Origin of the sequence: Paenirhodobacter sp. CAU 1674 (assembly GCF_029222945.1) — a bacterium.
In the GTDB taxonomy this organism is placed as follows: Bacteria; Pseudomonadota; Alphaproteobacteria; order Rhodobacterales; family Rhodobacteraceae; genus Rhodobacter.
The window spans coordinates 1-110,031 of sequence record NZ_JARHUH010000005.1 but is presented as its reverse complement, the minus strand read 5'-3'; the positions used below and the strand labels follow the sequence as shown (position 1 = coordinate 110,031).

Here is a 110,031-nt window from a genome sequence, read left to right as displayed (position 1 = left end):
CAAAGCCCACCAGATCGGGCAGCCGTGCCATCGAACCGTCTTCGTTCATGATCTCGCAGATCACGCCCGAGGGGTTGAGCCCGGCCAGACGGCTGACATCCACCGCCGCCTCGGTATGGCCTGCGCGCACCAGCACGCCACCTTCACGCGCACGCAGCGGGAACACATGGCCCGGCGTCGCGATATCGGCCGCGCCCTTGGTCGCGTCGATCGCCACGGCGATGGTGCGCGCACGGTCATGCGCCGAAATCCCGGTCGTCACGCCCTCGCGCGCCTCGATCGACAGGGTAAAGGCGGTTTCGTGCCGCGACGAGTTCTGCGCGCTCATCAAGGGCAGCCCCAGCGCGTCGATCCGCGCGCCCGGCATCGCCAGACAGATCAGCCCGCGGCCATGCATCGCCATGAAGTTGATCGCATTGGGCGTGGCCATCTGCGCGGGGATCACCAGATCGCCCTCGTTCTCGCGGTCTTCGTGATCGACCAGAATGAACATCTTGCCGTTGCGCGCGTCTTCGATGATGTCCTCGATCGAGGAAATCGCGTCGCTGTAGCTTTGCTCGACCGGGCCGGGCGTCTCGTGATTGCCGGACTTGTCCACCGGTTGGGTCATGCGTTCCACTCCTGCAGCCGGGCGACGTAGCGCGCCAGCGTGTCGATTTCGAGGTTGATCCTGTCGCCCACCTGCGCCTGCCCCCAGCTGGTGACGGCCTTGGTGTGCGGAATGATGTTGACGCCGAAGTCACAGCCCGCGACCTCGTTCACGGTCAGCGAGGTGCCGTTGAGCGCAACAGACCCTTTCGGCGCGATGAATTTCGCCAGCGCCTCGGGCGCACGGAAGGTGAAGCGGGTGCTCTCGCCCTCGTCCTGCATCGCGATGATTTCGGCCACGCCATCCACATGCCCCGAAACGATATGCCCGCCCAGCTCGTCGCCGACCTTCAGCGCGCGTTCCAGGTTCAGCGCGGTGCCGATCTGCCAGGTGCCGATATTGGTCTTCGACACGCTTTCGGCCGAGATCTGCACATCGAACCAGTCCGCGCCCTTTTCGATGACCGTCAGGCACACGCCATTGCACGCGATCGAGGCCCCGATATCGACGCCGCCCATGTCGTAATGGCAGCCGATGCGCGCGCGCAGGTCGCCCGCCTGTTGCAGCGCCCGAACCTCGCCCTTGTCCGTCACGATCCCGGTGAACATTGACACCCCCGTTTTATCCGCCCCCTGCCTAGCCCGCGCGCCCCAGCCACGCAAGGCCCCGAGGCACCACGCGCCGCTGCGTTCGCGCACAGAATGCCCCGCGGATGCGAACCATTTCCCGGTGATTTTGCCGCATTCAGGCCCGAACCCCGATGCGAAATGCGGCAAATCGCGTGACAGGCGCGAAATTTGTCAGCATGAAGGGGCAACCAAGGACCAGTGATGAACCGTTATGCCGACCGCCATTTCCTGATGCTGCAAGGGCCCCACGGCCCGTTCTTTCAGCAATTGGGCGCGATGCTGCAGGCGGCGGGCGGCTCTGTCTGGCGCGTGGGCTTCAACAAGGGCGACGAAACCTTCTGGCGTGATCGCGCCAGCTACATCCCCTTTACCGACCGCCCCGAGGACTGGCCTGACCGGGTCGCCGCATTGATCGCCGAGAAGGGCATCACCGATCTGGTGCTTTATGGCGACACCCGCCCGATCCACGCTCAGGCGATTGCTGCGGCGCGGACCGCAGGCGTCACGGTGCATGTGTTCGAAGAGGGCTATCTGCGGCCCTATTGGGTCAGCTACGAACGCGGCGGCTCGAACGGGCATTCGCGGCTGATGGACATGTCGGTGGCCGAGATGCGCGCAGCCCTGGCACAAAGCGAAATCGAATGGCCCGACGCCCCGCCACGCTGGGGCGACATGCGCCACCATGTGTTCTACGGCGCGCTCTACCATTTCTTCGTGATGCTGCAAAACGGCTCCTATCGCAATTTCACGCCGCATCGCGGGGTGAGCGTGTTTCAGGAGTTCCGGCTCTATCTGCGCCGTCTGTTGCTGATGCCGGTGCAGATGATCGAGCGGCATCTGGCCACCCGGCGCATCAAGCAGGGTGGCTTTCCCTATCATCTGGTGCTGCTGCAACTGGAACATGACGCCAGTTTCCGCATGCACAGCCCCTTCGCCTCGCAGACCGACTTCATCGACCTGGTGATGGCCGGCTTTGCCGAGGGCGCCCCGCGCCATCATCACTTGGTGTTCAAGGCCCATCCGCTGGAAGACGGCCGCGCGCCGATCACCCGTGCGATCGGGCGGGCGACGCAGGCCCACGGGCTGACGGGGCGGGTGCATTTCGTCCGCGGCGGCAAACTGGCACAGCTGCTGTCGCAGGCGCGTTCGGCCGTGACGGTGAATTCCACGGCGGCGCAACAGGTGCTGTGGCACGGGCTGCCGCTCAAGGCGTTTGGCCGCGCGGTGTTCGACAAGCCCGAATTCGTTTCGGCCCAACCACTGCCCGAATTCTTCGCCGCCCCTGACCGCCCCGACAGCCGCGCCTATCGCGATTACCGCCATTTCCTGCTGGAAACCTCGCAGGTTCCGGGCGGGTTCTATTCGGCCCGAGGGCGGCGCACCCTGCTGCGCGGTGTCGTGGACATGATGCTGAGCCCCGAAGACCCCTATGATGCGCTGACCGCAGGCAAAGCGGCACCACGGCAACAGTTGCGTGTCGTGACATAAGCCCACTTGGTTTTTTATGCGTCTTTCTGTAGCGTTGCAGGCAAAACTTAAAGCAGCATCCCGAAAGAGGAGCTCGAGCAGTGAAAGCGATGACATCCCGGAGGGCCCTGCTGGCGGGCCTGTCCGTCGTTCTTTTGGGCAGCGCGTCTTGCGGTCTGCCGCGGTCTGGCCCCACCAAACGCGAAATCTATGCGGGCTCGACCCTGCGGGAAGGCGATGCTTTCGTCGTCTCGGTCAACGACCATGTGACCCGCGCCACCGCCGTGCAGCCCGCACTGGGCTTTTCCTCGGCCTTCCAGGGGGCGGGCGTTGTCGGCTCTGACACGATCAATCCGGGCGATACGCTGGCGCTGACGATCTGGGAAAACGTCGATGACGGGCTGCTGGCGCAGAAAGGCGCCAACGCGACCCAGCTGACCGAGGTTCAGGTCGACGGTGCGGGCTATATCTTTGTGCCCTATGCCGGGCGCATCAAGGCCGCGGGCAATTCGCCCGACGCACTGCGCCGTGTGATTACCGAAAAGCTGGACGCGCAAACCCCGGACCCGCAGGTCTCGGTCGCGCGCGTGCCGGGCGATGGCGCAACCGTGTCGCTGATGGGGGCGATCGGCGGACAAGGCGTTTACGCAATCGAACGCCCGACGCGCACCCTGTCGGCGATGATCGCCCGTGCCGGCGGCGTGTCGATCAAGCCGGAAATCGCCAAGATCACCGTCAAGCGCAACGGCAAATCTGGCACCGTCTGGCTCAAGGATCTGTATTCCAACCCGAAAATGGATATTGCCCTGCGTCCGGGCGACGTGATCCTGGTCGAGGAAGACACCCGCGCCTTCACCTCGCTGGGCGCCACCGGCGCGCAGGCCCGCGTGCCCTTCGAGACCCAGACCCTCAGCGCGCTGGAAGCGATTGCGACCGTGGGCGGGCTCAGCTCGCATCTGGCCGACCCGACCGGTGTCTTCGTTTTCCGCAACGAGCCCGCCGAAATTGCCGCCGCCGTTCTGGGCCGCAATGACCTGATCGGCGATCAGCGCCTGATCTATGTGCTGGACCTGACCGAGCCGAACGGCATTTTCATGGCCCGCGATTTTGCGATCCGCGATGGCGACACGGTCTATGTGACCGAAGCGCCCTATGTGCAGTGGCAAAAGATGCTGTCGGCGCTGACCGGCTCGGTCGGCACGGCCAATTCGCTCAGCAATATCGGCGACTGATGCCTGCGGCACCGGACGATAGCGCCGCCGGGGGGCTCTCCCGGCGGCTTTTCTTTTATAATGCGGGTTTTCTGCGCCAGCCCCGGCTGCGCCAGATCCTGCGCGCGGCGGGCTGGGATCTGCGGGTCGGCCTGCCCGGGCCCCGCGATCGTGTGGTCGTCTGGGGACGTTCGCCCTATGCCGCGCGCGGCGAGGCGGTGGCGGCCCGGCGCGGTTGTGGCATCGTGCGGCTGGAGGATGCTTTCTTGCGTTCGATCCAGCCGGGTCGCGCGGGGGGGGAACCGCCCCTGGGCCTGCTGATCGACCCCGAAGGCGTGCATTTCGACAGTGTCACCCCCTCGCGGCTGGAACGGATACTGGCCACGGATGCGCTTGATGACAGTGCAGTTTTGCAACGTGCACGCGACGGAATGGCCCGGCTTCGCACATTGGAATTATCCAAATACAACAATTTTGATGAAAGGCTGGCCCCTCCTCCGCCCGGCTATGTGCTGGTGATCGACCAGATCGCAGGGGATGCCTCGATCCGCCATGGCGGCGCCAATGCCGCCACCTTCCGTGAAATGCTGGCCTATGCGCAGATCGAGCATCCAGGCGCGCGCATTGTCATCAAGACCCACCCCGAGACCCGCGCCGGCCATCGCCCCGGCCATTTCGACCCCAAGCATTGCGACGCCCGCACCAGCCTGCTTGATGCGCCCGTTTCGCCCTGGAAATTGCTCGACGGTGCGATCGCGGTCTATACTGTCTCGTCGCAACTGGGGCTGGAGGCGATCTTTGCCGGGCACCGCCCGCGGGTTTTTGGCCAGCCGTTTTACGCTGGCTGGGGCCTGACGCAGGATGAAAACCCGGTCGCACGCCGCAGCCGCCGCCTCACCCGCGCACAGCTTTTTGCCGCCGCGTATCTGATCGCACCGACATGGTTTGACCCCTGTCGCAAGCGGATCTGCAGCTTTGAAGAGGCGGTAGACCATCTGGAGGCCCGGACCCGCGCCTTCCGCGCCGACCGAAACGGCCATGTCGCCTGCGGCATGCGTCTGTGGAAACACCACCCGCTGCAGCAGTTTTTCGGACAGTTGACGCCACTACGGTTCGCCAGCAGCCCGGAAAAAGCCACCGAAATTGCCGCAAGAACGGGGCGAAACCTGTTGATCTGGGCCGGAAAAGAACCGCAGGGGTTTGCGCCCGACGTGCCCGTGCTGCGGGTCGAGGACGGCTTCCTGCGCTCGCGCGGGCTTGGCGCCGATCTGGTGCCGCCCTTGTCTCTGGTGACGGATGCACAGGGCATCTATTACGACCCGACCCGCCCGTCGGATCTGGAGGAGTTGACCGCGCAAGAGCCGCCCCCCGGCGGGCGCGCCAGGGCCGAACGGCTGATCGCCGCGATCCGGGCGACTGGTTTGTCGAAATACAATATCGGTGGCGCGCTGCCCGATCTGCCCGACGGGTCGCGCATTCTGGTGCCCGGACAGGTCGAAGATGATGCCTCAATCCGGCTAGGCACATCCGAGATTTGCACAAATCTGGCATTACTTGCCAAAACGCGCGCCGAAAACCCGGACAAGATCATCCTTTTCAAACCTCATCCCGATGTCGAGGCCGGCTTGCGACCAGGCCATGTGCCCGACGCCGAAGCGCTGCGCTATGCAGATCAGGTCTTGCACAAATCGGACCCTGCCGCCCTGCTGGATCAGGTCGAGGAGGTCTGGACGATGACGTCGCTTCTGGGGTTCGAGGCGCTTTTGCGCGGCAAGCGGGTCACCTGTGTGGGCGCGCCCTTCTATGCGGGCTGGGGGCTGACCCGAGACCTGGGGGCGACGCCTGACCGCAGGCAGGCACGTCCCGATCTGCTGCAACTCGCCCATGCCGTCCTGATCGCCTATCCGCGTTATTTCGACCCGGCCTCGGGCCTGCCCTGCCCCCCCGAGGTGGTGGTGGAGCGTCTGGCGCATGGCCCCTTGCCACGGCCCAGCCCGGGCAACCGGACCTTGGCAAAACTGCAAGGCTTCTTCGCGGGTCACGCGGGGATCTGGCGGCGTTAATCGCGCCGCCAGCGGTGCAGGATGTCCCCATCCAGAACCTGCGTTTCGCTCAACCTGTAGCGTGGCGCCTCGGTCAGTTGCTCCAGTTCCAGCGCCCCCAATGCTGCGCGACCATCGCCCCCCAAAACCACACCCGCAGTGAATCCGATCAGCTCGTCCACCAGGCCCGCGCGCATCAGGCTGGCGGCGAATTGCCCGCCGCCTTCGCAAAACACCCGTGTCAGGCCCGCCGCGCCCAGCGCCTGCAACAGCGCCTGCGGATCAAGCCCCGGATCGGAGGCAGGAATTTCCATCAGCTCGGCACCAATCCCCGACCAGAAAGCCCGCGCCTCGGCAGGTGCCTGCGGCCCATGCACCAGCCACAGCGGCGCCTGATCCAGCGACCCCGCCAACCGTTCCCGCGGCAGATCGAGCGCGCCCGAAGCCACCACCCGCACCGGCTGGCGCAGGGGGGTGAAGCCGCGCACCGTCAGCAGCGGATCGTCGGCGCGCGCCGTGCCACCGCCCACCATCACCGCGTCGAAGCGGGCGCGCAACGCATGCACCCGCGCCCGGGCCGCCGGGCCGGTGATCCACTGACTTTGCCCATTCGAAAGCGCGATCCGGCCATCGAAACTGGTCGCCAATTTCAGCGCAAGCCACGGGCGGCCTTGGGTAATCCGGCTCAAGAAGCCGGCCTGCAAGGCGCGAGCTTCGGCCTCCATCACCCCTTCGTCCACGGCAACCCCGGCGGCGCGCAGCATCGCGTGCCCGCGCCCGGCGACACGCGGGTCCGGGTCGGTCAGCGCCGTGACGACGCGCGTCACGCCGGCGCCGATCAGGGCCTCGGAACAGGGCGGTGTCTTGCCGTGATGCGCGCAGGGTTCGAGCGTGACATAGGCCGTGGCGCCACGCGCCGCCGCCCCTGCCTGATCCAGCGCGCGCCGTTCGGCATGCGGGCGCCCGCCCGGCTGGGTCCAGCCCCGCCCGACGATGCGCCCCTGATTGACGATGACACAGCCCACCGCCGGGTTTGGCCAGACATTACCCAGCCCCCGTCCCGCCAGCGTCAGCGCCAGCGCCATATAGCGCCGGTCCGCCGGGCTCACTCGGTTTCGGCGCTGCCGGGGCGCAGTTCGGAGACGAACTTGTCGAAATCGTCCGCCGCCTGGAAGTTCTTGTAAACACTGGCAAAACGCACGTAGGCCACGGTGTCGATCCGGGCCAGCGTCTCCATCACGATCTCGCCGATCACCTTCGAGGGGATGTCGGTTTCGCCCAGACTTTCCAGCCGCCGCACGATGCCGGAAATCATCTGGTCGATGCGCTCGGGCTCGATCGGGCGTTTTTGCATGGAAATGCGGATCGAGCGTTCCAGCTTGTCGCGGTCGAAATCTTCGCGTTTGCCGGAGCTTTTGATCACCACCAGATCGCGCAGTTGCACGCGTTCGTAGGTCGTGAACCGGCCGCCGCAGGCCGGACAGAACCGCCGCCGCCGGATGGCAACGTGGTCTTCGGCCGGTCGGCTATCTTTCACTTGCGTATCGACATTACCGCAAAACGGGCAGCGCATGGCGTCCCCCTTTTTCCTGATCCCGCCTCATATGGGGTCTGACGCCCCGCTTATCCACAGGACTATAGGGGCGCCCCGAGTTTTTGGGTAGCGAAAATGTGAGCCCACCAGATGCGGTGGGCGCACTGTGGCGCGGCGGACTCAGGCGATCAGGCCCCCGGCACAGGCGGCGGCGCCTGCGTGCGATCCTTGGCATAGATCGCCAGACATTCGGGATTGATCTGCATGATCTTGTTTTCCTGCGCAAAAGCGGCATCGACCGCCTTCGCGGACAGCCCGGTCTTCTGCTGACCCGGCGGCGTGCGCGATCCATCGCCGATCCCCGTGGTCAGGGTATAGGTGCCGTCGGCCTGCGCCGTGACGAAGGCAAAACAAGTGCCCGCCTGCGACATGCGCGGGGCGGCGGGATCGGCGGTCATCCCCTCGACACAGGCGGCAAGGAGAAGCGGCGCGAGAACAAGTAGGCGGGTCATGCAGGGCTCCGGTCTGGGTTTGGGCGAGCCTAGCAAGGGGGGCAGGCGGAGGAAAGGGGGCGCTGCCCCCTCTTCGGCTTTGCCGAATTCACCCCCGAGATATTTCGGACAAGGTGAAATGGTCAGCGCGGCGCCAAAAGATCCCAAGCCTCGCGATACGGATCGAGCCAGCCCGAAGCATAGCGCGGGGGATCGGGGGCGTAGGCATAGCGGTAGTCGGGAACCAGACGCCTGACCTTGCTGTCATTGCGCACCTGCCCACGCTGGCCAGGCCGTGAGAGCCACGCGCGATGCGACTCCCGCACCACTTCGGCCACTTTGGCGCTCGGCAAGATATATGTCACCGGTTGATCCTGCAGCACATCACCGAAATCGACAAAACAGTAAAACAATGTCGGGCTGTGGATGTTTTCATGCTTGGCCCCCATGTGCCAGCCCCCGTCACTCCCCTTCTTCAATCGCGACTTGACCTGAATGCCGAGCTGGCGGCGCCCTTCGACATCGCTGACGACGATATCGAGATTGGGCACACCCTGCGGGGCAAGCGCCGCGATCAGGCCCCGCAGCAAAAGCTGCGACATGACGTAATGCTCGCCCGCGGCGCCCAGCAATGTGGTTTGTGAAATCATAAACAAAAACGCCCCCGTGCGGGGGCGCCTTTCTTACTGATCGAGGAAGCTGCGCAGTTTGCGGCTCCGGCTCGGGTGTTTCAGCTTGCGCAGGGCCTTGGCCTCGATCTGGCGGATGCGTTCGCGGGTCACGCTGAACTGCTGGCCCACTTCTTCCAGCGTGTGATCGGTGTTCATGCCGATGCCGAAGCGCATGCGCAGCACGCGTTCTTCGCGCGGCGTGAGGCTGGCCAGAACGCGGGTCGTGGTTTCCTTCAGGTTTTCCTGAATGGCGCTGTCCAGCGGCAGGATCGCGTTCTTGTCCTCGATGAAATCGCCCAGCTGGCTGTCTTCCTCGTCGCCGATCGGGGTTTCAAGGCTGATCGGCTCCTTGGCGATCTTCATCACCTTGCGGACCTTTTCGAGCGGCATCTGCAGCTTTTCGGCCAGTTCTTCGGGCGTGGGTTCGCGGCCGATTTCGTGCAGCATCTGGCGGCCGGTGCGCACCAGCTTGTTGATCGTTTCGATCATATGCACCGGAATGCGGATGGTGCGCGCCTGATCGGCGATCGAGCGGGTGATGGCCTGACGGATCCACCAGGTCGCGTAGGTCGAGAACTTATAGCCGCGGCGGTATTCGAACTTGTCGACCGCCTTCATCAAGCCGATGTTGCCTTCCTGAATGAGGTCGAGGAATTGCAGCCCGCGGTTGGTGTATTTCTTGGCGATCGAGATGACCAGACGCAGGTTCGCCTCGACCATTTCCTTCTTGGCCTGACGGGCCTCTTTCTCGCCCTTCTGCACCTGGTTCACGATGCGGCGGAATTCGGAAATGTCGACGCCGACATATTGGCCGACCTGCGCCATCTCGGCGCGCAGCTCCTCGACCTTGCCGGCGGACTTCTCGAACAGCGCGGCCCAGGCGCGGCCCGATTTCTCCATCATCCGGTCCATCCAGGTCGGATCGAGTTCGTAACCGCGATATTCCTCGATGAATTCGCGCCGGTTGATCCGCGCCGCATCCGCCAGTTTCACCATGCCGCTGTCGATCGACATGATCTTGCGGTTGATGCCGTAAAGCTGGTCGATCAACGCTTCGATACGGTTGTTGTGCAGGTGCAGCTCATTCACCAGCAACACGATTTCCGAGCGCAGCTTCTGATAGGCGGCTTCTTCGGCGACGCTGAAGGTGCCATCCTCATTCAGGGTGGCCGACATCCGCAGATCCTGCATTTCGGCCAGCGTGGCATAGTCGCGCGCGATGATTTCGAGCGTTTCCAGCACTTTCGGCTTCAATGCGGCTTCCATCGCGGCCAGCGACATGTTGGAGCCTTCGTCCTCGTCGTCGTCGTCATCGGCACGCGACAGCGGGTTGCCATCGGCATCAAGTTCCGGCTCGTCGCTGGAGGCCCGCTTGGGCTGGGCCTCGGTTTCCAGCCCCTCGACGACCGGCTCATCCATCTCGCCATCTTCGTCGAGCGTGCGGCCGAAGGTGGCTTCCAGGTCGATCACGTCGCGCAGAAGGATGTCTTCGTTCAGAAGTTCGTCGCGCCAGATGGTGATAGCCTGAAAGGTCAGCGGGCTTTCGCACAGGCCCGCGATCATCGTGTTGCGCCCGGCCTCGATGCGTTTGGCGATCGCGATCTCGCCCTCGCGCGAGAGCAGTTCGACCGAGCCCATTTCACGCAGATACATCCGCACCGGGTCATCCGTGCGGTCCAGCGTCTCGGTGGTGGTGGTTGCAACCGCAACCTCGCGCGAGCCAGACCCGGTCTCGACCACGGCGTTGGTATCGCCTTCCTCGGCCTCGTCGCCCTCGATCACGTTGATGCCCATTTCCGACAGCATCGACATCACGTCTTCGATCTGATCGCCCGAGACCTGATCAGTCGGCATCACGGCGTTCAGCTGATCGTAGGTGATATAGCCGCGCTCCTTCGCCTCTGCGATCATGCGCTTGACCGCGGCCTGGCTCATGTCGAACGAGGTATCGTCGTCGCTGCTGGTGTCGGGCTTGTTCTCGTCGATGTCTTTAGCGGCCATGGGCGCTCCTCGGTCGGGCTTGGGGTCGGGCTTGGGTGGCTCAAGCACTCAGACAGGATCGAATCATTTCCTGCCGTTTTATCGAATCACAGGGGCGAATCACAGAGGCGAATCATTGCCCCGTCCCGGGCGCCCAAATCCGGCTCAACTGCGACGGCTGCCACGGCCGCCGCGCGAATAGTCGATGTTGTCAAAGAGCGCATCGCGTTCCTCCAGTTCGTGGCGATCCAGTTCGACCCCGTTGGGGGCCCGAACCGAGGCGCGCTTGTCCACCTCGTCCAGATGGCCCGCCCGGTGCATCAGCCCGGCTGCCTGCCGCAACCGCCAGGTCACGCCTTCGTCGGCCAGACCTTCCAGATCCTCCATCGCATCCACCACCTCGGCGCGCACCGCACGCTCGGCCTTCAGCTTGGCCAGCGCCTCGGCCAGGCACAGCCGCGCCAGTTCGGGCTCGTTGCGTTTTTGCACCGGGGGGGCAGTGCGCACATGGGGCAGTGCCATCAGCTTTTCAAGGTCGGCGCCCGCCCCGGCCAGAAGCCGTTCAGAAATTTCCTCGGGGGTATCGTGGCCGTGACGCAGCATCAGCGTGCGCAGCCGGTCATGCGCCGGATCGCTGAGCGGCACGGTTTCCAGTTGCGTTTCGAACTCGGCGATCAGCGCCGGATGGGCCACCAGAATCGCCATCACCATGGCCTGCCGCAAATGTTCGGCCAGATCGTCGCCCTGCCCCGCCACCAGCAGGCTGGCCCGGGTCGACGGTTGCGGCAGGGCGGGCGGAACCCAGCCCTTGCCGACACGCCCACGCGCACTGAAGGGCAGACGCGATCCACCAATGAAATCGGGCCCACCCGGTGCGGCCTCGCCCGACACACGGCCTGCCCCGAACAGCTCGGCACGCAGGCGTTTCAGATCCTCGCCGTAATGCGCCTTGATCGAAGGATCGGTGATGCGCTTGATCGCGGCGCGCAGGGATTTATCCAGCGCCGCCTTGCGTTCGGGGCTGTCGAAGACCTTGCCCTCGATCTCGCGCGCCCAGAGCAGATCGACCATCGGCCGCGCGGCTTGCAGCACCTTTGCCATCGCCTCCGCGCCTTCGGCCTTGATCAGATCGTCGGGGTCCTGCCCGGCGGGCAACACCGCAAAGCGCAGCCCCTTGCCCGCCTCCAGCAGCGGAAGCGCCAGATCAACCACCCGCAACGCGGCGCGGGTGCCCGCTGCATCGCCATCCAGCGCGATCACCGGTTCGTCATGGATGCGCCACATCAGCCGCAACTGATCCTCGGTCACCGCAGTGCCCAGGGGCGCCACCGCGCCGCCGAACCCGGCCTGAACCAGCGCGATCACATCCATGTAGCCTTCGCAGACGATCAGCGGCGCGCCCTTGCCGCAGGCCTCGCGCGCGGGTCCGTGGTTGTACAGGTTGCGGCCCTTGTCGAACAGCTCGGTCTCGGGCGAGTTCAGGTATTTCGCATTGTCGTTCGGGTCCATCGCCCGCCCGCCAAAGGCGATGCAGCGTCCGCGCGCGTCGCGGATCGGAAACATGATCCGGTTGCGAAACACGTCATAGGGGGCCTTGCCTTTGGTGCTGGCCTTGGCAAGACCCGCGCCCAGGATCAGGTTCTCGGCAATGCCCTTGCCGCGCAAGGTATCCCACAGCCCCTGCCAGCCATCGGGCGCGAAGCCGAGTTCGAAGCGCGCCTGTGCCGCCGCATCCAGCCGCCTGCGCGCCAGATAATCGCGCGCCGCCGCGCCCGCCTGCGTGGACAGGCTCATGCGGAAGAATTTGACGGCCTCTTCCATCACCGCCGCCAGTTCGCTGCGTCGGTCGGCCCGTTGCGCCGCCACCGGGTCGCGGGCAGGCATCGGCATGCCCGCCTCGCGCGCCAGAATCTCGACCGCCTCCATGAAACCCACGTTTTCGGTCTCGCGCACGAAGCTCAGCGCATCGCCCTTCGCGTGACAGCCGAAGCAGTAGTAATAGCCCTTGCGATCATCGACATGAAACGAGGCGGATTTTTCCTGATGGAACGGGCACGGCGCCCACATGTCGCCCTTGGCCTGATTGGACTTGCGCATATCCCAAACGACCTTGCGCCCGACCACCTGAGAGATCGGGACACGGGTGCGCAATTCGTCAAGAAATCCGGGTGGCAGGCTCATGCCCCCTATATTGGCCCGCGCCGCGCCAGAGTCGAGACCCGAGCGCTGGTCATAATTTATCAGCACTTTTTCTGACAGAGGCGTTGCGAATCAGCGCGGGCTGCTGCCCCGGAACAGGGCACATTGTGGCAAAATCATGGCGGCGCCGTTTCCCGATTGCGATCGGTGACCCGCAGCCCCGCAAATTGGCAACCAGCAAGCAACGAACAGGGCGGAACAAAGGCAGCCTCGCCTCATTTTGGCCCTCTCGATACGGCATAGTTGGCGGATAGACCTCTGCGCGGGCCCTCGGGCGCCGCCTTCGATCAGGGATACGACCATGCCGACCCGTTTTTCGCCCCTTGCCATGCTGCCCGCCACGGCGCGCAAAGCCGCGCGCCGGTTCGCGAAAGACGAAGAGGGATCACTGATGATCCTGAGTCTGCAGATCCTGCTGATCATGCTGATCTGCACCGGCATCGCCATCGACTTCGTGCGTCAGGAAGAGCGCCGCACGCTGATCCAGAACACCATCGACCGCGCCGCCCTGGCATCGGCCTCGCTGCGCCAGACGCTGGACCCGCGGACGGTCGCGCTCGATTATCTCAAGAAGGCCGGTCTGGGGGATCTGGACACCGATCCGATCGTGACCGAGGGCACCCATCAGGAATGGCGCCGCGTGGTGATCAACGTCAAGGACAACATGAACACCATCTTCGGCTCGCTGGTGGGGATCGACACGCTGACGGCCGCCTCCGCCACCACCGCGGAGGAAAGCATCGGCAACGTCGAAATCTCGCTGGTGCTGGATATTTCGGGCTCGATGAACGACACCGTCTATTCCACGGGCAGCAAACGCAACAAGGTCTACATCACCCGCCTCGATCTGCTCAAACCCGCCGCGCAGAACTTCGTCAAGACGATGTTCGACATGGTGCAACCGGCCGATGCGCCCCCCGGGCGGCTGTCGATCTCGATCATTCCCTACAACCAGCAGGTGGTTCTGGGCGACGATCTGGCCTCTGTCTACAAGCTGAGCACCGATACCAGCGGCGGCACCAAGCTGCGCACCTGCGTCGATCTGCACGAAGCCGACTACACCTCGACCGTGATTGACCCGGACAGCACGCTGCCGCGCGCGATGTTCGGCGATTCCTACGATTATTTCGGGCGCGGCTCCTGGCCCAACACCTATACCGGGATCGAAAACTGCGAAGAACGCAACGACGAGAGCGGTGACTATTACAGTTTTGCCGACGTTCTGGCATTCAGCAACGATTATGATGATCTGTTTGACAAGATCGAACACCTCAAGGCGGGCGGAAATACCGCTATCGACTTCGGCGCGAAATGGGGCGCGGCCCTGCTTGACCCCGCCACTCAGCCGATCCTGACCGCGCTGAAAAACAAGAACCTGGTGTCGTCGGACCTGACTGGCCGCCCGTTCAAATATGCCACCGACAAGACCGCCACCGACATTTCGATGAAGGTGCTGGTGCTGATGACCGACGGCATGAACACGCTGTCCTATTCGACCAAGCTGCCCTATCGCAGCGGGCCTTCGGGGTTGAAATCCAGCAAAAGCGCGACCTCGATCAACGCCGTCAGCACCGATTGGTATGGAAACGTCTACAAGGACGAAACCTACAAGGCGCTGTATTACTATGACGCCTCGCATTCCCCGTCCTATTACAGCTTCGCATCGAACAGCTGGGTGAACTACAGCGGGACGCTCTATGACATCACCTACGACACGCTGTGGAAGACCAAGGGCTTCTCGCTGCAATATGCCCTGAAATACTATCTTGGCGTGCCCTACAACAATGCCAACACCCGCTATAACGAGATGGCGTTTCAATCCGAAGGGTCCGACAAGGACACCAACCTGAGCCGCATCTGCGAGGCCGCCAAGGCCAAGGGCGTGACCGTCTTCACCATCGGCGTCGATGCGCCGTCAGAGGTGGATCCGCTGCTGGGCGGCTGCGCGACCAAGCTCAGCGCCTATTACGACGTGACCTCGAACGAAATGACCACGGCCTTCGCCTCGATCGCGGCTTCGATCAACGCCCTCAGGCTGACCAACTAACCGCGCCACGCGCGCAACCGGACCGAAACACATGACGACGCCGCACGATCACACGACCGCCACCGCCACGCATCGCAGAGGTGCGTATCGCCTTGGTGCATGGCGCAGGTTCTGCCACGCGCAGGACGGGGCCGTCACCATTCCCGCGCTTCTGTTTTTGCCGGCCTTCTTCATGATTATGATCGCCTCGGTCGAACTTGGCGTGCTGATGATGAAGCGGACGCTGATTGAACACGGGGTCGACATAGCCACGCGGGCCCTGCGCACCGGCTCGCAATCGTTACCCGATCACGATGCGCTCAAGGCGGCGGTCTGCGCCAACATGCCCTTCATGAACGACTGCGAACGCGACCTGACGATCGAGATCTTCCGCATCGACCCCGACAATTGGGAAGCCGCGCTGGCCAACCCGGTCAAATGCACCGACCGCACCGTCGAGGATGCCCCCGACGTCACACTGGAAACCGGTGCCATCAACGAGATGATGATGCTGCGCGCCTGCCTCAAGGTCACCCCGATGACCTCGGTCGATCCGCTGGCGCGCGCCCTTGCCACCGATGCGGCAGGACAGTTCCGAATGGTCACGACCACGGTTTTCGTGAACGAACCCAAGGCCAGCAGCGCCACGGCCAGCAGTTCCAGCAGCACCCCGGCTGGCAGCTAAGGAGGCCCAGATGTCCACGTTCTCTCTTCTGCGCCGTTTCCTGCGCCGCACGGACGGCTCGGTGCCGATCGAAGGGCTTTTCGGGGCGCTTCTGCTGCTGACCTGGTATGCGTTGTCGTTCCAGATCTACGAAGCGTTTCGCATGAAAACCCTGCATCAGCGCGCCGCCTACACGATCGCAGACATGATCTCGCGGCAAGATACCGCGATCGGCCCGAAATTCGTGCAGGGGCTGAAGACCACCTTCACCTACCTGACCGATGCAAAGACCACCGACGACTCCTGGGTGCGGATCACGCTGATCGAATGCATGGCAGACGGGGCCGATGACAAGGACCCCTGCGATGGGGTGACAAAACACGCGACCTTGCTGGAATCCTACGCAACCGATTCGGAGCAGACGCTGACGCAAGCCAATATCGAGGCGCTGTTCGATCGGATTCCGATCATGGCAATGGGCGACACCGCCGTCATCACCGAAACCTCGTCCTATTTCGACCCGATCTTTTCCATGGCAGAGCGGGATCTGATCATTGATGGCCGCAATAGCTGGTCCAGTATGTTCCTGCCCAAGAACCTGCACCTGCGCAACTTCGTCGTCACCCGCCCGCGCGGCATGCGCAACACCTGGGACGACAACGCCTGATAGAAGCCTGATCGAACCAGCCGCGCAGGGCCCGGCGCGGCGCGCTGTGTGCGCAGGCTCACATCGGCTGTGCCGTCAGCGGCCTATGCGCGGGACCGGGCCGGACCTAGATTGGGATCAACGCAACCGGAGATCCGCAATGTCGATCCGTCCCGTCCTTGAAACCCGCTCTGCCCGCCCGACGCTGGAAGGCGCGGGCGTCCATCTGCACCGCGCCTTCGGCTTCGGCGATCCGACCGAGGCCGACCCTTTCCTGCTGTTCGACGATTTCCGCGGCGACCGCCCTGCGGATTATCAGGCGGGCTTTCCCTGGCACCCGCATCGCGGCATCGAAACCATCACCTATGTCCTGGCCGGCTCGGTCGAGCATGGGGACAGCCTGGGCAACACCGGCACCCTCGGGGCGGGCGATGTGCAATGGATGACCGCAGGTTCGGGGATCATGCATCAGGAAATGCCATCAGGGAACGCGCGCGGCCAGATGCACGGGTTTCAACTTTGGGCGAACCTGCCCTCGGACCTGAAGATGACCGCCCCGCGCTATCAGGATGTGAAGGGCACGGATATCCCGGTCATCACCGACGATGACGGCACCCGCGTCAAGGTGATTACCGGCAGCTTCTGGGGCCAGCGCGGGCCGGTCGACGGCATCGCCGCCGATCCGCAATATCTGGACATCTCGATCCCCCCAGGCGTGAAGAAACGTCTGAAAACCGATCTTTACCGCAAGACCTTCGCCTATGTCTTCGAAGGTGCCGCGGCGTTCGCCGATGCCTCGGCCCCGCAGGGGGTGTTGCTGGAAAAAGAGGTGAACGGGCAAGAGGTCAACATCCGCGATCTGTCCGGCAACCGCACGCTGGTGCGTTTTGGCACCGGCGACGAGATTGTCGTGCAGGCGGGGGAACAGGGCGTGCGCTTCCTGTTGATCTCGGGCGCGCCGATCGAAGAACCCGTGGCCTGGCATGGCCCGATCGTGATGAACACCCGGGCCGAGCTGATGACCGCAATGGCCGAATTGCGCAACGGCACCTTCATCAAACCCGCGCATTGATCCGGTCTGGGCAGTGGGCGCCGCCTCAGGCGCCCACCGATTTGCGCACCATGTCCCAGTAGATGTTTTCCACGCTGGCGCGGCTCAGGCGTCCGCCTTCGCGGAACCAGGTGTTGACCCCGGTCAGCATCGCAATGATCGCCATCGTCGCCAGTTTCGTGTCGGGGATCAGGAAGCGGCCCGCCTCTTGCCCTTCTTGCAAGATCCGCTCCAGTTCCGTCTCATAGGCCTTGCGCAGCCCCTCGATCACCGCGAAGTTTTCCGGCCCCAGGTTGCGCAGTTCCATATAGCTCAGGAACACCGCCTCGGCGCGGATCAGGTTGAAGCGGATGTGAAACCGCACAAATGCCTCCAGCGCCTCGGCCGGGCCGGTGCCGCGGGGCTCGGCGGCCCAGGCGGCCAGCAGCTCTTCCATATGGGTTTTCAACAGGTCGAACAGCAGCGCTTCCTTGTCGGGCGTGTAAAGGTACAGCGCCCCGGCCTGCACCCCGACCGCCGCCGCGATCTGGCGCATCGACACCGCGGCAAACCCGTGCCGCGCAAAGAGTTTCTGCGCCTCGGCCCGGATTTTTGGACCCGTGATTTCGGAATGAGAGCCAGTCTTGCGTGCCATGGCGCCACGTTATCTGAACAGTTGTTCAATATCAAACCCGGAAGCCCCTCTGGCCTTATTGCGCGCTCCCCCCTATCGTGGCGCAAAATCCAGAGCCCCGAGACCGCCGATGCAGCGCCTTGCCCCGATCCTGCTTCTTGTCACGCTGGCCGCCTGCGGCAACGGCACGCAGGACTATCCGCAGTTGTTGCCCGTCGATCAGTTGCTGACGGACGAGCCGCTGACGCCAGACCCCGCCCCCGGGCTGGAGGCGCGCGCCGCCGATCTGCGCGCCCGCGCTGCCTGGCTGCGCAGCCAGCCGACGGACACGACGAACTGAACCCTCAGCCGCGTTGCAAGCCTCGTCCCGACGCGCTAACAGGGACCGAGTATTCCAATCCACGAGGGTCCCATGACTGCCGCTTCCGCTTCCCCGCTTCGTCTTGGCATCGCGGGCCTCGGCACCGTGGGTATCGGTGTGGTCAAGATCATCCAGCGTCACGCCGATCTGCTGGCGGCGCGCAGCGGCCGCCCGGTGGTGATTACCGCCGTTTCCGCCCGCGACCGCACCAAGAACCGTGATGCCGATCTGTCGAATTACGCCTGGGAGGTGGACCCCGTCACCCTGGCCACCCGGGACGACGTGGATGTGTTCGTCGAATTGATGGGCGGCCATGAAGGCGCGGCCCGCGCCGCCACCGAGGCCGCGCTGGCCGCGGGCAAGGATGTGGTCACCGCCAACAAGGCCCTGCTGGCGCATCATGGTCATGCCCTGGCCGAGATGGCCGAGACCGCGGGCCGCGTGATCCGCTTCGAGGCCGCCGTGGCCGGGGGCATCCCCGTCATCAAGGCGCTGACCGAAGGGCTGGCAGGCAACCAGATCCGCCGCGTGATGGGCGTGATGAACGGCACCTGCAACTATATCCTGACCCGCATGGAAACCGCAGGCCTGCCCTATGACACGGTCTTCGAAGAGGCCCGCCAGCTGGGCTACCTCGAGGCCGACCCGAACCTCGACGTGGGCGGCATCGACGCCGGGCACAAGCTGGCGATCCTGGCCGCCATCGCCTTTGGCACCAAGGTCAGTTTCGACGATGTGGTGCTGGAAGGGATCGGGCGCATTTCCATCGACGATATCCGCCGCGCGGGCGACATGGGCTACAAGATCAAGCTGCTGGGCGTGGCGCAGATGACCGGCCGCGGGCTGGAACAACGCATGACGCCCTGCCTCGTCCCCGACAGCTCTCCCCTCGGGCAGTTGCAGGGCGGCACCAACATGGTCGTGCTCGAGGGCGACTCGGTCGGGCAGATCGTGCTGCGCGGTGCGGGCGCGGGCGAAGGCCCGACTGCCAGTGCGGTGATGGGCGATGTGCTGGATCTGGCGCGCGGGCTGCGTCTGCCGACCTTCGGCCAGCCGGCCGCGACCCTGTCCACCCCGGTGGCCGCCGTGGCCTCGGCCCCCGCGGCCTATTACCTGCGCCTGCAGCTGATGGACAAACCCGGCGCGCTGGCCAAGGTCGCCACGGTGCTGGGCGATGCGGGCGTGTCGATCAGCCGGATGCGCCAATATGGCCATGCGGACACCTCGGCGCCGGTGCTGATCGTCACCCACAAGACGACGCGCGACGCGATCGACGTGGCGATTGCCCGCTTCCCCGCGACCAATGTGGTCGAGGGCGAGCCCGTCGCCATCCGCATCGAAGAGGTCTGAGGGCCCCGGGCACGAGCCCCGCCCTTCCCCCCGCCCACGTTCCTGCAAGAGCGGCGTCCCGCCCGCGAAGTGCCGCGCCGCGCGGGGCTGCCGCCATCGTTCCCTGTGTTAGCGTTCTCAGTCTTGTAACCCTGCGCCGGACGGGCTTACCTGTGCGCGACCCCACCGTCGCCGCCTATTTGCGACGCGCAAAACAGGATGTTCCCATGACCCCCCCCACCGATTTCAATGACCGTATGCTCAGCCTCGGGCTTGCCCGGGTGTCCGAAGCCGCCGCCCATGCCTCGGCCCGGCTGATCGGGCGCGGTGACGAGAAAGCCGCCGATCAGGCCGCTGTGAACGCGATGCGCGACCAGCTCAACATGCTCGACATCAAGGGCGTGGTGGTGATCGGCGAAGGGGAACGCGACGAGGCGCCGATGCTCTATATCGGCGAAGAGGTCGGCACCGGCGATGGCCCGGCGGTGGATATTGCCCTCGACCCGCTGGAAGGTACCACGCTGACCGCAAAGGACATGCCCAATGCCCTGACCGTCATCGCGATGGCACAGCGCGGCACGCTGCTGCACGCGCCCGACGTCTATATGGAGAAGCTGGCAATCGGCCCGGGCTACGCCAAGGATGTGGTCAGCCTGGAAATGACCCCGACCGAGCGGGTTCTGGCCTTGGCCAAGGCGGGCGGCGTGAAGCCCGAAGACATCACCTGCTGCATCCTGGAACGCGACCGCCACGAAGACCTGATCCGCGAAGTGCGCGAAACCGGGGCGGCGATCCGGCTGATCACCGATGGCGACGTGGCGGGCGTCATCCATTGCGCCGAAGCCGAAATCACCGGCATCGACATGTATATGGGTTCGGGCGGGGCGCCCGAAGGCGTGCTGGCGGCCTCGGCGCTCAAATGCATGGGCGGGCAGATGTGGGGCAAACTCTTGTTCCGCAACGATGACGAACGCGGCCGCGCCGCGAAGGCGGGCATCACCGATCTGGACAAGATCTATTCGCGCGACGAGCTGGTGACCGGCGACGTGATCTTCGCCGCAACCGGCGTGACCAATGGCTCGATCGTGAAGGGCGTGAAGCGCGAACCGAACTTCATCGAGACGGAAACCATCCTGATGCGCTCGAAAACCGGATCGGTGCGGCGGATGATCTATCGCAACCCGATCAAGTGATCCGCGCCCCCCGGGGGCCCTGCCCCCGGACCCCCGGGATATTTCAGCCAGAAAGAAAGACTGTCGCGGTCATCTTCTTTCTGGTCGAAATATCCCGGGGGTGAGGGCCGCAGGCCCGAGGGGGCAGCGCCCCCTTTCTGGCCCTCGCCACTGGCGGGGGCTTCGGCTTTTCGGTATCGAGGGGGCATGAGCAGTTACCTGAATGTCGAACACTCCCTGACGGGCCGGCGCTGGATCGGTCCCACGTCCGAGGCCGACCGGCAGGCCGAGGCGATGGTGCAGGAAACCCGTCTGCCCCTGCCGCTGGCGCGGGTTCTGGTGGCACGCGGGGTCGCCCCCGAGCAGGCCGCGGGATTTCTGGAACCCACGCTGCGCGAGTTGTTGCCCGACCCGCATATGCTGAAAGATATGGAAAAGGCCGCGCGCCGGTTTCTGGCCGCCGTGAAGGGGCGCGAAAAGATCGCCGTCTTCGCCGATTACGATGTGGACGGCGGGTCGTCCGCGGCGCTGCTGATCGTCTGGCTGCGCGCGATGGGACGCGAGGCGACGCTTTATATCCCCGACCGGATCGACGAGGGTTATGGCCCCAACGTCCCCGCGATGGAGGCGCTCGCGCAGGATCATTCGTTGATCGTCTGCGTCGACTGCGGCACGCTCAGCCACGAGCCGGTGGCAGCGGCAAAGGGTGCGGATGTCGTGATCCTTGACCACCACCTGGGCGCCGAGACGCTGCCGCCCGCGCTGGCTGTGGTCAACCCCAACCGGCAGGACGAGGACGGCGCCTTGGGGCATCTGTGTGCGGCCTCGGTGGTGTTCCTGATGCTGGTCGAGGCCAACCGCCAGCTGCGCGCCGAGGGCGTGCAGGGCCCTGACCTGATGGCGTTGCTGGATCTGGTGGCGCTGGCCACGGTCGCAGATGTCGCGCCGCTGGTCGGCGTGAACCGGGCGCTGGTGCGCCAGGGGCTGAAGGTGATGGCGCGGCGCGACCGGCCCGGCCTGAAGGCGCTGGCCGATGTGGCGCGGATGGATCAGGCACCAAGCGCCTATCACCTGGGCTTCCTGCTTGGCCCCCGGGTCAACGCGGGCGGGCGCATCGGTGCCGCCGATCTGGGCGCGCGGCTGTTGTCCTGCACCGATCCGGCCGAGGCCGAGGCCTTGGCCGCCCGGCTGGACGAGTTGAACACCGAACGGCGCGAGATCGAAAACCGGGTGCGCGACGCGGCACTGGCGCAGGCCGAGGCACGCGGCTTTGACGCGCCGCTGGTCTGGGCTGCGGGCGCAGGCTGGCATCCCGGCGTGGTGGGCATCGTCGCCGCCCGCCTGAAAGAGGCCACCAACCGCCCCGCCGTGGTGATCGGGCTGGACGGCGGCATCGGCAAGGGATCGGCCCGGTCGGTCGCGGGCGTGGATCTGGGCGCCGCGGTGCAGCGTGTCGCGGCCGAGGGGTTGTTGCTGAAAGGCGGCGGGCACAAGATGGCCGCCGGTCTGACCGTCGCCGAGGATCAGCTCGAACCCGCCATGGCGCGGTTGTCCGAACTGCTGGCACGGCAGGGCGCGGGTGCGGGCGGCCCGCGCGATCTGCGGCTTGACGGGTTGCTGATGCCCGGCGCCGCCACACCGCAACTGATCGAGGAAATCGACAAGGCCGGCCCCTTCGGTCAGGGCGCCCCCGCGCCGCGCTTTGCCTTCCCGGCGATGGAGATTCGCAGCCCCCGCCGGATCGGCGAAAACCATCTGCGCTTCACCTTTTCGGACGGGATGGGCGCACGGATCGACGCGGTCAGCTTCGGCGCCTTCGACGGCCCCCTGGGGCCGGTGCTGTCAGATCCGGGCGCCAATCGGTTTCATCTGGCGGGCCGGCTGGAAATCAACACCTGGGGCGGGCGCGCCAAGGTGCAGCTGCGGCTGGAGGATGCCGCGCGCGTCGAATAATCCTTGTCGCAAAGGCGCTTCGTGGGCGCGTGACGACAGTTGCGGATTTCGCGAAAAAACCTCTTGCGCGGCCATCCGGGCTGCCGTATGAACCGCCCCACGCTGCAAGGCTGGCCCGTTCGTCTATCGGTTAGGACGTCAGGTTTTCAACCTGAAAAGAGGGGTTCGACTCCCCTACGGGCTGCCACCTTTGCACGCGCCAGTTAAGTGGCCCGTTCGTCTATCGGTTAGGACGTCAGGTTTTCAACCTGAAAAGAGGGGTTCGACTCCCCTACGGGCTGCCACTTCCATTCCGACAATGCAGAACGCAATACCGCCTTGCCAGAGCGTTGCAATGGTTTGCCCGTCGGTGGTGATTGCGTTCAATGCGCGGCGGCGCGCGCGCGGCCCAGGATCGCGGCATTCCCGCACCAGTCCGGGGCAGCATCGACCCGCTCGGGATGTTCGGACAGGAAGGCCAGACAGCCCTGCGCCCCCGGGCAACTGCGGCAACGCGTGATCATCTCCGCAAAATCCGCCTGCGACAGCAAACCTTCGTGAATCGCCTCGGTCAGGTTCACCCCCATGCGCCGCGCCATGCCGCGCGTGATCCAGAAATGCAGATCAATACTTCCCTGCACACCCATTTGCTCGCTCCTTCGGTTACTCCAGCTCGATGGCCTGACGCAGACGCGCCATCATCAGGCGGTTGTTGCAGTAATCCGGCGCTTCTGCCGCACCCTCGTCGCCGTCATGCCCGGCAAGCCAGTGCTGACAGGCGGTCGGATCGTCACAGCTGGTGCAGCGCACGACCGCCTCGCGCCAGCCTTCGCCAGAAAGCTGCCCCTTGGCCATCGCTTCGGTCAGATCGACCCCAAGCACTTCTGCCATCCGGTTCATCAGTGCCGCATGGCGGTTCAGCGTTCTTGCTCCGAACATCTCGCGCGTCCCTTCTGGTAAAACTGGGGCGAAAGTCGGGGCAAAACCCTCGGGAAGCCATGATTCAGATCAAGCAGGCCGTCACAGGGCCCCAGCATGGGCCGGTTTTTGCCAGATGGCGGCTCAGATCCGCCCGGCGCGCAGTTCCGCGACAGTCTGGCGCACAATATCCAGGCGCAATGCATTCGCCGGATGGCTGCCAAGGAAGGTCTCGCCCGGGTCGGGAATCCGACGGAAGAATTCGGCCCCGCGCAACGGATCGTAGCCCGCATTCCAGGTGATGATCGTGCCCAGACGGTCGGCCTGCAATTCGTAATCCTTGGAATTGGTGCGGCTGCCGACCGAGGCGCCAATATCCTGCGCCCGGGAAATTCCGCTGACATCGGCCCCTGCAACCGCCGCCAGAGTGCCGAGCAGAACGGCACCGCGCAGCGCGTCCTGCTCTTTCGCGGCCAGATGGCCCGCAATGTGATGGGCCGCCTCGTGCCCCATCACGAAGGCCAGCTCGTCGGGGTTCTGCGCGCTGGCGATCAGCGCCAGATTGAAGGCCACCACGGGGCGGCCCTGCCTGTCTTCGGTCTGGAACGCATTGGGATCGGTGCTGGGGCGGTCGTCGACCATGATCTGGTAATCGCAATTGCGCCCGCGGGTGCGCGCATAGCATTCAGCCTCGATCTGCGGCTCCATCCGGCGCACGACCGAAACGAAATTCTCTGCGGCCTGCTCCGGCGAAGGCAGCTCGACCGCGCTGCGCTCTGCCGTCGGCCGGGACAGCACGGCCCCCTGCGGAGCCTCGCAGGCCGCAAGGGCCATCATCCCGACAATCGCCCCCAGGCGCCAGATCCGCGCAGCCATGACCCCTCCGAAATTCGCGCGCGCAGTTTAGCCGCCCGCCCCTGTCTCGAAAAGCCCGGGCCCGCCGCGCTCACCGAAATGTTCCCCCTTTTCCGGCGGCGCCCGTCGCGCTAGCATCACCCCATGTTTACCATCGAGCACGAATTCGACGCCACCGTGATCACCCTCGTCGACGAGGGGGACGATCCGCGCGACTATCTGCAGGAAGACATCACCATCCAGTCATTCGAGGAATGCGTGGTGGTCGAACAGCTCGACGATCAGACCGACATCGTGCAGCACGTCACCTTCTCGCATGCCCAGCTGCGCGAACTGGCCGCGGCGCTGGATCTGCCCGAAGGCGTCTACCGTCTGCGGCAGGTTACCAGGAAATAGCCGCGCAGGGGGCGCTGCCCCCGGCCTGCGGCCTCCCCCGGGATATTTTCTGCAAGGTGAAAGGAACTTTCTGGCCCGGTCATTCACTCTGGTGAAAATATCCCGGGGGTGAGGGCCGCAGGCCCGAGGGGGCAGCGCCCCCTGCCCGGCTCAGTCCAGGCGAAACACCTTGTCCCGCGCACTCTGGCCCCGGATCAGCGTCAGCCGTGATTTCGCGACGCCCAGGGCCTTGGCCAGCAGCTTTTGCACCTCGGCATTCGCCTTGCCGTCTTCGGGCACCACGGTGACATAGGCGCGCAGACCATCCCCGGCGGCCACGATGGCATTGCGCGAGGCTTTCGGCGTGACCCGCAGCGCGATCTCGGCGCCGGGCTTGGCAAGGTGGGTGAGGTCGGTCATGGTCCGATCCATAGCGCCCCCGGGCGCGCAGGAAAAGGATCTCGGCCGATGCGCACCGCTTTCTTTCACGACGAACGCAGTTTCTGGCATGGCGGCGGCAATTACGCCCTGACCCTGCCGGTGGGCGGTTTCGTGCAGCCGGGCGGTGGCCTGCCCGAGAACCCGGAAACCAAGCGGCGGCTGGTGAACCTGCTTCGGGTGTCAGGGCTGCTGGCCGAGATCGACGCCGGTTCGGCGCCCGAGGCCAGCCGCGCGGATCTGGAGCGGGTGCATCCCGCCAGCTATCTGGACGCGTTCAAGGCAGCCTCCGACGCAGGCGGCGGCGAGCTGGGCCTGCGCACGCCCTTCGGGCCGGGCGGCTACGAGATTGCGGCCCTGTCCGCAGGGCTTGCCAAGGCCGCGCTGTTTGCGGTGCTCGAGGGGCGCGCGCAGAACGCCTATGCGCTCAGCCGTCCGCCGGGGCATCACTGTCTGCCCGACTGGCCGAACGGGTTTTGCCTGCTCAACAATATCGCCGTGGCGGTGCGTGCGGCACAGGCTGCGGGGTTGGCGCGGCGGGTGGCCGTGGTCGACTGGGACGTGCATCACGGCAACGGCACCGAGGCGGTGTTTCTGGACGACCCCGAAGTCTTGACGATCTCGTTGCATCAGGAATGGAACTACCCGCTCGATACCGGGGGGGCCGCGACCCGCGGGGCCGAGGGCAGCAATCTCAACATCCCGCTGCCACCGGGCTGTGGCGAGGCAAGCTATCTGCAGGCCTGGGACCGGATCGTGGCGCCCGCGCTGGCGCGGCATGCGCCCGATGTGATCGTGATCGCCTGCGGGTTCGACGCCTCGGCGATGGACCCGCTCGGGCGGATGTTGCTGGGGGCCGAGGGTTTCCGCGCGCTCACCCTGCGCGCGATGGAGGCCGCCGGGCAGCTGTGCGGCGGGCGTCTGGCGATGACCCATGAGGGTGGCTATTCCGAGGTGCATGTGCCGTTTTGCGGGCATGCCGTGCTCGAGGCGCTGTCGGGCAGTGCCATCGCCGTGCCGGACCCGCTGGGCGCGACCATCGCGGCGCGCCAGCCGGACGCGCGCTGGCAAGCGCCGGTGGCCGGGTATCTGGCGGAACTGGCGGCGGAATTCGGGCTCTGAACCGTTGCAATCGCACCCTTGCCCACCGATATGGGGGGCAGACGAATGGAGAGAGCCATGGATAGTGCCCCCGGCACCGTGAACCCCGCAGAACGCAACGACGACGCAATGCGGTTCCTGCTGACCCGGCGGTCGCGTCCACCGAAAACCCTGACCGGCCCCGCGCCGGATCGGGCGGCGCTGCAGGAAATCCTGACCGTTGCCGCGCGCGTGCCCGATCACGGCAAGCTGGAGCCCTGGCGCTTTGTCGTGCTGGAACGTCCCGCGCTGGAGCGGTTGGCAGGCGCGGCGGCGGAATATGCCCGCGCGCAGGCCATTCCCGACGATATGGCCGCCAAGGGCGTGGGCCAGTTCGCGCAAAGCCCGCTGTGTGTGGCTGTGATCGCCGTGCCGCGCCCGACCGACAAGGTGCCCGCGATCGAACAGACGCTCTCGGTCGGGGCGGCCTGCACGCAACTGGTCAATGCCGCGCTGGCCGCGGGCTGGGGGGCCGGGTGGCTTTCGGGCTGGGTTTCGCATGATCCTGGCTTTGCCGCGCCGGCCTTCGGGCTGGCACCGGGGGAATGGATCGCGGGGTTGGTGCATATCGGCACGCAAACCGTGGCCCCTCCTGAACGCCCCCGGCCTGATCTGAACCAGATTGTCACCTGGGTAGACGCATGATCGTGCAAAGTTTTCTTCTGGCCTGGGCCGATGTGTTCCGCCCCGGCGCGCTGAAGGTGCTGGGCCTGGGCGTGGCGCTTTCGCTCGGGCTGCTGGTGGCGATCTATATCGGGCTGGTCAGCCTGATCGGCGCTTTCGTGCCCGATACCTTCACCTTGCCCTGGATCGGCGAGGTGACCTGGATCGACAGTTTCCTCTCGATCGCCTCGCTGGGGCTGATGCTGGTGGCCTCGGTGTTCCTGATGGTGCCGGTTGCCTCGCTGTTTACCGGGTTCTTCCTTGAGGACGTGGCCGAAGTGGTCGAGGACGCGCATTATCCGACCCTGCCCCCGGTGCGCAAACTGACGCTGGCCGAAAGCTTCGGCGATACGCTGCGTTTTCTGGGGGTAATCATCGGTGCCAACATTCTGGCGCTGATGGTCTATCCCTTCGTGATCCCGTTTGCGCCCGTGCTGTTCTTTGCCCTGAACGGGTATCTGTTGGGGCGGGAATATTTCCAGATGGCGGCGTTCCGGCGGATGCACCGCGACGAGGCACTGGCGCTGTATACCCGCAACCGCACGGTGATCTGGCTGGCGGGCGCGCTGATGGCGGTGCCGCTGTCAATTCCGCTGCTGAACCTGCTGGTGCCGGTGCTGGGGGCCGCGACCTTCACCCATATCTTCCACCGCCTGACGCGCTACAGCGCCAGGGCGTGATAGACATCTTCGGCGATCGGCAGCAAACGGGCGCGCGGCAATGCGGCCGACACCGCAAACCCCATGCCCGCGTCGACCCAGGTCAGGCTGGCGGCTTCACTGCCCTGGGCGAAGCGGAACGCCGTTTCGCCCCCCTCGACCGCCGCGACATAAAGCGTCAGTCGCGCCCCGCTCGCATCTTCATACATGAGCTGCGCGGCCGCGCCGGTGCTGCCGGGCAAGAGCCGCCCCCCCACCAGAGCATACCCACGCGCCCGCAGGTCCGGCGCCTGCAGTGTCCGACCCAGCCGTTTGGACAGCCAGGCCATCAGATGGCCTTCGTCGGCCGCCCCCACTTCGACAGGATGCGCCACCTCGACACTATAGACCGCATGGGCCAGTTGTGCCGCCTGCGCAAACCCCGCCACCACCACCGGCTGGGGGCCAACCGCCCCTTGCCTGCCCAAAACCCAGCCGCCGCCCAGCCCCATTGCCAGGATGACAAGCCCCGCCGCCAGCTGCGCCCCGCCCCAGCTTGCCTGCCAATTGCGCGTTGGCCGCAGCGCGGTCGCACGCAGACGCGCAGGCACCGGCTCTGCGGCTTTTGACGCCAGCGCCGCGCGCAAGGCCGCACGGTCGGCGCGCAGGCCCGCAACCCTAGCCGCCAGCACCGCATCTTGCGTCACTGCCGCCTCCACGGCAGCCGCATCCGCGCCGTGCAACCGGCCATCCACCAGAGCCTGAATGTCGTCTTCCGTTACCGCCATCTGCTGCTGCCCCGTCATTTCACCCGCCGCAACGACGCCCCCGTCGCAGGCCCGCTTGCGCTTTCGTTGTCGCCGCTGTCCGGCCCGGGCTCGACCAGCGCGCGCAACCGCGCCCGGCCCCGCGCCAGCCGCGACATCACCGTGCCCTGCGCCACGCCCAGGATCCGCGCCGTCTCGGCATAGCTGAAATCCTCGACACCGACCAACAAGATCACCTCACGCTGTTCCAGCGTCAGCAGATCCAGCGCCGCCAGAACATCCCCCAGATGCGCCGCAGCTTCCGCCCCGCCATCAATGGCGGGTGAAAACGCCTCGTCATAGGCAAGATGCGGGCCCCGTCGCGCACGCGCGCGCATCCCGTCAATATGCAGGTTGCGCAACACCTGAAACAACCACGGTCGCAGCGCCGCCTCGGGACGAAACAGATGCCAGCGCGACAACGCGCGCTCCAGACAATCCTGCACCAGATCGTCTGCCGCCTCGGGGTCGCGCAACAACGCATAGGCAAACCGCCGCAATGCGGGGATTTGCGCCTCGATCACATGTCGCTTCTGCGCTCCGGCCATGGCGAGTTCCGTTCAGCGGCCAGCGGCGCCCCGCAGGGCACCGCCGCCTCAGGATCAAGGTTGCGCGACGTGCCAGGCACCGTCAAGAAAACCGTCGCCGGTGATGTCACCGGGCTTGGCGTCCTTGACCCAGGTGTAAAGCGGCTTGCCCTTGTAGGCCCACTGCGCGCTGCCGTCTTCACGGGTGATCACGCTCCACTCGCCCATCGCCGCGGCGCCCGCCTCGACCATCAGCGGCGGCCAGTTGCCCGCACACGGCCCGTTGCAGGCCGATTTGCCCGCGCTGTCCTTGTCGAAGGTATAAAGCGTCATCCCCGCGGCATCGACCAGCGTCGCGCCCTTTGCCGTTTGCGCAACCGTCGCCGGATCGGCCGCGGCCATCCCCGCCACCAGCACCAGTGCCGCACTCATCAGGATCTGTTTCATCACCAAAACTCCTTGCTGTGATACCAACAGATACGCCCGCATCCGCACCTTATTCCCGCGCGCATGAAAAAAGGCGCGTCGGGGAACCTCGCGCGCCCGTTTCAGTGGCCTGTGGTCTGCTTCCGCCTCAGCGCGGGTTCAACCTGCCGAACCAGTCCAGATCTTCGATCCCGATCACGCCGGACAGGATAATGCCCGCCACCACCGCCCAGATCACCACGGCCACGGCGGTGGTGATCTTCGCCTTGCGGCCGATATTGGCCTCATGCGGGGCGCCTCTGGGCGTGCCGGGCACGACATGCCCGGCCTCGTCCTGGCTTTGAAACCGGATCGGCAGCACGATGAAGAACACCATGAACCAGATCACGGCAAACAGCACGATGCCGCCGGTCAGGTTCATACCTGCTCCAGCTCGACCAGGCAGCCGTTGAAATCCTTGGGATGCAGGAACAGCACCGGCTTGCCATGCGCACCGATCTTCGGCTCGCCCGAGCCAAGAACCCGCGCGCCCGAGGCCTTGAGCTTGTCGCGCGCGGCCAGGATGTCATCGACCTCGTAGCAGATGTGATGGATGCCGCCTGCGGGGTTCTTGTCGAGGAAGCCCTGGATCGGCGAGTTGTCCCCCAGCGGGTAAAGCAGCTCGATCTTGGTATTGGGCAGTTCGATGAACACCACGGTCACGCCGTGGTCGGGTTCGTCCTGCGGCGGGTTCACCTTCGCGCCCAGCGTATTGGCATATTGCGCGGCAGCCGCGGCCAGATCCGGCACGGCAATGGCGACATGGTTCAAACGTCCGATCATGGGGGCCTCCATTACTCCTGACCTTGGCTTTAGGGGCCGGGGGGGCGTGATGCAAGGCCCGCGTGGGGGAGGCTTAACGCTCTGTTAGCCAAATCAGCGCTTAACTCGGACATGACCTGATTCCTTTCGCCCCTCTGCCAAGGTGATGCCCATGACCGATGACCTGACCCAATTCCTGGCCACCCGCCCGGCCACCGCGCAGCGCCCCCTGCTGGGGCTGACGGTGCTGGTGGTCGAAGACAGCCGTTTCGCATCAGAGGCGATGCGACTGCTGTGCCTGCGCTCGGGCGCGCGTATCCGGCGCGCCGATTGCCTGCGCTCGGCGCACCGGCATCTGCAGACCTATCGCCCCGGCGTGGTGATCGTCGACATGGGCCTGCCCGACGGATCGGGCGCCGATCTGATCCGGCACATCCGCACGATGACCCCGCCGGTGCCGGTGGTTCTGGGCACCTCGGGCGACCCGGGGGCCGAAACGGCGGCCCTTCAGGCGGGGGCCGACGGCTTCCTGCCGAAACCGGTCGAAAGCCTTGCGATGTTCCAGCAGGCGATCATCGCCACCCTGCCCGCCGAGGCCCGCCCGAGCGGGCTGCATCTGGTCAGTGACGACACCATCGCCCCCGATCCGATCGCCCTGCGCGACGATCTGAGCCACATGGCCGAGGTTCTGGCCGACGCGCATGATCCCGCCGCCCTGGGCTATGTCGCGCAGTTTCTGACCGGGGTCGCGCGCTCGGCCCATGATGATGCGCTGGAAACGGCGGCGGTGGCGCTGGCCCGCCGCGGGGGCGCCTCGGCGGCAGACATCACCCGGCTTTCCGGGCTGGTGCAGGCGCGTCTGGCGGCGGGGGCGGCGTTCTGAACCGGCCCCCCTACGCCCTTTACAACGCCGCCAGCACCGGGTCGGACGAGACACGCACAAGCTGCGTCAGGTCCGACAGGCGTTCGATCTGCCGTCCCTCGGCATCGAAATTGCCGGGCGCCAGCCAGGCTGCATAGGCTTCGCTCAGCGCGGGCCAATCCTTGTCGATCGCGGCGAACCAGGCGGTGTCGCGATTGCGCCCCTTGTAGACCGTGGCCTGACGAAAGGTGCCTTCGTAGCTGAGCCCCAGCCGTTCGGCCGCGCGCCGTGACGGAATATTCAGCGCATCGCATTTCCATTCGAACCGGCGATAGCCCGCGTCGAAGGCCCAGCCGATCATCAGCATCATCGCCTCGGTCGCGGCACGGCTGCGCTGCAGGCCCGGCGCCAGATTGATATGCCCCAGTTCGATCGAGCCGGACTCGGGCGCGATCCGCAGATAGGACATCACGCCGCCCGGATGGCCGTTGGCCGCGTCGATAACCGCATAAAAATAGGGATCGGCCTGCCCGGCCATGTCCTTGACCCAACGCATGTAACCGACTTCAGAGGCGAACGGCCCGTAGGGCAGATAATCCCAGATCGCGTCACTGTCGGCATTGGCGCGAAACAGCGCATGGGCGTGACGCTCCTCCAGCCGTTCGAGCCGGGCATAGCGCCCTTCCAGGACCGTCGCATCCGGCCTACGCGGCGCGATCCAATTCGTCAGCGCCTCTCCGAACCGCTTTTGCGTCATTGCCGCCCCCCTCCGCTGCGCCCTGTACTGCAGACAGGCTAGCGCGCGGCGCAGCGCGGCACAATCACCTGTGACACATGGGAAAACACCGCGTGGCCCGCGCGAGCGTCGGGCGTTACAGCAGGAATTTCGGGTCACCGCCCAGATCGAGCCCGGGAAAGATCGTGCCCTCCAGCAAGGCCCGGTCGGCGCCGAACATCCCCGCCAGCGCCCAGCCCGCATAGGCGCGGATATCGGCGGTGGGCATCAGGTCGCGCCCGGCATAGAGATCGACCTCGGCCAGACCGGGCCAACGGCCATAGACGCGGCCACCGCGCAGCGCGCCCCCCGCCATCACCATCGCGCCCCCGGTGCCGTGATCGGTCCCGCGCGAGCCATTCTGCCGCGCGGTGCGGCCGAATTCCGTCATCGCCAGCACCAGCGTCTTGCCCCACTCGGGGCCCAGCCCCTGTTTCAGCGTCAGGATCATCGAGGCAAGCCGCGCCGCAGGGCCACGGATCGCCCCCGCCTGCCCGCGATGCGTGTCCCAGCCCGTCAGCGAAAACGCCGCGATCCGGGTCTCCTCGCGCAGCCGGCTTGCAGCGAATTGCGCCAGCGCGTCGGCCTTTTGCAGCGCCCCGGCACCTGTGCCCTGCATTGCGGGCGCCATCATGTCTTGCGCGGCCAGCGCCTCGGCGGCCCGGGTGTCGGTGATCGTCATCGCCTCGGCCGCCGCCTCGCGAAACAGGGCGTCATCGTGATAGACATGTTCCAAAAGCGCCCGGCCTTGCCCGCTCAGGTTCAGCCAGGCATCCGGCGCCCAGGCCATCGCGGGCGCCGCCCCCGCCAGCACCGGCAACTCGTCGGCCCCCACGGAATAGGCGGTCTCGGCCCGGGCGCCGGGCATGGATTGCAGCAACCGGTTCAGCCAGCCGTCGCGGATCATCGCCACCGGCACATCCATGCCGGTGCCCGCCTCCAGCATGTCCTGCCCGTCGAAATGCGAACGCTTGTCGCGGTAAGGCGTTGAAACGGCATGGGTAAAGGCCAGCTCGCCCGCCGCCCACAGCGGCATCAGATCCGCCATCGCCGGATGCAGCGCAAAGAACCCGTCCAGATCGGCGGCGCCGTTCTGAGGGCCGACCGCCAGATCGGGGCGCATCTGCGCCAATAGCGGGTCACCGTAAGGCTGCACGATGTCGAGCCCGTCCATCGCGCCGCGCAGGATGATGACCACCAGCCGCCGGTCGCCCGGCGTTGCGGCCAGTGTCACCGTGCTCAGCAGCGGATGTGCGGCCGCCGAGCACCCCAGAACCGCCGCGCCACGCAGAAAGAAACGACGGGAAATCATGGCATTACCTCCGGTTGAACTCGGGAGAGGCCAGCACCAGCGCGATCCCTTCGGCCCGGCTTTCCGCGCGCGGGACGGCGAAAGAAAGCGCCTCGGTGACCCGCGGCCCCAACGCCTGCGGCAGGAAGTCCCGCGCGTCGGGCAGCGGGCGGCTCAGCTCTTTCGCAATCGCCGCAGGCGCCTTCAGCGCCCAGTTGATCCGGGCCGACAGGGTTTGCGGCGCGATCCAGTCCTCGGCGGCCTCGGGCCAGCCATCGGGCCCGCGCGGGGCAAGCCATTGCTGCCCCATCGAACGCAGCGGCCAATAACCCTGCTTGCGCAGGATTGCCCCCGAAAGGCCCATCACCTCGGCCCCCGATAACCCCAACGCACGCAAGGAGGTGGCGATGAATTCGAAGGGCTGGCGCACCTTCAACAAGTCGTCGCCGCGCGCGCCCGGATGTTCCAGCAGAACCTGATAGACCGGCATCAGCGCCCCGTTCGCGCCCAGATAGGCCTCGGCCATCGCCGCGGTCAGGTCGGGGGCGGGGTCGGGACCGACGAAATGCACCGCCAGCTTGCGCGCCAGATGGCGGGCGGTATCGGGGTGCAGGGCCAGCGCGTCGAGCACCGCGTGAATGTCGTCCAGCCGCGCGGGATCGCCGCCGAAGCTGCGGCCCAAAACCTGCTCGGCGCCCGGCTCGGCCAGATCGGGGCTGAACTGCGTCCCCGCCTCGCCCAGCACCCGCAGCCCGGTGAACAGCTCGGCCAGCTGGCGCACATCGTCCTGCGTATAGGCGCCACCGACCCCCAGCGTGTGCAGTTCGATCACCTCGCGCGCCAGGTTTTCGTTCAGGCCCAAGCCCCGCTCTGGCTTTTTGCGTGCCGCGCGCGAGCCGGGCCCGAAAGAGGACGTCTGATCCAGATAGATCTGCATCATCGGGTGCAGCACCGCCGCGCGCAGCATCGCCGGGAAACTGCCGGTCAGATGCAGGCGCAGGGCCTCGGCATGGCTGGCGGCCAGCGCGTAATCCTCGCGCCGCTTGCCCTGAATCGTGAAATGGTCGCGCCAGAAGGCGAACAGCCTCTCGCGCATCCCGGCCGGGTCGTCGACCGCGCGCGCCAGCGCCAGTTGCAGGCTGTCGACCAGCGCATCGTGCAAGGCCGCCTTATGCGCCTTGAGCGCGGCGGCCGCGCCCGGTTCATCATCGCGTTCGGCCCGTTTCAGCCGCACGAAATCGACCCGCATCTTCAGCGCGACATCGGTCTGCATGCCCGGAAATTGCGCGCCCGCCCCATCGCTGCGCAGCGCGGCCAGCATCTCGGGGACGGTCAGCGGCCCCGCCGCGCGCGGCGACAAGCCAAATCCGAACCGCACGGGGGCGAGCGTGGCAAAATCCATGGGGGCACCTCTTCTGCGCCCGATTGCGCCACAGCATCGGACAAAAGGAAAGGGCGCCGCGGTCTGGCCGGGCGCCCTTTCGCTCACTCTTGCGTGTGAGGACCGATCAGGCCTCTTTCGGCAGCACGCGCAGGCGCAGTTCGCGCAGCTGTTCGTTCAGCGGCTCGGACGGGGCGCCCATCATCAGGTCTTCGGCGCGCTGGTTCATCGGGAACATGATGACCTCGCGGATGTTCATTTCATCCGCCAGCAGCATCACGATCCGGTCGATGCCGGCGGCACAGCCACCGTGGGGCGGCGCGCCGTATTTGAACGCCTTGACCATGCCGCCAAAGCGTTTTTCCACTTCCGACGCCGGATAACCCGCCAATTCGAACGCCTTGAACATGATTTCGGGCTTGTGGTTGCGGATCGCGCCCGAGATCAGCTCATAGCCGTTGCAGGCCAGGTCATATTGATAGCCCAGCACCTTGAGCGGATCGCCGTTCAGCGCCTCGAGCCCGCCTTGCGGCATCGAGAACGGGTTGTGCGAGAAGTCGATCTTACCCTCGTCGTCCTTCTCGTACATCGGGAAATCGACGATCCAGGCGAATTTGAAGCAATCCTTGTCGCTCAGGCCCAGCTCGTCGCCGATCACGTTGCGCGCACGCCCCGCCACCGCCTCGAAGGCCTCGGGCTTGCCGCCCAGGAAGAAGGCCGCATCGCCCTCGCCCAGGCCCAGCTGCACGCGAATGGCCTCGGTCCGTTCGGGGCCGATGTTTTTCGCCAGCGGACCGGCGGCTTCCATCGAGCCATCCTCGGCCTTGCGCCAGAAAATGTAACCCATGCCCGGCAGGCCCTGTTCTTGCGCGAATTTGTTCATCCGGTCGCAGAACTTGCGCGAACCGCCCGTGGGCGCGGGGATCGCGCGCACCTCGGTGCCCTCTTGTTCCAGCAGTTTGGCGAAAATCGCAAAGCCCGAGCCCGCGAAATGTTCGCTCACGACCTGCATTTCGATCGGGTTGCGCAGGTCGGGCTTGTCCGAGCCGTATTTCAGCAGCGCCTCGGCATAGGGAATGCGCGGCCAGTCGGCATCGACGCGGCGGCCCTTGCCGAATTCCTCGAACAGGCCCTGAATCACCGGCTGGATCGCGGCGAACACGTCTTCCTGCTCGACGAAGGACATCTCCAGGTCAAGCTGGTAGAAATCGGTCGGGCTGCGGTCGGCGCGGGGGTCTTCGTCGCGGAAGCAGGGCGCGATCTGGAAATACTTGTCGAAGCCCGCAACCATGATCAGCTGCTTGAACTGCTGCGGCGCCTGCGGCAGCGCATAGAACTTGCCCGGGTGCAGACGCGACGGCACCAGGAAGTCGCGCGCGCCTTCGGGCGAGGACGCCGTGATGATCGGGGTCTGGAATTCGTTGAAGCCCGCATCCCACATCCGGTTGCGGATCGAGCGCACGACGTTCGAGCGCAGCATGATGTTGTTGTGCAGCGTCTCGCGGCGCAGGTCGAGGAAACGATAGGTCAGGCGGGTTTCCTCGGGGTAGTCCTGTTCGCCGAAGACCGGCAGCGGCAGTTCCTCGGCCGGGCCCAGAACCTCGACTTCACGGACATAGATCTCGATCTCGCCGGTCGGGATTTTCGGGTTGATGAGGCTCGCGTCGCGCAGTTTCACGCTGCCGTCGATGCGGATCACCCATTCGCTGCGCACCTTTTCCAGCGCCGCGAACGCGCCCGAGTCGCCGTCGCAGATCAGCTGCGTCATGCCGTAATGGTCGCGCAGGTCGATGAACAGCACCCCGCCGTGATCTCGCACGCGATGCACCCAGCCCGAGAGGCGGACGGTTTCGCCGGCATTCGCGGCGGTCAGCGCGGCACAGGTATGGCTGCGATAGGCGTGCATCGGACTCCCCTTTCAACGGGCTTTGGCGTCAGTCGGCCCGATACACAGCGAGAGCGCCCGGAAGTCAAGCGCGACCCCGCATTTGCACGCCCTGCCGCGGGTGAAAGCGGCCTCCGGGCCGTTGCTTCGCCCGGGCACAACCGTCCCCGGCGTCACAGATCGTGCGCAAGACCCCTTTCACCCTTGCGCCGCGCGTCCGGCTGACTATAACCCCCACCAATTTGCGCGGAGCCTGTCCAGTCTCCGCCTGTCGTGCTGCCGAACAGAATCAAGGGGTCCACCATGCCGAAGAGAACCGACATCAAGTCCATCCTCATCATCGGCGCCGGGCCCATTGTGATCGGCCAGGCCTGCGAGTTCGACTACTCGGGCGCCCAGGCATGCAAGGCGCTGCGCGAGGAAGGCTATCGCGTCATCCTGGTCAACTCGAACCCGGCGACGATCATGACCGACCCGGAAATGGCCGACGCCACCTATATCGAGCCGATCACCCCCGAAGTCGTTGCCAAGATCATCGAGAAAGAGCGCCCCGATGCGCTGCTGCCGACGATGGGCGGCCAGACCGGCCTGAACACCAGCCTTGCGCTGGCCGACATGGGCGTGCTGGAAAAATTCGGCGTCGAGATGATCGGCGCCAAGCGCGAGGCCATCGAAATGGCCGAAGATCGCAAGCTGTTCCGCGAGGCGATGGATCGCCTGGGCATCGAAAACCCGAAAGCCACCATCGTGGCCGCGCCGAAACTGCCCAATGGCAAATACGACATCAACGCTGGCGTCGCACAGGCAATGGCGGATCTGGAGCACATCGGCCTGCCCGCGATCATCCGCCCCGCCTTCACCCTTGGCGGCACCGGCGGCGGCGTCGCCTATAACCGCGACGATTACGAGGCGATCTGCCGTTCGGGGCTGGATGCCTCGCCGGTGGCGCAGATCCTGGTCGATGAATCGCTGCTGGGCTGGAAAGAATACGAGATGGAGGTGGTGCGCGACAAAGCCGACAACGCCATCATCGTCTGTTCCATCGAAAACGTGGACCCGATGGGTGTGCATACCGGCGACTCGATCACCGTCGCGCCCGCGCTGACGCTCACCGACAAGGAATACCAGATCATGCGGAACGGCTCGATCGCCGTGCTGCGTGAAATCGGCGTCGAAACCGGCGGTTCGAACGTGCAATGGGCGATCAACCCGGTCGATGGCCGCATGGTCGTGATCGAGATGAACCCGCGCGTGTCGCGGTCCTCGGCGCTGGCGTCGAAAGCCACCGGCTTCCCGATCGCCAAGATCGCCGCGAAACTGGCAGTTGGCTACACGCTGGACGAGCTGGACAACGACATCACCAAGGTCACGCCGGCGAGCTTCGAGCCGACCATCGACTATGTCGTGACCAAGATCCCGCGCTTCGCCTTTGAAAAATTCCCGGGCTCCAAGCCCGAGCTGACCACCGCCATGAAATCGGTGGGCGAGGCGATGGCGATTGGCCGCACCTTCCACGAATCGCTGCAAAAGGCGCTGGCGTCGATGGAAACCGGCCTGACCGGCTTTGACGAAATCGAAATTCCCGGCGCGCCCGACACCGCCGCCGTGATCAAGGCGATTTCGGTGCAGACGCCCGACCGGCTGCGCCTGATCGCGCAGGCGATGCGGCACGGGCTGTCAGACGACGACATCGTCGCGGCCACCTCGTTCGACCCGTGGTTCCTGGCGCGCATCCGCGAGATCGTCGATGCCGAGGTGCAGATCCGCAAATCCGGCCTGCCGCTGGACGAAAAGGGCCTGCGCGCGCTGAAGATGATGGGCTTCACCGATGCCCGTCTGGCCAAGCTGACCGGCCGCGACGAGGCGCAGGTGCGCCGTGCCCGCCGCAATCTGGGCGTGACCGCGGTGTTCAAGCGCATCGACACCTGCGCCGCCGAATTCGAGGCCCAGACCCCCTACATGTATTCGACCTACGAAGCCCCGGCGATGGGCGACGTGGAATGCGAGGCGCGGCCCTCGGATCGCAAGAAGGTCGTGATCCTGGGCGGCGGCCCCAACCGGATCGGTCAGGGGATCGAGTTCGACTATTGCTGCTGCCACGCCTGTTTCGCGCTGACCAAGGCCGGCTACGAAACGATCATGGTCAACTGCAACCCGGAAACCGTGTCGACCGACTATGACACCTCGGACCGTCTGTATTTCGAGCCGCTGACGCTGGAACATGTGATGGAAATCCTGCGGGTCGAGCAGGAAAACGGCACGCTGCACGGGGTGATCGTGCAATTCGGCGGGCAAACGCCGCTGAAACTGGCCAATGCGCTGGAAGCCGAAGGCATTCCGATCCTGGGCACCACCCCCGACGCCATCGACCTGGCCGAAGACCGCGAGCGGTTCCAGGACCTGCTGAACCGTCTGGGGCTGAAACAGCCGGTCAACGGCATCGCCTCGACCGAGGCGCAGGCGATCCAGATCGCCGAGCGCGTGGGCTTCCCGCTGGTGATCCGCCCGTCCTATGTTCTGGGCGGCCGCGCGATGGAAATCGTGCGCGACATGGACCATCTGAAACGCTACATCGCCACCGCCGTTGTGGTCTCGGGCGACAGCCCGGTGCTGCTTGACAGCTATCTGTCGGGCGCGATCGAGGTCGACGTCGATGCGCTGTCCGACGGCAAGACCGTTCATGTCGCGGGCATCATGCAGCACATCGAAGAGGCGGGCGTCCATTCGGGCGACAGCGCCTGTTCGCTGCCGCCCTATTCGCTGAGCCCCGAAACGGTGGCCGAACTCAAGGTCCAGACCGAGAAGATGGCGCTGGCCCTTGGGGTCGTCGGCCTGATGAACGTGCAATTCGCGATCAAGGACGGCGTGATCTATGTGCTCGAGGTGAACCCGCGGGCCTCGCGCACCGTGCCCTTCGTGGCCAAGGCGACCGACAGCGCGATCGCCTCGATCGCCGCGCGCCTGATGGCGGGCGAGCCGATGGCCAACTTCCCGCAGCGTGCGCCCTACCCCGAAGGTGTGGGTCCGGAAACCGACCTGCCCTTCGCCGATCCGCTGACGCTGGCCGATCCGAACACGCCGTGGTTCTCGGTGAAGGAAGCCGTGCTGCCCTTCGCCCGCTTCCCGGGTGTCGACACGCTGCTGGGGCCGGAAATGCGCTCGACCGGCGAGGTCATGGGCTGGGATCGCAACTTCCCGCGCGCCTTCCTCAAGGCGCAGCTGGGGGCGGGCACCGTGCTGCCGACCGAAGGCCGCGTGTTCTTCTCGATCAAGGATGCCGACAAATCGGCCGAGCTGGCGCAGGCCGCGCGCGACCTGATCGCGATGGGCTTCAGCCTGATCGCCACCCGCGGCACCGCCGCCTGGCTGAAAGAAAACGGCGTCGAGGCCGAAGCGGTGCTCAAGGTCTATGAAGGCCGCCCGAACATCGTGGACCGGCTGAAGAACGGCGACATCGCGCTGGTGTTCAACACCACCGACTCGAGCCAGTCGGTCAGCGACAGCCGCGACATCCGCGCCGTGGCGCTGTATGACAAGATCCCCTATTTCACCACCGCCGCAGCCTCGATCGCCGCAGTCGCCGCGATGAAATCGCGCGAAGAAGGGGAAATCTCGGTCCGCCCGCTGCAGGCGTGATCTTGGGATCGGACATGAAAAGGCGCGCCCGCGGGCGCGCCTTTTTCTTTGTTGCCCGGCGCATCGCGGGCTGCCCCGCCTTGGTCAAATGAACGGGATCAGCGGGATGCCGTTGCCGCAGGCGGCCAGTGCCAGGCACAGACCAAGCGCCACAAGAACTTTCATCGGAACCTCCTGAGTCACGCGTTTTCGGGGCCGAGTCTACGCCCGCGCCCGGCCCATGGACAGCCCCTTTCCTTGGCCGCGACCGCATGGCACAGTCCCGCCATGGAACATGATTTTCTGATTATCGGCGGCGGTATCGCGGGCGTTTCGGCGGCGGCGCGGCTGGCCCCGCTTGGCCGGGTTCTTCTTGTGGAAGGCGAAGAAAACCTTGCCTACCATGCCTCTGGCCGGTCGGCCGCGCTGTATGCGCCGCATTACGGCAATGCCGCGGTGGTGGCCTTGTCGCAGGCCTCGGGCGAGTATTTCCAGGCCTCCGGGACGCTGGCCCCGCGCGGGCTGATGTTCGTCGATGGCCCCGGCCAACGCGCCCGGTTCGAGACGCATCTGCACGACTTCGAGCTGGAGGAACTGAGCCTCGATCAGGCCCGCGCGATGGTGCCGATCCTGAACCCCGAAACCGTGGCCTATGCGGGCCATACCACCCGGACCTGGGACATCGACACCGATCTGCTGATCCAGAATTTCGCGCGCGAGGCGCGGGCACAGGGCGCACAGATACGCACCGCCGCCCCGGTCACGCGGATCACCCGGGACCGGGCGGGTTGGGCCGTGACGGCGGGCGGGCAGGTCCATACCGCGCGGCTGATCGTCAACGCAGCCGGGGCCTGGGCCGACCAGATCGCGGCACTGGCGGGGGTGGCCCCCATCGGCCTGCAACCCTGCCGTCGTTCGATGGCGCGGCTGCCCGCCCCCGGCGGGCATGACGTGTCGGGCTGGCCGATGGTCATTGGCGGCAACGAAGACTGGTATATGAAACCCGATGCGGGCGCGGTGATCGTCTCGCCCGCCGATGCCGACCCGATGGAACCGCACGACGCCTTTGCCGACGACATGGTTCTGGCCGAGGGTCTGGCGCGCTATGAGGCGATGGTGACCGCGCCGGTGACCCGGATGCTGGCGAACTGGGCCGGGCTGCGCACCTTCGCGCCCGACCGCGCGCCGGTGATCGGCCACGATCCGCAGGCGCCGGGATTCTTCTGGTTGGCCGGGCAAGGCGGCTATGGCTTTCAATCCGCACCGGCCGCCTGCCAGCTGGCTGCCGATCTGATCGCCGGGCGCGCGCCCGCACTGCCTCCCGAAACGATCGCGGCCCTGGCCCCGGACCGGCTCAGATAAACATTTGTATACCAGCGGTTAATTGACGCAGGTCAATGCCGCAACGCGGCGCGCGTGACACAACCCACCTCAGATGACGAACAGGAGAAAGCCATGGGCTACAAGGCAAAACTCGATGACGTGCGCAACGAACTGCGCGAAGTTGGCAAAGCGATCCCCGACACCATGAAGGGCTTTGGCGTGCTGTCCAAAGCGGTGAAGGAAAACGGGCCGCTGGATGTGAAGCAGAAGGAATTCGTGGCGCTTGGCATGGCCGTGGTGCTGCGGTGCGAACCCTGCATCATGTTCCACGTCGAAGCGCTGATGAATTCCGGCGCCACGCGTGAAGAGCTGGGCGACGTGCTGGCGATGGCCATTCAGATGGGCGGCGGCCCCGGCATGATGTATGCCGGTCACGCGCTGGCCTGCTGGGATGAGCTGGCCGCCGCCAAGGGCTGAGCCTGCGGCACTTTGACGGCCCGCGGCGGAAGTTGCGGGCTGTCGCGTTTATGCAATCAGATGATTGCAAAGGATCTGGCCATGAAACGCGCCCTCATAGTTGCTGCCGCCCTTAGCCTTTGTGCCGGTCTCGCACAGGCACAGACCCGGCCTTTCGTTCCGGGTGAGGATTTCATGCTGCAATGGGATCTTGACGGTGACGGCAAGGTCACGCGGGCCGAGGCCCGCGAACAGCGCGGCAATATCTTCGTGATGTTCGATCAGGACAGTGACGGCACCTTCTCGGACGAGGAACTGGCCGGGATTGACGAACACAAGGCGATGCAGCTGGAGGCCGGCAAAGGCCCCGGTCACAACCTGCCCGCGGGCACACCGCCGCCCGGCATGGGGCCAGGCAAGGGCCCCGGCAAAGGGCTGGGCATGGGCAAGGGGCCGGTGAATCCGCTGACGGGGCTGGATGTACCCGCAGCGCAGGGCATGCGGCTGTTTGATTCCAACGGCGATGGCACCGTCACCGAAGCCGAATTCATCACAGGCACCGATGGCTGGTTCACGATGCGCGACCGGAACGGTGACGGTGTCCTGACCACGGCCGATTTCGGGCGGCCCTAAGCAAGAAGTTCGGAGGCCCGCTCGTCCCTCGCGGGTTTCCGCCAAAAGGCCCGGTTGTCTGGTGACAGCCGGGCTTTTTGGCGCGATGCTGCACAGGCGAAACAGGGGGATGCGATGCGCAGATCACGGCTTATTTCGGCAATTGCAGTCCTGGCCCTGGCCCTGGCGGGCTGTGGCGGTGACAGCGGCCCGAAACAGGGCACCTTGATGGCCCCTGCCCTGCTGGACCCTGCGGCCTATCGCGCCGAAGGCATCCCCGGGCAATTCGGCGACACCGCGCCGCATGACTGGGCCGGGATCACGCCCGCCTATCACGGCGTGCATGGCATCGACGCGGCCCGCTATCAGGGGCTGATCGACTGGCCCCGTGCGCGGGCCGCGGGCGTATCCTTCGCCTGGCTCAAGGCCACCGAAGGCGGCGACCGCATCGACCCCGGCTTTGCGCCCAACGCCCGGGCCGCACGCGCCGCCGGGGTGCCGGTGGGGGGCTATCATTTCTTCTACTTCTGCCGCACCGCCGCCGAGCAGGCCGAATGGTTCATCCGCAATGTCCCGCGGGTGAAGGGCGATCTGCCGCCGGTGCTGGACATCGAATGGAATCACACATCGCCCAGCTGCCAACTGCGCCCCGATCCGGCCAAGGTCCGCGCCGAGATGCGCACCTTCCTGGAAATCCTGCGCGCGCATTACCACGTCACGCCGGTCATCTATACCACGGTGGATTTCTGGGCCGACAACGATCTGGGCCAAATGCGGGGCTATGATTTCTGGCTGCGCTCAGTCGCGGACCACCCCTCGGTGCGGTACCCGGGCGCGAGTTGGACCTTCTGGCAATATACCGGCACCGGGGTTGTGCCGGGCATCGGCGGAACGGTCGATCTGAACGCCTTTGCGGGCGGTCCCGCGGAATGGGCCGCTTGGCTTGCCGCGCGGCGGCAGAACTAGCGGGCCGCAGGGGACAGACGCGCGGGGGCGCTGCCCCCGCACCCCCGGAGTATTTTCGCCAAGAAGAAGGGGGCCGAAGCCCCCTGCCTCAGCCGTCCTGCCGGATACGGGCGTTGCTGGGGTCGTGCGGGCTGTCCTCGGTCACCACCGCATCCCATTCCTGCAACTGCATCTTGACCTTCAGCTTCGTGCCCACTTCGGCCAGATCGGGGCGGACATAGCCCATGCCGATCTGCTTGCCGAACGCGACCGAATATCCGCCCGAGGTCAGGCGCCCGATCTTCTTGCCGTCAAGGATCAGTGCCTCCTTGCCCCAAGGGTCGGCGTCGGCCGGCCCGTCGATCAGCAGCGTGACGCATTTCGCGCGGATCCCGGTTTCAAGCATCTTGGCCTTGCCGCGGAATTCCTTGTCCAGATCGACGAAACGGTCGAGTCCGGCTTCCAGCGGGGTGGCATCGCGGCCCAGTTCGGTGCCGAAGGCGCGATAGGATTTTTCCTGCCGCAGCCAGTTCTGCGCCCGCGCGCCTACGGGTTTGAGCCCGTGTTTCTCGCCCGCCTTCAGCAGCAGATCCCACAGATAGCGGCCCATCTCGATCGGGTGGTGCAATTCCCAGCCGAGTTCACCCGTGTAGGCCACGCGCACCGCGCGCACCGGGCACATGCCCAGTTCGATGTCGCGATAGCTGAGCCAGGGGAAGCGCTTGTTGCTCAGCACGGTTTCCGGGAACGCATCCTTCACCACCTCGTTCAGGATCGCGCGGGCATTGGGACCGGCCAGCGCGAAGACGCCCCATTGCGTGGTGATGTCGTGGCAATCGACATGCGCCCCGCCCGCCGCGATGAAATCTTCGATGGATTTCATCAGGAAATCGCCATCATAGGCAGTCCAGGCCCCGGCCGAAATCAGGTAATATTCATCATCCTTCAGCCGCACGATCGTGTATTCGGTGCGCGTCGTGCCCGCATCGGTCAGCGCATAGGTCAGGTTGATGCGCCCCACCTTCGGCAGCTTGTTGGTGGTGAACTGGTCCAGGAACGCCGTCGCGCCGGGGCCACGCACCAGATGCTTGGTGAAGGCCGAGGCGTCGATGATGCCCGCGGTTTCGCGGATCGCGCGGGCCTCGGCTTCGGCATATTGCCACCAGGCGCCGCGGCGGAAACTGCGCGAATTGTGGTCGAAATCGGCAGGCGCATCGAGGGGCCCATAATAGTTCGGGCGTTCCCAGCCGTTCACCTGCCCCATCTGGGCACCAAGTGCCAGCTGGCGGTCGTAGGCGGGCGCGGTGCGCAGCGGACGGCAGGCTTCGCGCTCCTCATCCGGGTGATGCAGGATGAAGACATGCTCGTAGCATTCCTCATTCTTGCGCGCGGCATATTCGGTGGTCATCCACGACCCGTAGCGTTTGGGATCGAGGCTGGCCATGTCGATCTCGGCCTCGCCCTCGGTCATCAGCTGCGCAAGGTAATAACCGGTGCCGCCCGCCGCGGTGATGCCGAAGCTGAAGCCCTCGGCCAGCCACATGTTACGCAGGCCGGGTGCGGGGCCCACCAGCGGGTTGCCGTCGGGGGTGTAGCAGATCGGGCCGTTGAAATCGTCTTTCAGCCCCACGGTTTCCGAGCTGGGCAGACGATGAATCATCGACATGTATTCTTCTTCGATCCGCTCCAGATCCAGCGGGAACAGATCGGCGCGGAAGGTTTCGGGCACGTCATAGAGGAACCGCGCCGGAGCCCCGCGCTCGTAGGGGCCAAGAATCCAGCCGCCGCGTTCCTCGCGCACATACCATTTCGCGTCGGCATCGCGCAGCACCGGGTGTTCGGGGTTGCCCGCCGCGCGCCAGGCCTGCAGCATCGGGTCGGGCTCGGTCACGATGAACTGATGCTCGACCGGGATCGCGGGGATCTTGATACCCAACAGCCGCGCGGTGCGCTGCGCGTGGTTGCCCGTGGCGGTCACGACATGCTCGGCATGCACCTCGACCAGCTCGCCCGAGCCGACCAGGTTGCCGCCCTTTTCCACCATCTTTTCCAGCGTGACGACCCATTCACTGCCGGTCCAGCGATAGGCGTTGACCTGCATCCTGCGCACGATATCCACGCCGCGCTGGCGCGCGCCCTTGGCCATCGCCTGGGTCACATCGGCGGGGTTGATATAGCCGTCCTGCGGGTGGAACAGCGCGCCTTTCAGATCGTCGGTGCGCATCAGCGGCCAACGTTCCTTCATCTGCGCGGGGGTCAGGAATTCGTGGTAGACATCGGCGGTTTCCGCCACGCTCGAATAGAGCATGTATTCGTCCATCCGCTCTTGCGTCTGGGCCATGCGCAGGTTGCCGCAGATCGAGAAGCCCGCGTTCAGCCCGGTTTCGGCCTCCAGCGTCTTGTAGAAATCGACCGAATACTTGTGGATATGGGTGGTGGCATAGCCCATGTTGAACAGCGGCAGAAGCCCAGCCGCATGCCAGGTCGAGCCCGAGGTCAGCTCGTCGCGTTCGACCTGCATCACCTCCCATCCGGCCTTGGCCAGATGATAGGAAATGCCGCAACCGACGGCACCACCGCCGACGACCAGAGCTTTGACATGGGTTTTCATCGGGCCACTCCTGCAAGGACTTTTCCCCGTTCTGACAGGTTGGGCGCGCTTCGGGCAAACCGTCCCGACATTCTCGGGCAAAAAGCGACATCGGCGGCGCAAAGCAAAGGGCCCGGAAAACGCATCGCGTTTTCCGGGCCCTGTTCAGACAGACGCGGGGATCACACCATCCCCGGCACCACCAGATCCGGCGGCCGGTGGCCATCGGCGAAGGTCTTGATGTTGATGATGACCTTCTCGCCCATTTCGATGCGGCCCTCGATGGTGGCCGAACCCATATGCGGCAGCATCATCACATTGGGCATCGCCACCAGTTCGGGGTTCAGCTCCGAACCATGCTCGAACACGTCCAGACCGGCGCCTGCGATCTCGCCCGCCTTGAGGCCCCGCACCAGCGCGTTCTCGTCGATCACTTCACCGCGCGAGGTGTTCACGATCACCGCCGTGGGCTTGAGCATCTTGAGCCGCCGGGCGTTGAGCAGGTGGAAGGTCGAGGGTGTATGCGGGCAGTTGACCGAGATCACATCCATCCGCGAGACCATCTGATCGAGGCTGTCCCAATAGGTGGCGTTGAATTCGGCCTCGGTCTCTGGGCGCAGACGGCGACGGTTGTGATAGTGAACCTGCATGCCGAAGGCTGCCGCCCGCCGTGCGACCGCCTGACCGATGCGGCCCATCCCGATGATCCCGAGCCTGCGCCCGCCGATCCGCCCCCCCAGGAAGGCCGAGGGCGACCAGCCGGCCCATTTGCCGGCCTGAATCGCCGCGATCCCCTCGGGAATGCGCCGGGTCACACCCAGAATCAGCGCCATCACCATATCGGCGGTGTCTTCCGTCACCACCCCGGGCGTATTCGACACCAGAACCCCGCGGCTGCGCGCCGAGGTCACGTCGATGTGGTCAATCCCCGAGCCGTAATTGGCAATCAGCCGCAACCGGTCTCCGGCGGCGGCCAGCATGTTTGCGTCGATATGATCGGTCAGCGATGGCACAAGCACATCGGCACGCGTCATCGCCGCGATCAACTCCTCGCGGGTCATGCGCGCATCTTCGCTGCGCAGCTCCACATCGAACAGCTCCTTCATCCGGGTTTCAACAACCTCGGGCAACCGTCGCGTCACGACAACACTCAGCCGCGGTGCGGGCATGGTGGGGCTCTCCTCTCTTCCAATGGCCTCATCTTGGGTGCAAAGTGACCTCCAACGGGGCAAGACACAAGGCCCTGACCGAGCAATAATGGCGTTTTTTGGCGTGTTAGCGCAATTTTCTTGCGTGACCGTTTTGAGACTACGTCCAAAAGCGAACATTTGGGGCAAAAATGATGAGACGGGCGATGCGCAACAGCTGGATGCTGGCGATAATTCTGGGTCTGGGGCTGGCCGGTCCCGGACAGGCGCAGGAAGAAGAAGATGGCGCCCCCCCCGATGACATGGCCGTGGCCGCCGCGGTGGCCGCGCAAACCGGACGCGGGCCTGTGACGAATCTGCCGTTGCCGCGCTATGTCTCGCTCAAGGGCTCCGAAGGCAACGCGCGGCGCGGCCCTTCGCTGAGCCACCGTATCGACTGGGTCTTCACCCATGCCGGCATGCCGCTGCGGGTGACGGCCGAATTCGGCCACTGGCGCCGGGTCGAGGACCGCGACGGTGCGGGCGGCTGGGTGCATTACTCGCTGATTTCCGGGGTGCGCACCGTGATCGTCGAAGAGGACATGACCGAACTGCATGTGCGGGCCGATCCCAGTTCGGCCGTGGCCGCACTGGCCGAGGCCGGGGCGATCGCGAAACTGGGCGACTGCACCCGCGACTGGTGCGAAATCAGTGCCGACACTGCCGACGGATGGGTGCCCAAAACCGCGATCTGGGGGGTTTCCCCCGAGGAACTGCGTGACTAACCCCGCCTCAGGGGGTAGGCAAAAGCGCCTGCGACTCAGGAGCCGATCATGCCCTATTCAAACAGTGACACCCGCCTGAATCTTTCGGCGGGGCTGGCCTCGGTTACGGTGGCAGGGCTGCTGGTCGGTCTGAAACTCTGGGCGTTCTGGCAGACCGGCGCACTCTCGATCGCCGCATCGCTGGCCGACAGCGCGATGGACCTGCTGATTTCGGGGGCCGGGCTGGGCGCGATCATCTATGCCGCGCGCCCGGCAGATGACGATCACGCCTTCGGTCACAGCTCGGTCGAGGATCTGGCCTCGCTGGGGCAGGCGCTGTTCATCCTGGGCTCGGCCGGGGCAATTGCCGCAGCCGCCATCGGGCGGCTTCTGGCCCCCGCCCCCGCGCCCCTGGAAGCGCAGAGCATCGGCATTGCGGTGATGGCGATTTCCGCGCTGGTCACGGCCGGGCTGGTCGGTTGGCAATACCGCGTCGCCCAACGCACGGGAAACCGGGTCGTGGCCGCCGATATGCTGCATTATGTGGGCGATCTGCTGCCGACGCTGGGGGCGATTGCGGCACTGTGGATGTCCGTGCGCTTTGGTTGGACCAAGGTGGACAGCCTCGTGGCCCTGGCCGCCGCCGCGATCATGGCGCGCGGCGCGATCCATATCGGGCTGAGCGCTTGGGACGCGCTGATGGACCGCGCAGCCCCGCAAGAGATCATCGACGGCATCGCGGAAATCGCCGAAATCTGGCCCGGCGTGCGCGGCTTTCACGATCTGAAGACCCGCACCGCCGGAGCGCGGATCTTCGTGCAGCTGCATATCGAACTGGACGGCGCGCAGAGCCTGTCGGCGGCCCATGCCATCGCCGCCAGCCTGAAACGCGCGATCATCGAGGCCTATCCGCAGGCCGATGTGATCATCCACAAGGATGTCTGGCACGACTGACCCCCGCGCCGGGGGCCCTGCCCCCGGACCCCCGGGATATTTGAACCAAAGTGAAAGGCCTGCGTTTCTCCTGGTCCAAATACTCCCGCCGGAGGCGATTTCAGGCAGGCTCCAGCAGCCCGCGCCCTTTCAGCAGCGCCTCGACCCCCGGCATCTGCCCCCGGAACGCGGTGTAAAGCGCATCCGCTGGCTGCGAGCCCCCCGCCGAAAGGATGAATTTTTCCAGCTTGTCGGCCATCGCCGGGTCGAACACATCCCCTGCCTCTTCAAAGGCGGCAAAGGCGTCAGCGTCCATCACCTCGGACCACATGTAGCTGTAATAGCCCGCCGAATAGCCGTCGCCCGAAAAGATATGCGCAAAATGCGGGGTCGCATGGCGCATGCGAATGGCCTTGGGCATGCCCAGATCGGCCAGAACCTGCGCCTGCATCGCCATCGGATCGGCGGGGGCTGCGCCTTCGTGGAAGGCCAGATCGACCAGCGCCGAGGCGACATATTCCACCGTTGCAAAGCCCTGATCGTAGGTTGCCGCCGCCAGCAGCTTGTCACGCAGTGCCGCGGGCATCGCCTCGCCCGTCTGCCAGTGCCGCGCGTGTTTTTCCAGAACCGCGGGCACCTCCAGCCAATGTTCGTAAAGCTGGCTGGGCAGTTCGACGAAATCGCGCGCAACACTGGTGCCCGAGATGAACTGATAGGTCACATCCGACAGCATCTGGTGCAGCGCGTGGCCGAATTCGTGAAACAGCGTGCGCGCGTCATCATAGCTCAGCAGTGCGGGCTCGCCCTTGGTGAAGTTGCAGACATTGACCACGATCGGCCGGGTCTCGCCGCCCAGTTTCTTTTGCGAGCGCATCGCCGAACACCACGCGCCCGAACGTTTCGAGGCACGCGCGAAATAGTCGCCCAGGAACACCGCGATGTGACGCCCCTTGCGGGTCACCTCCCAGCCGCGCACGTCGGGGTGATAGAACGGGCCTTCGATTTCGCGGAATTCCAGCCCAAAGAGCCGCGTGGCCGTGTCGAACATCGCGCCCAGCATTGCGTCGAGCGACAGATAGGGTTTCAGCGCCGCCTCGTCGAAATCATGTTCGGCCACGCGGCGTTTTTCGGAATAATAGCGCCAGTCCCAGGCCTCCAGATCGCCGTTGACGCCATCGTCATGCATCATCTGCGTCAGGATCGCGGCATCGGCTTCGGCGCGGGCGCGGGCCGGGCCCCAGACCCGCATCAGCAGATCGCGCACCCGGGCCGGGCTGCCCGCCATTTCGGGTTCCAGCTTGAAAGCCGCGAAACTGTCGAAGCCCAGCAATTTCGCACGCTCTTCGCGCAGGGCCAGGATTTCGGCGGCATGGGCGCGGTTGTCGGTCTCGCCGCCATTGGCGCCCCGCGCGACCCAGGCCTCATAGGCGATTTCGCGCAGATCACGGCGCGGGCTGAATTGCAAAAACGGCACGATGAGCGAACGGTTGAGCGTCAGCACTGGCCCGGGCTGTCCGCGCTCGGCCCCTGCGGCGCGTGCGGCAGCGATCACGAAGTCGGGGAGGCCTTCCAACTCGTCTTCGCCGAGCGGGCGGAACCAGTCGCGTTCGTCGGCCAGCAGGTTCTGGCTGAACGCGGTGGACAGCACGGCGAGCCGTTCCTTGATCGCGGCCATCCGCGCCGCCTCGGCCCCCGTCAGCGCGGCACCGGCGCGCACGAACATCTGGTGATACAGTTCCAGCACGCGCGCCTGTTCGGGGCTCAGGCCCAGCGTTTCACGCGCCTCCCACAAGGTGCGGATACGCCCGAACAGCGCCGCATTCATCGTCACCTCGGACGAGAACGCCGCCATCTTCGGCGCCAGATCGCGCATCAGCGCCTCGCGCGCAGGCGTGCTGTCGGCACCGGCCAAGTTGTAGAACACCCCCGACACCCGATCGAGCAGCGCCTCGGCCTGTTCCATCGCCTCGATCGTATTGGCGAATGTCGGCGGCTCGGGCGCATCGGCAATCGCGTTGATCGCGGCGCGGGCCTCGGTCAGGGCGGTGTCGAAGGCGGGGGCGAAGTCCTCGTCGTGGATCGCGGCAAAGGGCGGCAGGGCAAACGGGCCGGTCCAGTCGGACAAAAGCGGATTGGTCATCGGAACTCTCCTTTGCGCCCAAGCTAGGGCCCCGGCGCGCGAAGGAAAAGGGCCAATGCCACGCCCCGGCTGCGGCCTCAGTGCGCGCCGCCGCAGACCGCGCAATCGGGCCGTCTGCGCACCGCGATTTGCCGGCTTTCGCCCCAGAGCGCGTCATAAATCATCAACCGGCCACGGGCCGAGGCCCCGGCGCCGGTGATTTCCTTGATTGCCTCGGCCGCCATCATGGCGCCGATCACCCCGGGCAGCGCGCCGACGACGCCCGCCTCGGCGCAGCTGGGCGCCAGCCCCGCAGCGGGGGCCTGCGGAAACACGCAGGCATAGCACGGCGCGCCGCGCGCCGGATCGTAAAGCGACAGCTGCCCTTCCCATTGCGCAATCGCCCCCGACAAAAGCGGCTTGCCCGCCGCGACGCAGCCCGCGTTCAACAGATAGCGCGTGTCGAAATTGTCGGTGCCATCCAGCACCAGATCATAATCTGCCACCAGCGCCGCCGCATCCTCGGCCTGCAGGCGGCGGTTATAGGGATGCACCGTGATGAACGGGTTGAGCGCCAGCATCGCCGCCTGCGCCGAAAACACCTTGGGCATGCCGATATCGGCATCGCGGTGGATCACCTGCCGCTGCAGATTGGAATTGGACACCACATCGTCATCGACAACGCCGATCGTGCCGACCCCGGCCGCCGCCAGATACAGCAGCACCGGAGAGCCCAGCCCCCCTGCCCCCACCACCAGAACGCGGGCGGCTTTCAGCTTCTTCTGCCCCGGTCCGCCGATTTCGCGCAGCATGATGTGGCGGGCGTAACGGTCCAGTTCAGCCTCGGAAAAGCTGCCGGGTTTCGACGTGGCCTGCACGGGCTCGACCGCCCGCGCGCGCAGCCGCGCCAGCAGCGCGCGATAGGCCAGCACCAGAACCGCCACAGCCCCAAGCCCCAGCCACCCCGGCAGGCTGCCGCCAATGGCGTCCTTCACCGGGTGCGGCGCGGCAAAGAACAGCAGATGCACCCCCGTGAACCCGAGCCACAGGATGCCCAGCATCACCGCGATCAGCCGCGCGGGCACCTTCATCAGCAGACCAAGGCCCACCACCCCCGCCATCAGCACCAGCCCAAGCATGGCCTACCCCTTGCCGGTCGACCCGAAGCCGCCCGCACCGCGCGCGGTGTCGCTCAACCCCTCGACGATCTGATAGCGGGCCTGAATGACCGGCGCGATCACCGCCTGGGCGATCCGCTCGCCATGCTGGATGGTATAGGGTTCGTGCCCGAAATTGATCAGCAGAACCCCCAGCGGCCCGCGATAATCGCTGTCGATGGTGCCGGGCGTGTTGGGCAGGCCGATACCATGCTTGAGCGCCAGCCCCGAACGCGGCCGGATCTGCATCTCGAACCCCTCGGGGATTTCCACGCGCAGCCCGGTGGGCAGGATCGCGCGCTGCATCGGATACAGGGTAAATCCCTGCAGGCGATCCTCGGGGCGCAGATTGGCGCGCAGATCGGCCCCGGCCGCGCCATGGGTTTCATAGGCAGGCAGCGCAATGGCCGGATCGGCCCAATCTTCGCGCAGCACCTTCAGAACCGGACTGTTCATCGTTTCGATCCTTTCAAACGGCCCGCCCGGGCCACTCTGCGGACGCTCCGCGGGGGATATTTTTGCCAGAAAGAAAGCAGCTTTCTCTTTGGTCGAAATATCCCCGCCGGAGGCTGCGCCCTGTCACACAGTACCCAAAGCGGCGGCGATACGCGACGCGAGCTTGCGGGCGACCGCATCCTTGCCCATCCGCGGCCAGGCCTCTGCCCCGGCCGCATCAATCACCGTCACTGCATTTTCGCTGCCGCCCATGATGCCGGTGGCGGGGCTGACATCATTGGCCACGATCCAGTCGCAACCCTTGCGCGCGCGTTTGGCGGTGGCGTGGGCCTCGACCTCGTGGGTTTCGGCGGCGAACCCCACCACGAGGCCGGGCCGCCCGGCTTTCATCTGGCTGACGGTGGCCAGAATGTCGGGGTTTTCGGCAAATTCCAGCGCGGGCAGGCTGCCGGTGCCGTCCTTCTTCATCTTCTTGTCGGCGGCATTGGCGACCCGCCAGTCGGCCACGGCCGCGGCGAATACCGCGGCATCTGCGGGCAAGGCCGCCTGCACGGCCGCCAGCATCTGCCGGGCGGTTTCGACCCGGATCACCCGCACACCCGCGGGCGGCGGCACCGTGGCCGGGCCGGTGATGAAGCTGACATCGGCCCCCAGATCGCGCAGCGCGGCTGCCAGCGCCGTGCCCTGCGCCCCCGACGAGCGGTTGGCGATATACCGCACCGGGTCGATCGGCTCGTGCGTCGGGCCAGAGGTCACCAGAACATGCCGCCCCTTGAGGGGGCCGTCGCTCAGCGCCGCCTCGATCGCCGCTAGAATTTCAGAGGGTTCCGACATCCGCCCCGGGCCGAACTCGCCGCAGGCCATTTCGCCCTCGGCGGGGCCGACAAAACGGATACCGTCGGCGGCCAGCTGCGCGCGGTTGCGTTGCGTGGCCGCGTGCTGCCACATCCGAACATTCATCGCGGGCGCGATCAGCACCGGCGTGTCGGTCGCGAGCAGCAGGGTCGAGGCCAGATCATTGGCAAGCCCCGCCGCCATCTTCGCCATCAGATCGGCCGTCGCAGGGGCGACCACCACCAGATCGGCGGCGCGGGATAGCTGGATATGGCCCATCTCGGCCTCGGTCGTCAGATCGAACAGATCCTGATGCACCGCGTGCCCCGCCAATGCGGAAATGCTCAGCGGCGTGACGAATTCGGCCCCCGCGCGGGTCAGCACCGGCACCACCGCGGCGCCCTGCGCGCGCAAGCTGCGGATCAGTTCGGGCGTCTTGATCGCCGCAATCCCGCCGCCGATAATCAAAAGGATCGTCTTGCCCGCCAGCATTGTCTGCCCTCCCCGGTTTCCCAAAGGTTTAGGGGCCGGGGGCGTGGCACGCAAGCGCCCTGCCCGCCTTGGCAGCTAGCGAAATGCCGCGCAGGGGTCGTCCCGCGGGGTGGGTGGCGTCACGATCCACCAATCGAAGGGCTGATCTGCGGGCAGGGCCTCGTCCGGCGCGGCCTCCAACTGGCCCAGGCTCGCGACCCGCACGCCGGGATTGGCCGCACGGATCATCGCAGGCACGGCCAGGTCATTGCGTGCGTGTCCGGTGCCGGTAATCACCGCCACCCGCCCTGCCGAGGTCTTGAGCGCCCGCAACGCGGCACGCGCGAAAGCCGCGTCCCGCAGTCGCTGCGCGGCCACCATGCCGCCCAGCATCTCGGGCGGCAGCGCCCCGCAGTGATCGGCCTGCGACTGCGCCTCCAGTTCGGCCTGCAATTCGGCGGGATAGGGCTGATCCAGCCCGTAACGCGAGGCATCCGGGCCGAAGACGCGCGCCAGATCCTCGGTCATCGCGCGGCGCACCTCTTCGCGCGGCAGGGCGGCGCCGACGATCAGCGCATCGGGGGCCGCCGCAAAGATCGGCGCGTAAAGCGCAAAATCGGGCCAGCCCGCCTCTGTCCAGCCAAGCGCCTGCCCCAGGGCCACCGGGTCCGTGCGCAAGGCCGGGGTCACCCGCGCCGCCTGATCGGGGGTCAGCATTTCAAACACCAGCGCCCGCGGGGCAAAGGCCGCGACCGCCGCCGCCTGCGTCAGGTGATGGGTGGCGTTGTCATGCACCTCGCCCAGCACCAAAATCTCGACATCGGCCTGTGCAATGCGTGCAGGCAGATCGGCGGCGGTGATTTCCTCGGCGCTGACCGGACAGGTCAGCGCCGCAGAGGTCAACAGGGCGGCAAGCATCTTCATGCGAAGTAGCTTTGGACCTCGGGGCCATGGGTTTCAAGGGTCTTGCGCAGCTTGCCGAAGGCCTGGGCCTCCAACTGACGAATGCGTTCCTTCGACAGGCCCAGTTCTTCACCCAGGCTTTCAAGGGTGCGCGGCGCCTCGATCAGGCGGCGCTGCGTGACAATATACCGCTCCCGATCCGACAGCTGGCCCATTGCCTCGACCAGCCAGCCGCGCATCAGCGCGCCATCATGCGCCTCGGCCACCTGCTCTTCGGGGCCCGCGCTGTCATCTTCCAGCGCCTCGACCCATTCGCGGCCCTCATCCTCGGTCGATTGGGTGGCGTTGAGCGAAAAATCCGATCCCGCCAGACGCCCCTGCATCATCTCGACATCCGCCAGCGGCACACCGATCACCTCGGCCAGACGCTGACGCATCTGCGCGCCATCCAGGGTCTGCCCTTCGGCATCGGCCTCGCGCTCGATCTGCGCCTGAACCCGCTTCATGTTGAAGAACAGCGACTTCTGCGATGAGGTCGAACCGGTGCGCACCATCGACCAGTTGCGCATCACGAATTCCTGGATCGAGGCCTTGATCCACCACACCGCATAGGTCGAGAACCGCACGCCGCGGTCCGGGTCGAACTTGTCGGCGGCTTTCATCAGGCCAAGACTGGCTTCCTGGATCAGGTCGTTCATCGGCGCGCCATAGCGGCGGAACTTGGCGGCCATCGAAATCGCCAGCCGCATATAGGCCGTCACAAGCCGATGCATCGCGGCCTCGTCGCGCCGGTCGCGCCAGGCGCGGGCCAGCTCGGCCTCGGTTTCCGCATCCAGATATTCCGCGCGCATCGCCTGCCGCGGCAGCGTGTCGTCGTTCATACCATCGAGTGCCATGGCAGTCTCCCGGGTCTCCCACCCAACTGTTGGCGTGCTCTGCCGTGCAACTATGAAACAGTTTTGTCAGGTTGTCCCGGGCGATGTTAGCGATCTCACGAAATTGTTCACTCCAAGATACACCATTGGCAAGCCGTGCAGCGATGCTAGCTTTGTCCTCCGGGAATCGAACACAGAGCGAGGGCGCGATGGGCTATCATCTTGCGATCGGGGATCGCAGTTACTCCAGTTGGTCTTTGCGCGGCTGGTTGCTGTTTGCACATGCCGGGCTGCCGGTGAAGGTGGCTCTCGGACGGCTTTACTCCGATGATTTCGCACGGCTTCTGGCCGATTTCGCCCCGGCGCGCCTGGTGCCCGCGCTGCGCCTGCCCGATGGCACGCTGGTCGGCGAAACGCTGGCGATTGCCGAAACCCTGGCCGAACGGCACCCCGAAGCCGGGCTCTGGCCTGCCGATCCGGCCGCGCGCGCAACGGCACGCTGGCTGGCGTCGGAAATGCATGCGGGCTTTGACGCGCTGCGCAGCCATTGCCCGATGAACCTGCGCGTCAGCTATTCCGATTGCGAACCGCCTGCGCCGGTGCTGCAGGATCTGGCGCGAATCGAACAGCTTTGGGCGATGGCGCGGGAAAAATTCGGCGCGGGCGGGCCGTGGCTGTTCGGGCGGTGGAGCATTGCGGATGCCTTCTTCGCCCCGGTGGCGGCACGGATCGCGGGGTATAACCTGCCGGTCGGCCCCGAAGCTGCGGCCTATGTAGCCACGCAGCTAGCGGACCCGCATTTCCGCCGCTGGCGCGCGATGGGCGCGGCCGATGGCCCCGATCAGCCCTTCTACAAACGCGACTGGCCGACCCGCCCCTGGCCCGGCCCGGCCCCGCGGGCCGCGCGCGTGGCCGCTGGTCCGTCGGTCAACACGGCCTGCCCCTACTCGGGCGAGCCGGTCACCGATTTTCTGGAAATGGACGGGCGCGTCTGGGGCTTTTGCAACGCCTTTTGCCGCGACAAGACGCTGGCCGATCCCGAAGCCTGGCCGAAATTCATGGAGATGGTCGCCGCCACGCCCGCCTGAACAGGCCGCGTTAACGATTCTTAAACGCCTGCCCGCTAGCCGTTAACCATAGCGGTGGGGCGGCGATGGTGGCAAAAACCTACACAGTGGCTTTCGAAGGGGTCGAGGCGCGCCTGGTCGAGGTTCAATGCGCCCTGGCGCAGGGCATGCCGTCGTTCTCCATCGTGGGGCTGCCCGACAAGGCGGTCAGCGAAGCGCGCGAGCGCGTCCGCGCAGCACTTGGCGCGCTGGCCATCGCGCTGCCGATGAAGAAAATCACCGTCAACCTGTCGCCTGCCGACCTGCCGAAGGAAGGGTCGCACTTCGACCTGCCGATCGCGCTGGCACTGCTGGCAGCGATCGGAATTCTGCCGCCCGAAGAGATCGAATCGCTGGTGGCGATTGGCGAACTGGCACTGGATGGACGGCTGACCCCGGTCGCGGGCGCCCTGCCCGCCGCAATGGCCGCCGCCGAAGACAACCGCGCGCTGATCTGTCCGCGCGGCTGCGGCGCCGAGGCGGCCTGGGTCGGCGCGACCCCGGTCTTCGCCCCCGCCACGCTGAACGAGGCGCTGCGCCACATCACCGCGCAGGCGCCCCTGCCACAGGCCACCCCGGGTGAGGTCGCCTCGGCCCCGCAGGCCCGCGACCTGCGCGACGTGAAGGGCCAGGAACGGGCCAAGCGCGCCCTGGAAATCGCCGCGGCCGGGCGTCACCATCTGATGATGGTCGGCGCGCCCGGATCAGGCAAATCCATGCTGGCCGCCCGCCTGCCCGGCATCCTGCCGCCGCTGTCACCCGTCGAGGCGTTGGAAACCTCGATGATCCATTCGCTCTCGGGGTTGCTGTCCGAGGGCGGCATTTCCCGAACCCGCCCGTTTCGCGAACCCCATCACACCGCCTCGATGGCGGCGATGATCGGCGGCGGACGCAGTGCCCGCCCGGGCGAGGTGAGCCTGGCGCATAACGGTGTGCTGTTCATGGACGAGTTCCCGGAATTTCCCCGCGCCGTGCTGGAAACCCTGCGCCAACCGATCGAAACAGGCGAGGTGGTGGTGGCGCGCGCCAATGCCCATGTGCGCTATCCCTGCCGGTTTTTGCTGATCGCGGCGGCCAATCCCTGCCGCTGCGGCTATCTGGGCGATCCGGCGCGGGCCTGCGCCAAGGTGCCCAATTGCGGCAGCGATTATCTGGGTCGGATCTCGGGGCCGCTGATGGACCGTTTCGATCTGCGCATCGAGGTGCCACCCGTGGCCTATGCCGATCTTGACCTGCCCAGCCGTGGCGACAGTTCCGCCACGGTCGCAGCCCGGGTGGCCGAGGCCCGCGCCCGGCAAAGCGCGCGTTTCGCCAATCACCCCGCCGTGCGCGTCAATGCCGAGGCAGAGGGCGCGCTGCTCGAAGAGATCGCCAGCCCAGATGCCGAAGGCCGCGCCCTTCTGGCCCGCGTGGCCGAGCGCATCGGGCTGACCGCGCGCGGCTATCACCGGGTGTTGCGCACCGCGCGCACGATTGCCGATCTGGACGGGTCGGACAGGGTGCGCAGCCCGCATCTGGCCGAAGCCGTCAGCTATCGCCTGACGCTGACGACAGCCTGAGCATTGCCCGCATCGCCCGCGCCGCATCTTGCAGCGCGGCGCGCGCCTCGGGGACATAGCCGTCGAACATGTGCCAGACATGAGGCGCCCCGACCCAGGTCTGAACGGTGACCCGCGCCCCGAATGTGCGCAACCGATCCGCCATCCTCAGCCCGTCGTCGCGCAGGATTTCACTGTCGGACAGCTGGATCAGCACCGGCGGACAGTCGGGAAACCGGGCAAACAGCGGCGAGGCCCCGGGATCATCCGCCGCGGCGCCCTGCAGATACATCTGCGCGGTTTCCGGCAGACGGGCAGCGACCAGCATCGAATCGCTGTTGCGGTTTTCCCAAATCGACGCGCCCGCCCCGGTCAGATCGGTCCAGGGGCTGAAGGCCACCAGACCGGCAGGCGGCATCGCCCGCGCACAAAGCCGCGCAAGCAACGCCAGCGCCAGCCCGCCCCCCGCACTGTCACCGATCAGCACGATATTTTCGGGCGCATAGCCTCGCGCCAACAGCGCGCTCCACGCAGCCTCTGCGTCCTGCAAGGCGGCGGGGAAGGGATGCTCGGGCGCAAGCCGATAGTCTGGCGCCACGATCTCGACCCGCGCCAGACCGGCCAAGCGGCCCAGCAACGGCAGATAGGCCCGCGGCGACCCTGCAATATAGGCCCCGCCATGCAGATAAAGCCCGACAGTGCCGGGCCGTTCGACCTGCCCCGCGCGCACCGACAACGCAGCCAGCCCCGCGCCCAGATCCAATTGCAGGGCACACAGGAACGGTGGGCGGCGCAGAACCCCGCCCCCGACCCGCTCGACATCCCGGCGGATGACATCCAGCGCGCGCAACCTGGTCAGGCGTGGCTTGGCGAACCAGCGCAACGCCAGGTTCAGCCCGCGCAGCCGCAGGCTCATCGTGCCGCCCGTTTGGCCTCGATCACCTGCCAGATCTTTTCGGCGATGTTCACCCCGTCGAAACGCTCCAGCTCCTGAATGCCGGTGGGCGAGGTGACGTTGATCTCGGTCAGCCAGTCCCCGATCACGTCGATCCCGACGAAAATCTGGCCCTTCTCGCGCAGGACAGGGCCGATGGCGGCGCAAATCTCGCGATCGCGCGCCGTCAGGCCAACCTTTTCAGGCCGTCCGCCGACATGCATGTTAGAGCGCGTCTCGCCCGCCGCAGGGACCCGGTTGATCGCCCCCACCGGCTCACCATTCACAAGGATGATCCGCTTGTCGCCCTTGACCACGGCCGGCACATATTTCTGTGCGATCAGCGGCTCGCGGTTGATGCCGGTAAACAGTTCGTGCAGCGACGAAAGGTTGCGGTCGTTCGGGTCGAGCCGGAACACCCCCGCCCCGCCATTACCGTAAAGCGGCTTCAGGATGATGTCGCCATGCGCCTCCTTGAAGGCGCGGATCGTCGGCAGATCGCGCGCGATCAGCGTGGGCGGCGTCAGGTCGGGGAAGTTCAACACCAGCAATTTCTCGGGCGAGTTGCGCACCCAGAACGGATCGTTGACCACCAAAGTCGCCGGATGGATACGATCCAGAATATGCGTCGTGGTGATATAGCCCATGTCGAAAGGCGGGTCCTGACGCAGCCAGACCACATCGTAATCGGCCAGATCGACTTCCGCCTCGGCACCCAGCGTGAAATGATTGCCGCGCTCTCGCCGCACCGTCAAAGGCCAACCGCGTGCCAAAACGTGACCTTCGCGATAGATCAGCTTATCGGGCGTGTAGTAGAAAAGCGTATGCCCCCGCGCCTGCGCCTCCTCGGCAAGGCGGAAGGTGCTGTCGGCGTCGATATTCACCGCACCGATCGGGTCCATCTGGATCGCAACTTTCAAGGCCATTGAGCGCCCCCTTTCGTTGCCCTCTTGATGCCCCGCCCAGCCCCGCGATGCAATCTGGACCTTTGCGCATCCCGCACAGCCCCCCTGCACAGGCGCACAAACCTGACCAGGGGCCTCTGACTGCCGCGATCAGTCGCCGTGATAGGCGTTCTCGACAATTTCGATGCGCCCGGCCGCATCGACCAGCGCAAGGTCGAAACGCACATCCAGATTGGCGAATTCAGGATCAGACGCCATGAATTCCTCGACGGAAATGCAGATCCGCCGCATCTGACGTTGTGAGAGCCGTTCGGCAGCCCAGGCATGGGTTTTGGCACGCTTCACTTCGATAAAAACGACCTGATCCCCTTCACGGGCGATCAGATCAATCTCGCCACCATACCGCCCGCGCCAGCGATGCGCCGCGATACGGCGACCGGACCGTTGGTAATGGGCCGCGACCTGATCTTCGGCCGCCAACCCCGCATAATAGGAAACCGCACCGCTCATTTGTCTTTCTCCAGCGCCAGAGCCGCCTGATAGACCTCACGCCGGGGCAGACCCAGCGCTTCGGCCACCTCGGCCGCCGCATCCTTCACACTCATCCGCCCCAAACGATCGCGCAACGCCGCATCCACATCTTCGGGGCCGAATTGCCGCCCCCGCGCCCGGTCGACGAGCACGACAATTTCGCCCTTCACCGACTGGCCGGAAAATTCAGCGGCCAGATCGCGCAATGTTCCGCGACGCACCTCTTCGAAGCGTTTGGTCAATTCACGGCAGACAACCGCCAGCCGCTCCTCTCCGAACTCTGTCACGCAATCTGCTAACATTTCGCTAACGCGCTTGGGGGATTCATAAAATATCAGGGTCGCGGGCACCTGTGCGACCTCGCGCAGCCATTTGCGGCGGGCGCTGGCCGTATTGGGCGGGAAGCCAGCAAACAGAAACCTGTCCGAAGGCAGCCCCGAGACCGTCAGTGCGGCCAGCACCGCAGATGGGCCCGGCGCCGCAAAGACGGGATGTCCCACCGCAATCGCCGCGCGCCCCAACTGGTAGCCCGGATCCGCAACCAGCGGCGTGCCCGCCTCGGAGGCATAGGCCACCGATTTGCCTTCGGCGAGGGCGCGCAGCAGCTTGGGCCGCGCGACCTCGCCATTGTGATCGTGATAGGCGATCAGCGGCCGGTGCCCCAGCGCCACGCCGTGGATCTCCATAAGGTGCCGCAGGGTGCGCGTATCTTCCGCGGCGATCACATCCGCCGCCCCCAGAATATCAAGCGCCCGCAAGGTGATATCGCGCGCCGCCCCGATCGGGGTTGCCAGAAAATAGAGCCCCGCCTCCAGCGGTTTTCCCACCCGCCGTCCGCCGGGATTCGGCGCAGTTCCGCCCAACGCTTCGCCTTGTTCCATCCTGATACCTTTCCCGCATCCAGCAAAGTTTACTTCGCACCGGGAAACGCCTAGGGTTCGCCCGTCTTTACACCCCTGCTCCCAGAACAGAGGACGCTGTTATGTTTGCCACTTTACGCTCCCCCCGCAACCCGTTGCTTCGAATCGGCGTGCTGCTGTCGGCCTTTTGGCTGGCCGCCTGCGAGCCGATGGCAACGGTGGGCGGCAATACCGGCCAGCGGATCGACACCTCTGCCCCGGTGCCGGTGGCGCTGCTCGTGCCGGGCGGGTCGGCCAATTCCGGCGATGAAATGCTGGCGAAATCCCTGCGGCAGGCGGCAGAACTGGCGATTTCGGATCTGCAGGGGGTCAAGGTCGATCTGCGCGTCTACAACACCGGCGGCACCCCTGCGCAGGCGGCCCAGGTCGCATCCAAGGCGGTCGACGACGGCGCCAAGGTGATTCTGGGGCCGGTGTTCGCCGAGGCCGCGAATGCCGCGGGCCTTGCCGTTGCCAGCCGCAATGTGAACGTTCTGTCGTTCTCGAACAACACCGACATCGCAGGCGGTAACGTCTTTGTGCTGGGACCGACCTTCCCCAATACCGCCAACCGGCTGGTCAGCTATGCCGCGCGGCAGGGCAAGCGGCGGATCATGGTCGTGCATGAGCAGACCACTGCGGGCGAAATCGGCGCGCGGGCGATCGAATCCGCGGTTGCACGCAGCGGCGCGGTGGTGGCCGGCAAGGCCGCCTATCCATTCTCGCAGCAGGGGGTGGCCAGCGCCGTTCCCGCGATTGCCAGCCGCGTGAAGGCGGGCGATATCGACGCGCTGTTCATGACAGCCGACACGGCGGGCGCACTGCCGCTGCTGGCGCAACTGTTGCCCGAACAGGGCGTGTCCCCGGATATGGCCAAGTTCATCGGCCTGACCCGCTGGGATATTCCGCCCGCCACCCTGTCGCTGCCGGGGGTGCAGGGCGGCTGGTTCGCGATGCCCGATCCGGTCATGAACCAACAGTTCCAGAGCCGCTATCAAGCCGCCTATGGCGAGATGCCGCATCCGATCGCCGGGCTGGCCTATGACGGGATCGCCGCGATCGGCGCGCTGGTCAAATCGGGCAACCCCAATGCGCTGACCCGTGCGGGCCTGACGCAGGGCTCGGGTTTTGTCGGCGTCAACGGCATCTTCCGGCTGCGCCCCGATGGCAGCAACGAGCGCGGCCTGGCCGTGGCCGAGGTCCGCAACGGGCAGGCCGTGGTCATCGACCCTGCGCCCAGATCCTTTGGTGGCGCCGGGTTCTGACCCGGCGCGCCCCCACCCAGCAGACCCAAACGGGACATGGCGAGCAAGTGACAGATACGACCCCCTTCGCCCCGGATCTGTCCGGGGCGCCCCTGCTTCTGGACCCGCCCGCGCTGAAGGCTGCGCTTTCCAGCACGCTGGCCACGCTGAACGACGAGCGTGAGATCCGCACGGAAACCGTGCGCTTTCTGGCCCAGGCGCGCGACGCCGCCACGCCCTGGATCGAGGCCGCCTTTTCCGCCCATCCCCGCGTCGCACGCGAAACCGTTGCGCATTATTCGCTGATGACCGACGGCATCGTGCAATCGGTGTTTCAGGTCGCGACCGAACGGCTGCACCCGTTACCCCGCCCCAGTGACGCCGAACGGCTGGCGGTGCTGGCCGTGGGCGGATATGGCCGGGCCGAGATGGCGCCATCCTCGGATGTCGACCTGCTGTTCCTGACGCCCGCGCAACTGACCTCACGGGCCGAGAACGTCATCCAGTCGATGCTCTACATGCTGTGGGATCTGAAGCTGAAGGTCGGCCACAGCTCGCGCAGCATCGAGGATTGCATCCGGCTGGGACGCGAGGATTACACGATCCGCACCGCCCTGCTGGAGCATCGCTTCATCGACGGCAACGCAGCCCTGGCACATGATCTGACCGAGCGGCTGCACAGCGATCTGTTCCGCAACACCGCACCAGAGTTCATCGAGGCCAAGCTGGCCGAACGCGCCGAGCGGCACAAACGCCAGGGCGGGCAGCGCTATGTGCTGGAACCCAACGTCAAAGAGGGCAAGGGCGGGTTGCGCGATCTGCAGACGCTCTACTGGATCGCGAAATACCTGCATCAGGTGAATCGGGCGGCCGAACTGGTGCCGCTGGGCGTCTTCACCGCCGAGGAATACCAGCATTTCCGCGACGCCGAAGATTTCCTCTGGGCGGTGCGCTGCCATCTGCATCTGATCGCCGGGCGCGCCGCCGATCAGCTGACCTTCGACATGCAGGTCGAGGTCGCCCGGCGGATGGGCTATACCGACACTGCCGGGCGCCGCGCGGTCGAGGTCTTCATGCAGGACTATTTCCGCCACGCCACCCGTGTGGGCGAGGTCACCCGCATCTTCCTGACCGCGCTGGAGGCCCAGCACGTCAAGCACGCGCCGATGTTGCAACGCATCTTCCGCCGCAAGCGCAAGCTGCGCGCGCCCTATATCGACGACAACAACCGCATCAACGTGTCGGACGCCAAGGCGTTTCTGGCCGATCCGGTGAACCTGCTGCGGATCTTCGAGGAAGGCCTGCGCACCGGGTTGCTGATCCATCCCGATGCGATGCGTCTGGTTGCCGCCAATCTGGACAAGTTCGACGACAATCTGCGCGAAAGCCGCGAGGCGCGGCGGATCTTCCTGGATCTGCTGCTCAAGCACGGCAACCCCGAACGCGCGCTGCGACGCATGAACGAGCTGGGCGTGCTGTCGGCCTTCATCCCCGAATTCGAACCGATCGTGGCGATGATGCAGTTCAACATGTATCACCACTACACCGTGGACGAGCACACGATTCAGGTGGTCTCGGCGCTGGCGCAGATCGAACGGCACGAACTGGTCGAGGAACTGCCGCTCAGCTCGCACATCTTGGACGAAGGGCTGAACCGCCGGGTGCTGTATGTGGCGCTGTTGCTGCACGACATCGGCAAGGGCCGCCCCGAGGATCATTCGATCCTGGGCGCCCAGATCGCGCGCAAGGTGGCGCCCCGGCTGGGGCTGAATGCCGAGGAATGCGAAACCGTCGAATGGCTGATCCGGCATCACCTGCTGATGTCGGACGTGGCGCAGAAGCGCGATCTGTCCGATCCGCGCACGATCCGCGACTTTGCCAAGCTGGTGAAGACCAAGAAGCGGCTCGATCTGCTGACGGTGCTGACGGTGTGTGACATCCGCGGCGTGGGCCCCGGGGTGTGGAACAACTGGAAGGCCACGCTGCTGCGGCGGCTGCATTCGGATACCGCGCGCGCGCTGGAACACGGGCTGGAGGCGCTGAACCGCGAACAACGCACCGATGAGGCCAAGCGCGCGCTGCGCGAGGCGCTGGCGGGGTGGGAAACCAAGGATCTGCGCACCGAGGCCGCCCGCCATTACGACCCTTACTGGCAGGGCCTGTCGACCGAGACCCATGTGATCTTTGCCAAGATGCTGCGCGATCTGGGCGATGACGAGATCCGCATTGACCTGCACCCCGACCCCGACCACGACGCGACCCGCGCGGCCTTCGCGCTGGCCGACCATCCGGGCACCTTCTCGCGGCTGGCGGGCGCGCTGGCGCTGGTGGGCGCGAACGTGGTCGATGCGCGCACCTATACCTCGAAGGACGGCTATGCGACCGCCGTCTTCTGGGTGCAGGACGCCGAGGGCCACCCGTATGAATCGGGTCGGCTGGAGCGGCTGCGCCAGATGATCCTGAAAACCCTGAAAGGCGAGGTCGTGGCGCGCGAGGCGCTGAAAGACCGCGACAAGATCAAGAAGCGTGAACGCGAGTTCAAGTTCCCGACCCATATCACCTTCGACAATGAAGGATCGGATATCTACACGCTGATCGAGGTCGACACCCGCGACCGCCCCGGTCTGCTGTATGACCTGACCCGCGCGCTGGCCTCTGCCAATATCTACATCGCCAGCGCGGTGATCGCGACCTATGGCGCGCAGGTGGTCGATACCTTCTACGTCAAGGACATGTTCGGGCTGAAACTGCACGCCAAGGGCAAACAGGAAGCGCTGGAAAAACGCCTGCGCGATGCCATCGCCTCGGGCGCGCAAAGGGCCAATACCTGATGCAGCCCATTCGTCTGGTGAAGGGGTTCCTGACCGTCGGCCTGTGGACCTTTGCAAGCCGCCTTCTGGGCTTCGTGCGCGACATGATGATCGCGGCCTATCTGGGCTCGGGCCCCGTGGCCGAGGCGTTTCTGGTGGCGTTTTCGCTGCCCAACATGTTCCGCCGGTTCTTTGCCGAGGGCGCCTTCAACATGGCCTTCGTGCCGATCTTCGCCAAGAAATTGGAAACCGGCGAGGATGCGGGCAAATTCGCGCAGGATGCCTTTGCCGGGCTCAGCGCGGTGCTGATCGCCTTCACCGTCATTGGCACCATCGCGATGCCGGGGCTGGTGTGGCTGATGGCCTCGGGCTTTGCGGGCGATGCGCGCTTCGACATGGCGGTGCTGTTCGGGCGGATCTCGTTTTCCTATATCCTGTTCATCTCGCTCGTGGCGTTGCTGTCGGGCGTTCTGAACGCCTTCGGACGGTTTACCGAGGCCAGCCTGGTGCCCGTGCTGATGAACCTGATGTTCATCGTGGCGCTGTGGATCGCGGGGATCGCGGGCTGGGATTACGGGCTGACGCTGGCCTGGACCGTGCCTCTGACCGGCATCGCGCAACTGGCCTTCACCTGGTTTTCCGCGCGCAAGCTGGGCTACAGCCTGCGTCCCGGCTGGCCGCACATGACCCCCGATCTGAAACGCCTGCTGGTGATCGCGGGACCTGCCGTGCTGGCAGGCGGCGTGGTGCAGGTCAACCTGCTGGTCGGGCGTCAGGTGGCCTCGTTCACCGAAGGCGCGGTGGCCTGGCTCAGCTATGCCGACCGTCTGTATCAGCTGCCGCTTGGCGTGGTGGGCATCGCAATTGGCACCGTCCTGCTGCCGACGCTGTCACGCCAGCTGCGCGCGGGCGATCATGCGGCCGGGCGCGAAAGCTTTTCCCGCGGGGCCGAGTTTGCCCTGTTCCTGACCCTGCCTGCCGCCGTGGCGCTGGTTGTCATCGCGACCGAGCTGGTCTCGGTCCTTTACGGGCGCGGGGCGTGGACCGCGCAGGATACGCAGGCGACCGCGCTGGCGCTGGCGGCCTACGGGCTGGGCCTGCCCGCCTTCGTACTGCAAAAGGTGCTGCAGCCGCTTTACTACGCGCGCGAGGATACCCGGCGGCCCTTCCACTTCGCGCTGGTGTCGATGCTGGTGAACGCGGGCTTTGCCGTGGGGATGATGCCGCTGATGGGCTTCATGGCGGCGGCGCTGGCCACGACCGTCTCGGGCTGGGTGATGGTCGCGCAACTGTGGCTCGGCGCGCGCAAGATGGGCGATGCCGCCCGCCCCGACGCGCGGTTCTGGCGCCGGTTGTGGCGGATCGTTCTGGCCTCGGCACTGATGGGGCTGGTGCTGTGGGGCGCGGCGCAAGGGCTGCACGAGGCGCTGATCGCGCGGGGCACCCGCTGGGGCGCGCTGGCGCTGCTGTGCGGAGCCGGGATCGTAACCTATTTCGGCCTTGGCGCCGCCTTGGGCGCCTATCGCACCGGCGATCTGGGCAAGATGCTGCGCCGCAAACGGGGCTGATACGCGGGATCAGCGCTGGCGGATACGCGCCAGCGCCCGCCGCCAACCGCCGGGGCCGACCAGAAAGCTCAGCCCGAACCCTGCCACGAACCCCGACAGATCGGCGATCCAGTCAGGACGCCCGCCGAAGAACACGCTGAAAAGCAACTGAATCGCCATCAGCATCCCGATCAGCGAAAACGCGCGCGCGCGGCTCGCCTGCGCGGCCCCCAGCCGCGTCCACAAGATCCAGGTGAAGGCCCCGATCAGCCCATAGGCGCCCGGATAGCCCCCATAGATCGCAACCGTGGTGAAGGGCAGCGCCGCATAAACCACGGCACCGGCGATCGTGGCACCGAAGAACACCGCCGCCACAGCCCAGCCGGAAAACAGCTCTCCCACCATCTTGCCCAGTGCCAGAACGAAGACCAGAACCATCAGCGCATGGGTCAGCGAGGCATGCACGAAACCGTAGCTGATCGTGCGGATCACATGCGTCCAGGGCCAGGTGTTCTGCTCGACCATCGCACGCGCGATCCCGGGATCGAAGGCGAAGCGCTGCAACATGTCCAGCCGCAGCCCGATATTCTGCGGCCCCAGAACCCCCGCCTGCCCCAGCCCGAAGGCGATCTCGCCGATCAGGATCGGCGCCGCCAGCAGCCAGACCACCGCCGGCAAGGGGTTGATCGGGTGTTCGTTATAGCCTTCGTGCATCCCTGCCTCCTTTGGCGCTCCGGTTGACGCCCCGCGCGCTTTAGCGATAAGCCCTCGGGGACCGGAATTCCAGCCTGCCCGCAGGAGCACAAGATGAGCGACGCCGCGCAAACCCCCAATGCCAAATTCAAACCCCGGATCTTTTCGGGGATTCAGCCCTCGGGCAACCTGACGCTGGGCAACTATCTGGGGGCGCTGAAACGCTTTGCGCAGAAACAGGACGAGGGGATCGAGACGATCTATTGCCTCGTCGATCTGCACGCGATCACCGTCTGGCAGGAACCCGAAGCCCTGAAACGCCAGACCCGCGAGGCCGCCGCGGCCTTCATCGCCGCGGGGATCGACCCGGCGCGCTCTATCCTCTTCAACCAGAGCCAGGTATCGGCCCATGCCGAACTGGCCTGGCTTCTGAACTGCGTCGCGCGGATCGGCTGGATGTACCGGATGACCCAGTTCAAGGACAAGACCTCGGGCAAGAATGCGGAAAACTCGTCGCTCGGGCTCTTGGCCTATCCCTCGCTGATGGCCGCCGACATCCTGCTTTATCACGCGACCATGGTGCCGGTGGGCGAAGATCAGAAGCAGCATCTGGAACTGACCCGCGACATCGCGGCCAAGTTCAACCACGATTACAAGACCGATTTCTTCCCCAGCCCCGAGCCGCTGATCGAAGGCGCCGCCACCCGGGTGATGAGCCTGCGCGACGGGTCGAAGAAGATGTCGAAATCCGATCCTTCGGATGCCAGCCGGATCAACTTGACCGACAGCGCCGACACGATCGCGAAAAAGTTCCGCAAGGCCGTGACCGACCCCGCGCCGCTTCCCGAGACGCTCGACGGTCTGGCCGAACGCCCCGAAGCGCGCAATCTGGTGAATATCTATGCCGCCCTGGCCGACAAGACGGTCGAGGACGTGATTGCGGAATACGGCGGTCAGGGCTGGGGCGTGTTCAAACCCGCGCTGGCCGATCTGGCGGTGGACAAGCTCGCGCCGATCTCGACCGAAATGGCGCGTCTGATGAACGATCCGGCCGAGATCGACCGCATTCTGGGCCAGGGCGCGGCCAAGGCCGACGAGATCGCGCAGCCGATCCTGGCTAAAACGCTCGACATCATGGGGATGGTGCGCTCGCGCTAAGCGCCGGGGGCGCCGCCCCCGGACCCCCGGGATATTTATGGCAAGGTGAAAGACATCCCTTCACCTTGCATAAATATCCCGGGGGGAATTTTCCGCAGGAAAAGGAGGGCAGCGCCCCCTAGCCCCTGCCCGCTTTCGCCTCGGCCCGGGGATAAAGCCGCGCCATGCTGACCCCGCGCGTCGCATTGAGCACCATCAGCGCGGCCCAAAGCCCGTGGTTGCCCAAAGCTGGCAACAAGACGGCCAGCGCAAGCGCATAGACCGCGACCGAAACCAGCATCGCATTGCGCATCTCGCGCGTCAGGGTGGCACCGATGAAGATGCCGTCGAACATCCAGCTGGCAATGCCGATCAGCGGTGCGATGGCCAGCCAGGGCAGATAGATCCGGGCGGTCTCGCGCACCTCGGCCGAGGCGGTCATGGTGTCGATGATCGCGGGCCCGGCAAGAAAGAAGACGCCCCCCAGAAGCGCCGCGCCCCCCACGCCCCATTGCGAGGTCAGCACAGCCGCCCGGCGCAGACGCGGCACCGAGCGCGCGCCCACCGCCTGCCCCACCAGCGTTTCCGCGGCAAAGGCGAAACCATCGAGCGCATAGGCGGTGATTTCCAGAAACTGCAGCAGCACCTGATTGGCCGCCAGTTTCACATCGCCCTGCCCCGCGCCCAGAAACAGGAAAGCGGTGAAACTGGCCTGCAGCGCGACCGAGCGGATCATGATGTCGGTATTCACCCGCGCCATCTGGCCCAGCCGGGCGCGGTCGAGGATCGCGCGCGCACGCCACAGGTTGCCCGCGAAGGCCCCGCGTGCCAGCCAGATCGCCAGTGCCAGCCCCGTTGCCTCGGCAATCAGCGTGGCACTGGCGACGCCAGTCACGCCCCAGCCCAGCCCCAGCACAAACCACAGATCCAGGCCCACATTCAGCCCGTTCATCCACAGCTGCAACACCAGCACGGCGCAGGTGCGTTCCAGCGCGATCAGCCAGCCGGTGAAGGCGTAAAGCGCGATCGTCGCGGGCGCGCCCCAGATACGGATCGACAGATAGGCGCGCGCCAACGTCTCGACCTCGGCCGAGGCGGGCGCCAGCCGGAACGCCGCCCAGAACAACGGCCCCTGCAACGCGATCAACCCCAGCCCCGCCAGCCCCGCGACGATCAGCGCGCGCATCAGCCCGGCCGAAACCTCGGCGTGATCCCCGGCGCCATGGGCTTGCGCCACAAGCCCGCTGGTGCCCATCCGCAGGAAGCCGAAAATCCAGTAGAGCGAGGCGAGGATCACCGCGCCGATGCCCACCGCGCCAATCGGCGCGGCTGCGCCCAGTTGCCCCACCACGCCGGTATCTACCGCGCCCAGGATCGGCACCGTCGCATTGGACAGCACGATCGGCCCGGCAATCGCCAGCACCCTTCGGTGCGAAAGCTCAGCCATTCCCCGGATCGGGCATCACGAAATGCCCGGTCGCCTGCGCGAACATCCGGGTGCGATTGTCCTGCCAGGCCTCGACATGCACACTGGCATAGCGCCGCCCCGAGCGGTTGACCCGCGCCCGCGCGTAGGCATCGCGCGGCAGGCCCGAGCGCAGATAATCCACCGAGAAGTCGATCGTCTTGGGCAGGCGCGGCAGGTGCATGGGATCCAGCGAGGTCAGGTCGATCCGCCCGGCCTCGACATCTTCCCACAACAGCGACCAGCTTAGTTCAATGATCGCCGTGACTTCAAGGAAGGCGGCGGTCACCCCGCCATGCAGCGCGGGCAGCAGCGGGTTGCCGATCAGCTTTTCGTCGAAGGGCAGGGTCGCGGTCAGCTCGTCGCCGCGGCGGTCGAATTCGATGCCCAGAAACTGAATATAGGGCACGCCGGACACCAGCGTGCGCAGGGCCGCATCCCGGCGTTGCTTGACGATCTGCACGGGTTCGGGTTTCGGGCGGCTCATTGCGCATCCCCTTTCGGGCGTTCGACGGTAAAGGCGCCGGTGGCCGACGCCACGGGCAGGCCCGCCTCTTCGTCATGCGCGGTCGCGCGCACGAAGGCGACCGAGCGGGTGATGTGATAGCATTCGGCGCGCGCGGTGATCCGCTGGCCGGGGGTGGCCGCGCGCATGTAGTCGATCCGCAGGTCGATGGTCGCGGTGCCGGCCGGGGCCTCGGGATGGCTCATTACCGCCGCCCCGCAGCAGGTATCCATCAGCGCCGAGACCGCACCGCCGTGGATCACGCCCGAGCGCGGGTCCCCCACCAGCCGCAGGTCGTAAGGCATCGAGATCACGGCGGCGCCCCCGCCAATGGCGTCGACCCGCATGCTCAGCGCGCGGCTGTGCGGGATCTTTTCGATGAACTGACGCGCCAGTTCCAGCTTCTGCGCGTCGCTCTCTTGTGGGGGGGGCGTCGGGGTTCCGCTCATGTCTGACTCCAGTTCTTTCGCTGACTATCCGGCGCGGCGCGCAGCAACGCAAGGGGTGGATCACGCCGCCCCGCCGCCCGCCCCGGCAAATGCCGCAACGACATTACGGCCGCATATGGTGCCCTGCCCGCGCGCAAAGCGTGTTGAAGCCCGCGCCCCGGCGCGCTAGCTTGCGCCGCGAAGAGGAGGCCCGAATGCCCGATATTCTGAGCTTCAAGGAAATGTGCGCGCGCTTCGACGTGACCCCGCGGACGCTGCGCTATTATGAATACATCGAATTGCTGGCCCCCCAGAAAGAGGGCCGGTCGCGGTTTTACGGCCCGCGCGAGATTGCCCGGATGACCCTGATCCTGCGCGGACGGCGTTTCGGCTTCAGTCTGGAAGAACTGCGTCAGTGGTTGCAGATCTACGATCAGCAGGGCACCGAAGAGCAGAACCGCGTCTGGGTCGAACTGGCCGACCGCCAGCTGAATGTGCTGGAAACGCAGCGCGCCGAACTGGACAGCACCATCGACGACCTGCGTCATTTGCGCAATCAGGTCGCGAAAATGCTTGATTCCTGACCTTCAAAACGCTTCGAATCGCGCCTGAGCCGTGCCGCCCCGGGGCACGGCTGCCGATGTGCGTGCGATTGTTCGGTTACAAAATTGCTTTACCTTTAGGTCAATTTTTTCTGACATTACGTCAGCGGACTTGTGACGCCACGTTACGGTGACGCGCACGTCAACTTTGCTTGTAATGTAGAGGCGGAAAGTGTGTCTGCCGCCTCGCATTACGCAACGACAAGAGAGGCAGATGCATGAGTGAAGATGTGATGACGATCCGGGAGATGTGCGATGCGTTCGACGTGACGCCGCGGACGCTCCGGTTTTACGAGAGCAAGGAGTTGCTGTTCCCCATCCGCGAGGGTCAGAAGCGGCTGTTTACCCGGCGGGACCGGGCGCGGTTGAAACTGATCCTGCGCGGCAAACGTTTCGGGTTCAGCCTGGAGGATATCCGCCAGCTGCTGGACATGTACACGATGGGCGACCAGCGCAAAACGCAACTGGCCGAGACGCTCAAGCTGGCGCGTCAACGCCTTGAGGAAATGACCCGCCAGCGTGACGAGCTTGGCCAGGCGATTGCCGAACTGAGCGACCAGATCAACTGGGGCGAGCAGGAGCTGATCCGCAAAGAGCAGGAGACGCCCACCGCCTGAGACGAGTTTTAGGGAGAGAGACATGCCGACCTACACCGCCAATACCAAGGACATGCAATTCGTCCTGCACGATGTGCTGAACGTGTCCAGCGCCGGCCTGCCGGGCTACGAGGACATGGACCGCGACTTCACCGAAGCGGTTCTGGACGCCGCGGCCAAGGTTTCCGCCGAGGTGCTGGCGCCGCTGAACACGGTCGGCGACACCGAAGGTTGCGTTCTGGAAAACGGCGTCGTGCGCACGCCGACCGGCTTTGACCGCGCCTTTGCCGCGATGAAGGAAGGCGGCTGGACCGCGCTGGATTGCGACCCGGAATATGGCGGTCAGGGCATGCCCTATGTGCTGGCCACGGCGGTGGGCGAGATGTTCGTGTCGGCCAACATGGCCTTCAACATGTATCAGGGCCTGACGCACGGTGCCTATTCGGCGATCCATGCCCATGGCACGCCCGAGCAGAAGGCAAAATACCTGCCCAAGATGGTCAGCTGCGACTGGACCGGCACGATGAACCTGACCGAACCGCATTGCGGCACGGATCTGGGCATGATGCGCACCAAGGCCGAACCGCAGGCGGACGGCAGCTACAAGATCACCGGCCAGAAGATCTTCATCTCGGCGGGCGACCACGACCTGGCCGAAAACATCATCCATCTGGTGCTGGCCAAGGCGCCCGGCGGCGGCGAGGGCACCAAGGGGATTTCGCTGTTCATCGTGCCGAAGTTCCTAGTGAACGACGATGGCAGCCTTGGCGACCGCAACCCGGTCTCGGTCGGCAAGATCGAAGAGAAGATGGGCATTCACGGCAACTCGACCTGCGTGATGAACTATGACGGGGCGACCGGCTGGCTGCTGGGCGATCTGCACAAGGGCATGCGCGCGATGTTCACGATGATGAACGAGGCGCGTCTGGGCGTGGGCCTGCAGGGCTATGCGGTGGCCGAGGCCGCCTATCAGAACGCGCTGGCCTATGCCAAGGACCGCCTGCAGGGCCGTGCCGTGACCGGCGCCGAAAACCCGAATGGCCCGGCCGATCCGCTGATCGTGCATCCCGACATCCGCCGCAACCTGATGGACCAGAAGGCGTTTCTGGAAGGCGCCCGTGCCTTCACCTTCTGGGGCGCGCATCTGATCGACCGCGGCCACAAGGCCGGCGACGCCGCTGCCGAAGGGCTGGTCGGACTGATGACGCCGGTGCTCAAGGGCTTCCTGACCGACAAGGGCTTCGAGACCGCCGTTGCCGCGCAGCAGGTCTATGGCGGGCACGGCTATATCGAGGAATGGGGCATGAGCCAGTTCGCCCGCGATGCCCGGATCACCATGATCTACGAAGGCGCGAACGGGGTGCAGGCGCTGGATCTGGTCGGCCGCAAGCTGGCGCAGGATGGCGGCAAGCACGTCATGGCCTTCTTCGAAATGGTCAAGGCCGAGTGCAAGGCGCATGAGGGCGACGAGCGGATGAAGCCCTTCACCGACGCGCTGAAGGTGGCCTCGAAACAACTGCAGGCGGCGGGGATGTTCTTCATGCAGAACGGCATGAAGAACCCGAACGCGGCGCTGTCGGGCAGCTATGATTTCATGCATCTGATGGGCCATGTCTGCCTTGGCCTGATGTGGACCCGGATGGCCAAGGCCGCCCATGCGGCGCTGGACGCGGGCGCCACCGATACCGCCTTCTACGAAGGCAAGATCGCGACCGGCCGCTACTACATGGCGCGCCAGCTGCCCGCGTGCGGCATGCACCTTGCGCGCATCGAAAGCGGGGCCGAGCCGGTCATGGCGCTGAGCGTCGATCAGTTCTGATCGCACTCGAAACCCGAAAAGACACGAAAAGGGCGCGGGAAACCGCGCCCTTTCTGTTTGAACGGTGCCTGCGGTTCTCCGCATATCGGCAGACTTGTCATCGTGGCGATTTCCCTGCGGGCCTGTCGAAATACGGCGGCGTTTGGTCGCAAGCATCGCAGGCATATCCGGTTTCACGACTAATCTGGCCACGCAGGGTGCCGCTGGGAACCGTGGAACCGGGATGCCGGGACGATGCCATGACGGCGCCGCCCCACAAACCCGATCCGCGCCCCGGAAAACCGGCCCTGCATCACGACGTCAAGCCGCGGTGGGCGGTGGGCGATGCGTTCGCGCCGGGCCTGCCCGGAGGTGCCACGCAGCCCCGGCCTCCGCTTCATGCAGATCGCCCGTGCGGGGAGGCACGGGCCAGCGAGGACAAAGATGCTGAGCCAGCCCCAGATCGCCGCGGAACTTGCCGCGCGGCAACAGAATTTTTCGCTTCCCCGGGCTCTTTACTGCGATCCGGGCGTGTATCAGGCCGATCTGGAACAGATCTGGTACAAGGAATGGCTGTTTGCCCTGCCTACGGCAGCGCTGCAGAAGGCGGGCGATTACCAGACCGTGCAGGTCGGCGCCTTTCCGGTGATCGTGGTCAAGGGCGGCGATGGTCGGGTGCGCGCCTTCCACAACGTCTGCCGCCATCGCGGGCAAAGGCTGTGCTCCAAAACCGCGGGCAACACGCCGAAACTGGTCTGCCCCTATCACCAGTGGACCTATGAGCTGGACGGCAAACTGCTGTTCGCGCGCGACATGGGCGAGGATTTCGACGCCGGCAAATACGGGTTGAAGCGCGTGCATTGCGTCGATCTGGGGGGCGTCATCTACATCTGTCTGGCCGAGGTGCCGCCGCCGATCGCCGATCTGGCGAAGGCCGCCGCGGCCTATCTGGCGCCTTCGGGGCTGGCCGACGCGAAGGTGGCCTTCACCTCGACCATCGTCGAAAAGGGCAACTGGAAACTGGTGATCGAGAACAACCGCGAATGCTATCACTGCGGCGGCTCGCACCCGTCGCTGTGCCGGACCTATTCGGACAACCCGAAGATGACCGCGATGGATGGGCCGGATTCTGCCAGCGCCGACATTCTGGCGCATTGGAAGCGTTGCGAAGAGGCGGGGCTGCCCTCGCGCTTTGTGAACCACCCCGATTACCAGTGGCGGCTGGCGCGCATCCCACTGCTGAACCACGCCGAAAGCTACACGATGAGCACCAAGGCCGCGGTGGCGCGGCGGATGGGCACGATGCCCTTCAACGATGCCGGCAGCCTGCTGATGTTCCACTACCCGAACACCTGGAACCACTTCCTGCCCGATCACGCGATCACCTTCCGCATCCTGCCGATCAGCCCGACCGAGACAGAGGTGACCACGACCTGGCTGGTGCACAAGGACGCGGTGGAAGGCGTGGATTACGACCTGAAAACCCTGACCGAGGTCTGGATGGCGACCAATGACGAAGACCGTCAGGTGGTCGAGGAAAACCAGTATGGCATCCTCTCGCCCGCCTACGAACCCGGCCCCTATTCGCCGGTACAAGAGGAAGGCGTGGTGCAGTTCGTCGACTGGTATTGCGCCACCATGGCCGCGCGGCTGCCCGGCCCCGCCCCGCTGGCGGCGGAGTAGGCCATGGCGCAGGTCAACTGGACGGCAAAACCCTGGTCGGACACCGAGGCGCTGGAATGCGCCATGGTCGTGCCGGAAAACGCCGACACCGCCACCTTCACCTTCCGCGCGCCTTCGGGCGCGTGGTTCGACTATCAGCCGGGGCAGTTCCTGACGCTGGACCTGCCGGTGCCGGGCGGCAACGTGCAGCGCACCTATACCATCAGTTCCAGCCCCTCGCGGCCGCTGTCGCTGTCGGTGACGGTCAAGGCGCAGCCCGGCAGCATCGGCACGCGCTGGATGCTGGATCACCTGAAGCCGGGCATGACGATCCGCGCCTATGGCCCGAACGGGGTCTTCTCGTCGCATCGCCATCCGGCGCGGAAATACCTGTTCATCTCGGCCGGATCAGGGATCACGCCGATGATGTCGATGACGACCTGGGCGTGGGATTCGGGCGACATGCCCGACATCGTCTTCGTGCATGCCGCCCGCCGCCCGTCCGAGATCATTTTCCGCGAACGGCTGGAACAATTCGCCAATCGCGTGCCGGGGCTGAAGCTGCGGTTCACCGTGGAAGAACCTGATCCGTTCCGCACCTGGCACGGGTTCGAAGGTCGGCTGAGCCAGATCATGCTGGGCCTGATGGCCCCCGATTATCTGGAACGCGAAGTGTTCTGCTGCGGGCCCGAACCCTTCATGCAGGCGGTGCGCGACATGCTGAACGCGCTTGGCTTCGACATGGAGCATTACCATCAGGAAAGCTTCGGCGCGCCGGTCAAGACCGAGGCCGAGGCCCCGCCGATCGACGATGTGGTGCCCGATGCCGACACCGGCGCCGAGATCACCTTTGCCGCCAGCGGCATCACCGCGCGCTGCGCGCAAACCGATACCGTGCTGGCGGTGGCGAAACAGTCGGGGCTGAACATCCCCTCGGGCTGCACCTTCGGTCTGTGCGGCACCTGCAAGGTCAAAAAGACCAGCGGCGAGGTGCACATGGTCCACAACGGCGGGATCAGCGACGACGATGTGGCCGAAGGCTTCATCCTCGCCTGCTGTTCGCACCCGATCGGCAAGGTCAGCGTCGAGGTGTAACGACATGCGGGCCCGGGGCGTATCCCGGGCCCGCGCGATTTCAGCGCCCGGCTCAGATCACCCCCAGCACACGCCACCACAGGAAGTCCAGCGGCAGCAGAACCAGCACGGTGATCGCGAACAGCGCCAGCGTGACCTTCAGCAGCGGCCGCGTGCTTTCCCCGGCCAGCCCCATCGCAACGATCAGCGGCCCGACCTGATACGGAAAGACCACGGTCGAGAAGCCGATCACCTGCGTCATCAACACCGCGTTGAGCGAAAAGCCCGTGGCCTGTGAAAGCTCGGGCGCGAGGGGCGTCAGAACCGCGGGAACACCGGCCATCGTCGTGAAGACCGAGGTGGAGGTCCCCAGAAGCGAAAGCGAGATAAAGTTCACGAAATCCCGCCCCGGCGCGAACGGCAGTGCGGCGAACAGCTTGCCCGCAATGATCGCACCCAGACCGCTGGCATTGGCCACGGCGCCAAGGGTCAGCGCCCCCGCCACGAACAGCAACATCGAGAAATCCACCGCCGAGCGGAACACCGGCGGCGGCACGAAGCCGAGTTGCGGCACCATCAGCAGCAGCGACGCGCCCAGACCGATCCAGGCGGCATTGATGCCATGCACTCGGTCGGTCGACCACAATGCCAGAACCCCCAGCAGCACCGCCAGCAGCATCAGCTGACGCCGTGCCGAGCCGGGAACCGTGACCGGGGTCATATCCCCTGCGGCCACACGTCCGGGAAAGAACGCCAGCACCAGTGCCACGATGACCGCCGATTTCAGCAACCCCAGCACCGGATAATGCAGCAGCAGATAATCGGCATAGCTGAAATGCGCGCCCAGCGATTGCTCGGCCACGCCCGACAGGATGACGTTGGGAATGTTCGACGGCAGGATCGCGAAACTGGGCATGTTGGTGCCGATCGCGATGATGACCGCCACACCCGTTCGCCCCGGCGAGCCCTTCGCCAGACCCAGCGCATCGGCCAGCGCCATGCCCACCGGCACCAGCACCGCCGCACGGCCCAGCGATGACGGCATCACGAAGCCAAGCGCCATGCCCAGCACCATCAGCCCGCCGATCAGCGCGGCATAGCTTTTCGACAGATGCGGCCGCGCCAGCGCGCCCAGCCGGGCCCCCAGCCCCGAATGGGTGATCGCCGCCCCGATCACGAAGCCCGCAACCACCAGCCAGATCGCGGAAGATGCGAAACTGGCAAAGACCTGTTGCGGTGGCGCCAGCCCGGTCAGGATCAGCGCCGCAAACAGGAAGGTCGAGGCGACGTAACCCGGCACCAGCCCGGTGCCCCACAGCGACAGGGTAATCAGCATGATGCCGAAGGTCAGCGCCTGATCCGCGGTCATTGCGGCAGGCTGCGCGACGGCGGCCCAGGCCGCCAGCACCAGCGCCAGGGCAAAGATGATCTCTCGCAGGCGGGTCATGGTTTTCCTTTCACTCCGGTCCGGCCCCGGACTATCCCTTCGGGCGGGGATGTCATAGAATGACAACATGACAAATGATGTCGAATTTCCGCCAGATGACGGCCAGCCGGTAACGGCCTGGTCCGGGCATCTGGACAAGGGCGCCCGCTGGGCCGCCCGTGGTGATGACCGGGCCCAGGTCATGTTCTGTTTCGACGGGCTCATGCGGGTGGAAACCGGCGCGGACCGCTGGTTCATCCCCGACAGGTTCGGGATCTGGCTGCCCCCCGGCACCGCGCCGCACGTCACGCTCGCCCATCGGATCGAATTCCAGATCTTCCTGCTGCACCCGCGGTTCTGTCCCCGGCTGGGCCTGCCCGGCCACCCAACCGTGCTGCGCGCAACGCCCCTGATACGCGGAATCGGGCGGCGGCTGATGTCCTCTGCCCCCCTGCCCGCCGCGGAACGCCGCCGTCTCGGCTGGGTCGCACTGGACGAGATCGCGCGGCTCGAGCGGCCCGACCTGCATCTGCCGGGCAGCGGCGATCCACGCCTTGCCCGCGCCATGACCCACCTGCTGGACCGCCCCCGTGACGCGGGCAATCTGGCGCGGCTTGCGGCCGATGTGGGCAGCAGCGAACGCACCCTCAGCCGCCTGTTTCAGAACGAAACCGGCATGAGCTGGCGCGCGTGGCGCGACAGGATGCGCTTCGTTCTGGCGCTGGAGGGGCTCCAGCTTGGCCGCTCCAGCACTGACCTGGCGGCGTCGCTGGGCTATTCGTCCCCCTCGGCCTTCGTTGCGGCCTTCCGCCGTCAAAGCGGAATGACTCCCTCCGAGTGGCGCCACCGCCGCTGAGGCGCCCAAGCGGTCAGCGGGTTTGAAACGCGTTGAGCGGCAGTTTCAGATAGGACCGGCCATTGTCCTCGGCTTCGGGCAGCCGGCCGCCGCGGATATTCACCTGCAATGCCGCCAGCATCAGCCTGGGCAGCGGCAGGGTGGCGTCCCGCGCATCGCGCAGGGCGCGATATGCGGCCGCGTCCGGGGCGTTCTGCCAGTGAATGTTGCGGGCGAGATGATCGGCCACCGTCGCCTCGCATTGCGCGGCCCGGCCCGGCGCATAATCATGGCCCACGAAAACCCGCGTCTGCGGCGGCAGCGCAAGGATCGCCGAAATGCTGTCATAAAGCGCGGCGGAACTGCCGCCCGGGAAATCGGCGCGCGAGGTGCCGCTGTCGGGCATCATCAGCGTATCATGCACGAAGGCCGCATCGCCCGCGACATAGGTGACCGAGGCCAGCGTATGCCCGGGCGAAAACATCACCCGCACCGGCACGTTGCCCACCATGAACCGGTCGCCATCGGCGAACAGGCGGTCCCACTGGCGGCCATCGGTCGGGAAATCCGCGGGCAGGTTGTAGATGTCCTTCCACAGCTTCTGCACCTCGGTCACCTTTTCGCCGATCGCCGTGGGCACGCCGGTCTGCGTCTTGAGCCACTGCGCCGCCGAGAAATGATCGGCATGGGGGTGGGTATCCAGAATCCAGACCAGTTCGATCCCGGTTTCGCGCACATAGTCCAGCAGGCGTGCGGCATTCGTGGTCGCAGTGGCCCCGGCCAGCGGGTCGAAATCAAGCACCGGATCGACGATCGCGCCCTTCATCGTGTCCGGGTCATGAAAGACATATTGCCAGCTGCCGGTCGGTTGGTCCCAGAAACCTTTGACAATGGGATTGGTCATCTCTGTGCTCCGTTTCGTTCTTCTGTGCATCGGCGGCCGCGGTCGTCCCCGGCCGCGGGGTCAGCGCATGCTGGCCTTCATCATCCAGAGTTCCTTTTCGTGCCATTCCAGCCGATCGGTCAGCATACCGGCAGAGACCTCGTCGCCGGCTTCGCCCGCTGTGGCGATGGCATCGCGCAGGGTCGCACAGATCGCCTCGTGCCCGGCGACGAGTTTCAACACCATGTCCCCTGCAGATTGGGCCGGCGTCTCCTCGTCTCCGGCCTGCGCCATCAGCGCGGCGACACTGCCGGGGGCATAAGCGCCCTGAATGCGGATGCGCTCGGCGATCTCGTCCAGCGCGGCCCACAGGTTCTGATACTGACCTTCGAACAGCGCGTGCAGCTGACGGAAATTCGGCCCTTCGACATTCCAGTGATAACCGTGCGTCTGCACATAAAGGCGGAAAGTCTGCCCGAGCACGGCATTCAGGGCGGCGATATTGGCGTGGGTCGTGGGGGTCATGGGACTGTCTCCTGTTCGGGGGATCGGGGCGGGCCTTGTGCGGCCCGCCCGGTCAGATCACAGAGCGCGGGTCGAGAAATACCAGTCGACCGTGTTGTAGCCTTCGCCCGCGCGGGCCAGGGCGGCCTCGGGCGTGGCGGGGGTGGGCACGATCACCTCGTCGCCGGGTTTCCAGTTCTCGGGCATCGCGCATTTGTTCGCATCCGCCACCTGCAGCGCCACCAGCAGGCGATAGATTTCATCGACCGAACGCCCCGCGACCATCGGGTAATAGACCATCGCCCGCAGTTTACCCTCGGGGTCGATGATGAAGGTCGCACGCACCGCCGCCGTATCCGAGGCCCCCGGCTGGATCATGCCATAGGCATTGGCCACCGCCATGTTCAGATCGGCGATGATCGGGAAGCGCACATCGACGCCGAACTTCTCCTTGATGTTCAGAACCCAGGCGATGTGGCTGTAATGGCTGTCGATGGACAGACCCAGAAGCTCGGTATCGAGGGCGGCAAAGTCATCCTGGCGCTTGGCGAAGGCGATGAATTCGGTGGTGCAGACCGGCGTGAAATCCGCCGGGTGGGAAAACAGGATCAGCCACTTGCCGCGGTAATCTTCCAGCGTCTTGCGACCATGGGTGGTGGGGGCGTCGAAGGCCGGGGCTGCTTCGTTCAGACGGGGCCCGACGGCTTGGATCTCTTCGGTCATTTCTGCGGTCCTTTGTGTCAGTGTTTCGATGACCCACAGATAGCGACTGGATATTTATAGTTGAAATTGAATATAACGTTCAAAATTATAGAAGGAATCTATCAATGGTAACGCTCCGCCAGCTGCGTTTCCTGACCGCCGTCGCCGAGACGCTGAATTTCTCGCGCGCCGCGGACCTTTGCTTTGTCACCCAGCCGACCCTCAGCGCCGGGATCAAGGAGCTGGAAGACCGTCTTGGCGTGCAGTTGATCGAACGGACCCGGCGCAGCGTCATGCTGACCCCCGTCGGCACAGAGATCACCGCCCGCGCCCGGCGCCTGTTGCTGGATGCCGCCGAAATCGAGACGCTGGCGCAGACCCATCGCAACCCGTTCGAGGGTGATCTGAAGCTCGGCTCGATCCCCACCATCGGACCTTACCTGCTGCCGCGCGCACTGCCCGCCATCCGCCGCGCCTTCCCGGATCTGCGCGTCTACCTGCGCGAGGAAATGACCGAGAGCCTGATCGAGGGCCTCAATGCGGGGCGGCTTGATCTGATCCTGATCGCCCTGCCCTTCGAGACCGGCGCGCTGGAAATCCTGCCTTTGTTCGAAGATGGCTATCATCTGGCCTCCCCCGCGCACTGGCCCGCCCCGCAAGGGGCCGACGCGCTGACCCAAAGCGGGCAGCTCATGCTGCTGGAAAAGGGCCATTGCCTGCAGCGCCACGCACTCGAGGCCTATCCGGGGCGCATCGTGACCGCCGAAGACAGTTTCGCCGCAACCAGCCTGACCACCCTGATCGCCATGGTCTCCGAAGGGCTGGGGGTCACGCTCTTGCCCGACCTCGCAGTGACCGCCGGGGTGGCCGGGGCAGAGCAGGTGCGCCTGACCCCCCTCCCCGATGCCTGCCCCCGTCGCGTGGTCCTGGCCTGGCGCCCCGGCTCCGCGCGCGCAGAGGTGTTTCGAAAGCTCGGCGCCCTGTTGCAACGCCGGCAACGGGCGGCCCTGGCGGAGAACGGCCCCCTTGCCGATCCGGCCTGAGCCCCCCGCCGATACGGATGACGGCAGGCAGATCCCTTTCCTCTGGTGCAACCCCGCGCAGCGCCCTAACCTGCCTGAAAACCGGAGGCCCCGATGCGCCGCTTTGAACGCGATTACCCGCAGGCCCGTGGCGGATGCCAGTGCGGCGCCGTGCGGTTCACCATCTCTGCTGGCCCCGCCGATTACGGGATCTGCCATTGCCGGATGTGCCAGCGCGCCACCGGCAACGCCTTCGCACCGCTGTTTCAGGTGCCTGCGGATCGCGTGACCTGGCATGGGACACCCCGCGAATGGGCCAGTTCGAACCTGGCCTGGCGCGGGTTCTGTCCGACCTGCGGCACACCGCTCTATTACCGCGACGCCGAAGGGATCGAGATCATGGCGGGCTGCTTCACCCCCGACTTCCGCCCCGAACCATTGTTCGAGACCGGCGCGGAATCCCGCCTCGGCTGGCTTGACCATATGACCGACCGGCCCCGGTTCGAAACCCAGGCCGCGCTGGTCGCCCATGTCACCTCATACCAATCCAGGGAAGACTGATGCCCAAACGCCTGCGCCTGACCCGCCGCTTTCCGGTAGCCCTGACCAACGACGCCTATCGCACATTGCACCGTTTCGCGACCGAGGCCGGGATCAGCACCGACGAGGCGCTGACCTTCCTGTTCGAACATTTCAACTCGGTCACCCACCACGAAAACCTGACCGCGCGGCTACGGCTGTTCAAGGCGGAACTGGACGCGCGCAAGGCCTGAGGGCGGCGCGGGCGGCCATGCGGGCCTGAGTATTTTTGCCAAGAAGAAGCCCGATGCGCCCCGGCAGCGGGGGCCACGCGGACCCATTATGAGAGCTTCACTCCGCCGCCGGGGCGACTTCTCCTTGGGCGGTCATCGGCTCTCCAGCCTGTTCCGCCCGGTAAGCCTGGCAGCACATGGTTAATTCTTCGTATCGCCCTAACTTCTTCTTGGCAAAAATACTCAAATCCCCACGATGGACGCAGCGGCACACCGTCGTGACGTTGCGCAACGAAGGCCCTGCGCCCCTTACGCGCGCGTCAATTCGTGCCAATATGACTCTGATCTTGGGAGGGATCCAATGACCGCACAGCTTTACTGTTTCGGGGAATCGGGCAACGCCTACAAGGCGGCGCTGACGATGGCGCTGACTGGGTATGACTGGCAGCCGGTCTTCGTGGATTTCTTCAATGGCGCCACCCGCAGCCCCGATTATCTGGCGCTGAACGAAATGGGCGAAGCGCCGGTTTTCGTCGAGGGCGATCTGAAACTGACGCAATCGGGCGTGATCCAGTTGCATGTGGCCGAGGCGACGGGGCAGTTGATGGGCGCGCCCGAAGACCGCGCCGAGGTGATGCGCTGGCTGTTCTGGGACAACCACAAGGGCAGTTCGCAATTCGGCGCGCTGCGTTTCATGATGAATTTCCTGCCCGAGGAAAAACGCCCTGCCGAGGCGATCAAATGGCTGTCGGGCCGGGCGCAGGCCGCGCTCAAAACGCTCGACGCACATCTGCAAGACCGCGACTGGATGGTGGGCACGGGCCCGACCTTGGCCGACATCGCCTGCTGCGGCTACCTGTATTACCCCGAGCCTTTCGGGTTCGACCGTAACCAGTTCCCCGCCATCAGCCGTTGGCTCGACCGCATCGCGGCGCTGCCCGGCTGGAAGCACCCCTATGATTTGATGCCCGGCAACCCGTCGGACCGGGCCTGAGGAGGACCAATGACCGAAGCCTATATCTATGACGCCTGCCGCACCCCGCGCGGCAAGGGCCGCCCCGATGGCAGCCTGCACGAAGTGACCTCGGTCGCGCTGTCGGCGCGGCTGCTGAATGCGGTGAAGGCCCGCAACGGTCTGGAAGGCCATGCCGTCGAAGACGTGATCTGGGGCAACGTCACCCAGGTCGGCGAACAGGGCGGCTGCCTCGCGCGCTCGGCCGTGCTGCTGTCGGATCTGGATGAATCGATCCCGGGGCTGGCGATCAACCGCTTCTGCGCCAGCGGGATGGAGGCGGTGAACATCGCTGCCAACCAGGTGAAGGGCGGGGCCGGTCAGGCCTATATCGCGGGCGGCGTCGAGATGATGGGCCGCGTGGCGATGGGCAGCGACGGTGCCGCGATCGCCGTGGACCCGAGCCTGGCGATGAAGACCTATTTCGTGCCGCAGGGCATTTCCGCCGATATCATCGCCACCGAATACGGTTTCACCCGCGAAATGGCTGACGCGCTGGCCGTCGAAAGCCAGAACCGCGCCGCCGCCGCCTGGGCCGAGAACCGCTTTGCGAAATCCATCGTGCCGGTGGTCGACCAGAACGGCATCGTCATTCTGGACCGCGACGAATTCATGCGCCCCGGCACCACCGTTGACAGCCTCGGCGCGCTCAAGCCCAGCTTCAAGGACATGGGCGAGGTGATGCCCGGCTTTGACAAGGTCGCGATGCTGAAATACCCGCATCTGACCGCGATCAATCACATCCACCACGCCGGCAACTCCTCGGGGATCGTCGATGGCGCGGGCGCCGTGCTGATCGGCAACAAGGAATTCGGCATCGCCCACGGGCTGAAGCCGCGCGCGCGCATCCGCGCCACCGCGAAAATCGGCACCGATCCGACGATCATGCTGACGGGCCCGGTGCCGGTGACCGAAAAGATCCTCAAGGATTCGGGCATGTCGATCAACGATCTGGACCTGTTCGAGGTGAACGAGGCCTTCGCCGCCGTCGTGCTGCGCTTCCAGCAGGCCTTCGATGTCGACCCGGCCAAGGTCAACGTCAACGGCGGCGCCATCGCCATGGGTCACCCGCTGGGCGCCACCGGGGCGATCATCATCGGCACGCTGCTGGATGAGTTGGAACGCCGCGACCTGTCTTGTGGTCTGGCCACGCTGTGCATCGCGTCCGGCATGGGCGCCGCCACCATTATCGAACGCGTCTGAGGGAGGGCGACATGACCGATTTCACCTATGCCGTAGGCGCCGATGGCGTCGCCATCATCACCTGGGACGTTCCGAACAAGTCGATGAACGTGATGAGCCTGGAAGGCTTCGCGTTGCTCGATTCAATGATCGACAAGGCACTGGCAGACGAGGCCGTGAAGGGCGTCGTCATCACCTCGGGCAAGAAGGACTTCGCCGGGGGGATGGATCTGAACGTCATCGCGCAGATGCGCGAAGGCGGGGCCGAGGCGATCTTCAACGGCGTGATGCAGATGCATGCCGTGCTGCGCAAAATCGAACGCGCGGGCATGGACCCGAAGACGCTGAAAGGCGGCAAGCCGATTGCCGCCGCCCTGCCGGGCACCGCACTTGGCATCGGGCTGGAACTGCCGCTCTCGACCCACCGGATCTTTGCCGCACCGAATGAAAAGGCCAAGATCGGCCTGCCCGAAATCATGGTCGGCATCTTCCCGGGCGCGGGCGGCACCACCCGGCTTGTGCGCAAGATGGGCGCGATGGTCGCAGCCCCCTTCCTGCTGGAAGGCAAGCTGTCGAACCCGAAGGCGGCCAAGGCCGCAGGCATCATCGACGAAGTGGCCGACGATCCGGTGGCCGCGGCAAAGGAATGGGTGCTGAATGCCAAGGATGCGGACCTGGTGAAACCCTGGGATGCCAAGGGCTACAAAATGCCTGGCGGCGCGCCCTATCACCCGGCAGGTTTCATGACCTTCGTCGGCGCCTCGGCGATGGTGCACGGCAAGACGATGGGCGTCTATCCGGCGGCCAAGGCGCTGCTGTCGGCGGTCTATGAGGGCGCGCTGGTGCCCTTCGATCAGGCGCTCAAGATCGAGGCGCGCTGGTTCACCAATGTGCTGCTGAACCCGTCGTCAAGCGCGATGATCCGCTCGCTCTTCATCAACAAGGAAGCGCTGGAAAAAGGCGCGAACCGGCCGGCCGTCGGTGACGAGACGGTGAAGAAGGTCGGCATCCTCGGCGCGGGCATGATGGGCGCGGGCATCGCCTATGTCTCGGCCATGGCGGGGATCGAGGTGGTGCTGATCGACGCGGCACAAGAGGCCGCGGATCGTGGCAAATCCTATTCGACCGCGCTTCTGGACAAGGCGATCAGCCGCAAGAAATCGACCGAAGAGAAGAAGGCCGAAGTTCTGGCCCGCATCACCGCCACCACCGATTACGCCGCGCTCGCGGGCTGCGATCTGATCGTCGAGGCGGTGTTCGAGGACCCGAAGGTCAAGGCCGAAGTCACCGCCAAGACCGAGGCGGTGATCCCCGCCGATGCGATCTTTGCGACCAACACCTCGACCCTGCCGATCTCGATGCTGGCCCGCGCCAGTGCGCGGCCCGAACAGTTCATCGGCATCCACTTCTTCTCGCCCGTCGACAAGATGCTGCTGGTGGAAATCATCAAGGGCGAACAGACCGGCGACCGGGCCGTGGCCAAGGCGCTCGATTTCGTGCGCCAGATCCGCAAGACCCCGATCGTGGTGAACGACGCGCGCTTCTTCTACGCCAACCGCTGCATCATCCCCTACATCAACGAGGGCATCCGCATGCTGGCCGAGGGCGTGAACCCCACGCTGATCGAGAATGCCGCGAAACTGGTCGGCATGCCGCTGGGGCCGCTGCAACTGGTAGATGAAACCTCGATCGACCTGGGCGTGAAGATCGCCAAGGCGACCAAGGCCGCGATGGGCGATGCCTACCCCGACGGCGCGGTGGACGAGGTGCTGTTCTGGATGGCCGATCAGGGCCGGATGGGCAAGAAGGCCGATGCGGGCTTCTACAGCTATGCGAACGGCAAGCGTGGCGGGCTGTGGGAGGGTCTGGCGGCGCAATACCCCGAGGCTGAAACCCAGCCCGAGCTGCACGAGGTCCAGCACCGTCTGCTGATGGCGCAGGTTCTGGAAGCGGTGCGCGCCTTCGAGGATGGCGTTCTGACCGATATCCGCGAAGGCGATGTCGGCGCCATTCTGGGCTGGGGCTTTGCGCCCTGGTCGGGCGGCCCGTTCAGCTGGCTCGACATCATCGGTGCGGCCCGCGCGACCGAGATCTGCGATGCGCTGACCGAAAAACACGGCGCCCGTTTCACGACCCCCGCCCTGCTGCGCGACATCGCGACCAAGGGCGACAGCTTCTATGCCCGCTTTGGCGGCGGTCAGGCGGCGAAAGCGGCCTGATCCCGGACCATCCGTCGGAATTCGAGTATTTGGACCAAGAAGAAGACACCATTTCTTCTTGGTTCAAATACTCCCGCCGGAGGCAAGAAAATCAGAACGCCGGGCGCCGCCGCGCCCGGCGTTTTTCGTGTTTTCGTTCAGAAGGCATAGCCGAAGCGCGCCACATCCTCGGCACAAAGCTGCCCGACGAGCGCGGCATCGGCATCGCAGTAGTAGGGCCGCCAGTCCCGCCCGCGGGCCGAGGCATTGGCGCGCGGCAGCGGGGTGATCCGAAAGCCCAGATGTGCCTCCAGCGGGGCGGCATCTTCATCCAGATGTTCCAGCCGCAGGAAGGCGCGCGCCTGTTCCTGCCCGTCCGCCAGCCGCAGATAGCTGCCATAAGGCGCCGCACCGATGCTGGCCTGCGTCTGTGGCGCGCGCAGGAAGGCGCTGAACTCCAGCGCCTGCGCCAGGGCCACCGCCGGGTGGTCAAAGCGTTGCCCCCGCAGCCAGTGGTAATAGCTGACCAGCCTGTCCCAGGGGTTCCGCACCAGGGTGAAGGTGAAATAATCGCGCGCCTCGGCCTCGGTATAAAGCCCGATCCCCTCGGCCAGGGTGGCGTGCTTCCACAGCCTGCCAGCCGTCCGCACCCCCTTCAGCCGTGTGCGGCGGCGGCGTGCCTTGGGGGTGTCGCCCACCAGAATGTCGTCGGCCATCGCCCGTGTCTCCAGCGCCAGTGCCAGCGCGGTGCCGCCGGTTTTCGGGATATGGACGAAGATATAACGGCGGCCGTGCGATACGATCATCCCGACAGCCTAGCGGGCGCGCCAGATAATCAAAAGCCCCGCCAGAGTGATCAGCGCCATCCCCGCCCAGTCGCGCAGGCCCGGCACCTCGGCCCACAGCAGCCAACCCCAAAGCGCCGCGGCCGGCAGCACGACATATTCGAACACCGCCACCCGCGAGGGATCGGCCAGCTGATACCCCCGCACCATCAGCCCGACCCCGACCAGTGACCCCAAGGCCTGCACAAAGACCCAGAAGACCACCGTGCCCGAGGGCGACACCGGCCCGCGCAGGATGAAGCCCGCAGCACCCGGCGCCGCCTCGGGCGCGATCCAGGTCGCCAGCCCCAGACCGATCGCCCCGAACAGCCCCAGCGCGGCAAAGAACCCCGCCGTCAGCGTCACCGCGCTTTCTCCCGCACACCAGGCGCGCGTCGCCACATTGCCCAGGGCATAGAGCGCACCGCCCAGCACCGGAACCAGGGCCGCAGGCCCGATCGGCGCCTGGCTGCCCGGCCCCAGCACCAGCAAGATCCCGGCAAACCCCAGCGCCACCGCCGCGATCCGGTAGCGCCCGATCGGTTCGTGATAGACCAGCCGCGTGATCAGCAGCACGAAGATCGGCGCGGTGAACAGGCCTGCGGCGACCTGCGGGACGGGCAGAAACCCCAGGCTGCCGAAATAGCACAGCATCGCCGCCCCATGCACGCCCGAGCGCGCCACGACACCGGCCCAACGCCGCGGCATCAGCCGCAGCCCAAGCGCCGGAGCCGCCAGAGCCAGTATCCCCGCAACCATGACCGAGCGCATCAAGTGAAACTGCCACAACCCGATTTCGGCCGCGATCACCCGCACATAATTATCGGTGAACCCGATGATGAGCGCATAGCCGCAGATCGCGGCAGCCGCCTGCAAGGTGGCATTTCTGAAAAGCATGACGTAACGTAATCCTCGGTTTCCGGGCCCTGCCCCCCCTTTCCTTTCCTCTGTGTCAGATCGAATATCGCGCCCGGAAACGACATGTTGTCCGAAATATGCATTTGGACTGAGGAGGAACGCGATGGGTTGGCTTGCTGATGAAACGGGTCTGGAGAAATGCGCGGCGAACTATGTGCCGCTGACGCCCCTGTCGCACCTGAACCGCGCCCTCGAGGTGTTCCCCGAACGCATCGCGATGGTCTATGGCTCCACCAAACGGACCTACGTCGAATTTCACGCCCGTGTCAGCCAGCTGGCCTCGGCGCTGCAGCAGCGCGGCATCAAATCCGGCGATGTGGTGGCGGCGATCCTGCCCAACAGCGGCCCACAGCTTGAGGCGCATTTCGGCGTGCCCGCCTGCGGCGCGATCCTGAACGCGATCAACACCCGGCTCGACGTCGACACCGTCGCCTATATCTTCGAACATTCCGAGGCGAAGATGGTGCTGGTCGACACCCAGTTCCTGAAACTGGCCGAAGCCGCGATCAAGCAGATGCACGGCACGCCGCCGCAGATCATCGAGGTGGCCGATCCCGAACATGGCTTCCCGGCGGGCGGGCATTATCTGGAATACGAGGATCTGGTCGCGATGGGCGATCCGATGTTCGACTGGATCATGCCGAAGGACGAATGGGAAAGCATCGCGCTGAACTATACCTCGGGCACTACGGGCAAGCCCAAGGGCGTGGTCTATCACCACCGCGGCGCCTATCTGGCGACGATGGGCAATGCGATCTCGTGGCAGATGCGGATGTATCCGGTGCTGCTGACCATCGTGCCGCTGTTCCACTGCAACAGCTGGACCCACCCCTGGATGATGCCGATGCTGGGCGGCACCACGGTCTGCTGCCGCGACGTGACCGCCAAGGCGATCTATGACGCGATCGCGGACGAAGGCGTGACCCATTTCGCCGGCGCGCCGATCGTGCTGAACACCATCATCAACTGCAAGGACAGCGACCGCCGCCCCTTCGATCACATCGTCGAGGTGTTCACCGCCGGCGCCCCGCCGCCCGCCGCGACCCTGGCCGCGATCGAGCCGCTGGGCTTCAACGTGACCCAGGTCTATGGCCTGACCGAGGTCTACGGCCCCGCCACCACCTGCTACTGGAAACCCGAATGGGACGGCATCACCGGCGACGAACGCGCCACGATCAAGGCCCGCACCGGGGTTCTGATGCCGATGATGGAAACCATCACCGTGCATGACCGCGGCCATGAGGTCGCCCGCGACGGCGTGCATCTGGGCGAGATCGTGATGCGCGGCAATGCGGTGATGAAAGGGTATTTCAAGAACCCGCAGGCCACGAACGAGGCCTTCGAGGGCGGCTGGTTCCGCTCGGGCGACATCGCCTTCATGCATCCCGACGGTTACATCAAGATCACCGACCGCGCGAAGGACATCATCATCTCGGGCGGCGAGAACGTCTCGTCCGTCGAGGTCGAGGGCGTGATCGCGTCGCACCCCGCCGTCTCGCTGTGCTCGGTCGTGGCCAAGCCCGACGAGAAATGGGGCGAGGTGCCCTGCGCCTTCGTCGAACTGAAAGACGGCGCCGAGGTCACCGACAAGGAAATCATGGCCTATTGCCGCGAACGTCTTGCAGGTTTCAAGACGCCCAAACGCGTCGTTTTCGCCGATCTGCCGAAAACATCGACCGGCAAGATCCAGAAGTTCGAACTGCGCGCCGTGGCAAAGCTGCTCGACTGATCGGGCGGCCGTCTACCCGGTGGAAACATCCCCAAAGGCCGGAGGGCAGGCAGCCCCCCGGCCTTTCCATGTGCACCGCGGCTTGAGCCGCGATTGACCCCGGGGCGCCCGATCCCTATCGTGCCATCGACACGAGCAGCCCAAAGGTCCGAATGACCGCACTCCCGCAATATGACCGCCTCGAAGCCCCCGGCATCTGGCGCGAAACCCCCGATGCGCAACGGCAGGAAGTCATCGTCTCGTTCGGCGATGCCACGCTGGTGATCGCCGATGACCGCTCGGTGCGGGCACTGGCGCATTGGTCGCTGCCGGCGATGATCCGGCGCAACCCCGGCAAGCGGCCTGCGATCTATGCGCCCAGCGAAGAACCCGGCGAAGAGCTGGAACTGGACGACGACACGATCATCGACGCGATCGAAAAGGTGCATCAGGTGCTGGAGTCGCGCCGCCCGCATCCGGGGCGGCTGCGCGGCTGGCTCAGTGGCGGGGCGGCGGCGCTGGCGGTGGGGCTTGGGCTGTTCTGGCTGCCCGGCGCCCTGATCGAGCACGCGGCCCGGGTCGCACCGCCGGCAAAGCGGGTCGAGATCGGCCATCAGGTGCTGGCCGAACTTGCCACGCTGACCGGCGCGCCCTGCCGCACGGCCGCGGGCAGCAAGGCGCTGGACGCGCTGGCCGAACGTCTGTCGGGCCCGGAAGAAATTGCCGTGCTGCCGCAGGCGCTGAGCGGCGCACGCCGCCTGCCCGGCCGGATCGCGGTGATCGGCCGCGACATGGTCGAGGCGCCCGACACGCCCGAGGTGGCCGCAGGTCATATCATCGCGGCAGAGCTGGCCTCGGCCGATCGGGACCCGCTGCTGGCGCTGCTGCACTGGGCGGGCATGGGCGCGGCCTTCAAGCTGCTGACCACCGGCGATCTGCCGCCCGGCGCGCTGAAAGGGTATGGCAAGGAACTGCTGGATCATCCGCCCGAGACCCCCGCGACGGAACCGCTGCTGGCCGCCTTCGCCGCCGCGGGTGTCAGCGCCACGCCCTATGCCTATTCGCGCGACCCGAGCGGCGAAAGCGTGCTGAGCCTGATCGAGGCCGATCCGTTCAAAGGGGCCCCCGCACCCCGCCCGGTGCTGGAAGATGCGCAATGGATCGCGTTGCAGGAAATCTGCGGCGGCTAAGCCCCATGTGAAAACAGCGGCCGTGCGGCCGCTGTTCTGGACTGCGCCGGGAATGAGTCCTCAGCGCAGGATCGCGTCGCCAAAGCCTGCGGCCCGCGCGCGGGCCAGCGCAGCGGGCGCATCCGCACCGCGCAGCGGCCCGGCATAGACCACCACGAGCTTGCCCGCCCGCCCGGTCGAGACCGGCAGACCGAGCGCCCGCAACCGCGCCTTGGCGCCTTCGGCATTGGCGGGCACACCGAAGCTTCCGACCTGCACGAAACGCGCGCCTGCGGCCTGCGGAACAGAGGTCGGCGCGCTTGCCTTGATGTGCGGCAGGGATTTGCTCGACACCCGGGCCTGTGCCAGAACCTGCTGCCCCTGAGGCGCGGAGGTTTGCGCCGCGACCAGCCGCGCGGGCACCTGATTGGTCCAGATCTGGCCCTGCATCGCATCGCCCATCGCCCCCCGCGGACCGCGATAGGGGTTCAACCGCCCGTCCTCGAACGCGGGCCTGTAGGCCCCGGTCGGCGATTTCGTCGACACGGTCACCGGGGTCAGCGTGGTCGTCCCCGTGGCCGGATTGCGGACATAGACCTTTTGCGGGACCGCATAGGGGCTGGTGGCGGCATAGGCCTGCTGCGGCGTCATCCCGACCGGTGCCGGGGCAGCCATCGGCATCGCACGCGGCGCCACCGCAGGCACCGGCGCGCCAGCCACCCGCAGCCCGGGAAGCCCCGCACTGTTGATGAAACCCGCAGGGTCATCCGTCTGCGGACCACAGCGCACCACGCGGCGCCCATCCGACAACATGTAGCGTTGCGCCACCGGCGAAAGGTTCGGGCAGACGGTCACGCCCCCCGCCACCGTTTCGACCCGCACGATCATCACAGGGGCCGCAGCCACGGCAACCGGCGCCGGGCTGTGCACCACCGGCGCGGGCGCCCCGTCCAGCGCATAAGGCGAAACATAACGCCCCACAGGCGCCGTCGGCGCGGGCACAGCGGCCACCGGCGGCGCGGCCGGAACGGGCGGCATCGGCGCCACAGGACGGGCCGCCGCCAGACCGATCCGCGGCGGTGTCGTGGTCGAGGCGATCGTGGCCATCGGGCGCCCGACACCCGGCGTTGGCGCAAAGGGCGTGGTCACAGCCGGGCGCGGCGCGGCCACGGGGGCGGCCGCGACAGTGACGGGCTTGGCGGCGACAGGCTTGACCGCAGGTTTTGCGGGCGCGGCAGGGGCGCTCCGCGCCACGTCCAGCACTGGCGCCCCAGGCGCCAGCGTCGGTTTGTAGCCGCACAGTTGCTTGCGATCGCGGGTCACACGCGGCACCCAACGCACCGCATCGCCATAGCCCGCGCGCACAAACACGCAGCCCGCGCTGTCGACGTATTGGCGCCCCGTGAACGAGGCGGGCGGCACATCGGCAGGCCCGTTGATGCTCAACTCGGCCCAAGCCCCGGTCGCGCCCATCACAGCCATCAGCAATGCAGACGAAAGAACCCGACCCAACCGCATTATTGCCCCCTTGTCACCTATAGGCAAAAATGCAGCAATATTGTCGCTGAGTAAAGGAGAAACGGCCTATTTTGTGCCGAACATCCGGTCGCCCGCATCCCCTAGGCCGGGGACAATATATCCATGGTCATTGAGGCATTTGTCCACAGCCGCTGTCACGATCGGCACATCGGGATGGGCCTCGCGCATCCGCGCAACCCCTTCGGGCGCGGCCAGCAGACACAGGAACCGGATATTTTTGGCGCCCTTTTCCTTCAGCAGATCAATCGCCGCGGCCGAACTGTTGCCGGTGGCCAGCATCGGGTCGACCACAATCACCATCCGGTCTTCCAGCTCGCCCGGCACCTTGCAGTAATATTGCACGGGTTTCAGCGTTTCCGGGTCGCGATACAGGCCGATGAACCCCACACGCGCGGCCGGAACCAGTTCCAGAATACCATCAAGCAAACCGTTGCCCGCCCGCAGGATCGACACCAGCGCCAGTTTCTTGCCCTCCAGGATCGGGGCGTCCATCGGCTCCAGCGGGGTCTCGATCCGCTTGGTGGTCAGCTCCAGCCCGCGGGTGACCTCATAGGCCAGCAGCAGACTGATTTCGCGCAAAAGCTGCCGGAACGAGGCAGTCGAGGTATCCTTCTCGCGCATCAGGGTCAGCTTGTGCTGCACCAGCGGGTGGGTGACGACGGTCAGATGCTCTGTCATGGTATGTCCCTGTTCTTCGTGTCTTGTTCTGTCAGAAAACTGCGTCCGGGCCCCTGGGCCGGCACCCCCAGATGGGCCGCGACCGAGGCCCCCAGATCGGTGAAACCCACCTGCCCCACCGCGCGCACGCCCACACCCCAGCCCAGCACCGGTACCCGTTCTCGGGTGTGGTCGGTGCCGCTCCAGCTGGGATCGTTGCCATGGTCGGCGGTGAAGATCGCCAGGTCACCGGGCCGCAACCGGCCCAGGAAGCGCCCGACCCCGGCGTCGAACCATTCCAGCGCGCGGGCATAGCCCGCAATGTCGCGCCGGTGGCCGTAAAGGCTGTCGAATTCGACGAAATTGGCGAAGGTCAGGCTGCCTTCTTCGGCCTCGTCGGCCAGGCGCAGCAGATGCTCCATCAGATCCGCATCGCCCTTGCCCTTGTGCAGATGGCTGACGCCGCGATGGCTGAAGATGTCGCCGATCTTGCCGATGGCATGGGTCACCCGGCCCGCGCCCTGCACCCAGTCCAGCAAGGTGGGCGCCGGCGGTTCGATGGCGAAATCGCGCCGGTTCGGGGTGCGGGTAAAGGCGCCCGGGCGCCCGGTGAAGGGCCGCGCGATGACCCGGCCCACGCGCATGTCATGCAGGATCGGCGCCACGTCGCGGCACAGCTGCAACAGGCGGCCAAGGCCGAAGCTTTCCTCATGCGCGGCGATCTGGAACACGCTGTCGGCCGAGGTGTAGCAGATCGGCCAACCGGTGCGGATATGCTCGGCCCCCAGATCCGCGATGATCTGCGTGCCCGAGGCATGACAATTGCCCAGCGTGCCCGCGGTCCCCGCCGCCTGCGCCACCGCCGCCAGCAGATCGGGCGGAAAGCTGTTTTCCGTGTCGGTGAAATAATGCCAGTCCCACGGCACCGGCACGCCCGCCAGTTCCCAATGCCCCGAGGGCGTGTCCTTGCCGTTCGACACCTCGGTCGCCGCCCCCCAGAGCCCGCGGGGCACCGCCCCCAGCCCCGGCGCGCGCAGGCCCGAGGCCAGCTCGACCGCCGCCCCCAGCCCCAGCGCATCCAGATGCGGCAAGCGCAGCGGGCCCGCGCGCCCGATGTCGGCACGCCCCGCCGCGCAGGCCTCGGCGATATGGCCCACGGTATTTGCGCCCGTATCGGGGCGGCCCTCGTTGAAGAAGCGCGCGGCATCGGGCGCGCCGCCGATGCCCACGCTGTCCATCACGATCAGGAACGCCCGGCTCATTTCACATCCTCCGGCCCGATCCGTTCGTGGATCAGTGCGGGCTCGTCGGGCATCGCCTCGCTCAATGTATAGGCGGCCAGCACCGCCGCCACCGCCGCCTCTGCCTTGGCGTCGGAACTGGCATGGACCATCGCCAGCGGCTCGCCCGCGGCCATTTCCTCGCCGATCACCGCCAGACCGGACAACCCGACCGACGGGTTGATCCGGTCGCTGCCCACCAGCCGCCCGCCGCCCAGATGCACCACCGCATCGCCCAGAGCATGCGCATTGACGCTGGCGACATAGCCCGCGCGCGGGCTGGGCACCATGCGAAACACCGGGGCCGAGGGCAGCCGGTCGGGGAAGCGTTCGACGAAATCCACAGGCCCGCCCAGGGCCGCGACCATCCGCCCGAAACATTCCGCCGCGCGTCCGGTTTCCAGCGCGGTGTCGATCATCGCGGCCCCGGCATCCATGTCGTCCGCCTGGCCCGCCAGCAACAGCGCCTCGCCGCCCAGGGCCGCGGTCACATCCCACAAGGCCTCGTTCACAGATGCACCAGTCAGGGTCTCCATCACCTCCAGCACCTCAAGCGCATTGCCCGCCGAATGCCCCAGGCTCTGGCTCATGTCGGTGATCAGCGCGCTGGTGCGGCAGCCCGCGCCATTGGCGGTTTCCACCAGTGAGCGCGCCAGCGCACGCGCATCCGCCATATCCTTCATGAAGGCGCCGGAGCCGACCTTGACATCCAGAACCAGCGCATCCAGCCCCGCCGCCAGCTTCTTGGACAGGATCGAGGCGGTGATCAGGTCGATGCTTTCGACCGTGCCGGAAATGTCGCGGATACCGTAAAGCCGCTTGTCGGCAGGCGCGATCTCTTCCGTGGCGCCGACGATGGCGCAGCCGACCTCGGCCACCACGGCGCGCAGCTTCTCGATCCCCGGCAGGGCGCGATAGCCCGGGATCGACTCCATCTTGTCCAGCGTGCCGCCGGTATGGCCAAGGCCCCGCCCCGAAATCATCGGCACATAGACCCCGCAGGCCGCAAGCGCGGGCGCCAGCAACAGCGACACACTATCCCCGATGCCGCCGGTCGAATGCTTGTCGACCACGGGCCCCGGCAGATCCCACGCGATCACCGAGCCGGAATCGCGCATCGCCTGCGTCAGTGCCACGCGCCCGTCGGGGCCGATGCCCTTCAACAGCACCGCCATTGCAAAGGCCCCGGCCTGCGCATCCGACACCGAGGCATCGGCCAACCCGCGCGCGAACCATTGCGCGGCCTCGGGCGCCAGCCCCTTGCCGTCGCGCACCCCAGCGATGATCGTGCGGGCATCCATCAGCATTTGTCCATGTGGCTGGCGTCAAACCGCCCCGGCAACAGATCGCCGATCGTGGTGTCCAGCCGCGCGCCCTCGGTCGTGGCGAGTGTCACCGGAACCTCGGCGCGGCCGAATTCCGCCAACTTCTGCCGGCAGCCCCCGCAGGGCGGCACCGGCGTCGGGCTGTCGGCGATCACCGCAACCTCGATCAGCTCGGTCTCGCCCGCCGCAACCATCGCCGCAATCGCCCCGGCCTCGGCGCAGGTGCCTTCGGGATAGGCCACGTTTTCCACGTTCACACCCTGATAAATCTGCCCGGACTTGCCGCGCACCGCCGCGCCGACCTTGAATTTCGAATAGGGCGCATAAGCATTTTCGCGCACCGCGCGTGCAGCTTCCAGAAGCGACATGACCCCGGCCTCCTGCCTGATTTGTCCAACCGTTCAGTTTTCCCGATCCTGCGCCGGGCGCGCGCCCGATGCAAGCGCGGCCATGCGCCCACCGCAACCTGCTGTTGCGATCCGTGCGCGACCAGCCTATTCCAACCGCAAAACAATTAGTTTAAAGCTAAACCAGTTTCAGGGAGGATCTTATGGAAGAGCCACGGCACGACACCGCGCGCCACCCGGCGCTGGATTATCACGAATTCCCCAAGCCCGGAAAGCTGGAGATCCGCGCCACCAAGCCGCTGGCCAACGGGCGCGACCTGAGCCGTGCCTACAGCCCCGGCGTGGCCGAGGCCTGCCTGGAAATCAAGGCCAACCCGGCCGATGCCGCCCGCTACACCGCGCGCGGCAACCTGGTGGCGGTTGTGACCAACGGCACTGCGGTGCTGGGGCTGGGCAACATCGGCCCGCTGGCGTCAAAGCCGGTGATGGAAGGCAAGGCCGTCCTGTTCAAGAAATTCGCCAATATCGACTGTTTCGATCTGGAGCTGAACGAACCCGACCCGGTCAAACTGGCCGAGATCGTCTGCGCGATGGAGCCCAGCTTCGGCGCGATCAACCTTGAGGACATCAAGGCCCCCGACTGCTTCATCGTGGAAAAGATCTGCCGCGAACGGATGAACATTCCGGTCTTCCACGACGACCAGCACGGCACCGCAATCGTGGTGGGCGCGGCGGCCACCAACGCGCTGCGCATCGCCGGCAAGAGCTTCGAGGATATCAAGATCGTCTCGACCGGCGGCGGCGCTGCAGGGATCGCCTGCCTGAACATGCTGCTGAAACTGGGCGTGAAACGCGAGAATGTCTGGCTGTGCGACGTGCACGGCCTGGTCTATCAGGGCCGCGAGATCGACATGAACCCGCAGAAGGCCGCCTATGCGCAGGCATCTGACAAGCGCACGCTGGACGAGGTGATCGGCGGCGCGGATATGTTCCTGGGCCTGTCGGGCCCCGGGGTTCTGACACCGGACATGGTGGCAAAAATGACCCCGCGCCCGATCGTGTTCGCGTTGGCTAACCCGACGCCGGAAATCCTGCCCGACGCGGTGCGATCCGTCGCGCCGGATGCGATCATCGCCACCGGGCGCAGCGATTTCCCCAATCAGGTCAACAACGTGCTGTGCTTCCCCTTCATCTTCCGCGCAGCGCTGGATGTGGGGGCCACGACGATCAACGACGAAATGCAGATCGCCTGCATCGAGGGGATCGCGGCGCTTGCCCGCGCCACCACAAGCGCCGAGGCCGCCGCCGCCTATCGCGGCGAGAAGCTGACCTTCGGCCCCGAGTATCTGATCCCGAAACCGTTCGACCCGCGGCTGATCGGCACGGTCGCCAAGGCCGTGGCCAAGGCGGCGATGGCGACCGGCGTCGCCACCCGCCCGATCACCGATCTGGACGCCTACAAGCGCCAGCTCGACGGTTCGGTGTTCAAATCGGCGCTGCTGATGCGTCCGGTGTTCGAGGCCGCCGCCACCGCGACGCGCCGCATCGTCTTTGCCGAGGGCGAGAACGAACGCGTGCTGCGCGCCGCCAACGGCATGATCGAGGAAACCACCGACCGCCCGATCCTGATCGGCCGCCCCGAGGTGATCGAGATGCGCTGCGAACGGGCCGGCCTGCCGATCCGTCCGGGCAAGGACTTCGAGATCGTGAACCCCGAAAACGACCCGCGCTATCGCGATTACTGGGAAACCTATCACCGGCTGATGGCGCGGCGCGGCGTGACGCCGGATCTGGCGCGCGCGATCATGCGCACCAATACCACCGCCATCGGCGCGATCATGGTGCACCGCGACGAAGCCGACAGCCTGATCTGCGGCACCTTCGGGCAGTATCTGTGGCACCTGAACTACGTCCGTCAGGTGTTGGCGCGCGGCGGGCTGCATCCGGTCGGCGCGCTGTCGCTGATGATCCTGGAAGACGGGCCGCTGTTCATCGCCGACACCCATGTGCACCCCGAACCCACGCCCGAACAGATCATGGAAACCGTGATCGGCGCCGCGCGGCATGTGCGCCGCTTCGGGCTGGTGCCGAAGGTGGCGCTGTGCAGCCATTCGCAGTTCGGCAACCTCGATACCGACTCTGGGCGGCGGATGCGCACGGCGATGCAGCTGCTGGAACGCCGCGAAGTCGATTTCGCGTTCGAGGGCGAGATGCATGTCGATGCCGCGCTCGATCAGGCGACGCGTGAACGGCTGCTGCCCGATGCGCGGTTCGAGGGCACCGCGAATGTGCTGGTCTTTGCCAATAACGACGCGGCCTCGGGGGTGCGCAACATCCTCAAGATGAAGGCCGGCGGGCTTGAGGTCGGGCCGATCCTGATGGGCATGGGCAACAAGGCGCATGTCGTCACGCCCTCGATCACCGCGCGCGGACTGCTGAACATGTCCGCCATCGCGGGCACGCCGGTGGCGCATTACGGCTGAGCCCTGCCCCACGGCGCAGAGCGGATATGACGGGGCTGCGAGGGACACACCCCTTGCAACCCTGCAAATGGCAAAAAATTTGCAAACCCCGGCGCGAAGGTCCGCATACTGTATAATTGCGAGGGATTTGCAAAAGTTTGCGCATCTCCGACACGTCTTTCTGCAAATAGTTTGTGCCAAAATGTCTCTGTGGGCGGTAACAATCTTGCGGGAATCTTTCAGGCTTCCTAACAAGCGTTCAAGCTTGGAGGAGGCATGCTATGGCATACAAAGAGGTTTACGAGGCCTGGAAATCGGATCCGAACGGGTTCTGGATGCAGGCGGCCGAGGCGATCGACTGGAACAAACAGCCCTCGAAGGCGCTGTTCGACGATAACGCCCCCCTCTACGAATGGTTCTCGGACGGCATGGTCAACACCTGCTGGAACGCCGTCGACCGCCATGTCGAGGCCGGGCGCGGCGATCAGATCGCCATCATGCACGAAAGCCCGATCACCCATTCGACCAAGGGCATTACCTACAAGGAACTGCAGACCCGCGTGGCCAGTTTGGCCGGCGCGCTGCGGATGCGGGGCGTCGAAAAGGGTGACCGCGTCATCATCTACATGCCGATGATCCCCGAGGCGCTGGAGGCGATGCTGGCCTGCGCGCGTCTGGGCGCGGTACATTCGGTCGTGTTCGGCGGCTTTGCCGCGCACGAACTGGCCGTGCGGATCGACGACTGCACGCCCAAGGCGATCATCGCGGCGTCTTGCGGGTTGGAACCCAACCGTGTGGTGCATTACAAGCCGCTGCTGGACGCCGCCATCGAGCAGGCCAGCCACAAACCGGAATTCTGCGTCATCTTCCAGCGCGAACAAGAGGTCGCGAAACTGGTCGAGGGTCGCGATTTCAGCTGGCATGGCTTCCAGTATGGCGTGAAACCGGCTGAATGCGTGCCGGTCGAGGGCAACCACCCGGCCTATATCCTTTACACCTCGGGCACCACCGGGCAGCCGAAGGGCGTGGTGCGCCACACCGGCGGCCATCTGGTCGCGCTCAGCTGGACGATGAAGGCGATCTACAACATCGAGGCGGGCGATCGGTTCTGGGCCGCGTCCGACGTGGGTTGGGTCGTGGGCCACAGCTATATCTGCTATGGGCCGTTGATCGCCGGTGCCACGACCGTGGTGTTCGAGGGCAAGCCCGTGGGCACGCCGCACCCGGGCGTGTTCTGGCGCATCATCCAGAACCACCGCATCAAGTCGTTCTTCACCGCCCCCACCGCGCTGCGCGCGATCAAGCGCGAGGACCCGACGGGCGAATGGATCAAGCGCTACAAGCTGCACGATCTGCAGGCGCTGTTCCTGGCCGGCGAGCGTGCCGACCCCGACACCGTGAAATGGGCGCAGGAACATCTGGGCGTGCCGGTGGTCGACCACTGGTGGCAGACCGAAACGGGCTGGGCCATCGCTGCCAACCCGATCGGGATCGAGGAACTGCCGACCAAGATCGGCTCGCCCACGGTGCCGATGCCGGGCTATGACGTGCAGGTGCTGGACGAAGGCGGCCACCCGGTCGAGCCGGGCACGCTCGGCGCCATCGCGATCAAGCTGCCGCTGCCGCCCGGCACGCTGCCGACGCTGTGGAACGCCGAGGCGCGCTTCAAGAAAAGCTATCTGGAGCACTTCCCCGGCTATTATGAAACCGGCGATGCGGGCTACATGGATGAAGACGGCTATGTCTACATCATGGCGCGCACCGATGACGTGATCAACGTCGCCGGCCACCGCCTGTCGACCGGCGCGATGGAAGAGGTTCTGGCCAGCCATCCCGACGTGGCCGAATGCGCGGTGATCGGGATCGCCGACGATCTGAAAGGCCAGCAACCGCTGGGCTTCCTGTGCCTCAACAAGGGCTGCACCCGCCCCGAGGCCGAAATCGTCAAGGAATGCGTGAAACTGGTGCGCGACCAGATCGGCCCGGTCGCGGCGTTCAAGCTGGCCTGCGTCGTGGACCGCCTGCCCAAGACCCGCTCGGGCAAGATCCTGCGCGGCACGATGGTCGCCATCGCCGATGGCAAACCGTTCAAGATGCCCGCCACGATCGACGATCCCGCGATTCTTGACGAGATCACCGCGGCCCTGAAAACGCTGGGCTTCCCGGCCGCCTGACACCAGTGCCCCGGGGCGGAAACCGTTTTCGGCCTCCGCCCCGGCCAGTTCCCCAACGTTATTGTGCATTCGGGTAAAATGCGCGGCATTTGTCACGCACAGCTTGCAATGGAACCGCACAGCCGGGATGATCCGGCAAAGGTTTCATCATGAACAAAACTATACAGCCGTCAGATCCCCTTACGGGCGCCTCTGAAGATCAAGCGCTCCGCGCCCGTATTTCGCTTTTGGGCCATGATCTTCGCGCCGCCGTTTCCGATATTCTCGGCGGGCTGCGGCTGGTTGCGCCCGGCGCGCTGGACGATCATTCCCGCCTGCAGTTCGAACGCGTCCGCGCCGCGGGCGAGGTGATGGCCCGGCTGCTGGAAGAGGGGCTGCTGCTGGTTGCCGAGCAAACCGGCGCGGGCGAAGGCACTCCGGTGCCGGTGGCGCGACTGCTGTACGATCTGGAAATGCGCTGGACACCGCGGGCGCAGGAAAAGGCGCTGGATCTGCAGATCGCCCTGTCCCCCGATGTGCCGCCGGTTCTGGTGCTGGATCGGATCGCGCTGGAGCGGGTGCTGGCCAATATCATCTCGAATGCGATCAAATACACCGACGCTGGCGCGGTGCGGATTTCCGTCACACTCGACAGTTGCGACGAGATGCGCGTCACCGTGACCGATGACGGCCCGGGCTTCGCCCCCGAGGTGCTGGAGCGCCTGTTCCAGCCCGGCGCCCGCCACACCGGGGCCGACAAACCCGGTCAGGGGCTGGGCATGTTCATCGCCAAGGACATGACGGCCCGGCTGGGCGGCACCGTCGCCGTCGACAATCTTCCCGAGGGGGGCGCCCGTGTGACCTTGGCGCTGCCGGTGCGGCGGCCGGTTCCCAACGACCTGCCGCATGCCCAGCCTCTGCCCGATCTGAACGGGCAGCATGTGCTGGTCGCCGAAGACAGCGAAATCAATCAGGCGGTCATCGGTCATATGCTGACGGCGATGGGCGCAACCTTCGATCTGGCCGCCGATGGCCGCGAGGCGCTGACGCTGTTACAGCACCGCCCCTTCGATCTGGCGATCATCGACATTGAGATGCCGCGCATGTCCGGGCTGGAACTGGTGCGCCTGCTGCGCGCCGGCGCGGCCCCTCAGGCGGATCTGCCCATTGTCGCCTGCACCGCCTATGTGCTGCGCGCCAACCGCGAGGCAATCCATGCGGCGGGGGCCGATTCCATCGTGGCCAAGCCACTGGTCGGGATCGAGCCGCTGGGCAACGCGATCACCCGCGCCCGGGCCCGGACGGCTCAGGGAACGGACGCGGAGCTGACGCCCGCCCCCCGCGACGCAGTCGAAATGAATGAAGCGCTGTTCAATCGGCTGATGGAGGTTTCGGGGCGTGATGGCGCGCTGGAACTGCTGTCGCGACTGATCGCGGATCTGGCCCGGATCGAACGCGGTCTGGTCACCGCCCTGTCGAAACCCGACTTCGACACGATCTGCGCCGACACCCATGTGTTGATCGCAATCTCGGGCGCGCTTGGGGCCGAGCGGCTGCAAAAACAGGCCGAGGCCCTCAATCAGGCGGCGCATGGCCACAATCGCCATGACACCGAAATCCTAGGCCGGGCGGTGCTGGCACAAGTGGACCGGATGATCCATTTCGCCACCAATGAGGTGGCCAGCCGCAGGGATGGCCGCGCATGACCGGCCCGATCCCGCGTCCAGATCCAGGCCCGGCGCCCGACATCCTGCTGGTCGAGGACACGTCGAGCCTGCGGGCGATCTACGAGGCGCATCTGCGCGGCCTCGGGCAGACGGTGCTGTCGGCCGCGACCGCTGCCGAGGGGCTGGCGCTGTTTGGCGAATATGGCGCCTCGGTGGTGCTGCTGGATCTGATGCTGCCCGACCGCGACGGGATCGAGCTGCTGACCGACATGCTGGCGCTGCGCCCGGGCACGGCAATCGTGGCCATCACCGCCGATCGCTCGATCGACCGGGCGGTGGCGGCGATGCGGGCGGGGGCGCAGGATTTTCTGGTCAAGCCGGTGAACGAGGCGCGGCTGATGGCCGCGATCGAGAATGCCCGCCACTCGGCCCAGCGGGCCCTGCCGCCCGACGCCGCAGAAACCCGCCACCCGATGGGCGATTTCATCGGCGATTCCGAACCGATGCAGACGGTCTATACCCGCATCCGCTCGGCCGCGCGTTCGATGGCGCCGGTCTTCATCACCGGCGAAAGCGGCACCGGCAAGGAAATGTGCGCGCAGTCGATCCACGCGCTGTCACCGCGCGCCAGTGCGCCGTTCATCACGCTCGACTGCGGGGCGATCCCGTCCGACCGGCTGGAATCCGAGGTGTTCGGCCATTTGCGCGGCTCTTTCCCCGGGGCGGTTACCGACAAGCCGGGCGCCGCGCTGCTGGCGGATGGCGGCACGCTGTTTCTGGATGAAATCGGCGGGCTCGATCCCGGGCTGCAAACGAAATTGCTGCGCTTTCTGCAAACGGCGCAGATCCGTCCGCTGGGTGCCGCCGAACCGCGCAAGGTCAATGTCCGCATCATCAGCGCCTCGAGCCTGCCGCCCTTGCAGGCCGTGCGCGAAGGGCGGCTGCGCGAGGATCTGTATTACCGCCTGCATGTCGTGCCGATCCACATGCCGCCGTTGCGTGCCCGGCGCGAGGATATCCCCGCCCTCGCCCATGCCGCGCTGCGCCATTACGCCATACTCGAGGCGCGCAGCTTTCGCGCGATCAGCCCGCAGGCCGAAGCCGTGTTGCGCGCGCAGGACTGGCCGGGCAACGTGCGTCAGCTGATGAACGTGCTGCGTTCGGCCATCGTGATGCATGACGGAACCGAGCTGAGCGAAACCATGCTGCCGCCCGACCTGTCGCAGGTGGCCAGCGCCGAAATGCCCGCCGAACAGCCCGGCCCTGGCCTGCAGGCCCTGGCCGGGCGCACGCTGGCGGACATCGAGCGGATCGTGATCGAGGATTCGCTGGCGCGTCAGGGCGGCTCGGTGCCGCGGGCCGCGCGCGAACTGGGCGTTGCCCCCTCGACCCTTTATCGCAAGATCGAAGGCTGGAAAGACGCCTGAGCCCTCAGGCGAACTGCTCGCGCATCAGCCGTTCCTCCAGGCCGTGGCCGGGATCGAACAGGATACGATGCGTCACCGAAGGTTCGGACCGGATCTCGACCCAGAGCACCGGCTTGACCGAGCGACTGTCGGCATCGGCCATCACCGGGCGTTTCTCGTCCTCCAAAACGTCGAAGCGCACCACCGCACTGCGCGGCAGGATTGCGCCTTGCCAGCGCCGCGGCCGGAAACTGGCAATGCCCGTCAGCGCCAGCACATCCGAGCCGATCGGCAGGATCGGCCCGTGCGCCGAATAGTTGTAGGCGGTCGAACCCGCCGGCGTCGACAGGATCACCCCGTCGCACAGCAATTCGGGCATGCGGACCGTGCCATTGACGGAGATCCGCAGCTTGGCGGCCTGCGGACCGGCGCGCAGCAGCGCCACCTCGTTGATCGCCAGCGCCTCGTGCAGCCGCCCGTCGGCGGTTTTCGCCCGCATTGCCAGCGGGTTGATCAGCGCCTCTTCGGCGGCGGCCAGCCGCGCGGGCAGGTCGTCGGGCGAATAGTCGTTCATCAGGAAGCCGACGGTGCCGCGGTTCATGCCATAGACCGGCAAGCCGGTGCCTTCGTGCAGGCACTGCAACATGAAGCCGTCGCCCCCGAGCGCCACGATCACGTCGGCCGCATAGCGCGGAACCTGCCCGTAACGCGCGATCAGATCGGCCTGCGCCTCTTGTGCGATCTCGCTTCCAGAGGCCGCGAAATGGATATGGTTCGGTTTGTTCACGCCCGCACCCTTGGTTTCCCCAAAGGTGTGGCAAGCGCCGATAGGAAACACAAGCACCAATCGCCGCCCCATTGTGCCGCGCCAAATTGCCTTTTGGTCGTTTTGAGCGCTTCCGGCGTGCGAACTTCTGCGATAAACGGGCGGCGATGACCCATTGAGGAGACGCCCATGACCGCCCAACGCGACGAAGGCTTTTTCACCGAACGCCTTGCCACCCGTGACCCGGAACTCTTTGGCTCGATCCAGAACGAGCTTGGCCGCCAGCGCGACGAGATCGAGCTGATCGCCTCGGAGAACATCGTCTCTGCCGCCGTGATGGAGGCGCAGGGCTCGGTGATGACCAACAAATATGCCGAAGGCTACCCGGGCAAGCGCTATTACGGCGGCTGCCAGTTCGTGGACGTGGCCGAGAACCTGGCCATCGAGCGCGCGAAACAGCTGTTCGGCTGTGAATTTGCCAACGTGCAGCCGAACTCGGGCTCGCAGGCCAACCAGGGCGTGTTCCAGGCGCTGGTGAAACCGGGCGACACCATTCTGGGGATGAACCTTGCCTCGGGCGGTCACCTGACCCATGGCGCGGCGCCCAACCAGTCGGGCAAATGGTTCAACGCCATCCAGTATGGCGTTCGCAAGCAAGACAGCCGGATCGACTATGACGAGGTGCGCGCGCTGGCCCGCGAACATCAGCCCAAGCTGATCATCGCCGGCGGTTCGGCAATTCCGCGTCAGATCGACTTTGCCAAGTTCCGCGAGATCGCGGATGAGGTTGGCGCCTACCTGATGGTCGACATGGCCCATTTCGCCGGTCTGGTCGCGGGTGGCGCGCATCCCTCGCCCTTCCCCTATGCCGACGTGGCGACCACCACCACGCACAAGACCCTGCGCGGGCCGCGCGGCGGGATGATCCTGACCAACAACGAAGAGATCGCCAAGAAGGTGAACTCGGCCATCTTCCCGGGCATCCAGGGCGGGCCGCTGATGCATGTCATCGCCGCGAAAGCCGTGGCCTTCGGCGAGGCGCTGCGCCCCGAATTCAAGGTCTATGCCAAGCAGGTCATCGCGAACGCACAGGCGCTGGCGGACGAGCTGATGAAGGGCGGTCTGGACATCGTCACCGGCGGCACCGACACCCATGTCATGCTGGTCGACCTGCGCCCGAAAGGCGTGAAGGGCAACGCCACCGACAAGGCCCTGGGCCGCGCGCACATCACCTGCAACAAGAACGGCATCCCCTTCGACCCGGAAAAGCCGACCGTGACCTCGGGCATCCGTCTGGGCACGCCCGCCGGCACCACCCGCGGCTTCAAGGAAGAGGAATTCCGCCAGATCGCGCGGATGATCGTCAAGGTCGTCGACGGGCTTGCGGCCAATGGCGAGGATGACAACGACGCCGTCGAGGCCGAGGTCCGCGCCGAAGTCGCCGCCCTGTGCGCGCGCTTCCCGCTCTATCCGAATCTGTGATCTTCAACCGAGATCGGATTGAAAGGGCCCCCTCGCGGGGCCCTTTTGCTAAATTAGCCCGCGCCAGGCCAGCACCGCCGTTACCGCCCCGGCCGTCACCAGCAGCGCGAAAAGCGCCGATGCCGTGATGCTCAGCACCATGCCGCGCAACCGTGCGCCCGCGCCCAGCGGTTGCAGATAGTGCAGGCACAGATCATAGGCGTTGGAAATCTCTTCCATATCGACCTGACGGATCATTTTCGGCGATGCCGCCATCGCCTCGGCCCGGATCAGCACCTCTGCCGCCCGACGCACCCGGCGTGGCAATGCCCGCGACCGGCTTTGCAAGCGGGCCTGCAGCGTGTGCCCCCTGGCGCCCAACCGCTGCAACAGCAGTTGCGAAACACGTTCTGTCATCTGATGCACGGTGGTCGGGTTCATCCTGGGCACTCCTGTCGTCGCAACCTAGCGGGCGCCCGAACCTGGTGCAACCACGCCCAAAGCCACTGGAAAGCGGCGCGCACGCGCGCTATCTATGCGCCATGCTGAACACACAAATCTATGGCTCGCCGACCGAGCAACCGCCGCTTCTGATCGTGCACGGGCTGTTCGGCTCGGCGCGGAACTGGGGCGTGATCGCCCGCCGCCTGTCCACCGACCGCGAAGTGGTCGCCGTCGATCAGCGCAACCATGGCGACAGCCCCTGGACCGAGACCCACAGCTATGCCGACATGGCGGCCGATCTTGCCCGCGTGATCGAGGCGCATGGCGGGCGGGCCGATGTGCTGGGTCATTCGATGGGCGGCAAGGCGGCAATGGTGCTGGCGCTGACCCGCCCCGATCTGGTGCGCCGTCTGGTGGTGGCCGACATGGCGCCCGTCGCCTATGACCACGGCCATTCCCACGCCAGCTTCATCGGTGCGATGCAGCGCATGGATCTGTCCAACCTTACCCTGCGCTCCGAAGCCGACCGGCGGCTGGCGCGGGATATTGACTCGGAACAGGTGCGCGCCTTCCTGCTGCAATCGCTGGACCTCAAGGCCGACCCGCCGCGCTGGAAGCTCAACCTCGACGTGCTCGACGCGCATCTGGGCGATGTGCTGGACTGGCCCGCGCCGCCGGGCCGCTTTACCGGGCCTGCGCTGTTCGTCTATGGCATGCAGTCCGATTATGTGACGCCCGAATATCGCCCGGCGATCTTCCAGAAATTTCCGAACGCCGAATTCCACCCGATCGAGGGCGCAGGCCACTGGCTGCATGCCGAACGGCCGCGCGAATTCGAAGCGGCGGTGGCGGATTTCATCGCCTGAAAAAAGCCCCGGCACGATCCGGGGCTTTTTTGTCTGTCCGACCCTCAGACGCGCGGCGTGCGCATCCGATCCATGATGTTGGTTTTCAACACAAACTGCTGATACAGCGCGCCCACGACATGCAGGCCGACCAGGATCAGCAGCACGGTGGTCATCGCCTCGTGGACATCGCCCGCGGTTTCGACCCCGCCGAACCACGCGACCGAACCCGAGGCCGCCGTCAGCAACAGCACCAGATAGAGCCCCAGATGCGTGCCCGTGGCGATCATCTTCTGCACGGCGGATTCCGCCGCGGGCGCCGCCGGAACGCCATTTTTGACGCGCAGCCCGATGCGCCACACAACGGCAATCGCAATCGCCATCCCGCACAGCACATGGAGCGGCCCCAGCACGCCAGGATCGGCCACGCGACCCTCCAGCGTGGCATCGAAGGCCTCGGCGATGGTTTCATTGAACAGAAATTGCGGCACGATCAGCGCGACAACAAGCCAGTGCAGCGCGATATGCAGACGGGAATAACCTTGGGCAGTGGGCATGACGACCTCATGGAAGAGAAAAACCTCGTTCCCTCAGGTTGCACAGGCCATGAAAGGCCGCAATACGGCATTCCATGACCCCCGATCATCACAGCCATGACGGTAAGCCGCAGCCCGCCCGCCATGGCACACAGGCCCTGCCTTATCAGGCGTTTTCGTTGATCTGCTTGGCCACGATCCAGGCGACCGGAATCGCCACCAAGAAACCTGCCGCCGCCGAATAGATCATCGACATAGTGTCAAACTTGTTCATGGTCAGGGCCGCAGTGATGATGATCCCTGCAAGGGTCGGACCGGCGAGCGCATAAATAATGCCGAAAAGGCGGAACATGAGTGTCTCCATCTGGGACGCGTTTCATGTATTCATGAATCATTTTTCAGACAGGCGATCTTTGATCTGAGTCATCTGCGCAGCCCCGCGGGCGCGGCAGGCTGTCGCAGCCGTGACCCGCCCGTTCAGCATTTCAGACGAAAGCGCGCCTCGCCGGTATCGCCGGGCAGCGCGGGGGAGCGTTCGCGCCCCAGCGCAGGGCCGCGCACAATGCAGCCGGTGGTCAGTTCGACCGCCTGCACCATCAGTGCCGGAACCGGATCACGTTCGGCCCGCGTCAGATAGCCAAGGCGAACAACCTCGGCGTCATTTCCCTTGTGGAAGACCACGAAGCGATAACCGTCCAGCGTGACCTCGTGCCGTTCGGCGCCGAAAAACTGCGGCGCAGGCGAGGCCCCGCAGGAACTCAGCGCCAGAACACCCAGACAGACCCACAGACGCATCGCCCCCTCGCGTAAAACCCGAGGGCAGGATCGGCGAATAAGGTTAAGACCTGCATTCCCCAGGTGGCGTGTCGTTTGAGGTGAAGATCGCCTGTATCCGATCGCTAGACAAGGATTTTCTGCCGCAAGCGGCACCTGCGGTCGCGCAGACTGCTGGATCTGGACGGATCA

At 65.8% G+C, this 110,031-nt stretch carries 103 protein-coding genes and 2 tRNA genes (1 of these 105 only partly in view); 51 read left to right on the top strand and 54 right to left on the bottom strand.

Annotated features, from left to right (window positions below):
• Both ribB and P2G62_RS08710 read right to left on the bottom strand, forming a co-directional pair.
• A protein-coding gene (gene ribB / locus P2G62_RS08715; RefSeq protein WP_275734500.1) for a 3,4-dihydroxy-2-butanone-4-phosphate synthase crosses the window boundary here: on the bottom strand, positions 1-610 show its 5' portion. It extends 524 nt beyond the left edge of the window; only the first 610 of its 1,134 coding nucleotides appear in the window; the start codon lies at positions 608-610; the stop codon falls past the left edge of the window.
• Positions 607-1,197, bottom strand: coding sequence for a riboflavin synthase (locus P2G62_RS08710; RefSeq protein WP_275734499.1), 591 nt, complete (start codon positions 1,195-1,197; stop codon positions 607-609). Before P2G62_RS08710 ends, ribB begins: the two co-directional genes overlap by 4 nt.
• Positions 1,198-1,419: 222 nt before the next feature.
• Here P2G62_RS08710 and P2G62_RS08705 point away from each other — a divergent pair, with 222 nt between their 5' ends.
• The 3 genes from P2G62_RS08705 to P2G62_RS08695 all read left to right on the top strand — a co-directional run bounded on the left by P2G62_RS08705 (position 1,420) and on the right by P2G62_RS08695 (position 5,959).
• Entirely contained in the window at positions 1,420-2,706 is a 1,287-nt protein-coding gene (locus tag P2G62_RS08705) for a capsule biosynthesis protein CapA (protein WP_275734498.1), read from the top strand.
• Positions 2,707-2,795: 89 nt separating this feature from the next.
• Positions 2,796-3,917: a polysaccharide biosynthesis/export family protein gene (locus P2G62_RS08700; RefSeq protein WP_275734497.1), complete on the top strand. Its 1,122-nt coding sequence runs from the start codon at positions 2,796-2,798 to the stop codon at positions 3,915-3,917.
• Positions 3,917-5,959: a capsular polysaccharide biosynthesis protein gene (locus P2G62_RS08695; protein WP_275734496.1), complete on the top strand. Its 2,043-nt coding sequence runs from the start codon at positions 3,917-3,919 to the stop codon at positions 5,957-5,959. The genes P2G62_RS08700 and P2G62_RS08695 overlap by 1 nt, the downstream gene beginning before the upstream one ends.
• Here the strand turns inward: P2G62_RS08695 and ribD are convergent.
• The 6 genes from ribD to dnaG form a co-directional block, all read right to left on the bottom strand.
• Positions 5,956-7,023, bottom strand: a complete 1,068-nt coding sequence (ribD, locus tag P2G62_RS08690; protein WP_275734670.1) for a bifunctional diaminohydroxyphosphoribosylaminopyrimidine deaminase/5-amino-6-(5-phosphoribosylamino)uracil reductase RibD — start codon at positions 7,021-7,023, stop codon at positions 5,956-5,958. The two genes, P2G62_RS08695 and ribD, sit on opposite strands and share 4 nt — an antisense overlap.
• Before the next feature lie 20 nt (positions 7,024-7,043).
• Positions 7,044-7,511: a transcriptional regulator NrdR gene (gene nrdR, locus P2G62_RS08685; RefSeq protein ID WP_275734495.1), complete on the bottom strand. Its 468-nt coding sequence runs from the start codon at positions 7,509-7,511 to the stop codon at positions 7,044-7,046.
• Positions 7,512-7,660: 149 nt separating this feature from the next.
• Positions 7,661-7,984: a hypothetical protein gene (locus P2G62_RS08680; RefSeq protein WP_275734494.1), complete on the bottom strand. Its 324-nt coding sequence runs from the start codon at positions 7,982-7,984 to the stop codon at positions 7,661-7,663.
• A gap of 122 nt (positions 7,985-8,106) precedes the next feature.
• Entirely contained in the window at positions 8,107-8,565 is a 459-nt protein-coding gene (locus P2G62_RS08675; protein WP_275734493.1) for a hypothetical protein, read from the bottom strand.
• Between the two features lie 81 nt (positions 8,566-8,646).
• The gene (gene rpoD / locus P2G62_RS08670; protein WP_275734492.1) at positions 8,647-10,635 is read right to left on the bottom strand and encodes an RNA polymerase sigma factor RpoD; all 1,989 of its coding nucleotides are present in this window, start codon (positions 10,633-10,635) and stop codon (positions 8,647-8,649) included.
• Between the two features lie 144 nt (positions 10,636-10,779).
• Entirely contained in the window at positions 10,780-12,795 is a 2,016-nt protein-coding gene (dnaG, locus tag P2G62_RS08665) for a DNA primase (protein WP_275734491.1), read from the bottom strand.
• 319 nt (positions 12,796-13,114) lie between these two features.
• Between dnaG and P2G62_RS08660 the strand changes: the two genes are divergently transcribed.
• The 4 genes from P2G62_RS08660 (at position 13,115) to P2G62_RS08645 (ending at position 17,221) form a co-directional block, all read left to right on the top strand.
• Positions 13,115-14,860: a Tad domain-containing protein gene (locus P2G62_RS08660; RefSeq protein WP_275734490.1), complete on the top strand. Its 1,746-nt coding sequence runs from the start codon at positions 13,115-13,117 to the stop codon at positions 14,858-14,860.
• 31 nt (positions 14,861-14,891) lie between these two features.
• On the top strand, positions 14,892-15,524 hold the full coding sequence (locus P2G62_RS08655; RefSeq protein WP_275734489.1) for a hypothetical protein: 633 nt from the start codon (positions 14,892-14,894) through the stop codon (positions 15,522-15,524).
• A gap of 10 nt (positions 15,525-15,534) precedes the next feature.
• Complete coding sequence (locus P2G62_RS08650) at positions 15,535-16,170, top strand: hypothetical protein (protein ID WP_275734488.1); 636 nt, start codon at positions 15,535-15,537, stop codon at positions 16,168-16,170.
• A gap of 139 nt (positions 16,171-16,309) precedes the next feature.
• The gene (locus P2G62_RS08645; RefSeq protein ID WP_275734487.1) at positions 16,310-17,221 is read left to right on the top strand and encodes a pirin family protein; all 912 of its coding nucleotides are present in this window, start codon (positions 16,310-16,312) and stop codon (positions 17,219-17,221) included.
• Positions 17,222-17,246: 25 nt separating this feature from the next.
• Here the strand turns inward: P2G62_RS08645 and P2G62_RS08640 are convergent, their stop codons facing one another.
• Positions 17,247-17,834, bottom strand: a complete 588-nt coding sequence (locus P2G62_RS08640; protein ID WP_275734486.1) for a TetR family transcriptional regulator — start codon at positions 17,832-17,834, stop codon at positions 17,247-17,249.
• Positions 17,835-17,943: 109 nt separating this feature from the next.
• Between P2G62_RS08640 and P2G62_RS08635 the strand changes: the two genes are divergently transcribed.
• From P2G62_RS08635 to P2G62_RS08610, 6 genes are all read left to right on the top strand, one after another.
• Entirely contained in the window at positions 17,944-18,153 is a 210-nt protein-coding gene (locus tag P2G62_RS08635; protein ID WP_275734485.1) for a hypothetical protein, read from the top strand.
• Between the two features lie 72 nt (positions 18,154-18,225).
• Entirely contained in the window at positions 18,226-19,524 is a 1,299-nt protein-coding gene (locus P2G62_RS08630; protein WP_275734484.1) for a homoserine dehydrogenase, read from the top strand.
• A 206-nt stretch (positions 19,525-19,730) separates the two neighbouring features.
• Positions 19,731-20,696 carry a class II fructose-bisphosphatase gene (gene glpX, locus P2G62_RS08625; RefSeq protein ID WP_275734483.1) on the top strand — a complete coding sequence of 322 codons (966 nt, stop codon included), beginning with the start codon at positions 19,731-19,733 and terminating at the stop codon, positions 20,694-20,696.
• Between the two features lie 186 nt (positions 20,697-20,882).
• Positions 20,883-22,628, top strand: a complete 1,746-nt coding sequence (recJ, locus tag P2G62_RS08620) for a single-stranded-DNA-specific exonuclease RecJ (RefSeq protein ID WP_275734482.1) — start codon at positions 20,883-20,885, stop codon at positions 22,626-22,628.
• Positions 22,629-22,740: 112 nt separating this feature from the next.
• Positions 22,741-22,815 (top strand) — tRNA-Glu (locus P2G62_RS08615).
• Positions 22,816-22,837: 22 nt separating this feature from the next.
• Positions 22,838-22,912 (top strand) — tRNA-Glu (locus P2G62_RS08610).
• Positions 22,913-22,990: 78 nt separating this feature from the next.
• Here P2G62_RS08610 and P2G62_RS08605 read toward each other — a convergent pair.
• The 3 genes from P2G62_RS08605 to P2G62_RS08595 form a co-directional block, all read right to left on the bottom strand.
• The gene (locus tag P2G62_RS08605) at positions 22,991-23,254 is read right to left on the bottom strand and encodes a DUF6455 family protein (protein WP_275734481.1); all 264 of its coding nucleotides are present in this window, start codon (positions 23,252-23,254) and stop codon (positions 22,991-22,993) included.
• Between the two features lie 16 nt (positions 23,255-23,270).
• Complete coding sequence (locus P2G62_RS08600) at positions 23,271-23,546, bottom strand: DUF6455 family protein (protein ID WP_275734480.1); 276 nt, start codon at positions 23,544-23,546, stop codon at positions 23,271-23,273.
• A 123-nt stretch (positions 23,547-23,669) separates the two neighbouring features.
• Complete coding sequence (locus P2G62_RS08595) at positions 23,670-24,401, bottom strand: M48 family metallopeptidase (RefSeq protein ID WP_275734479.1); 732 nt, start codon at positions 24,399-24,401, stop codon at positions 23,670-23,672.
• Between the two features lie 123 nt (positions 24,402-24,524).
• Here P2G62_RS08595 and P2G62_RS08590 point away from each other — a divergent pair, with 123 nt between their 5' ends.
• On the top strand, positions 24,525-24,776 hold the full coding sequence (locus tag P2G62_RS08590; RefSeq protein ID WP_275734478.1) for a hypothetical protein: 252 nt from the start codon (positions 24,525-24,527) through the stop codon (positions 24,774-24,776).
• A gap of 150 nt (positions 24,777-24,926) precedes the next feature.
• On the opposite strand, the gene P2G62_RS08585 is transcribed toward P2G62_RS08590, so the two are convergent.
• Positions 24,927-25,175, bottom strand: coding sequence for a DUF167 domain-containing protein (locus P2G62_RS08585; RefSeq protein WP_275734477.1), 249 nt, complete (start codon positions 25,173-25,175; stop codon positions 24,927-24,929).
• Positions 25,176-25,223: 48 nt separating this feature from the next.
• Here P2G62_RS08585 and P2G62_RS08580 point away from each other — a divergent pair, with 48 nt between their 5' ends.
• The 3 genes from P2G62_RS08580 to P2G62_RS08570 are packed head-to-tail and all read left to right on the top strand — an operon-like array spanning position 25,224 to position 27,676.
• Positions 25,224-26,315, top strand: a complete 1,092-nt coding sequence (locus tag P2G62_RS08580) for a class II histone deacetylase (RefSeq protein WP_275734476.1) — start codon at positions 25,224-25,226, stop codon at positions 26,313-26,315.
• Between the two features lie 57 nt (positions 26,316-26,372).
• A complete protein-coding gene (locus P2G62_RS08575; protein WP_275734475.1) occupies positions 26,373-26,978 on the top strand; it encodes a nitroreductase family protein in 606 nt (201 codons plus the stop codon).
• Complete coding sequence (locus P2G62_RS08570; protein ID WP_275734474.1) at positions 26,975-27,676, top strand: EI24 domain-containing protein; 702 nt, start codon at positions 26,975-26,977, stop codon at positions 27,674-27,676. The genes P2G62_RS08575 and P2G62_RS08570 overlap by 4 nt, the downstream gene beginning before the upstream one ends.
• On the opposite strand, the gene P2G62_RS08565 is transcribed toward P2G62_RS08570, so the two are convergent.
• The 5 genes from P2G62_RS08565 to mce form a co-directional block, all read right to left on the bottom strand.
• Positions 27,658-28,440 carry an anti-sigma factor gene (locus P2G62_RS08565; RefSeq protein ID WP_275734473.1) on the bottom strand — a complete coding sequence of 261 codons (783 nt, stop codon included), beginning with the start codon at positions 28,438-28,440 and terminating at the stop codon, positions 27,658-27,660. The genes P2G62_RS08570 and P2G62_RS08565 overlap by 19 nt on opposite strands.
• The gene (locus P2G62_RS08560) at positions 28,437-28,988 is read right to left on the bottom strand and encodes an RNA polymerase sigma factor (protein WP_275734472.1); all 552 of its coding nucleotides are present in this window, start codon (positions 28,986-28,988) and stop codon (positions 28,437-28,439) included. Before P2G62_RS08560 ends, P2G62_RS08565 begins: the two co-directional genes overlap by 4 nt.
• Positions 28,989-29,042: 54 nt before the next feature.
• Entirely contained in the window at positions 29,043-29,414 is a 372-nt protein-coding gene (locus P2G62_RS08555; protein ID WP_275734471.1) for a hypothetical protein, read from the bottom strand.
• Positions 29,415-29,541: 127 nt separating this feature from the next.
• Positions 29,542-29,814 (bottom strand): DUF1467 family protein, encoded by a 273-nt coding sequence (locus tag P2G62_RS08550; protein WP_275734470.1) that lies wholly within the window; start codon positions 29,812-29,814, stop codon positions 29,542-29,544.
• Positions 29,811-30,215 carry a methylmalonyl-CoA epimerase gene (mce, locus tag P2G62_RS08545; protein WP_275734469.1) on the bottom strand — a complete coding sequence of 135 codons (405 nt, stop codon included), beginning with the start codon at positions 30,213-30,215 and terminating at the stop codon, positions 29,811-29,813. Before mce ends, P2G62_RS08550 begins: the two co-directional genes overlap by 4 nt.
• A 151-nt stretch (positions 30,216-30,366) precedes the next feature.
• Between mce and P2G62_RS08540 the strand changes: the two genes are divergently transcribed.
• On the top strand, positions 30,367-31,077 hold the full coding sequence (locus tag P2G62_RS08540) for a response regulator (RefSeq protein ID WP_275734468.1): 711 nt from the start codon (positions 30,367-30,369) through the stop codon (positions 31,075-31,077).
• Between the two features lie 19 nt (positions 31,078-31,096).
• Here the strand turns inward: P2G62_RS08540 and P2G62_RS08535 are convergent, their stop codons facing one another.
• The 4 genes from P2G62_RS08535 to aspS all read right to left on the bottom strand — a co-directional run bounded on the left by P2G62_RS08535 (position 31,097) and on the right by aspS (position 36,409).
• Positions 31,097-31,813: a GNAT family protein gene (locus tag P2G62_RS08535; RefSeq protein WP_275734467.1), complete on the bottom strand. Its 717-nt coding sequence runs from the start codon at positions 31,811-31,813 to the stop codon at positions 31,097-31,099.
• 115 nt (positions 31,814-31,928) lie between these two features.
• Positions 31,929-33,143 (bottom strand): DUF1501 domain-containing protein, encoded by a 1,215-nt coding sequence (locus P2G62_RS08530; RefSeq protein WP_275734466.1) that lies wholly within the window; start codon positions 33,141-33,143, stop codon positions 31,929-31,931.
• Positions 33,144-33,147: 4 nt separating this feature from the next.
• Positions 33,148-34,524 (bottom strand): DUF1800 domain-containing protein, encoded by a 1,377-nt coding sequence (locus tag P2G62_RS08525; RefSeq protein ID WP_275734465.1) that lies wholly within the window; start codon positions 34,522-34,524, stop codon positions 33,148-33,150.
• Between the two features lie 106 nt (positions 34,525-34,630).
• Positions 34,631-36,409 (bottom strand): aspartate--tRNA ligase, encoded by a 1,779-nt coding sequence (aspS, locus tag P2G62_RS08520; protein WP_275734464.1) that lies wholly within the window; start codon positions 36,407-36,409, stop codon positions 34,631-34,633.
• Between the two features lie 282 nt (positions 36,410-36,691).
• Here aspS and carB point away from each other — a divergent pair, with 282 nt between their 5' ends.
• From carB to P2G62_RS08495, 5 genes are all read left to right on the top strand, one after another.
• Positions 36,692-40,024, top strand: a complete 3,333-nt coding sequence (carB, locus tag P2G62_RS08515) for a carbamoyl-phosphate synthase large subunit (protein ID WP_275734463.1) — start codon at positions 36,692-36,694, stop codon at positions 40,022-40,024.
• Between the two features lie 267 nt (positions 40,025-40,291).
• Positions 40,292-41,365 carry an FAD-dependent oxidoreductase gene (locus tag P2G62_RS08510; RefSeq protein WP_275734462.1) on the top strand — a complete coding sequence of 358 codons (1,074 nt, stop codon included), beginning with the start codon at positions 40,292-40,294 and terminating at the stop codon, positions 41,363-41,365.
• A 93-nt stretch (positions 41,366-41,458) separates the two neighbouring features.
• Positions 41,459-41,803: a carboxymuconolactone decarboxylase family protein gene (locus P2G62_RS08505; protein WP_275734461.1), complete on the top strand. Its 345-nt coding sequence runs from the start codon at positions 41,459-41,461 to the stop codon at positions 41,801-41,803.
• Positions 41,804-41,884: 81 nt separating this feature from the next.
• Positions 41,885-42,415: a hypothetical protein gene (locus P2G62_RS08500; RefSeq protein ID WP_275734460.1), complete on the top strand. Its 531-nt coding sequence runs from the start codon at positions 41,885-41,887 to the stop codon at positions 42,413-42,415.
• A 114-nt stretch (positions 42,416-42,529) separates the two neighbouring features.
• Entirely contained in the window at positions 42,530-43,360 is an 831-nt protein-coding gene (locus tag P2G62_RS08495; RefSeq protein WP_275734459.1) for a GH25 family lysozyme, read from the top strand.
• 88 nt (positions 43,361-43,448) lie between these two features.
• Here the strand turns inward: P2G62_RS08495 and P2G62_RS08490 are convergent, their stop codons facing one another.
• Both P2G62_RS08490 and P2G62_RS08485 read right to left on the bottom strand, forming a co-directional pair.
• Positions 43,449-45,950, bottom strand: a complete 2,502-nt coding sequence (locus P2G62_RS08490; protein WP_275734458.1) for an FAD-dependent oxidoreductase — start codon at positions 45,948-45,950, stop codon at positions 43,449-43,451.
• A gap of 161 nt (positions 45,951-46,111) precedes the next feature.
• On the bottom strand, positions 46,112-47,098 hold the full coding sequence (locus P2G62_RS08485; protein ID WP_275734456.1) for a D-glycerate dehydrogenase: 987 nt from the start codon (positions 47,096-47,098) through the stop codon (positions 46,112-46,114).
• Between the two features lie 185 nt (positions 47,099-47,283).
• On the opposite strand from P2G62_RS08485, the gene P2G62_RS08480 reads away from it, so the two are divergent.
• A complete protein-coding gene (locus tag P2G62_RS08480) occupies positions 47,284-47,841 on the top strand; it encodes an SH3 domain-containing protein (protein WP_275734455.1) in 558 nt (185 codons plus the stop codon).
• Between the two features lie 48 nt (positions 47,842-47,889).
• Entirely contained in the window at positions 47,890-48,774 is an 885-nt protein-coding gene (locus P2G62_RS08475; RefSeq protein WP_275734454.1) for a cation diffusion facilitator family transporter, read from the top strand.
• A 100-nt stretch (positions 48,775-48,874) separates the two neighbouring features.
• Here the strand turns inward: P2G62_RS08475 and P2G62_RS08470 are convergent, their stop codons facing one another.
• The 6 genes from P2G62_RS08470 to P2G62_RS08445 form a co-directional block, all read right to left on the bottom strand.
• Positions 48,875-50,893, bottom strand: coding sequence for a M3 family metallopeptidase (locus P2G62_RS08470; RefSeq protein WP_275734453.1), 2,019 nt, complete (start codon positions 50,891-50,893; stop codon positions 48,875-48,877).
• A 77-nt stretch (positions 50,894-50,970) separates the two neighbouring features.
• Entirely contained in the window at positions 50,971-52,011 is a 1,041-nt protein-coding gene (gene moeB, locus P2G62_RS08465) for a molybdopterin-synthase adenylyltransferase MoeB (RefSeq protein WP_275734452.1), read from the bottom strand.
• Positions 52,012-52,014: 3 nt separating this feature from the next.
• Positions 52,015-52,485, bottom strand: coding sequence for a dUTP diphosphatase (gene dut / locus P2G62_RS08460; RefSeq protein ID WP_275734451.1), 471 nt, complete (start codon positions 52,483-52,485; stop codon positions 52,015-52,017).
• A gap of 123 nt (positions 52,486-52,608) precedes the next feature.
• Positions 52,609-53,811 carry a bifunctional phosphopantothenoylcysteine decarboxylase/phosphopantothenate--cysteine ligase CoaBC gene (gene coaBC / locus P2G62_RS08455; protein WP_275734450.1) on the bottom strand — a complete coding sequence of 401 codons (1,203 nt, stop codon included), beginning with the start codon at positions 53,809-53,811 and terminating at the stop codon, positions 52,609-52,611.
• Positions 53,812-53,886: 75 nt separating this feature from the next.
• The gene (locus P2G62_RS08450) at positions 53,887-54,714 is read right to left on the bottom strand and encodes a ChaN family lipoprotein (protein ID WP_345799265.1); all 828 of its coding nucleotides are present in this window, start codon (positions 54,712-54,714) and stop codon (positions 53,887-53,889) included.
• Positions 54,711-55,589: an RNA polymerase factor sigma-32 gene (locus tag P2G62_RS08445; RefSeq protein WP_275734449.1), complete on the bottom strand. Its 879-nt coding sequence runs from the start codon at positions 55,587-55,589 to the stop codon at positions 54,711-54,713. Before P2G62_RS08445 ends, P2G62_RS08450 begins: the two co-directional genes overlap by 4 nt.
• A 188-nt stretch (positions 55,590-55,777) precedes the next feature.
• Here P2G62_RS08445 and P2G62_RS08440 point away from each other — a divergent pair, with 188 nt between their 5' ends.
• Entirely contained in the window at positions 55,778-56,656 is an 879-nt protein-coding gene (locus tag P2G62_RS08440; protein ID WP_275734448.1) for a glutathione S-transferase, read from the top strand.
• 65 nt (positions 56,657-56,721) lie between these two features.
• Complete coding sequence (locus P2G62_RS08435; protein ID WP_275734447.1) at positions 56,722-58,233, top strand: YifB family Mg chelatase-like AAA ATPase; 1,512 nt, start codon at positions 56,722-56,724, stop codon at positions 58,231-58,233.
• Here the strand turns inward: P2G62_RS08435 and P2G62_RS08430 are convergent.
• From P2G62_RS08430 to rsmI, 4 genes are all read right to left on the bottom strand, one after another.
• Positions 58,202-59,128, bottom strand: coding sequence for an alpha/beta hydrolase (locus P2G62_RS08430; RefSeq protein ID WP_275734446.1), 927 nt, complete (start codon positions 59,126-59,128; stop codon positions 58,202-58,204). The genes P2G62_RS08435 and P2G62_RS08430 overlap by 32 nt on opposite strands.
• On the bottom strand, positions 59,125-60,072 hold the full coding sequence (gene gshB / locus P2G62_RS08425) for a glutathione synthase (protein WP_275734445.1): 948 nt from the start codon (positions 60,070-60,072) through the stop codon (positions 59,125-59,127). The genes P2G62_RS08430 and gshB overlap by 4 nt, the downstream gene beginning before the upstream one ends.
• A 129-nt stretch (positions 60,073-60,201) precedes the next feature.
• Positions 60,202-60,561 carry a YraN family protein gene (locus P2G62_RS08420; RefSeq protein ID WP_275734444.1) on the bottom strand — a complete coding sequence of 120 codons (360 nt, stop codon included), beginning with the start codon at positions 60,559-60,561 and terminating at the stop codon, positions 60,202-60,204.
• A complete protein-coding gene (gene rsmI, locus P2G62_RS08415; RefSeq protein WP_275734443.1) occupies positions 60,558-61,463 on the bottom strand; it encodes a 16S rRNA (cytidine(1402)-2'-O)-methyltransferase in 906 nt (301 codons plus the stop codon). The genes P2G62_RS08420 and rsmI overlap by 4 nt, the downstream gene beginning before the upstream one ends.
• 101 nt (positions 61,464-61,564) lie before the next feature.
• On the opposite strand from rsmI, the gene P2G62_RS08410 reads away from it, so the two are divergent.
• From P2G62_RS08410 to murJ, 3 genes are read left to right on the top strand one after another with little or no spacing between them, the layout of a single operon-like run.
• Positions 61,565-62,746, top strand: a complete 1,182-nt coding sequence (locus tag P2G62_RS08410) for a penicillin-binding protein activator (protein WP_275734442.1) — start codon at positions 61,565-61,567, stop codon at positions 62,744-62,746.
• 47 nt (positions 62,747-62,793) lie between these two features.
• Positions 62,794-65,556 (top strand): [protein-PII] uridylyltransferase, encoded by a 2,763-nt coding sequence (locus P2G62_RS08405; protein ID WP_275734441.1) that lies wholly within the window; start codon positions 62,794-62,796, stop codon positions 65,554-65,556.
• A complete protein-coding gene (gene murJ, locus P2G62_RS08400) occupies positions 65,556-67,103 on the top strand; it encodes a murein biosynthesis integral membrane protein MurJ (protein ID WP_275734440.1) in 1,548 nt (515 codons plus the stop codon). Before P2G62_RS08405 ends, murJ begins: the two co-directional genes overlap by 1 nt.
• A gap of 9 nt (positions 67,104-67,112) precedes the next feature.
• Here murJ and P2G62_RS08395 read toward each other — a convergent pair whose 3' ends face one another.
• Entirely contained in the window at positions 67,113-67,796 is a 684-nt protein-coding gene (locus P2G62_RS08395) for a rhomboid family intramembrane serine protease (protein ID WP_275734439.1), read from the bottom strand.
• A 93-nt stretch (positions 67,797-67,889) separates the two neighbouring features.
• On the opposite strand from P2G62_RS08395, the gene trpS reads away from it, so the two are divergent.
• The gene (gene trpS, locus P2G62_RS08390; protein ID WP_275734438.1) at positions 67,890-68,933 is read left to right on the top strand and encodes a tryptophan--tRNA ligase; all 1,044 of its coding nucleotides are present in this window, start codon (positions 67,890-67,892) and stop codon (positions 68,931-68,933) included.
• Positions 68,934-69,051: 118 nt separating this feature from the next.
• On the opposite strand, the gene P2G62_RS08385 is transcribed toward trpS, so the two are convergent.
• The 3 genes from P2G62_RS08385 to P2G62_RS08375 are packed head-to-tail and all read right to left on the bottom strand — an operon-like array spanning position 69,052 to position 71,331.
• Positions 69,052-70,359: an MATE family efflux transporter gene (locus P2G62_RS08385; RefSeq protein ID WP_275734437.1), complete on the bottom strand. Its 1,308-nt coding sequence runs from the start codon at positions 70,357-70,359 to the stop codon at positions 69,052-69,054.
• Positions 70,352-70,864 (bottom strand): PaaI family thioesterase, encoded by a 513-nt coding sequence (locus tag P2G62_RS08380; RefSeq protein ID WP_275734436.1) that lies wholly within the window; start codon positions 70,862-70,864, stop codon positions 70,352-70,354. Before P2G62_RS08380 ends, P2G62_RS08385 begins: the two co-directional genes overlap by 8 nt.
• Entirely contained in the window at positions 70,861-71,331 is a 471-nt protein-coding gene (locus P2G62_RS08375) for a PaaI family thioesterase (protein WP_275734435.1), read from the bottom strand. Before P2G62_RS08375 ends, P2G62_RS08380 begins: the two co-directional genes overlap by 4 nt.
• Before the next feature lie 194 nt (positions 71,332-71,525).
• Here P2G62_RS08375 and P2G62_RS08370 point away from each other — a divergent pair, with 194 nt between their 5' ends.
• From P2G62_RS08370 to P2G62_RS08350, 5 genes are all read left to right on the top strand, one after another.
• Complete coding sequence (locus P2G62_RS08370; RefSeq protein ID WP_275734434.1) at positions 71,526-71,894, top strand: MerR family DNA-binding transcriptional regulator; 369 nt, start codon at positions 71,526-71,528, stop codon at positions 71,892-71,894.
• 236 nt (positions 71,895-72,130) lie between these two features.
• Entirely contained in the window at positions 72,131-72,529 is a 399-nt protein-coding gene (locus P2G62_RS08365) for a MerR family DNA-binding transcriptional regulator (protein ID WP_275734433.1), read from the top strand.
• Positions 72,530-72,551: 22 nt separating this feature from the next.
• Positions 72,552-74,327, top strand: a complete 1,776-nt coding sequence (locus P2G62_RS08360) for an acyl-CoA dehydrogenase C-terminal domain-containing protein (protein ID WP_275734432.1) — start codon at positions 72,552-72,554, stop codon at positions 74,325-74,327.
• Positions 74,328-74,750: 423 nt separating this feature from the next.
• Positions 74,751-75,989 (top strand): aromatic ring-hydroxylating dioxygenase subunit alpha, encoded by a 1,239-nt coding sequence (locus P2G62_RS08355; RefSeq protein WP_275734431.1) that lies wholly within the window; start codon positions 74,751-74,753, stop codon positions 75,987-75,989.
• Positions 75,990-75,992: 3 nt separating this feature from the next.
• Positions 75,993-77,063, top strand: a complete 1,071-nt coding sequence (locus tag P2G62_RS08350; protein ID WP_275734429.1) for a hybrid-cluster NAD(P)-dependent oxidoreductase — start codon at positions 75,993-75,995, stop codon at positions 77,061-77,063.
• Positions 77,064-77,115: 52 nt separating this feature from the next.
• On the opposite strand, the gene P2G62_RS08345 is transcribed toward P2G62_RS08350, so the two are convergent.
• A complete protein-coding gene (locus P2G62_RS08345; RefSeq protein ID WP_275734428.1) occupies positions 77,116-78,489 on the bottom strand; it encodes an SLC13 family permease in 1,374 nt (457 codons plus the stop codon).
• 67 nt (positions 78,490-78,556) lie between these two features.
• On the opposite strand from P2G62_RS08345, the gene P2G62_RS08340 reads away from it, so the two are divergent.
• Entirely contained in the window at positions 78,557-79,324 is a 768-nt protein-coding gene (locus tag P2G62_RS08340; protein ID WP_275734427.1) for an AraC family transcriptional regulator, read from the top strand.
• Between the two features lie 13 nt (positions 79,325-79,337).
• On the opposite strand, the gene P2G62_RS08335 is transcribed toward P2G62_RS08340, so the two are convergent.
• The 3 genes from P2G62_RS08335 to P2G62_RS08325 are packed head-to-tail and all read right to left on the bottom strand — an operon-like array spanning position 79,338 to position 81,413.
• Positions 79,338-80,207, bottom strand: a complete 870-nt coding sequence (locus tag P2G62_RS08335; protein ID WP_275734426.1) for an MBL fold metallo-hydrolase — start codon at positions 80,205-80,207, stop codon at positions 79,338-79,340.
• Positions 80,208-80,267: 60 nt separating this feature from the next.
• Positions 80,268-80,711, bottom strand: coding sequence for a DNA starvation/stationary phase protection protein (locus P2G62_RS08330; RefSeq protein ID WP_275734425.1), 444 nt, complete (start codon positions 80,709-80,711; stop codon positions 80,268-80,270).
• A 57-nt stretch (positions 80,712-80,768) separates the two neighbouring features.
• A complete protein-coding gene (locus P2G62_RS08325) occupies positions 80,769-81,413 on the bottom strand; it encodes a peroxiredoxin (protein WP_275734424.1) in 645 nt (214 codons plus the stop codon).
• A gap of 104 nt (positions 81,414-81,517) precedes the next feature.
• On the opposite strand from P2G62_RS08325, the gene P2G62_RS08320 reads away from it, so the two are divergent.
• The 6 genes from P2G62_RS08320 (at position 81,518) to P2G62_RS08295 (ending at position 87,579) form a co-directional block, all read left to right on the top strand.
• Positions 81,518-82,435 (top strand): LysR substrate-binding domain-containing protein, encoded by a 918-nt coding sequence (locus P2G62_RS08320; RefSeq protein WP_275734423.1) that lies wholly within the window; start codon positions 81,518-81,520, stop codon positions 82,433-82,435.
• 93 nt (positions 82,436-82,528) lie between these two features.
• Entirely contained in the window at positions 82,529-82,975 is a 447-nt protein-coding gene (locus tag P2G62_RS08315; RefSeq protein WP_275734422.1) for a GFA family protein, read from the top strand.
• The gene (locus tag P2G62_RS08310; RefSeq protein ID WP_275734421.1) at positions 82,975-83,187 is read left to right on the top strand and encodes a hypothetical protein; all 213 of its coding nucleotides are present in this window, start codon (positions 82,975-82,977) and stop codon (positions 83,185-83,187) included. The genes P2G62_RS08315 and P2G62_RS08310 overlap by 1 nt, the downstream gene beginning before the upstream one ends.
• Before the next feature lie 340 nt (positions 83,188-83,527).
• Positions 83,528-84,160 carry a glutathione S-transferase family protein gene (locus P2G62_RS08305; protein ID WP_275734420.1) on the top strand — a complete coding sequence of 211 codons (633 nt, stop codon included), beginning with the start codon at positions 83,528-83,530 and terminating at the stop codon, positions 84,158-84,160.
• A 9-nt stretch (positions 84,161-84,169) separates the two neighbouring features.
• Entirely contained in the window at positions 84,170-85,381 is a 1,212-nt protein-coding gene (locus P2G62_RS08300; RefSeq protein WP_275734419.1) for an acetyl-CoA C-acetyltransferase, read from the top strand.
• An 11-nt stretch (positions 85,382-85,392) separates the two neighbouring features.
• A complete protein-coding gene (locus P2G62_RS08295) occupies positions 85,393-87,579 on the top strand; it encodes a 3-hydroxyacyl-CoA dehydrogenase NAD-binding domain-containing protein (RefSeq protein ID WP_275734418.1) in 2,187 nt (728 codons plus the stop codon).
• A gap of 137 nt (positions 87,580-87,716) precedes the next feature.
• On the opposite strand, the gene P2G62_RS08290 is transcribed toward P2G62_RS08295, so the two are convergent.
• Both P2G62_RS08290 and P2G62_RS08285 read right to left on the bottom strand, forming a co-directional pair.
• Positions 87,717-88,364 carry a sulfotransferase family 2 domain-containing protein gene (locus tag P2G62_RS08290; protein ID WP_275734417.1) on the bottom strand — a complete coding sequence of 216 codons (648 nt, stop codon included), beginning with the start codon at positions 88,362-88,364 and terminating at the stop codon, positions 87,717-87,719.
• A 9-nt stretch (positions 88,365-88,373) separates the two neighbouring features.
• On the bottom strand, positions 88,374-89,279 hold the full coding sequence (locus P2G62_RS08285; RefSeq protein ID WP_275734416.1) for a DMT family transporter: 906 nt from the start codon (positions 89,277-89,279) through the stop codon (positions 88,374-88,376).
• Between the two features lie 124 nt (positions 89,280-89,403).
• On the opposite strand from P2G62_RS08285, the gene P2G62_RS08280 reads away from it, so the two are divergent.
• Both P2G62_RS08280 and P2G62_RS08275 read left to right on the top strand, forming a co-directional pair.
• Entirely contained in the window at positions 89,404-91,029 is a 1,626-nt protein-coding gene (locus P2G62_RS08280; RefSeq protein ID WP_275734415.1) for an AMP-binding protein, read from the top strand.
• A 152-nt stretch (positions 91,030-91,181) separates the two neighbouring features.
• Positions 91,182-92,198 (top strand): hypothetical protein, encoded by a 1,017-nt coding sequence (locus tag P2G62_RS08275; RefSeq protein ID WP_275734414.1) that lies wholly within the window; start codon positions 91,182-91,184, stop codon positions 92,196-92,198.
• A gap of 60 nt (positions 92,199-92,258) precedes the next feature.
• Here P2G62_RS08275 and P2G62_RS08270 read toward each other — a convergent pair whose 3' ends face one another.
• The 5 genes from P2G62_RS08270 to P2G62_RS08250 all read right to left on the bottom strand — a co-directional run bounded on the left by P2G62_RS08270 (position 92,259) and on the right by P2G62_RS08250 (position 97,346).
• A complete protein-coding gene (locus tag P2G62_RS08270; protein WP_275734413.1) occupies positions 92,259-93,695 on the bottom strand; it encodes an SPOR domain-containing protein in 1,437 nt (478 codons plus the stop codon).
• A 66-nt stretch (positions 93,696-93,761) separates the two neighbouring features.
• Positions 93,762-94,394 (bottom strand): uracil phosphoribosyltransferase, encoded by a 633-nt coding sequence (gene upp, locus P2G62_RS08265; RefSeq protein ID WP_275734412.1) that lies wholly within the window; start codon positions 94,392-94,394, stop codon positions 93,762-93,764.
• Positions 94,391-95,635, bottom strand: coding sequence for a phosphopentomutase (locus P2G62_RS08260; RefSeq protein ID WP_275734411.1), 1,245 nt, complete (start codon positions 95,633-95,635; stop codon positions 94,391-94,393). Before P2G62_RS08260 ends, upp begins: the two co-directional genes overlap by 4 nt.
• Positions 95,632-96,954 carry a thymidine phosphorylase gene (locus P2G62_RS08255; protein ID WP_275734668.1) on the bottom strand — a complete coding sequence of 441 codons (1,323 nt, stop codon included), beginning with the start codon at positions 96,952-96,954 and terminating at the stop codon, positions 95,632-95,634. Before P2G62_RS08255 ends, P2G62_RS08260 begins: the two co-directional genes overlap by 4 nt.
• A complete protein-coding gene (locus P2G62_RS08250) occupies positions 96,954-97,346 on the bottom strand; it encodes a cytidine deaminase (protein ID WP_275734410.1) in 393 nt (130 codons plus the stop codon). The genes P2G62_RS08255 and P2G62_RS08250 overlap by 1 nt, the downstream gene beginning before the upstream one ends.
• A 182-nt stretch (positions 97,347-97,528) precedes the next feature.
• Between P2G62_RS08250 and P2G62_RS08245 the strand changes: the two genes are divergently transcribed.
• The 4 genes from P2G62_RS08245 to P2G62_RS08230 all read left to right on the top strand — a co-directional run bounded on the left by P2G62_RS08245 (position 97,529) and on the right by P2G62_RS08230 (position 105,034).
• Positions 97,529-99,808 (top strand): NADP-dependent malic enzyme, encoded by a 2,280-nt coding sequence (locus P2G62_RS08245; RefSeq protein ID WP_275734409.1) that lies wholly within the window; start codon positions 97,529-97,531, stop codon positions 99,806-99,808.
• Positions 99,809-100,068: 260 nt separating this feature from the next.
• Positions 100,069-101,961, top strand: coding sequence for a propionyl-CoA synthetase (locus tag P2G62_RS08240; protein ID WP_275734408.1), 1,893 nt, complete (start codon positions 100,069-100,071; stop codon positions 101,959-101,961).
• A 227-nt stretch (positions 101,962-102,188) separates the two neighbouring features.
• A complete protein-coding gene (locus P2G62_RS08235; protein ID WP_275734407.1) occupies positions 102,189-103,646 on the top strand; it encodes an ATP-binding protein in 1,458 nt (485 codons plus the stop codon).
• On the top strand, positions 103,643-105,034 hold the full coding sequence (locus P2G62_RS08230) for a sigma-54 dependent transcriptional regulator (RefSeq protein ID WP_275734406.1): 1,392 nt from the start codon (positions 103,643-103,645) through the stop codon (positions 105,032-105,034). Before P2G62_RS08235 ends, P2G62_RS08230 begins: the two co-directional genes overlap by 4 nt.
• Positions 105,035-105,038: 4 nt before the next feature.
• Here the strand turns inward: P2G62_RS08230 and P2G62_RS08225 are convergent, their stop codons facing one another.
• Positions 105,039-105,800 (bottom strand): NAD kinase, encoded by a 762-nt coding sequence (locus P2G62_RS08225; protein ID WP_275734405.1) that lies wholly within the window; start codon positions 105,798-105,800, stop codon positions 105,039-105,041.
• A 168-nt stretch (positions 105,801-105,968) separates the two neighbouring features.
• On the opposite strand from P2G62_RS08225, the gene glyA reads away from it, so the two are divergent.
• Positions 105,969-107,261 (top strand): serine hydroxymethyltransferase, encoded by a 1,293-nt coding sequence (glyA, locus tag P2G62_RS08220; protein ID WP_275734404.1) that lies wholly within the window; start codon positions 105,969-105,971, stop codon positions 107,259-107,261.
• 48 nt (positions 107,262-107,309) lie between these two features.
• Here the strand turns inward: glyA and P2G62_RS08215 are convergent, their stop codons facing one another.
• Positions 107,310-107,681 carry a hypothetical protein gene (locus P2G62_RS08215; RefSeq protein ID WP_275734403.1) on the bottom strand — a complete coding sequence of 124 codons (372 nt, stop codon included), beginning with the start codon at positions 107,679-107,681 and terminating at the stop codon, positions 107,310-107,312.
• Between the two features lie 101 nt (positions 107,682-107,782).
• Between P2G62_RS08215 and P2G62_RS08210 the strand changes: the two genes are divergently transcribed.
• Positions 107,783-108,550, top strand: a complete 768-nt coding sequence (locus P2G62_RS08210) for an alpha/beta fold hydrolase (protein ID WP_275734402.1) — start codon at positions 107,783-107,785, stop codon at positions 108,548-108,550.
• A gap of 44 nt (positions 108,551-108,594) precedes the next feature.
• Here P2G62_RS08210 and P2G62_RS08205 read toward each other — a convergent pair whose 3' ends face one another.
• From P2G62_RS08205 to P2G62_RS08195, 3 genes are all read right to left on the bottom strand, one after another.
• Entirely contained in the window at positions 108,595-109,086 is a 492-nt protein-coding gene (locus tag P2G62_RS08205) for a cytochrome b/b6 domain-containing protein (RefSeq protein WP_275734401.1), read from the bottom strand.
• Positions 109,087-109,231: 145 nt separating this feature from the next.
• Positions 109,232-109,417 (bottom strand): CTP synthetase, encoded by a 186-nt coding sequence (locus P2G62_RS08200; RefSeq protein WP_275734400.1) that lies wholly within the window; start codon positions 109,415-109,417, stop codon positions 109,232-109,234.
• A 125-nt stretch (positions 109,418-109,542) separates the two neighbouring features.
• Positions 109,543-109,860: a hypothetical protein gene (locus P2G62_RS08195; protein WP_275734399.1), complete on the bottom strand. Its 318-nt coding sequence runs from the start codon at positions 109,858-109,860 to the stop codon at positions 109,543-109,545.
• Between the last annotated feature and the right edge of the window lie 171 nt (positions 109,861-110,031).

What these genes read in the sequence shown, in the direction of transcription:
- P2G62_RS08710 (WP_275734499.1), bottom strand. Translation starts at nt 1,197, where the DNA reads ATGTTCACCGGGATCGTGACGGACAAGGGCGAGGTTCGGGCGCTGCAA.
- P2G62_RS08705 (WP_275734498.1), top strand. Translation starts at nt 1,420, where the DNA reads ATGAACCGTTATGCCGACCGCCATTTCCTGATGCTGCAAGGGCCCCAC.
- P2G62_RS08700 (WP_275734497.1), top strand. Translation starts at nt 2,796, where the DNA reads ATGACATCCCGGAGGGCCCTGCTGGCGGGCCTGTCCGTCGTTCTTTTG.
- P2G62_RS08695 (WP_275734496.1), top strand. Translation starts at nt 3,917, where the DNA reads ATGCCTGCGGCACCGGACGATAGCGCCGCCGGGGGGCTCTCCCGGCGG.
- ribD (WP_275734670.1), bottom strand. Translation starts at nt 7,023, where the DNA reads ATGGCGCTGGCGCTGACGCTGGCGGGACGGGGGCTGGGTAATGTCTGG.
- nrdR (WP_275734495.1), bottom strand. Translation starts at nt 7,511, where the DNA reads ATGCGCTGCCCGTTTTGCGGTAATGTCGATACGCAAGTGAAAGATAGC.
- P2G62_RS08680 (WP_275734494.1), bottom strand. Translation starts at nt 7,984, where the DNA reads ATGACCCGCCTACTTGTTCTCGCGCCGCTTCTCCTTGCCGCCTGTGTC.
- P2G62_RS08675 (WP_275734493.1), bottom strand. Translation starts at nt 8,565, where the DNA reads ATGTCGCAGCTTTTGCTGCGGGGCCTGATCGCGGCGCTTGCCCCGCAG.
- rpoD (WP_275734492.1), bottom strand. Translation starts at nt 10,635, where the DNA reads ATGGCCGCTAAAGACATCGACGAGAACAAGCCCGACACCAGCAGCGAC.
- dnaG (WP_275734491.1), bottom strand. Translation starts at nt 12,795, where the DNA reads ATGAGCCTGCCACCCGGATTTCTTGACGAATTGCGCACCCGTGTCCCG.
- P2G62_RS08660 (WP_275734490.1), top strand. Translation starts at nt 13,115, where the DNA reads ATGCCGACCCGTTTTTCGCCCCTTGCCATGCTGCCCGCCACGGCGCGC.
- P2G62_RS08655 (WP_275734489.1), top strand. Translation starts at nt 14,892, where the DNA reads ATGACGACGCCGCACGATCACACGACCGCCACCGCCACGCATCGCAGA.
- P2G62_RS08650 (WP_275734488.1), top strand. Translation starts at nt 15,535, where the DNA reads ATGTCCACGTTCTCTCTTCTGCGCCGTTTCCTGCGCCGCACGGACGGC.
- P2G62_RS08645 (WP_275734487.1), top strand. Translation starts at nt 16,310, where the DNA reads ATGTCGATCCGTCCCGTCCTTGAAACCCGCTCTGCCCGCCCGACGCTG.
- P2G62_RS08640 (WP_275734486.1), bottom strand. Translation starts at nt 17,834, where the DNA reads ATGGCACGCAAGACTGGCTCTCATTCCGAAATCACGGGTCCAAAAATC.
- P2G62_RS08635 (WP_275734485.1), top strand. Translation starts at nt 17,944, where the DNA reads ATGCAGCGCCTTGCCCCGATCCTGCTTCTTGTCACGCTGGCCGCCTGC.
- P2G62_RS08630 (WP_275734484.1), top strand. Translation starts at nt 18,226, where the DNA reads ATGACTGCCGCTTCCGCTTCCCCGCTTCGTCTTGGCATCGCGGGCCTC.
- glpX (WP_275734483.1), top strand. Translation starts at nt 19,731, where the DNA reads ATGACCCCCCCCACCGATTTCAATGACCGTATGCTCAGCCTCGGGCTT.
- recJ (WP_275734482.1), top strand. Translation starts at nt 20,883, where the DNA reads ATGAGCAGTTACCTGAATGTCGAACACTCCCTGACGGGCCGGCGCTGG.
- P2G62_RS08605 (WP_275734481.1), bottom strand. Translation starts at nt 23,254, where the DNA reads ATGGGTGTGCAGGGAAGTATTGATCTGCATTTCTGGATCACGCGCGGC.
- P2G62_RS08600 (WP_275734480.1), bottom strand. Translation starts at nt 23,546, where the DNA reads ATGTTCGGAGCAAGAACGCTGAACCGCCATGCGGCACTGATGAACCGG.
- P2G62_RS08595 (WP_275734479.1), bottom strand. Translation starts at nt 24,401, where the DNA reads ATGGCTGCGCGGATCTGGCGCCTGGGGGCGATTGTCGGGATGATGGCC.
- P2G62_RS08590 (WP_275734478.1), top strand. Translation starts at nt 24,525, where the DNA reads ATGTTTACCATCGAGCACGAATTCGACGCCACCGTGATCACCCTCGTC.
- P2G62_RS08585 (WP_275734477.1), bottom strand. Translation starts at nt 25,175, where the DNA reads ATGACCGACCTCACCCACCTTGCCAAGCCCGGCGCCGAGATCGCGCTG.
- P2G62_RS08580 (WP_275734476.1), top strand. Translation starts at nt 25,224, where the DNA reads ATGCGCACCGCTTTCTTTCACGACGAACGCAGTTTCTGGCATGGCGGC.
- P2G62_RS08575 (WP_275734475.1), top strand. Translation starts at nt 26,373, where the DNA reads ATGGATAGTGCCCCCGGCACCGTGAACCCCGCAGAACGCAACGACGAC.
- P2G62_RS08570 (WP_275734474.1), top strand. Translation starts at nt 26,975, where the DNA reads ATGATCGTGCAAAGTTTTCTTCTGGCCTGGGCCGATGTGTTCCGCCCC.
- P2G62_RS08565 (WP_275734473.1), bottom strand. Translation starts at nt 28,440, where the DNA reads ATGACGGGGCAGCAGCAGATGGCGGTAACGGAAGACGACATTCAGGCT.
- P2G62_RS08560 (WP_275734472.1), bottom strand. Translation starts at nt 28,988, where the DNA reads ATGGCCGGAGCGCAGAAGCGACATGTGATCGAGGCGCAAATCCCCGCA.
- P2G62_RS08555 (WP_275734471.1), bottom strand. Translation starts at nt 29,414, where the DNA reads ATGAAACAGATCCTGATGAGTGCGGCACTGGTGCTGGTGGCGGGGATG.
- P2G62_RS08550 (WP_275734470.1), bottom strand. Translation starts at nt 29,814, where the DNA reads ATGAACCTGACCGGCGGCATCGTGCTGTTTGCCGTGATCTGGTTCATG.
- mce (WP_275734469.1), bottom strand. Translation starts at nt 30,215, where the DNA reads ATGATCGGACGTTTGAACCATGTCGCCATTGCCGTGCCGGATCTGGCC.
- P2G62_RS08540 (WP_275734468.1), top strand. Translation starts at nt 30,367, where the DNA reads ATGACCGATGACCTGACCCAATTCCTGGCCACCCGCCCGGCCACCGCG.
- P2G62_RS08535 (WP_275734467.1), bottom strand. Translation starts at nt 31,813, where the DNA reads ATGACGCAAAAGCGGTTCGGAGAGGCGCTGACGAATTGGATCGCGCCG.
- P2G62_RS08530 (WP_275734466.1), bottom strand. Translation starts at nt 33,143, where the DNA reads ATGATTTCCCGTCGTTTCTTTCTGCGTGGCGCGGCGGTTCTGGGGTGC.
- P2G62_RS08525 (WP_275734465.1), bottom strand. Translation starts at nt 34,524, where the DNA reads ATGGATTTTGCCACGCTCGCCCCCGTGCGGTTCGGATTTGGCTTGTCG.
- aspS (WP_275734464.1), bottom strand. Translation starts at nt 36,409, where the DNA reads ATGCACGCCTATCGCAGCCATACCTGTGCCGCGCTGACCGCCGCGAAT.
- carB (WP_275734463.1), top strand. Translation starts at nt 36,692, where the DNA reads ATGCCGAAGAGAACCGACATCAAGTCCATCCTCATCATCGGCGCCGGG.
- P2G62_RS08510 (WP_275734462.1), top strand. Translation starts at nt 40,292, where the DNA reads ATGGAACATGATTTTCTGATTATCGGCGGCGGTATCGCGGGCGTTTCG.
- P2G62_RS08505 (WP_275734461.1), top strand. Translation starts at nt 41,459, where the DNA reads ATGGGCTACAAGGCAAAACTCGATGACGTGCGCAACGAACTGCGCGAA.
- P2G62_RS08500 (WP_275734460.1), top strand. Translation starts at nt 41,885, where the DNA reads ATGAAACGCGCCCTCATAGTTGCTGCCGCCCTTAGCCTTTGTGCCGGT.
- P2G62_RS08495 (WP_275734459.1), top strand. Translation starts at nt 42,530, where the DNA reads ATGCGCAGATCACGGCTTATTTCGGCAATTGCAGTCCTGGCCCTGGCC.
- P2G62_RS08490 (WP_275734458.1), bottom strand. Translation starts at nt 45,950, where the DNA reads ATGAAAACCCATGTCAAAGCTCTGGTCGTCGGCGGTGGTGCCGTCGGT.
- P2G62_RS08485 (WP_275734456.1), bottom strand. Translation starts at nt 47,098, where the DNA reads ATGCCCGCACCGCGGCTGAGTGTTGTCGTGACGCGACGGTTGCCCGAG.
- P2G62_RS08480 (WP_275734455.1), top strand. Translation starts at nt 47,284, where the DNA reads ATGCGCAACAGCTGGATGCTGGCGATAATTCTGGGTCTGGGGCTGGCC.
- P2G62_RS08475 (WP_275734454.1), top strand. Translation starts at nt 47,890, where the DNA reads ATGCCCTATTCAAACAGTGACACCCGCCTGAATCTTTCGGCGGGGCTG.
- P2G62_RS08470 (WP_275734453.1), bottom strand. Translation starts at nt 50,893, where the DNA reads ATGACCAATCCGCTTTTGTCCGACTGGACCGGCCCGTTTGCCCTGCCG.
- moeB (WP_275734452.1), bottom strand. Translation starts at nt 52,011, where the DNA reads ATGCTTGGGCTGGTGCTGATGGCGGGGGTGGTGGGCCTTGGTCTGCTG.
- dut (WP_275734451.1), bottom strand. Translation starts at nt 52,485, where the DNA reads ATGAACAGTCCGGTTCTGAAGGTGCTGCGCGAAGATTGGGCCGATCCG.
- coaBC (WP_275734450.1), bottom strand. Translation starts at nt 53,811, where the DNA reads ATGCTGGCGGGCAAGACGATCCTTTTGATTATCGGCGGCGGGATTGCG.
- P2G62_RS08450 (WP_345799265.1), bottom strand. Translation starts at nt 54,714, where the DNA reads ATGAAGATGCTTGCCGCCCTGTTGACCTCTGCGGCGCTGACCTGTCCG.
- P2G62_RS08445 (WP_275734449.1), bottom strand. Translation starts at nt 55,589, where the DNA reads ATGGCACTCGATGGTATGAACGACGACACGCTGCCGCGGCAGGCGATG.
- P2G62_RS08440 (WP_275734448.1), top strand. Translation starts at nt 55,778, where the DNA reads ATGGGCTATCATCTTGCGATCGGGGATCGCAGTTACTCCAGTTGGTCT.
- P2G62_RS08435 (WP_275734447.1), top strand. Translation starts at nt 56,722, where the DNA reads ATGGTGGCAAAAACCTACACAGTGGCTTTCGAAGGGGTCGAGGCGCGC.
- P2G62_RS08430 (WP_275734446.1), bottom strand. Translation starts at nt 59,128, where the DNA reads ATGAGCCTGCGGCTGCGCGGGCTGAACCTGGCGTTGCGCTGGTTCGCC.
- gshB (WP_275734445.1), bottom strand. Translation starts at nt 60,072, where the DNA reads ATGGCCTTGAAAGTTGCGATCCAGATGGACCCGATCGGTGCGGTGAAT.
- P2G62_RS08420 (WP_275734444.1), bottom strand. Translation starts at nt 60,561, where the DNA reads ATGAGCGGTGCGGTTTCCTATTATGCGGGGTTGGCGGCCGAAGATCAG.
- rsmI (WP_275734443.1), bottom strand. Translation starts at nt 61,463, where the DNA reads ATGGAACAAGGCGAAGCGTTGGGCGGAACTGCGCCGAATCCCGGCGGA.
- P2G62_RS08410 (WP_275734442.1), top strand. Translation starts at nt 61,565, where the DNA reads ATGTTTGCCACTTTACGCTCCCCCCGCAACCCGTTGCTTCGAATCGGC.
- murJ (WP_275734440.1), top strand. Translation starts at nt 65,556, where the DNA reads ATGCAGCCCATTCGTCTGGTGAAGGGGTTCCTGACCGTCGGCCTGTGG.
- P2G62_RS08395 (WP_275734439.1), bottom strand. Translation starts at nt 67,796, where the DNA reads ATGCACGAAGGCTATAACGAACACCCGATCAACCCCTTGCCGGCGGTG.
- trpS (WP_275734438.1), top strand. Translation starts at nt 67,890, where the DNA reads ATGAGCGACGCCGCGCAAACCCCCAATGCCAAATTCAAACCCCGGATC.
- P2G62_RS08385 (WP_275734437.1), bottom strand. Translation starts at nt 70,359, where the DNA reads ATGGCTGAGCTTTCGCACCGAAGGGTGCTGGCGATTGCCGGGCCGATC.
- P2G62_RS08380 (WP_275734436.1), bottom strand. Translation starts at nt 70,864, where the DNA reads ATGAGCCGCCCGAAACCCGAACCCGTGCAGATCGTCAAGCAACGCCGG.
- P2G62_RS08375 (WP_275734435.1), bottom strand. Translation starts at nt 71,331, where the DNA reads ATGAGCGGAACCCCGACGCCCCCCCCACAAGAGAGCGACGCGCAGAAG.
- P2G62_RS08370 (WP_275734434.1), top strand. Translation starts at nt 71,526, where the DNA reads ATGCCCGATATTCTGAGCTTCAAGGAAATGTGCGCGCGCTTCGACGTG.
- P2G62_RS08365 (WP_275734433.1), top strand. Translation starts at nt 72,131, where the DNA reads ATGAGTGAAGATGTGATGACGATCCGGGAGATGTGCGATGCGTTCGAC.
- P2G62_RS08360 (WP_275734432.1), top strand. Translation starts at nt 72,552, where the DNA reads ATGCCGACCTACACCGCCAATACCAAGGACATGCAATTCGTCCTGCAC.
- P2G62_RS08355 (WP_275734431.1), top strand. Translation starts at nt 74,751, where the DNA reads ATGCTGAGCCAGCCCCAGATCGCCGCGGAACTTGCCGCGCGGCAACAG.
- P2G62_RS08350 (WP_275734429.1), top strand. Translation starts at nt 75,993, where the DNA reads ATGGCGCAGGTCAACTGGACGGCAAAACCCTGGTCGGACACCGAGGCG.
- P2G62_RS08345 (WP_275734428.1), bottom strand. Translation starts at nt 78,489, where the DNA reads ATGACCCGCCTGCGAGAGATCATCTTTGCCCTGGCGCTGGTGCTGGCG.
- P2G62_RS08340 (WP_275734427.1), top strand. Translation starts at nt 78,557, where the DNA reads ATGACAAATGATGTCGAATTTCCGCCAGATGACGGCCAGCCGGTAACG.
- P2G62_RS08335 (WP_275734426.1), bottom strand. Translation starts at nt 80,207, where the DNA reads ATGACCAATCCCATTGTCAAAGGTTTCTGGGACCAACCGACCGGCAGC.
- P2G62_RS08330 (WP_275734425.1), bottom strand. Translation starts at nt 80,711, where the DNA reads ATGACCCCCACGACCCACGCCAATATCGCCGCCCTGAATGCCGTGCTC.
- P2G62_RS08325 (WP_275734424.1), bottom strand. Translation starts at nt 81,413, where the DNA reads ATGACCGAAGAGATCCAAGCCGTCGGGCCCCGTCTGAACGAAGCAGCC.
- P2G62_RS08320 (WP_275734423.1), top strand. Translation starts at nt 81,518, where the DNA reads ATGGTAACGCTCCGCCAGCTGCGTTTCCTGACCGCCGTCGCCGAGACG.
- P2G62_RS08315 (WP_275734422.1), top strand. Translation starts at nt 82,529, where the DNA reads ATGCGCCGCTTTGAACGCGATTACCCGCAGGCCCGTGGCGGATGCCAG.
- P2G62_RS08310 (WP_275734421.1), top strand. Translation starts at nt 82,975, where the DNA reads ATGCCCAAACGCCTGCGCCTGACCCGCCGCTTTCCGGTAGCCCTGACC.
- P2G62_RS08305 (WP_275734420.1), top strand. Translation starts at nt 83,528, where the DNA reads ATGACCGCACAGCTTTACTGTTTCGGGGAATCGGGCAACGCCTACAAG.
- P2G62_RS08300 (WP_275734419.1), top strand. Translation starts at nt 84,170, where the DNA reads ATGACCGAAGCCTATATCTATGACGCCTGCCGCACCCCGCGCGGCAAG.
- P2G62_RS08295 (WP_275734418.1), top strand. Translation starts at nt 85,393, where the DNA reads ATGACCGATTTCACCTATGCCGTAGGCGCCGATGGCGTCGCCATCATC.
- P2G62_RS08290 (WP_275734417.1), bottom strand. Translation starts at nt 88,364, where the DNA reads ATGATCGTATCGCACGGCCGCCGTTATATCTTCGTCCATATCCCGAAA.
- P2G62_RS08285 (WP_275734416.1), bottom strand. Translation starts at nt 89,279, where the DNA reads ATGCTTTTCAGAAATGCCACCTTGCAGGCGGCTGCCGCGATCTGCGGC.
- P2G62_RS08280 (WP_275734415.1), top strand. Translation starts at nt 89,404, where the DNA reads ATGGGTTGGCTTGCTGATGAAACGGGTCTGGAGAAATGCGCGGCGAAC.
- P2G62_RS08275 (WP_275734414.1), top strand. Translation starts at nt 91,182, where the DNA reads ATGACCGCACTCCCGCAATATGACCGCCTCGAAGCCCCCGGCATCTGG.
- P2G62_RS08270 (WP_275734413.1), bottom strand. Translation starts at nt 93,695, where the DNA reads ATGCGGTTGGGTCGGGTTCTTTCGTCTGCATTGCTGATGGCTGTGATG.
- upp (WP_275734412.1), bottom strand. Translation starts at nt 94,394, where the DNA reads ATGACAGAGCATCTGACCGTCGTCACCCACCCGCTGGTGCAGCACAAG.
- P2G62_RS08260 (WP_275734411.1), bottom strand. Translation starts at nt 95,635, where the DNA reads ATGAGCCGGGCGTTCCTGATCGTGATGGACAGCGTGGGCATCGGCGGC.
- P2G62_RS08255 (WP_275734668.1), bottom strand. Translation starts at nt 96,954, where the DNA reads ATGGATGCCCGCACGATCATCGCTGGGGTGCGCGACGGCAAGGGGCTG.
- P2G62_RS08250 (WP_275734410.1), bottom strand. Translation starts at nt 97,346, where the DNA reads ATGTCGCTTCTGGAAGCTGCACGCGCGGTGCGCGAAAATGCTTATGCG.
- P2G62_RS08245 (WP_275734409.1), top strand. Translation starts at nt 97,529, where the DNA reads ATGGAAGAGCCACGGCACGACACCGCGCGCCACCCGGCGCTGGATTAT.
- P2G62_RS08240 (WP_275734408.1), top strand. Translation starts at nt 100,069, where the DNA reads ATGGCATACAAAGAGGTTTACGAGGCCTGGAAATCGGATCCGAACGGG.
- P2G62_RS08230 (WP_275734406.1), top strand. Translation starts at nt 103,643, where the DNA reads ATGACCGGCCCGATCCCGCGTCCAGATCCAGGCCCGGCGCCCGACATC.
- glyA (WP_275734404.1), top strand. Translation starts at nt 105,969, where the DNA reads ATGACCGCCCAACGCGACGAAGGCTTTTTCACCGAACGCCTTGCCACC.
- P2G62_RS08215 (WP_275734403.1), bottom strand. Translation starts at nt 107,681, where the DNA reads ATGAACCCGACCACCGTGCATCAGATGACAGAACGTGTTTCGCAACTG.
- P2G62_RS08210 (WP_275734402.1), top strand. Translation starts at nt 107,783, where the DNA reads ATGCTGAACACACAAATCTATGGCTCGCCGACCGAGCAACCGCCGCTT.
- P2G62_RS08205 (WP_275734401.1), bottom strand. Translation starts at nt 109,086, where the DNA reads ATGCCCACTGCCCAAGGTTATTCCCGTCTGCATATCGCGCTGCACTGG.
- P2G62_RS08200 (WP_275734400.1), bottom strand. Translation starts at nt 109,417, where the DNA reads ATGTTCCGCCTTTTCGGCATTATTTATGCGCTCGCCGGTCCGACCCTT.
- P2G62_RS08195 (WP_275734399.1), bottom strand. Translation starts at nt 109,860, where the DNA reads ATGCGTCTGTGGGTCTGTCTGGGTGTTCTGGCGCTGAGTTCCTGCGGG.